Source organism: Sphingopyxis sp., assembly GCF_965279725.1.
Taxonomy (GTDB): domain Bacteria; phylum Pseudomonadota; class Alphaproteobacteria; order Sphingomonadales; family Sphingomonadaceae; genus Sphingopyxis.
Map to the genome: position 1 here is coordinate 1,252,022 of NZ_CBDIIL010000003.1, position 111,026 is coordinate 1,363,047.

The window sequence follows — 111,026 nt, forward strand, 5'->3', positions numbered from 1 at the left end:
TGTTATCTCACCAATAGAGCGAGCTGATCGATGTCGCATTTCCTCATGGCGTTTCTTCTTCTGGGTTCTGGTACCGAGGCAGTGCCGCCGTCGTCACCACCTGCCGAGCCGATGATCTGCAAGAGATTCGACGAAACGGGATCGCTGGCCCGCAAGCGCAAGGTTTGCAAAACCAAGGCGGATTGGGCCAAGTCGACGGCCGAGCTGCAGGACTCGATGAACCGGTTCGTCGAGGAACGTCGCGGTAAGCCGCCCATCAGCCGGTGATGCCGCGGCACGGCCGACTATAAGACACGCGTTCCTCCTCGATCTGACAGCCTCGGTCGTCAGCATGCGAAGGGGCGGTGGCTACGCGGGCTTTAGCGCGAGCGCCCCGTCGCCCTCATCGACCTTGATCGTCGATCCATCCTTCACTTCGCCTTTCAGGATCAGGTCGGCGAGCGGGTCCTGCAGATATTTTTGCACCGCGCGCTTGAGCGGACGGGCCCCGTACACCGGATCATAACCGACCCGGCCGAGCCACGCGCGCGCGGCGTCAGTCAGGTCTAGCGTGACCTTGCGGTCGGCGAGCAGCTTTTGGACCCGCGCGACCTGGATATCGACGATGCCGCCCATATGCTGCTGCGCGAGCCGGTTGAACAAGATGATCTCGTCAAGCCGGTTGAGGAACTCGGGCCGAAAATGCGCGCGCACAACCTCCATCACCGCGGGTTCGGCTTGTTCGACCGGCGCGTCGTCGGGCAGCGCGGCAATCGCCTGGCTTCCCAGGTTCGAGGTCAGGATGATCAGCGTGTTGGTAAAGTCCACCGTGCGCCCCTGCCCGTCGGTTAAGCGCCCGTCGTCGAGCACCTGCAGCAGGATATTGAAGACGTCAGGGTGCGCCTTTTCGACCTCGTCGAACAGCACGACCTGATAGGGACGGCGGCGCACCGCTTCGGTGAGCGTGCCGCCCTCTTCATAACCGACATAGCCCGGGGGCGCCCCGACGAGCCGAGCGACGCTGTGCTTTTCCATGAATTCGGACATGTCGATTCGGACCATCGCATTGTCGTCGTCGAACAGGAATCGCGCGAGCGCTTTCGTCAGCTCGGTCTTCCCGACCCCGGTGGGGCCGAGGAAGAGGAAGCTGCCGAGCGGGCGGTTGGGGTCTTGCAGCCCGGCGCGCGACCGGCGCACCGCGGTCGAGACGGCATGGACGGCATGGTCTTGCCCGATCACCCGCCTGGCGATCGTGCCTTCCATCGCGAGCAGTTTTTCGCGCTCGCCCGCCAGCATCCGGTCGACAGGGATACCGGTCCATTTGCTGACCACCGCGGCGATATCGTCGGCGGTGACTTCCTCACGCAGCATCGCGTTGCCAGCCGCGGCTTCGGCGTCGGCGAGCTGCTTTTCCAGGCCGGGGATCGTGCCGTAAGATAGCTCCCCCGCTTTCGCGAGGTCGCCGGCGCGCTGGGCCTGGTCGAGTTCGGAGCGCGCGGCGTCGAGCGCTTCCTTGATCTTCGCCTCGGCGTGGATCTTGTCTTTCTCGGCCTTCCATTTCTGGGTAATCTCGGCAGACTGCTGTTCGAGATTGGCGAGGTCGGCTTGCAAGGTCTTCAGCCGGTCTTTCGACGCCGCGTCGGTCTCCTTCGACAGCGCCGATTCCTCGATCTTCATCTGGATGATGCGGCGGTCGAGCGTCTCGATCTCCTCGGGCTTCGATTCGACCTCCATGCGGATGCGGCTCGCGGCCTCGTCCATCAGGTCGATTGCCTTGTCGGGCAGAAAGCGGTCGGAAATATAGCGGTTCGATAGCGTCGCCGCGGCGACGATCGCGGCGTCGGTGATCCGGACGCCGTGATGCAGCTCGTATTTTTCCTTCAGCCCGCGCAGGATGGAGATCGAATCCTCGACCGTCGGTTCGCCGACGAATACTGGCTGGAAGCGCCGCTGCAGCGCCGGGTCTTTTTCGACATGCTTGCGATATTCGTCGAGCGTCGTCGCGCCGATGCAATGGAGTTCGCCGCGCGCGAGCGCGGGCTTGAGCAGGTTCGACGCGTCCATGGCGCCCTCACCCTTGCCCGCGCCGACGAGTGTATGCATCTCGTCGATGAACAGGATGATCTCGCCCTCGGCCGCCTTCACATCGTCAAGGACGCCTTTCAGCCGCTCTTCGAACTCGCCCCGATATTTGGCGCCCGCGATCAGCGATCCCATGTCGAGCGACAGCAGGCGGCGATCCTTCAAACTGTCGGGAACGTCGCCGTTGACGATGCGCAGCGCCAGCCCTTCGGCGATCGCGGTCTTGCCGACGCCGGGTTCGCCGATCAGCACCGGGTTGTTCTTGGTGCGGCGCGCGAGAATCTGGATCGTGCGGCGGATTTCCTCGTCGCGGCCGATGACCGGATCGAGCTTGCCCGCCCGCGCGACGTCGGTGAGGTCGCGCGCGAATTTTTTGAGCGCGTCATAGCGGTCTTCGCTGCTGGCGGTGTCGGCGGCGCGGCCGCCGCGCAGGTCGTTGATCGCGCTGTTGAGCGCATCGGCTGTTACGCCCCCATCAGCGAAGGCTTTGCCGACTGGCGTCGTGGCCGAAAGCACCATCGCCAGCAACAGCCGCTCGACGGTGACATAACCATCGCCTGCCTTGGTCGCGACCTGTTCGGCCTGATCGAGCAGGCGCACCGCGTCATTGTCGAGCCCCGGCGTTTGCTGTGCCCCCGATCCTGACACGGCAGGAACCTTGGCGAGCAGCGCATCGATACCAGCTACCGCGCGCGGCGCGTCGCCGCCGCTCTTCGCGATCAAACCCGCCGCCATGCCTTCGCTGTCTTCGAGCAGCGCCTTGGCGATATGTTCGGGCGCAATCCGCTGATGGTTCATGCGGATCGCGATCGTCTGCGCGGCCTGCAAAAAGCCCTTGGCGCGGTCGGTAAATTTCTCGAGGTTCATCTAGGAAAGCCCCTTTCTTGTCCGGCAAGATAGTGTTGCCATTTGGCAACACAAGGGGTGTCTGCCCCGTTGCCGTTCGCATCGAGCGAAGTCGAGATGCCCGTCGGCCGCACGCGCCTTCAGGGTGTCTCGACTTCGACCAAAGGTCGAAGTTTATCCTGAGCGCCTGCCAAGGCAGTCGAAGGGCTCGACACGAACCGAAAACAGAGCGACTACTCCCCGCTGCGTGCCAGCTGATCGAGCAGCCGCACGCCAAAACCCGTCATCCCCTTCGGAACCAGCGACGACGCCTTGTCGGCCTGGTTCACCCCGGCGATGTCGAGATGCGCCCAGGGTGTCGCTTCGTCGACGAAATAGCCGATGACATGCGCGCCGATGCTGGCGCCGGGACCCTGGCTCGGCGCGATGTTGCGGATGTCGGCGATGTCCGACTTGATCTTTTCGGCGTAATTTTTGTGCAGCGGCATCCGCCACAATTCCTCGCCGCTGGTAGTGCCGGCGGCGAGCAGCGCGGCGGCAAGCTTTTCGTCGCGCGCGAACAGCCCGGCATATTGATTGTCGAGCGCGCCGACAATCGCGCCGGTCAGCGTGGCGATGTTGACGATCGCGCGCGGCTTGTACGCCTGCGCCACATATTCATTGGCGTCGGCGAGCACGAGGCGGCCTTCGGCGTCGCTGTTGAGCATCTCGATCGTCTTGCCCGACATGGTGCGGGTGACGTCGCCGGGGCGCTGGGCGTTGCCGTCGGGCATATTTTCGGCGAGCGCGGCGACCGCGACGATATGCACCGGCGCACGCGATTTGGCGAGCGACAGCGCAGCGCCCATGGCCGACGCGGCGCCCGACATATCGCCCTTCATGTCCCACATGCCTGCACCGGGTTTCAGCGAAATGCCGCCCGAATCGAAGGTGATGCCCTTACCCACAAACGCCATCGGCGCGGCGGGCGCGTTCGCGCCGCGATAGCGCACGAGCATCAACCGCGACCCGCGCGGGCTGCCCTGGCCGACACCGACGAGCGTCCCCATGCCCAGCTTGCGCATTGCGGCTTCGTCGAGCACCTCGATGCTGACCCCAGATGTTCCTGCGAAGGCCTCGCGTACCCGGGCGACAAAGCTTTCGGGATAGATGACGTTCGCAGGCTCGTTGGCGAGGTCGCGCGATAGGCGGACACCATCGGCGAGCGGTTTCCAGCGTGAGGTGTAGGCGGCCTGAGCGCTAGCCGGATTGGCGCCGACAACGGTCACCGCGCGCGTCGGTGGTGCCTTTTTATCGACGGTCTTGTACCGGTCGAAACGATATTGGCCGAGCGCGAAGCCATAAGCGACGTCGGCCGCCGCCGCGTCGCCGAACGCCCCGGCGATGGTCACCGGCTGTGCTTCGCTCTTCAGCTCTTGCGCCGCCTTTCCGCCCGCTTCGGCGAGGGCAAGAGACGTAGGCGTGGTGCCGGTGCCGACGAGCAGGATGCGCGCATGCGCGCCGATACCGCGTAGCGACAGCGTCGATCCCGCCTTGCCTTCGAAGTCCGCCGCCGCGATCGCGGCGGTGACGGCCTGACGTTCGCTAGCGTTCAATGCGATGCCGTCGAGCGGCGGGAGCGTCGCATCGGTCATCAACACGACAAGCGCGGCCCCGGCGGGCGCGCTGGCGGCAAAACCGATCGTCCGCTCCGCGCTGTTGGTCGCCGTTGCGGGAACCACCCCCGACCCCGACACGGTTTGCGCGGATGTGGATGGCGAAAGCGTGAACGACAGGCAGGCGGCGAGAAGCAAGCTTTTGGTACGCATGTGAATATTCCCCGATGGCAAATCTGTTACCCTGCATAACCGGGCGGCAGCGTATCGCAAATTCGGCTCGACGAACGACAGGTGCTTGCCATCGGACGACATGGCCGCCACACACGGTCGCGCGGGGGCAGGGACGTAAAAAGGACCAGAGATGCTGCGACGGATTTTGCTGGGGTTTCTGCTGTTGCTGGTTGTCACCGCGGTCTCGCTGGCATTCTGGGAGCCACTCACCGCTGAGGCGCCCGCTGCACCCGCTTTCAAACCCGTCGACGTGCGAATCGCGCGCGACAAGTTCGGGGTGCCGCACATCTTTGGCAAGACCGACGCCGACGTCGCTTATGGCGTGGCTTATGCCCATGCCGAGGATGATTTTTCGACGCTGCAGGAAGTCGTCGCGATGACGCGCGGCCGCGCCGGGGCGATGCTGGGCGAAGATGGCGCCAAGATCGACTATGCCGAGGCATTGCTCGATGTGCGCGCGACGACGGCGCGCGACTGGCCGCGGTTGCCCGCTGATGTGAAGGCGCTGTTCACTGCTTATGCCGCCGGGCTCAACCATTATGCCGACAAGCATCCCGATGAGGTGCGCCTGTCGGGGCTGTTTCCGGTGACTGGTGAAGATGTCGTCGCGGGTTTCATCCTGCGCTCGCCCTTTTTCTTCGGGCTCGATTCGGTGCTGGGCAAGCTGGTCGAGGGCAAGGAACAATATCGCGAAGGCGGCCCGGCGCTCGACGCGACGGGCAAGATCATTCCGCGCGCCGATACCCCGCTCGGCAGCGATCCGGCGTCGAACGGGTCGAACGGCATGGCGGTGGCGCCTTCGCGGTCGACCGATGGCGCGACGCGGCTCGTGTCCAACTCGCACCAGCCGTGGACCGGCGGCGTCGCCTGGTACGAACTGGTCGTCCATTCGCAAGAGGGCTGGGATTTTGCGGGGGCGAACTTTCCCGGATCACCCTATCCCTTCCTCGGGCATAATAAATATCTGGGCTGGACCAACACCGTCAACCGGCCCGACCTGATCGACGTGTACAAGCTGACGCTCGACGACACCGGCGAGAAATATCGCTTCGACGGCGAGTGGCGCCCGCTTGAGGAAAAGCGCGTGTGGCTGAAGGTCAAGTTCGGTCCGTTCGTGCTGCCGATACCGCGCACCATCTATCGGTCGGTCCATGGCCCGGTGGTGAAGAACGATAAGGGCGCGTTCGCGATCCGCTACGCCGGGATCGACCAGGCGAATATGGTCACCCAATATTATCGGTTGAACAAGGCGAAGAGCTTCGCCGAATGGCGCGGCGCGATGGCGGGACAGGGCGTGCCCGCGACCAATTTCATCTATGCCGATGCCAAGGGCAATATCGGGATGTTCTATAACGCGATGTTCCCCGACCGTCAGCCGGGGTTCAACTGGCGCGGGGTGCTGCCCGGCGACACCTCGGCCGATCTGTGGACGAAGACGCTGCCGTTCGACCGGGTGCCCGCGCTGGTCAATCCGCGATCGGGCTATCTGATGAACGCCAACAACACGCCGTGGGTCGCGGCGGGACCGGGCGACGAGCTCGACGCCGCCGCCTTCTCGCCATTGCTCGGGGTCGAAGACGACATCACCAACCGCTCGACACGGCTGATCGAATTGTTCGAGGCGTCGGGGCAGATCGACGAGGCGCGGCTGAAGGCGATCAAATATGACACCAGCTATGCAAAATCGGGTTATGCAAAAGTCTGGATGGACCGGCTGCTCGCGCTCGACGTCAAGGACGATCCGGCGCTGGTCCAGGCGCAGAACCTGCTGCGCCGCTGGGACTGGAACCTCGACGGCAAAGGGAAGGGCGATGCGCTGGCACTGATGGTGCTTCGCCCCGCGAACGGCAGCCATTATCAGCGCCGCGCCGACCCCGACCCGCGCACGGTGCTGAAAGAAACGGTGACCCATCTGCAAAAGCACTTCGGTGGCCTCGATCCCAAGCTCGGCACGGTGCTGCGGCTGCGTCACGGCGAAGGTGCCTATCGGATCGATCTGCCGCTCGACGGCGGCAACGATACGGTGCGCGCCTCGACGCTGTGGGATGCCGAACCCGACGGCCGGTTGAAGGTGCGCCACGGCGACAGCTTCGTCATGTTCGTGACGTGGGACAAGCAGGGTCAGGTCCGGTCGGAATCGATCCAGCCATTCGGTTCGGCGACGACACGGCCCGCAAGCCCGCACTATAATGATCAGGCGCCTTTATTCGTGCGTCACCAGCTCAAACCGGTGCTGTTCGATCCGGCGGCACTGAAAGCCAGCGGGGCGCGCTTCTATCGGCCTTGAAAGCCGAAGATTGCCGTCCTAAACCGTTGACACAGTGCCGTCCGGCACGCGGTCGCGCGCAGGTGCACCACGCCTGCGTCCGTAATCCAAGAGGATGTCCATGCCCCGTTTCCATCGTTTCGCCCTTGCTTTGGCGGTTACCACTTCGCTTGTTGCTGCCGGTCCCGTGCTGGCGAAGACCAAGCAAGCCGCCCCGGCGCCCATCGCCGATCTGGTGAAGGCGGTCGATATTCCTTACGAAGCCTTCACGCTCGACAACGGCCTGCGCGTGATCGTGCATGAGGATCGCAAAGCTCCCGTCGTAGCGGTGTCGGTGTGGTACCGCGTCGGGTCGAAGCATGAGCCCAAGGGCAAAACCGGTTTTGCCCATCTGTTCGAACATCTGATGTTCAACGGGTCGGAAAATTCCCCCGGCGACTTTTTCGAGCCGCTGCAACAAGTCGGCGCGACCGACAGCAACGGGACGACCAACGTCGACCGCACCAATTATTTCGAGACCGTGCCGACCGGTGCGCTGGACCGCGCACTGTTCCTCGAAAGCGACCGCATGGGGCATCTGCTCGGCGCGGTGACGCAGGAAAAGCTCGATAACCAGCGCGGCGTCGTCCAGAATGAAAAGCGCCAGGGCGACAACAATCCCTATGGTCTGCTGCGCTACGAGATTTTCGAGAATCTCTTCCCGACCGGCCACCCCTATCATCACAGCACGATCGGTTCGATGGGCGACCTCAATACGGCGAGCCTGGACGATGTGAAGAAGTGGTTCAGCGACAATTACGGTCCGAACAATGCGGTGTTGGTGCTCGCGGGCGATGTCGATGTCGCGACCGCGAAGACGAAGGTACAGCAATGGTTTGGTGACATCCCGCGGGGTCCCGCGATCACCGCACCCAAGGTGTCGGTGCCGACGCTGCCCGCGCCGCTGGCGAAAGAGGTCAAGGACCTCGTGCCGACAACCCGCATCTATCGCATGTGGTCAATCCCCGGCTTGAACGACGCCGACGCGGTGCCGTTGCAGATGGCGATGGCGGTGCTCGGCGGCCTGTCGTCGTCGCGGCTCGACAATGCGTTGGTCCGCAAGGATCCGGTCGCGGTCAGCGTCGCCGCTTTTGCGCAGTCGTTCGAAGACGCCGGCATCCTGCTGATCCAGGCCGACGTCAAGGACGGGGTCGACCCAGCGCTGGTCGGCAAGCGGCTCGATGAAGAGATCGCCGCTTTCGTGGCGAGCGGCCCCACCGCCGACGAACTGCAACGATCAGCTGCCAGCTATCTGGCGGGTGCGATTTCGGGTCTCGAATCGGTCGGCGGCTTTGGGGGCAAGGCGGTCGCACTGGCCGAGGGCGCGCTCTATTCGAACGATCCCGGCTATTACAAGGTCGAGCTCGACCGGATGGCCAAGGCCACCCCCGAACAGGTCAAGGCGGTCGCCAATAAATGGCTGTCGCGGCCCGCCTTTTCGCTAACCTACACCCCGGGCGAACGCACCGAGGGTGGCGAAAATCGCGGCGGCGCGGTGACCGCCGGCAAGATGACCGAAGCGGTGGCGCCCGACCGCTACTGGAACCCGGCGCTCGGCGATATCGGCCCCGATACCGGAATCGGCGCCGCCGCGTCGATCGCTGACCGGTCGCAATTGCCCGCGGTCGCCGACCTAACCGCGCTCGATTTCCCCGCGATTGAGCGTACCAAGCTGAAAAACGGGATCGAGGTCATTTTCGCGCGCCGTACAACGGTGCCGACGGTCAATGTCGCGGTCAGCTTCGACGCGGGCTATGCCGCCGATCCGCACAGCGCGCTCGGTACGCAGTCGCTGATGCTCAGCCTGATGGATGAAGGCACCACCAGCCTCGATTCGATTGCCTTTGCCGAGGCGAAGGAACGGCTGGGCGCGCAGATCGATGGATCCGCGAACGCCGACGAGACGGTGTTCAGCCTGTTTGCGCTGAAACCCAATCTCAGCGCCTCGCTGGGTTTGCTTGCCGACTATATCCGCAATCCTGCCTTCGATGCCAAGGAACTGGAGCGCGTCCGCGCGCAGCAGCTCAATCGGCTGAAGGCCGAACTCAACAACCCGAACGCGATCGCCTCGCGCCTGATGACCCCCGTGCTGTACGGCGCCGACCATCCCTATGGCATCCCGCCGTCGGGTCTGGGCAATGCGGCGTCGGTGACGGCGGCGACGCAGGGTCAGCTCGCCGCGTTTCATTCGGCGTGGATACGTCCCGATAACGCCAGCATTTTTGTCGTCGGCGACACCACGCTGGCCGAGGTGAAGAAGCAGCTCGACGCGACGCTGGGTCAGTGGAAAGCGCCGAAGACGGCGAAACCGGTCAAGAATTTCGACATCGCGATCCCGGCTCCGAAGCCCCGCATCCTGCTGTTCGACCGGCCCAAATCGCCGCAGTCGGTGATCATGGCGGGCAAGGTGATCGACGCCAAGGGCGGTGACGAGCTGGAGGTGCTGCGCTCGGCCAATGATATTTTCGGGGGCAATTTCCTGTCGCGCTTCAACACCAATTTGCGCGAGACCAAGGGCTGGTCCTATGGTGTGCGCAGCCGTATTTCGGGCGACAAGGACCGGCTGAACTGGGTCGCGGTGGCGCCGGTGCAGGCCGACCGCACGGGCGATTCGATCAAGGAATTGCAAATCGATCTGAAAAGTTTCCTTGGCGACAAGGGGGTGACGAAGGACGAGCTGGAGCGGACGATCAACGGCAGCGTTCGCGAACTGCCGGGCAGCTTTGAAACGTCGGGCGACGTGCTCGGCGGGCTCCGGCAGATCGTCAAGTTCGGCCGCCCCGACAATTATTACGAGACGCTGCCCGCGACCTATGAAGCGATGACGGCCGCCGAAATTGACGCTGCGGCGCGTAAAGTGCTCAGCACCGACGATCTTGTCTATGTCATCGTCGGGGATGCCGCGGTCGTAAAACCGCAGCTTGACGGATTGGGTTTGCCGGTGGAAACGGTGACCCTCAATAACTAACACAAGTTTCAGTAAGGAGAGCTTCGATGTCTGTAGATGGCAGCTATGATTGCATTACCAAATCGCCGATGGGCGACCAGAAGTCGGTGTTCACCGTGACCAGCGATGGCGGCAGCTTCAGCGGCCAGAACGCCGGTGCCATGGGATCGCTCGACGTCGAGAACGGCAAGGTCGATGGTAACAAACTGACCTGGACGATGAACATGAAGGTGCCGATGCCAATGGCGCTCGAATGCGAAGCGACGATCGACGGCGACGCACTGACCGGCACGATCAAGGCCGGTGCATTCGGTTCGATGGCGATGACCGGTACCCGCCAGGGCTGAGTCGCCACGATCGTCATAGCGAAGGGCCGCCTCCTCCCGCTTCTCGGGCGGGGGCGGCCCTTTTGCTTTGCATAGCAATGCTCTTTGCCTTGGGGGCTGTTCAAAGCAGTGGCTTGGGGGCATAGGCTGCTGCAATGCACAAACCGGCCCAGTCCCCCCAGCGGAGCCTGCCGGGCGACCGCGAAATGGTGTTCATGATGGCGATGGTCATGGCGCTCAATGCGCTCGCTATCGACGCGATGTTGCCCGCGCTACCCGCCATCGGCGATGCGCTGGGCGTGCACGTGGCGAACAACCGGCAATATGTCATTTCGACCTATCTACTCGGCACCGCGCTTGGTTCCCTCGTCTATGGACCGCTCGCCGATCGTTTCGGACGCAAGGGCGTGCTCGTCCCGGCTCTGGTCGCTTATACTGTCTTTTCCATCGGTTGCGGGCTGGCGACAAGTTTTCCGATGCTGCTCGCGCTGCGTTTCGGCCATGGCATGGTCAGCGCGGCGCTCGGTGTCATCGTGGTGGCGGTGATCCGTGACCTGTTTTCCGGCGACGCGATGGCGAAGCGGCTGTCGCTGATCTTCCTGGTATTCATGATCGTTCCTATCATAGCGCCGACGATTGGCGCGGGGGTCGCGGCTATCGCCGGCTGGCGCTGGATATTCCTCGTGCTCGCGGTGATGGGGGTCGTGATGATCCTGTGGCTGCGCCGCCTGCCCGAAACGCTTGATCCCGCCGATGTCCGACCGCTGGACTGGCGGACGATGGTGGGCGGCTGGGCGACGGTGACGCGACATCGACGCGCCGCGGGCTATATGATCGCGTCGGGCATGATGCAGGGTGCCCTGTTCGGCTATCTCAACAGCAGCGAGCAGATCATCGCCGAGGTGTTCGGCGCGCAGACGCTGTTCCCGCTGATTTTCGCCTGTGTGGCGATCGGGATCGCGATCGCCAATTTCTCCAACGCGGCGATCGTCGAACGCTTCGGCGCGCGGCGCGTGTCGCAGGCGGCGGTCTTCGCTTTCATGGCGACCTCGATCCTGCAGATCGTCGCGGCGCTGAGCGGCGTCGAGACGCTGTGGATGTTTACCGCGTTGATGATGGTCAACGTTGGCTTGGTTGGCTTCATCGGCAGCAACTTCGGCTCGATCGCGATGGAGGATTTCGGTCATATGGCCGGGGTCGCCTCGTCGTACCAAAGCTTTGCCAAAACCTTGCTCGCGGCGACCGTAGGCGCGACGATCGGTCAGCAATATGACGGATCGACGCTGCCGCTGGCCTACGCCTTCCTGATCAGCGCCGTCGTGGGGCTGGCGCTGGTCTTTTGGGCCGAGCGCGGCAAGCTGTTCACCCGGCCGGGAACCGCGCCGAAAAGTCCGTTCTGACGGCTGTGTCGGTTTGCGGCTGCCGAACGGCGGCTAACAGCCCGTTAAACTTCGTCATGCTGAACTTGTTTCAGCATCCACGGCCCAAGCTCTGATCAAACGCTGCGTCGAAGGAAGCGGCAGACCATGGACCCTGACAAGTTCAGGGTGACGAGGATTGAGATGCCCACGTCCGGTCGGTTTTGAATGTTCCTCTTCTAGGGTGGGGTGTCCGCAAATCGGTCGAAATCCGCCGCACTCTCCGGCCGCGACTTGCCAAAAGAAAGGGGGCCGAAGCCCCCTTTCCCTTTGATCGTTCGAACCGTCAGTTGAACGACGGTGCCGGCGGGACCGGCGGCGGCGGGGCATCGGCATCGTCTTCATGCACTTCGATATGCCCTTGGCCCACATGGCTGCGCGAGCGGCTGTAGGCGAAGTAGACAACCAGGCCGATGGCGGCCCAGATCAGGAAGAGATTGATGCTCTTCTGGTCGAGGTTGTAGAAAAGATAGGCGCAACCGAGGATCGCGATCGGCGCCGTAATATTGACCAGTGGGGTCCGGAACGGGCGATGGCGGGTCGGGTCGGTCTTGCGAATGACCATCACCGCGATCGACACGGCGGCAAAGGCGAACAATGTTCCCGAGTTCGAGATGTTCGCCAGCTGCCCGACAGGGAAGAAGGCGGCGAACAGCGCGACCGCGATGCCGGTGATGATCGTGATCACGTGCGGCGTGTTGAACTTCGGGTGGATCTTCGAGAAGGCTTTCGGCAGCAGGCCGTCGCGGCTCATGACGAAGAAGATGCGGGTCTGGCCGAACATCATCATCAGGATGACCGACGGCAGCGCGAGACCGGCGGCGAGGCCGATCAGATTGCCGACCTGCGGCCAACCGATTTCACGCATCGTCCAGGCGAGGGCTTCCTTCGAGCAGACCACGGCCTGATCGCCAATCGCGCTACAGGCGGCGGCGAGTTCGCGGCTGCCGGGTTCGAGCGCATGTTTGGCGGCGGCATCGATACCAACCGGCTGCGCGCCGACCGAGCCGATGACGCCAGCGGCGACGAGCAGGTAGAAGATGGTGCAGATGGCAAGGCTGCCGATCAGGCCGATCGGCATGTTACGCTGCGGATTTTTGGTTTCCTCGGCCGCGGTCGAAACCGCGTCAAAACCGACATAGGCGAAGAAGATCGATGCGGCAGCCGCGCCGATACCGGCAAAGCCGAGCGGTGCGAACGGCTCGAAATTCTCCATGTTCATCACCGGAACGGCGAGGACGATGAAGAGCGTCAACGCGGCGACCTTGATGACGACGAGAAACGCGTTGATCGTTGCGGATTCGCGTGTGCCGATGACGAGGAGCATGGTGACCAGCCCGGCGATGAACATCGCCGGCAAGTTGATCAAGCCGCCGTCGAACGGCCCGAGCACGAATTTCGCCGGTATATCTATGCCGAAACTATGCTCGATCAAACCCACGACATAGCCCGACCAGCCGACCGAAACGGCGCCCGCGGCGACGGCATATTCGAGGATCAGCGCCCAGCCGACCATCCACGCGATCAGTTCGCCCATAACGGCATAGCTATAGGTGTAAGCCGAACCCGACACGGGGACCATCGAGGCCATTTCGGCGTAGCAGAGCGCGGCAAAGGCGCAGACGAAACCGGCGATGATGAAGCTGACCATCATGCCGGGGCCTGCTTTTTGCGCGGCTTCGGCGGTCAGCACGAAAATTCCGGTCCCGATCACGGCGCCGATACCCAGCATTGTCAGCTGGAAAGCCCCGAGCGTGCGCGTAAGCGACTTTTTTTCCGCTGTCGCCAAAATGGCATCCAACGACTTTACGCGGTCAAATAGCATAATCTTCCCCTTGGCAGCGGCTGAACTGCCGCCCGTCTCATGGCGGGGCAGACTAGCCGCTCCGCGCGTCAGCGCAACTTAATTTCAGGGGGGCGACCCGCATTTGATAGGGATTAATGCGGCTTACCGTACGGTAAAGCGCACCCGGTCGATCATCCGCCCGCCCGGATCGACGAGCGCCAGCATATGGCTGCCCGGCCGCGGCAAGATCTGTTGCCCCGCGTCGGCGTCGCCGAGCGGTTTCTTGTCGAGGATCAAGCGATAGCCGGCGACCGAACCGCTGACGGTCACCGCCAGCCGCTGGCGGTCGATCGGGATGTCGGGGTCGAGCGCATAGACGCTGCCGCTGATCGGGCTGGTTATGCGCGGGCGGCGCGCGGCTTGGGGCGCTGCCGCCATTTCGGTCTGCGCCGTGCCGCGGAGGAAATATTCGCGGCGCGGCGGTTCGCGGGTGCCGGGGAGGGCGATCTGCCGCGCTTCGACGCCGTCGGGCATCGTCGGCGGCTTGCCGGGGTTGCCCGCGTGGAGCGCGAGCATGACGTCGCGCCACACGGGTGCGGCGCCCGAGGTGCCCGAGACGGCGCGCATCGAATCGCCCTCGAGATTGCCGACCCACACCGCGACGGTGAAGCGATCGGACCAGCCGATGCACCAATTGTCGCGCATGCCTTTCGACGTGCCGGTCTTGGCGGCGGCCCAGAAGGGGAGGCGGAGCGCGCTGTCGGCGCCGAAGGCGTCGGTGCGGGCGGAGGCATCGGCGAGGATGTCGCCGACGATGAAGGCGGCGGCGGGGTTGACGATGGTACGCGGCGGATGTTGGCGAAGGTGCCGCGTAGCGATGTAGGTGACAGGTGACCAATTCCCCATATTTGCCAATGTTCTGAAGGCGTTAGCTTGTTCGACGAGCGAAACTTCGGCGGAGCCAAGGGCAAGGCTGAAGCCGTAATATTCGCCGTCCTCGACAAGGCCGTGATAGCCGAGCGCCCAGAGGCGGTCGCGGAATTGCTGGACATCGTCGATAAGGAGGGTGCGGACGGCGGGAACGTTGAGCGAGGAGGCGAGCGCATGGCGGACGCTGACCGGCCCTTTGAAGCTGTGGTCGTAGTTTTTGGGGACATAGAGGCCCGAGGCGGTGTCGAGCTGGACCGGGCTGTCGTCGAGGATCGAGGCGGCGGTGAGCCAGCCATGCTCGATCACCTGCGCATAAAGATGCGGCTTGAGCGTCGATCCGGCCTGCCGCCGCGCATTGGCGCCGTCGACCGACGCGGCGGTCGATTTGAGGCCGACGCCGCCGACATAGGCGAGCACCTCGCCGGTGGCATTGTCGAGCACGACGACCGCGCCGTCGCGGACGCGATCGGAGCCGAGTCCGGCGAGCTGGCGGCGTAGCGCGACGATCGCCGCGGTCTGGATGCGGCGGTCGATGGTGGTGGTGACGCGCTTGCCGGGTTTGTCGAGCAGGCGGACCGCGAGGTGCGGCGCGAGCGCGGGGTCGAGCTGTGCGGTGCGGTCGCCCGAGACGAGCGTTGCGGCGGCGGCGCGGATCGCGGTGCAGTCTTTGGCTTGCGCTACCCGGCAGGCACGGCGGCCGAGCGCTTCGGCGCCCGCGGCGGGGTTGGGGAGCAGCCCGGCGAACAGCGCGGCGTCGCTGCGGGTCATGTCGGCGGGTCGTTTGCCGAAGAGCGCGCGCGACCCGGCGCCGATTCCCTGTGCTTCGCCGCGCAATGGCACGAGGTTGAAATAGGCCTCGAGCATTTCGTTATGCGACCAGTTTGCTGCGAGGGCTTGTCCGGCGCGCATCTGGCGCAGCTTGGTTCGCCAGTCGCGCTTGCCGGGCTGCGCGAGGCTGGGGTCGAGAAAAGCGGCGAGTTGCATCGCGAGCGTCGAAGCGCCGCGCGAGCGGTCGCCGGTCCCCCCCATTATCGGCAGGCGCGCGCGGGCCGCGCTGGCGACCGCGAGCCAGTCGACACCCCCGTGCGACCAGAAGCGGCGATCCTCGCTTTGCACGACGGCGGTGCGGACGGCGGGGCTGATGTCCTTCAGCGGCACCCAGGCGAGGCGGCGGCGTTCGAAATTGACGCGCTCGCTGTCGAGCAACTGGCCGTCGCGGTCGTAGAGCCAGGCTTCGCTGGGCTGCCAGTCGGCGCGGACGGCGGCGAAGGCGGGCATGGGAGGCGGGCGGGTGAGGAGATGCGCGGCAGTGGTGAGGATGAGCAGGGCGAGGGCGAGCCACGCGAGGGCGTCGCGCCAGCGGCGTTTGCGGGCGATTGCAATCCTTTTGTCGAGCGTCGGATTGATGTTGGCTACTCACATAAGCCCCTCCCCTTCAGGGGAGGGGTTGGGGTGGGGGCTATCGGCGTGGTGCAAGGCCGATGGCCCCCACCCCGCTCAACTAAAGGCCCGGCTGCGCCGGACCAAGTCTCACTGCCCCTCCCCTGAAAGAGAGGGGCTTAGCGGCGCTTCACTGCCCCACGCTCGCGACCGTCAGCGGGGCGTTGGGCCATTGGCCGCGGATCGCGGGCGAATACATCGCCTCGACCCGCGTTTGCGGCATGTTGAATTTGCCCGAGCCGTTGAGCCGCACGACATATTCCACCGCATGGGTGCCCGCGGGCATCCAGCCGAAATAGCCGCGCCAGCTGTCCTTGCCGCGTTCGACATAGCTCGGCTGTGCGCCCGATCCGCTGGCCTGATCGGCGAGCATTTCGGACTGGCCGCCAAGGTTGCCGACGATCGTTGCGCCGGGCGCGATGGGGTCGTTGATCACAACCCACGTCCGGCCTGCGGCCGCAACGACCTCGATCCGCACCTTGATCACGTCGCCGCGCGTCAGCCGGTCCTTGTTCGCCGCCTTGACGATGCTGACCGAACGCTTGATCCGGTAACCTGCGTTGAGCGGCTCCTTGAGCGGGACGGCGGCCTTGACGCTGACCGTGGCCCATGGCGTGCCGGTGCCTTCGTGGCTCAGGCTCATCGTCGCCGCGGCGAGCGCGACGCGAAGCGGTGAGACCGGCTCGGCCGGCAGCGGCCAGCTTTGCGAGGCAGTCCCACCGGCAAGGCCGATATTGGTGACGCCGGTGATCGCATTCGCCGGATAGAGCTCGGCAAAGCGGCGGACGGTGACCGCGCCCCACGCATTGGCGGGGGTGGTGTCCCAATGGCCTTTGCGTTGACGCTGCGCGACGCCGACCATCAGCTTGCCTGCGTCATCCTCCCAGCCCTTGCGGCCGAGTACAGCTTCGAGCGCTTTGATCGCCATTTCGTCACCGCTGGTCATCATCCACCAGGGTGCTTTCGCATCGTCGACGAGGTCGAGGCGGGTGCCTTCGTAAACGAGGCGTTTGCGCAGTTCGGCCTCGGCCGCGTTGCGCAGCGCCGGAGCGTTGCGCACGCTCGGCGTACGTTCGATCGCGACGAGCCAGTCGGCGAGGGTGCCGGTGGCCATGTCGATCGGCGCGACGTCGATCGCTGCCACGAGCTGCGGACTCGACGCATTGTTGCGCGCAAGCGCCGCAAGGGCGGCGATGCGGACGGGGCGGATGTCCCAGGGGCCGTAACCCTTGCGGGTGAGGCGCCCCTCGACGACCGCTTGCAGCGCCTTGACCATTTTGGCCTTCGACGCCTCGGGGATCGCGAAGCCGTTCGCGGCGGTCACGCTCAGCACATAGGCGGTGAGCTCGATCGACCCTTCCATCCGCTCATTGGGCCAGTAGCGCAGCAGGCCGTCGTTATCGAGATAGGTCGGCATCGCGCCGGCGAGTGCCTGCCAGCGCCCGAGATCGCCGAGCGCGATCGCGCGGGAGGTCGACTGTTCGAAGCAGTTGTACGGATAGGCGCCCATATAGTCGCGCACCCCCGACAAGGGCGGTGCGAGCGTGCCTGCGAGCGCGACATCGACATAGCCGCCGGGCAGTGCGCCCGCCGGGATGGCGATCGGCAGCGTCGTGTTCGGGCCGACGCGGAACAGGCTGGCGGCCCAAGTTTCCACCGGCACCGCCGGTTCGACGGTCTGCGCAAAGACCAGCCGGTCGCGCTGCTTGCCGCCCTTGGCGACCGCCTCGACCGTCCATTCGATCGGGCCGGTCGCCTCGGGCGCGGTCATCGACCAGCTGATCGGCACGGCACCGCCCGCCGGGATGGTGACGGTCAGCGGCGGCGCGGTCGCGACGGCGGGTGACAGCGTCGGGGTCGCGGTGACCTCCATCGGCTGATCGGTGCCGTTGCGCAGCGTGAAGCGCGCATCATAGGTGTCGCCGGTGCGCACCAGTTCGGGCATGCCGGCAAAGATGCCGAGATCCTGTACGGTGCGAATGCTGGTCTCGCCGGTGCCGAAATATTGCGACCCGTCGGTCGCGATGGCGACGAGGCGGAAGCCCGACAGATTGTCGGACAGTGGCACGTCGACCGTCGCGCGGCCCTTGCTGTCGAGCGGCACATTGCCTTTCCACAGCAGCACAGGGCGGAAATCCTCGCGGGTCAGCCCCGACAGATCGCCGCCGCCGCCGCCGCCGGGTTCGAGCGCCTTGCGGCCGTAATGCCTTTTACCAACGACCTGCATCTGGGCGGTCGAGGTGAGCACGTCGAGCGTACGCTGGCCCATCATCGCATCGATCAAGGCCCAGCTTTCGTTGGGAGAAAGCTGGAGCAGCGCCTCGTCGACCGCGACAAAGGTCACGTCGGCGTTGGCGGGCGCCTTGCCGTTCGGGGTCTTGACTTCGATGCTGGCCTTGGCGGTTTCGCGGACCGAATATTTCTCCTTGTCGGCCTTGACCTTGACGGCGAGCTGATGGCCTTCCCAGCCGACCTTGATGCGCGCGATGCCCATGCGGTAGCTGGGCTTGGCGAGATCGACCAAAGCCGTTGGCGGCGCGCCTTCGCTATTCTCGATCTTGAAGCCGACCGCGCGTTTCATCTTGCGGAACCAGCTTTCATCGCCCGTCACGCGGCCGCGCACCGCCATGACCGAGACATAGACGTCGGGGGCGTAGGTCGCGGGCAGCTTGACCTTCACGACGGGGTTGGTGCCTTTCAAAGGCACGACGAAGCTGGACAGGACGCCTTCGCGTTCGACGGTGACGAGCGCGGTTGCTTCGCGGAACGGCATGCGGACCTGGAAGCTGGCGGTGTCGCCGGCGGCATAGCGCGGCTTTTCGGCGATGACGTCCATGCGGTCGCCATTGTCGCCGCCAAACCACCATTCGTCATCGCCCGCGAGCCAGACCGACCGGACGGCGCGCGCTTCGTTGCCATCGGCATCTTGCGCGGTCGCGACCACGGTGACCTCGCCCGACACACCAGGCGCCATCGCGCAGCTGGCGCGGCCGAGCTTGTCGGTCGTCGCCGTGCAGTTTGCGGGCAGTTTCGTCGTCCGCATCTGATTGTCATAGGCATAGAAGCCGCCGATCAGGCGGCGCCGCGCGGTAATGATCTCGCGGTTGTAGAGCGCGACTTGAACACGCTTGCCGCTGATCGGCTTGCCGTCGAGGTCGAGCGCGATGAAATTGAGCTTGAGGTCGTTGTCGCGCATCAGCCAGCCGTCGGTCTTGAGCCCGAGGCGAACGGCGGAGGGATAGAGCGTGATGCGGCGGCTCGACGTCAGCGTTTCGCCGTTGGCATCCTCATAATCCATTTCGACCGCCATCAGCGTCGGTTCGGTGATCGGCTGGTCGACCGCGACGCTGGTCGTGGCAGCGCCATTGGCGTCGAGTTTGAGCGGCACCGAGCGCGCGAGCGGTAGGTCGGCGGCGGGTTCGTCGCCGCTGTCGTCGAGCTGGACGACGCCTTCCTTGACCGGCTGGCCGTCGAAATCCCAGTCGCGATAATCCTCGGGCGGCGACCAGCTGGAGCGGAAATTGGTGCGAATTTCGACCGGCAGATTCGGCGCGGGACCGCCCGAGAGATAGCCGACGAAGAAGGATAGCGGCACCGCCGTCGGGCGCACCGGCGATGTCTTGGGCCCGGAGACCGTCGCCTTCATCGTCGGCAGGCGATATTCATCGACCTTGATCGACTGGCCGGACCAGATCGTCTTGTCCTCGCCATCCTTGTCCTTGGTGACGAACACCAGTTCATAATCGCCCATCGGCGCCGAGGCGGGGACATTCCATACCGTTTCGCCGCTACCGGTCGTCGAAATCGCGAACGGCATTTCGAATTCGGTGTCCGACCCGCGGTGGACGAGGCGCAGCTTGCCCGCCAGCGGTTCGGGGGTCTTGAACCCGGTGCCGACCGGGCGGCGCAGGATATGCTTCATATGGACCGCCTCACCCGCCTTGACGAGCGAACGGTCGAACACGGTGTGGAGAATATCTTCGCGTTCCGACCAGCCATAGGGGAGGTCGAAATCATAGGGACGGATGCCGCTGCCCCAGTCGGTCAGGGTGAAGCTGAAATCGTCACCCGACCGCGCCGAGACCATCAGCGCATGGCCTTCGCTTTTGGTCGGGTCGGGGGTTTCTTCGCAGCTTGAATAGGTTTCGGGCTGGGGCAGGCCGCTTTGGAACGACAGGCGGCCGGCCTTGTCGGCGGTGCCGCGCGCGAGCAGGCGCCCGGTGCAGCTGTCCGACACGCGGATTTCGGCGCCCGCGACGGGCAGGCCGGTGTCGAGCGACGTCACCCAGGCCAGCGAGGCCTCGCGGCCCCATTTGAAATGCACTGCCATGTTGGTGACGAGCGCGGCGGTCGCGACATAGCGCGTCGTCTTGCGGCCGAGCAGCGCGGCGCCCAGTTCGGGACTGGCGATCTCGACGACATGGAAACCCTTTTCGGTCAGCGGGATGCCGACGACCTCGAATTCCTTGCCGCCCGCGGGCGGAGCGATCTGCAGGTCGCGGCGTTCGCCGCCTGACGGCGCATCGGCGAACACAGATTTGGTGCCAGTGTAATTGACCGTGACCTCTTTGCCGGTGCGGTCCTTTTCCTCACGATAGTCGGTGTCGTCGGCGTCATCGACGCGTTTCAGCCAGCGCGCGATCGCCACGTCGTCATCGCCGACCTTGAGCGCGGTCGCGGGCATCTTGAGGTTTGCCTGGACCAGCGAGCTTTCGACCCCGCGCACGGTGACGGGCAGGACGCCGCCCTCGCCGGCTTCGAGGATGCCGAATTCTGCGGCGAATTTGACCAAAGGCGGGGCGCGATCGAGGTGGAATTTCAGCGGGAAGTTCGACTGGTTCTGCAGCTTGCGGCCGCTCTGGTCGGTGACATCGGCGGGCAGGACGAGCGTCGCGTCGACATTCTGCGGCAGCGGGCCGGTGAAGCGGACGGTCGTCAGCCAGCTGTCATTCTTGTCGTCGTCGTCGATCTTCGGGGTCAGCTTCTTGCCGTCGGCGGTGTTGAGCGTCGCGGCGAGGATCGTTTCGCGCGACACCGGCGAAGCGAAGCTGAGCGTCACATCCTTGATCGGGTTGCAGCCCGCCTGCGGGTTGATGCGGCTGCACGACATTTTGGCGGTGAAGGCGGGGCGGACGTCGTGGTCGAAGCGCTGGTCGCGGCCGGCGGTGCGGCCGGGGACGCCGGCTTGCGCAATACGCGCATCCCAGACCAGGGCCATCTCGCGGCCGGGCGGCAGCGGGCGGCGGCATTTGACGGGGACGATGCGGTCGAGCGCGGCCTCGCGGTCGGCACCCGCGGCGGGGAAGCGCTGGGGCAGGCCCGCGTCGGCGGTGAAGGACTGGCGCGACCAATTATTCTCGCCGAGCCCGGTCAGGATTTCGGTCGCGGTCTCCCGCGGCAGGACGTCGAGCGGGATTTTCTCGCCGATACCATCGACGGCGCAATAGCCAAAGCGGCCGACCGAGGCGCGGTCGGCGGCGACGTTGGTGGCGACGAGGAAAATCTGGTTCTCCTCGATCCCGTCATAGATGCCGCCCGCCAGCACGGCGCGCGCCGACGGGCCGCCGGTGTCGAGCGCAAAGCGGTCGTTGCCGACGACGGTCACACCGCGCGCGGTTTTCAGCCCTTCGCGCAGCTCGACATGGCAGGCGAGCCCGCCGGGCAGCGCTTTGTCGAATTCAAGCACCCAGGTGCGGGTGTCGACCCAGCGGCCGGTTGCGGGGAGCTTGCAGTCGTTCGTCGCGGGGGCCGGGGCGCGGGGATCGCCGAGCGGGACCATGTCTTCGGAAAAGCGCAGGGTGAAGCGGGTGATCGTGCCGTCGCCGGTGCCTGAGCTGCCGGGGGTCGCGAGCGTCACCTGTGGCACGGTGTCGGCGGCGGTCGCCGCCATCGCGAGGCCGAGCGGGATGATCAGCGCCAATTTCGCCTTGCTGGTCAGCCATGTAGCCAGCTCGCGCCATCCCGTTTTCATTAGGTCTTCTCCCCGTTCTGGCCCGAACATCTATCCTGCTGGAAACAGGGGCAAGAGTCCACCCGTCGCCGCGCATAGCACACGGTTAGTCGCGGTTCGGGAAAATGCTGTGATCGTCGTCATAGACGGATGGAAAAATCTCTCCGCGTGATGAGGGAGGCCGCCGATGCTATCAGGGCCGGAAGCCGGGAAGTGCGACGAACGAGGGTGATCATGAAAATCCGAATGAGGGCGATGGCGGCGATCCTGCTGGGATTTGCGCAGATGGGAAGCCTCGCGGCGCGGGCCGGGGAGCCGGAGCAGCCACAGGCCGACTGGGCCGCGTTTCGTCCGCTGATCGGGCATACGCTGGTTTACGCCAAGCCCGATCGGCCCGGTGAAGAGAAGGGTGTTTTCCTTCGCCTGGATGGCACGGGAAAAGCCGCCACGCGTGGGCCGGATGGCGCGGGCGAACCGCGGCCGATCCGGTGGATGACGACTTCGAGCGGGCAATTCTGCGTGACCGATGTCGGGACGAAGCTTTGGGATGGCGATTGCGGCTGGCTGTCGATCGATGGCTTGACGGCGACGCTGACACCGGCCAGCGGGCCGGTGTGGCCGGGCCGGGTTCTGGAAGGCGATGCCTGGAACCTCGACCCGTCGGCGCGGTCCGGGGATCGGCTTGCCGGGCGCGCCGCGATCGAGGCACTGGTCGGCAATACGATTCTGGCCATCGGTTATGGCAGCGCCGACGCGCATCGAGCTCATTATCTGATGGCCGATGGCAAGGCCCGTAGGGCGCACAATGACCAGCCCTATTTCAACAATTGGGCGCTTCTGCCCGACGAAAAATGGTCGATCCGGGGACCGGCGGACCAGCTATGCTTCAGCGGCGGCGGGTGGAAGGAGGTTTCCTGTTCCACGGTTTCCATCGCCGGCGATTTAATCACCATGCATTATGAAAAATACGGACCCGTGCACGCGCTGCTTGTGAAGGGCGATGCCCGAAACCTGTCGCCCGCAGCCGAGATCGCGAGCAGGAAGAAGGCCGACGCGCTGGTCGGTCATAGCATCTTGCTAAAGGCAGCCGACCGGGGAGCGAAGACCGACAGCACTCTCTACTTTATGCGCAAGGGTTCTGGTCTCGCGAAACGAGGTGACGGGGCGCCGGTGCCGATCAAATGGATGGTCCAGCTCGACGGCAAGCTGTGCGTTGTCGAACAACCGCGCGATTTTCGCGACGAGCGCTGCACGACGCTGGCGATCGACGGCGATGCGGTGACTTTGTCGGCGCCCGACCGCGCGCCGATCGCGGGCCGTCTCCTGAAAGGCAATGCGCTGAAAAAATGAGCGGTGCGGGCGTCGTTTACCGCGCCAGCATCGGCCCGAGCTTTAGCCCCGCAAAGATATGGACGTGGAGGTGGGGAACCTCCTGATGCCCGTCATGCCCGACGTTGGCGAGCAGGCGATAGCCGGGGGCGACGAGGCCGGCGTCGCGTGCGACTTGGCCCACCGCACGGACAAAGCCCGCGATTTCGGCGTCGCTGCCGCGTTCGGAAAAATCGTCCCAGCTGACATAGGAGCCTTTGGGGATCACGAGGATGTGGAGCGGCGCCTGCGGGTTGATGTCGTGAAACGCGAGCGCATGTTCGTCCTCATAGACCGTCTTCGACGGCAGTTCGCCGCGCAGAATGCGCGCGAAGATGTTGCTGTCGTCATAGGGGAGGGTCGCGTCGATCGGCATGGTGGCTCCTATTGCGGTCGTGCGGCTTTTTCGGTGTGGCCCGAGATGCCGTGGCGGCGATCCAGTTCGGCGGCGATCATGTCCCACGTCAGGCCACGGTCGGCGAGCAGGATCGAGAGGTGGAAGACAAGGTCGCTCGCCTCGCCAATCAGCGCCGGATCGTCCTCGCTGACCGCAGCGATCACCGCCTCGACGGCTTCTTCGCCGAGCTTTTGCGCGATCTTGCCGCGGCCCTTGGCCGCGAGGCTTGCAACGTAAGACGCCTCGGCCTCTCCCGCGGCGAGGCGGTCGTGGATGATCGCTTCCAATCGCCCCAGCGTTTCGCCCATTGCCTTGCTCATCCGCGCGATCCTTTCGCCCGCTGCCTAGCGGCGCGCGGCGGGCGCGACAAGCGGTTGGCGCATGTGTTGCCGGAACGACACGGTGTGCCGATTTTTATCCGCCGGTAACCATATCGAAACGCGCGGGACGGTATTTTTTCCGGGCCGGGGGGCGAGTTCAACTTTGTAAATCGGAAAAAGACCATGACATCGAACACCGGCCCCCGGGTGTTTCTGACCGCCACTGCCTCGCTGATCGCGCTCGTCGCATCGCCGGTGGCCGCGCAGGCAGAAGACGACGACATCGTCGTCACCGGATCGCGCATCGCAAAAAGCGAATTCACCAGCCCCGATCCCATCGATGTTATCGACCCCGACAGCGGGAAGCTCCAGGGACAGACGCAGCTGGCCGACCTGCTGCGGTCGACTCCCGCGGCGCAGGGATCGATCCAGGTCACCTCGGCGATTTCGAACCGCTTCGTCGCCAATGGCGGCAATGATGTGCAGTCGGTGTCGCTGCGCGGCCTCGGCGCCGAGCGGACGCTGGTGCTGATCAATGGCCGCCGGGCGGGGCCAGCGGGGATTCGCGGGTCGGTCGCGCCCTTCGACCTCAATGTCCTGCCGCTGTCGGTCGTCCGCCGCGTCGAGGTTCTCAAGACCGGCGCCTCGTCGATCTACGGCTCCGATGCGGTTGCGGGCGTGGTCAACATCCTGACCCGCGACGACCTTGACGGGTTCGAAGCGGGTGGCTCTTCGTCGGTCCCGACGCATAGCGGCGGCGAGAGTTATGGCGCCGATTTGAGCTTTGGCAAACGCTTTGGCCGCGGTCATTTTTTCGCGACGGTCGACTATTTCCGCCAGCAGAACCTGACGCGCCGCGACCGCGGCTTCCTGTTCTGTTCGGAAGAATATTTGAAGCGTGAAGCCGACGGCAGCCGTGCGGACATCGTCGATTTCCGCACCGGGCGCCCGGCCTGTAGCAGTACGCTGGGCAATGCCATCGTGTTCAGCGATTTTTCGGGGGTCGACGAAAACGGCTTTCCGACCTTTGGCCCCGGGCTGATCGCGCCGAACGGCCAGGCGATTTTCGCCGGCCAATATGGCGCCGAGTTTGCAGGCGTTGGCATATCGATCAACGCCTATAATCCGATCGGGGTGTTCGGCCCCGACAATTTCTTCGGGGTGAATTTCGATGGTCCGTCGACCGGCGCGCTCAACCAGTTCGAACCGGTCGAGCAGGCAACCGATGTGTTTTCGGGAGTGAGCCGGATCAGCGCCTTCGCCGACGCCGCTTATGACCTCACCGACAGCGTCACCATCTATAGCGAGGCGCTGTTCAGCAACCGCAAGTCGCGCAACAACGGTGTTCAGTTGCTGACGCTTGAACAGTTTACCGGCGCGTCTTTCCTGCCCCTTTTTCTCTGCAACCCCGCGGCCAGCAATTGCGATCCGAATGACCTGGGCGATCCGTTCAACGCCGAGTTCGGCGGCAACATCATCCTGCGCCCGCGTGTGCTGGTGAAGTCGGAAAGCCGCGCCGATGTCGATTATTATCGCGGCGTACTCGGGCTTCGCGGCGAATTGGACGGCGGGTGGAAATGGGACGTCCATGGCCAGCACAGCCGTTCGGACGCCAGCTATACGCAGCACGTCCTCTATCAGGATGCGCTGGCTTCGCAGACTTTGCGCACCCGCTCGTGCGTCGGGACGGCGACCGCGGTGCGCGGTGTGCCGTGCATCGACATCGACTTCACCGATCCGCGCGTGTTGCGCGGCGACTTCACGCCCGCGGAACGCGCCTTCCTGGTCGGGCGCGAGACCGGGCGGACTCTGTTCACGCAGACATCGGCCGAAGCGCTGCTGACGGGCAAGCTGTTCGATTTACCGGCCGGGCCGGTCGGGACGGCCTTTGGCGTCAACATTCGCCGCGATAGGATCAACGACACGCCAGGCGCGGCGACGCTCGCAGGCAATGTCGCGAATTTCACGACCTCGGGGATCACCGCAGGACGCGCGGTGTCGAAGGAAATCTTTGGCGAGATCGAAGTGCCGCTGCTGGAAGGTGTGCCAATGATCGAGCGGCTGACGTTATCGGGCGCGGCGCGTTATACCCATGTCGAGGCCACGCGCCGCGACGGGGCGGACGACCGTTTCAGCGATACGACATGGAAGGTCGGCGCCGACTGGGCGGTGACCGGCTGGCTGCGCCTCCGCGGCACCTGGGGCACCTCGTTCCGCGCGCCCGCGCTGTTCGAACTGTTCCTGGAAAACCAGACGGGGTTCCTGGGCCAGCAGGACATCGATCCATGCATCCAGACTGCAGCGCGGCTCGCCGCGGGGGCGATCAGCCAGCGCGTGGTCGACACTTGCGCCGCCGACGGCATCGGCCCGAATTTCGCCGGCGGGATTGGCCCCGCGACGATCGTGTCGGGCGGCGGCATCGGTCAGCTCAAACCCGAAACCTCGACCGCGAAGACGGTAAGCGTCATTCTGACCCCCGACCTTTCGGGCGTGCTGTGGGGCGGCCTGCGCACCAGCCTGGCGGTCGATTATTTTGACATCAACGTGAAGGACGAAATCACGCTGCTCGGCGCGGGCAATATCCTGCGCGGCTGTTATGATTCAGACGTCGCGAACGAACCGCTGTGCGGCCTGTTCACGCGGACCGCGGCGGGCCCCGACGCGCAGAGCGTCGCGAGCGTGACCGACCGTTATGTCAATATCAGTCGCCAGCGGAACCGCGGCGTCGATATGTCGGTGGCGATTGATCAGGATCTGGGCAGGTTCGGCGCACTGGCTTTCCGTGCGCAGATTACGTGGCAGGTCGAGGACAAGGTCGCATTGTTCCCCGGCACCGAGATCGACGACAATGGCAAGATCGGCAATCCGAAGTGGGTGGGCGATTTCAACCTTGGCTGGATGAAGGGCGGCTGGACGCTGTTCTACGGGCTCGACGTCACCGGCGCGGCGTCGAACAGGGCCGATCTTCTGCGTGCGCAGGGCGGCGACGCGTGCCGCACGTCGAGCTTCCGTCCGGGCGGGCGGTTCTGCCCCGACGTCAGCTTACCCGCGACCTTTTATCACTCGCTGTCGCTGAGCCGCGATGTTGCCGAGCGGTTCCAGATCACTTTGGGCGTCGCGAACCTGTTCGACACCCCGCCGCCGCGCGTGTCGACTGTGGTGGCTGCGACCCCGCCGGTGATCGGACAGGCGCCGGCGTTCGGGACGCAATATGATTATCTGGGGCGGCGGGTGTTTTTGAGCGTGCGGGGGAAGATTTAGTGGCGGGGCTGGCGGCTTTTGACCCGGGACCCGCCTTTTTTCAAGGCAGGCAGGCCCCGGGTCAAGCCCGGGGTGACGATAGGGGATGTCCGCACCGGTCGAAAGCCGACACCTGTCATCCCGGACTTGATCCGGGACCCGCCTACTTTCTTCCCAACGGCAACGCTTCAAAGCCGAAATCCTCGGCGAGATCGCGCCACGTCGGATTCATTGCGTTGATCAGGTTATATTTCCACGGTCGCAGCCATCGCTTGATGCGCTTTTCGCGCAGGATTGCCGAGTCCATCGTGTCGTGGCGCTCAAACCAGACGAGGCGCTTGATTTCATAATCTTTCGTATATCCCTCGAACGTCCCTTCGCGATGCTGATGGACGCGTTGGACAAGGTTCGACGTAACCCCGGTATAAAGCGTACCGTGAGACGAACGCGCGAGAATATAGACGCAGGGGTGGCGTTCCATCGTCGCAAGGAAAGACAAGGCAGGCCCCGGGTCAAGCCCGGGGTGACGGTAGTGTGTCCGAAACCGAGCAGATATCGGGTAGCTGAGCCCTAGCTTCTGCGCCGGGGCTTCGCGCTGCTTTCGGCTGGGGCTGGACAAGCCGACGCTCCTCTGGTGAAGCGCGCGGATGGCCGAGGTCAAACTGCATCCCGACTGGCTCGCACGCGTCGGCGGCGAGTTCGAGCAGCCCTATATGGCGGCGCTCAAGACATTCCTCGCGAACGAGCGCGACAAGGGCAAGGTCATCTATCCGCGGCCGCGCGAATGGTTCGCGGCGCTTGACGCGACCCCGCCGCAGGAGGTGCGCGTCGTCATTCTCGGGCAGGACCCCTATCATGGGCCGGGGCAGGCGCATGGACTGTGCTTTTCGGTCCAGCCAGGGGTGCGTACCCCGCCGAGCCTGGTCAACATCTACAAGGAAATGTCGAGCGATCTGGGCATCGCGCGCGGTGCGCACGGCAATCTGCAGCATTGGGCGGAGCAGGGCGTACTGCTGCTCAACAATTGCCTGACGGTCGAGGCTGGGCAGGCGGCGTCGCATCAGGGCAAGGGGTGGGAAAAGTTCACCGACGCCGTTGTCGCGGCGGTCGCCGCCGATCCGGCGCCCAAGGTGTTCATCCTGTGGGGCAGCCATGCGCAGAAGAAGGCGGCACATGTCGTGGGGCTGGGCGCTGGCAGTCCGCACCTGATCCTGCGCGCGCCGCACCCCTCGCCCTTGTCGGCGCATAATGGCTTTTTTGGCTCGCGGCCGTTCAGCCAAGCCAATGATTTTCTGGCGGCGCATGGCCGGGGGGCGATCGACTGGCGGTTGCCTGATGTGCCGGAACCGGCTGCCGAATGAGCCTGCTGTCCGATCCGTTCACGCTGCTCGTGGTTGCGATCGCGGTGGTGCTGCTCGGGCTCGCCAAGGGCGGCCTGTCGGGGGTCGGCGCGCTGGCAACGCCGCTCGTCGCGCTGGTGTTGCCGCCGACGATTGCCGCGGCGCTGCTGCTGCCGATCCTGATCGTGCAGGACGTCGTCAGCGTCTGGTCGTTCCGCAAGACGTGGGACGGATGGATCATCGGCTGGATGTTGCCCGGCGCCGCGGTCGGCATCGCCGCCGGCTATTTTTACGCCGAGCGCGTCGACGAGGCGAAGCTGATGGCGGCATTGGGCGCCATCACGCTGGCGTTCGGGGTTTACCGGCTGTGGGTCGAGCGCGGCGGGCGGGTTGTTGCGGCGTCGACATCGCCGGGCTGGGTCGGCAGTCTGTTTGGTGTCGCGACCGGTTTCACCAGCCAGATCGCGCATGCGGGCGGGCCGCCGTTCCAGATGTGGGTGACGCCGCGCCGACTGCCGCACCTGGTGTTCGTCGGCACCAGTTCGATCCTGTTCGCCGCGATCAACTGGATGAAGGTGCCTGCCTATATCGCGCTGGGCGCTTTTCCGCATGAGGTACTGGTGGCGGCCGGATTGCTGATGCCATTGGCGATCGTTTCGACTTTGCTGACCGTGCGCTGGCTGAAACGGATCGACGGGGCGCGTTTCTATGTCCTGATCTATCTGCTGATGGTCCTGCTTGGCGCCAAGCTCTTGTGGGACGGGCTGGCGGGATAACAGGCGACGCGAGCCCGCAAAGCGCCTAAGCCATAAGGCGACGGGCACAGGCGCCCGCCGCCTTGCAAAGGTATGATCATGGCGAAGAGCCAGAAGAAATCGAGCCGCGAAGTCCGCAAGCCCAAGGCTGAAAAGCCCGCGAAGCAGAATGCGAGCAATCCATCGACCAAGGTCGGGGTGGTCGCGGGGCTCGAGAATATGAAGAAATAACCGCGCCGAGCGCGCGCGAGGCAGGAGGCGATCATGGTTCAGGCAATATGGAACGGCGCGGCCATCGCCGACAGCGACGCGACGGTCGTCGTCGAGGGCAATCATTATTTCCCGCGCGGCGCGGTCGATGCCGCCGTGCTGTCCGACAGCGCGACGACGAGCTTTTGCCCGTGGAAGGGCACTGCGCGCTACCATCATGTCACCGTCGACGGCCGGGTGAACGAAGACGCCGCCTGGTATTATCCCGATCCCAAGGATGCCGCGGCCGAGATCAAGGACCGCATCGCCTTTTGGAAGGGCGTCGAGGTCGGCTGACCATTATCCCCATGTCCGATGTGATACAGATCCTCGTCGATGCCGATGCCTGTCCGGTGAAGGACGAAATTTATCGCGTCGCGTGGCGGCACGAGGTGCCGGTGAAGGTGGTGAGCAACAGCCGGCTGCGCGTCCCCGATCATGCGCTGATCGAACGGATCGTCGTGTCGGACGGTTTCGACGCCGCCGACGACTGGATCGCCGAGGCGGCCAATGCGCACAGCGTGGTGATCACCGCCGACATCCTGCTCGCCGACCGCGCGCTGAAAGCGGGGGCGACGGTGCTGGCGAACACGGGCAAGCCGTTTACCATGGCGTCAATCGGCCCGGCGATCGCGACGCGGGCGATCATGGCCGATTTGCGCGCCGGGGGCGACCAGATCGGCGGGCCTGCGCCCTTTTCAAAAGCCGATCGGTCGCAATTTTTGCAGGCGCTCGACAGCGCGCTGGTCCGGCTCAAGCGCGGGTAGCGGCGGGCTTTGGCGCCGCCGGCTTGACCCTCTGGCGAAACCGCCGCATCCTCCCGCCATGCCCCGGCTCTATACGACCTTCGCCGAATTCTGGCCTTTTTACCTGCGCGAGCACAGCAAGGCGTCAACGCGGGCGCTCCATTATGTCGGGACCAGCCTGGTCTTGCTGATCGCGATCGCGGCGTTGGTGAGCGGGCGCTGGGCGTGGCTGATCGCGCTGCCGCTGGCAGGCTATTTTTTCGCTTGGGCGGCGCATTTCGGGGTCGAGAAGAACCGGCCAGCAACCTTCACCTATCCGCTGTGGAGCCTCGCCGCCGATTTCAAAATGTGGGGGCTGTGGCTGACCGGGCGATTGGGCGGCGAGCTCGACAAGGCCGGAGTGCCGCGCTGACGTCTTTTCGTCATTCGCGCGGCGCATGCTAGGCTGACCGCCCCGAGTCCCAATCCGTCCGCTTTCCCAAGGAGACACCCATGACCGTCAATCGCGCATCCGCCCGTTACGAAGGCTTTGGCAAGGAAGGCAAAGGGTCGATCACGACCAAGTCGGGGGTGCTCGACAAGCAGGCCTATGGGTTCGGGACGCGGTTCGAAGGTTTGCCGGGGACCAATCCCGAGGAGCTGATCGCGGCAGCGCACGCGGCTTGCTTCACCATGGCGCTGTCATTCGGGCTCGCGCGCGCCGGCTATTCGGGCGACACGCTCGAAACCAGCGCGGAGGTGACGCTCGATGCGATCGAGGGCGGTTTCGAAATCAGCAAGTCGGCGCTGACGCTGACCGGCAAGGTGCCGGGGATCGGCGCCGAAGAATTCGCAAAAATCGCCAAGGAAGCCGAAATGAACTGCCCGGTGTCGAAGCTGCTCGATTGCGAAATCACCCTCGATCACAAACTCGAGGCTTAAGCGGCGCAGCGCAGAGGTGACGGTAGCGCGTCGTCCATGAAGTCGAAAGCGGCCTGTGCCGGTGCAAGCAAGGGCCAGCGCTGAAGGACACGGTGCCGACCGTGACCGACATGGCTTTCGATCAGGACGAGTTCGCGCGGAATCCAGTTCCACGCGACCGGCACCGGGTCGAACGGGTGCTTGCCATAGCCGAGCGTGATATGCGGCCGAAGGCCCGACCGGCGGTACCACGGGGCGATCTCATACGGTGCGAGGTGCGCAACGAGCGCCTCGTAGAACAGGCGAATGTTCGCAACACTGCCGACCGTGACGAGTTCGGCGCCTGCATCCTTGCTGACGATGCGGCCAAAGGGAATGCAACTTGCGGCGGGCAGTCCCGCCTCGAAAGCGCTCGCGACACGCTGTCGCAGGAAAGGGTGCGGCACTTGCGTCTCGTCGATCGTGCAGAGCGTCAGATGATAGAGCTGTGGTTTCAGCCCGGCGAACAGATCGCCCGACACCGACGGCAACTGCCGCGCCAGCCAGCCGGCGCGGTCGGTGGGAACCTGAAAGCCCAGGAAATATCGAAACATCGGTGACACCATCCTTCCTCCGAATCGGATAATGTTCCCATTATGTTCTCATTGACCGCGAGAGTCGAATCACGTTCTTCGCTTGGCGTCAGCTTTGCAGTGCGGCGGCGAAGAACATCAGATAGACGAGCCGGCCGTCGGCGGGAGTGGTGCCGAAACCCGCCGCGCTGTTGTGGAACATCCAGGGGCTGAACAGGATCAGCCGGTTGCAACGCATCGGCGCGGTAAAGCTTTTCTCCCAACGCGCCGGGGTGGCGGTATCGCGGTTCACGACGTCGCCGACCAGCTGGTTGATGTCATCATATCCGGCAGCGACGATGCCGTCGCGGGTCGCCGGCACGCGGTCGAGTCCGGTGCGGCGGTGGCGGTAGAAATCGGTGCCGCCGCGGCAATGTTCGGGCAGGCTGAGGTAGAGGATGCCCGAATAGAAAGCGGGGTCGATATGGACGCCGCTGCGCCCGCGATCACCCTTCAGCGTCAGGCGGCAATGGCCGTGGAGGGTACCCGGGGCGCCGACGACCGCGGTGCCGACGATGCGCGAGACATAGTCGTCGAGCCCTTTGATCGGCAGCGCGCGCGCCGACACGACCCCGGGATAATTGGCCTGACCGTCCTTTTCGTCATAGCCGAGCGCCAGCGCCTGGCGCCGCAGTTCGTGCGGGTCGGCGGCGAAATCATCGATCATGACGAAGGCGGGGGTCATGGGTGGATCCTCAGGTGCCGACGAGCAGGTCCCATTCCTCGGACGGGGTGTACGGACTGTCGCCAACATCGGGCAGCTTGCTGCGGTTTTCCTGCCACTCTTGATGGTGGTTGCGCAGGATATAGATGACGAATTTCGACGACGCCTCGTCGCGCGCGACGGGCGGGATCGCTGCATCATCGGCGGCGAGCGTTTCGAGCGCTGCGAGTCGCTCGCGCGGGCAGCGCAGCACCAGACTGGTCCACAGCCCATCCGCGTCATGGCTGCCCTCGAACGCCGATTTGACGCCGACATCGAACAGGCGTTGGCGTAGGGCGCGTATTTCGGGATCATTATCTAGCGCGGTGACGCGGGCAACGGTGCTCGCACTCCACGCCTCTGCGTCGGGACCTGCCGCATCGGCGTGCGCGACGCGGTCGCTCACCGCGATGCGATCTTCGGCATTGCCCGGGAATTGCAGCGCGCAGCTGGTCAGAGCGACCAGCGCGATGCGCGGTCGTAACGCCAGTGCCAGCCGCTTCTTCGCGGCGTCGATATCCAAAGCTTCACCCGCTGCCATATGCTCTCATAATCTCTTTGCCCATCATCAGGAGCCGACGGGGCGCGGCGCCGTGCCGCCATCGCCGCTTTCCAGTTCCTGTTCCATCGCGCGGCCGATTTCGGAGCGCTGCGACGGGGCGTAGAGGTTGTTGGGGCTGGAATAAAGCCCCTTGAGAAAGCCAAAATCCCATTGGGTCAAGGTAATCGGTACCTCGCTGTCGGCAGCGGCGTCGAGCACGCGCAGGATCGTTGCGGGCCCCGACGCATCGATCCGCGCTGGATCGATGCGAGCAAAGGCGCGCATGGCGGCATAGTCGGCCAACTGCGTGGTCGACAATCCCTCGAGGGCGCCGCTTTCGATGACGACGACCGCCGCCATGAAGGCCGGCCGGGCCGCGGCGGTGATGCGCGACGGGCTGCGCGTCGAACGGTTGATCGGCGTATCGCCCTCGTTGGAGATCGGTCGGCCATCGCCGTTCACCGTCGTCTGAATCTGCCACGCTGTTGCAGGTCCGGGTTCGGCGATGATTTTGCGCACCTGCGTCGGTGTCCGGTCCCCGAACATATAATAGTGCTTCTTGCCCAACGCCTTGAGGAATGCGGGCTTGTCGGCGGCGACCACGACAACCAGATTGGGTTTGCAATCGGGTGCGGCAACATCGAGCCCGATCCCTTTGGCAACCGCACGAATGCGGTCGCGAACGGCGGCGCGCTGTGCGTCGGCCATGCCAAAGGCACCGGGGCAGACGGCCGTTTCAAAGCGCGCGATTTGCCCGCGCGGCGACGCCGGGGTCAGCGCACCGACGAAGGACTCGATCTGTTGTTCGACATCCCGCTGGCCGATGACGACGATCGGGGCGTCGTCCTGCGCGGCGGCGGGCGAGGTGATCAGGGCGATAGCGAACAGGGCGAAACGCATGACAAGCTCCCGAAGAACTGGGGATGATCAGGGCGTCGAAGCCCAGCGGCGGGACGGGCCGCTGCCGAAACTTCGACTGCACCGACAATGGCTTGGTCAGACGCGCCGGTCGCGGTGCCTTCGACAAGGCGCTGATGCGCACCGACCAGCGGGCAGGCGGCAACGATGCGATCACAAGGCTTGATCTCAACCGGGGTTGAGCTTTCATAAGCGTCCGCAGCTGGTTCAGCGTCCGCAGCTGGTTCGCGAATGGAGTCTTTGCCGATGTTACACGATCCCGCTTCCCATATGCCAAACGCCGACGATGACACTGCGGCGCCCTCGGAAGCGGCGCCTTTGCTGCCCCGCTATCTGGCGCGGGGGGCTATGGTGGTCCGGTCGCGCCAACGCTCGATGTGCTCGCCGCGCTCCAGGCGGCCCATATCGATGCCATCACGTTCGAGGCGATCGACGCACTGACGGGCGTAGGGATCGATATCGGCGCCGCCGCGGTGGACGCCAAGCTGATCGGTCGGCGCCGCGGTGGTTATTGTTTCGAACAAAATGATCTGTTCCTGCCGGTGCTCAACGCGATCGGCTTCGATGCCGAAGGGCTGTTGGGCCGGGTGCGCCGGATGTTGCCCGACGATGCGCCGCCCAGCCCGCGCACGCATAGGGTGGTGCGGGTGAAAATAGACGGGCAGCCGTGGTTGGCCGATGTCGGGTTCGCGCGGCGGTACAGCGCAGCTGGCGCGCCGCGATCGAACGCGCCGCGACCGCCGAGATCGGCGCCTAGCCGCGCTGACTAGCGGCAGCGCACGTCGTTGTTATTGCCGCTGCGCTCGATCGCCCGGCCCGCAACCGCGCCGCCGATCGCGCCGAGCACGGTGCCCAGCGTCTCCGACCCGCCCGGCGCGATGACGTTGCCCGCGACGCCGCCGGCAATGCCGCCGACGATCAGCCCGGTCGAACCGTCATTGCGGCGGCAGTAATATTTATTGTCGCGGCCGCGATAGACGCGGTCGTTGCTCGACAGACGGCGTTCCTTGTAGCGGCGGTCGCTGCGGTAATAATTGTCCGCATAATAGCCGCCGTGGCGCGGGTCGGGGCGGTCATAGTCGTAATTGCCATATTGGGTGTAGGTATCGCGGTCGTAATAGCCATAGCCGCCATCGTCATAGCGCCCGGCCCCGGCGCCAACACCGCCATAAAGGCCGTTCGAGGCGCAGCCCGCGACCAGCACGGTCGCCGCGGCGAGGGGGATCATCATCATCTTTTTCATCAAGGTCTCTCCAATGGGGCTCTGTGCAAGACATGTGGGGTGGCTTGCTTACCCCTCTGGTTGATAGACCCGCGGTGGCGAGCATAGTTCCGCGCCGCTGCCCGTGCGGTTAGTCGATGATCGTCGCGCCGTCAGCCTTCAGCCGGGCGACATTGGCCTTCATCGCCTGCAACACTTCGGGTGGGTGCGGGGTCCAGCTTTCGACCTCGCCGACAATGCGCAGCGGCGACCGGCTGCGATAGCTGCGGGTCGGGTTGCCGGGGAATTTCTGGTCGGTTAGGTTAGGGTCGTCGAACCAGTCGCCTGTGGGCTCGACGATATAGATGCGTTCACGCCCGTCACCCGCCGCGAGTTCGCAACCCCAGATCGCCGATTCGAGCGCGGCCGAGAAATAGATCCACGACAGCGGCGCTGCCTGAAAATTGCTGCCCCAGCCGACCGCGAGCAGGTCGCCGACGGCCAGGTCGGCGCGGGTGCCGTGGTAGAACGTCGCGTCGGCGTCGGGGCCGGTCGGAACAAGCGGCGGGGTGGTCATCGGATCACGGCTCCTTCGTCCTTTTTCGGACGCGCGTTGAAGCATGGCGCGGCGCCGGGGAAAAGGGTTCAATGCCCCGCGAGCGTCGCCCAGACCTTGGTGAAATCGCGCCGAGCCAGATCGTCGGGGGCAATCCAGAAGGTCGCGTTGCCGACGTCGCCGAACATCCAGCCGAGCGCATCCTCGCTCGCGAAATTAAGCAGGCACACGGTGGGATCGTCCAGCGCGAGCGGTTCCTGCGCCGAGGGGGCATGCCCCAGCATCTGCGAAAACTTCGTCCCCAGCGAGGTGAAGCCGCTGAAATAAAAGCGCATTGCGGCATAGCTATGGTCCGACAGATGCGCGGCGCGACCGCGGTCGCCGGCGTAGGTGCGGATTGTGGCGACCAGCGAGGCGAATATGACGCGTTCGGTGCCCATGCTCAGCGGGCCGTCGATGGCGGGATCGCGCACACCCTCCAGCCAAGCGCGAAATTCGGCGCGATCGCTTTCGGGAACGGGGGCATCCATCCCCGCGGCGTTCGACCGCTTCAGCCAGGCATCGGCGCGGGTGAACAGCTGGGCCTGTAGCGCGGGGTCGGACCCCAGCAGGATCGTCGGGCGGTGTAGGATGGCGCGCGCCGCATAATGGACCGCGATCCAGCGCTGCGGATACGCCTGCGGCCCCGTCTCCGCGTGGAAGAAGATCGCGCTCGCGGCCTTTCCTTTCAGCTTGTAGCTCGGCTCGCCTTCGTAAATTTGCCCGGTCGCCCGCGCGAAGGTTTCGGTGCGTAACGCCTCCAGCTCGGCGCCGTAATCGCGCAGCTGGATCTCGCGGTCCTGCCAGGTCTTTTCGGGGGCGGGCCGCAGATAGCCGATCAGTTTTGCGCGCCAATCGCCGGCCGCCTCCGCAAGTGAGTTGGGGTCGGCGTCGGGCCAGCTGTCGATCGGCACCGGATCGATCGGCCATTCGACATGGACATTGGGGCCAGGTTCGCCGTTGCGCAGATAATCGCTCCACGCAGTGTAGGGCTGATGGCCGCCGCCGATCGGTGGCAAGTCTGCCGGGGCGGGCCGCGGCGGCGTCGCGGCAAAGGCGTCGAGGACATAAAGGACGCGGCAATCGTCGCTGGCGGACCCTTCGTAATTCCAGATCTGTTCCTCATCGTCGCGGCCGAAAAAGAACAGCATCCCGCGATCGGGCAGCGGGGTCGCAAAGCCGATGTCGGCGCAATCGATCTGGGCCAGGAAATGCAGCGGCACCCCCTTTGACGTGACCGGCCAGGGGTGATGCGCGGGCAGGTTGGGCAGCCCGCCGAACTTGCTGTGCGTCACCCGCCCGCGGTGCGGCGGATAGGGGCGGCGCAGCAGCACGGCGTCGCGGCGATAGCGGCGGAAATGCGCCGCGGTGCGCGGATCGGAAACGGCGTCGGTCATCAGGCGGCTCGCAAGCAATGGGCGCGGGCAGGAAAGGCAATTCGGCAACGCTTGTCAAACCGTGCGATGTCCCGGTGGCATTACGGGCTTGGCGGGTCGGCGGCGGCGATGAGGACGGGTGAGGCGATCAGGTGGAGCGAGGGCTGGTGGGGGATCGCGAACAGGCCCGACCACAGCGCCGCGGCGTCGGTCGGGGTGGGATAGTGCGGGGTCAGCCTGACCGGCTCGGCGGGCAGCGGAGTGACCCGGCCCGGCGCCGCGAGCTCGGGATAGCCGCCGTCGGCCGCGCAGACCGCCGCCAGCATTGCGCGGGTCAGCAACGCATGATCGGCAAACGCCGCGGCGAGCGCGCCGAGCAGCCGCATACTCGCCAGTCGCTCCCCGCCGGGATCGCGCGCGGGCTGGTCGGTATTCCGCCACGCCGCATTGGCGGCGAGGTGATAGAGGGTGAGCGTGACCGCGGGGTCGCTGGCAGCCCCCGCACCGGCCGCGCGCGGCGGGCCGATCTGCACCGCGGTGCCGGGGAGGATCGCCGCGACCGCGGCCTCGGTCAGCGCATGGAGCGCGGCGGTGACGATGGCAAAGCCCTGATGATCGGCCATATCTGTCTCCTTCGCGCACCGCTATGCGCGGCGTCGCGGCGGATGCAGCCTAGGCGGCGGCGGGCGATGTGCAAGCGCGGCGCATCATTCCACATCGTCGGAGGGATCGAGCCGCACCGTCCACATCGGCTGGCCGTCGGGCGACAGCGCGATGTCGTGGCTGGGGACCATGTCGGCCCCGGTCTCGATCCACCCGCGCCCGTCGCACTTGGGGCAGGGGACGCGGATCGAGCGGTGGCTGATCAGGTCGATCTGGCTGTTCCACTGGCCATGCCCGGCGCAGACCGGGCAGCGGACGTCGAGATCGCCGCTCCTGTGGCGCACCGAAATGCCGTCGAGCGCGTGCGGATCGTGCGGGCCGGTGCAATGGACGATGTTCGAGGCGTGGGACATGATTGGCCTTCCTGCGCTGTCCGGCGAGGATAAGCGCCGGTGCCGATGTCGGCAAGCGAGCGGAACGCAACCTTTAAAGCCTCGTCACCCCGGGCTTGACCCGGGGCCCGCCTCGTCTTTGATCCGGCCGCGAAAGAACGAAGGCGGGTCCCGGGTCAAGCCCGGGGTGACGGTGGTGTAAGTGGCCACGTCCGCTTCTCACGCCAAAGCCGTCGCGTCGTCAGCCCGCACCCCCGCGAAGCGGCCAGCGGCCATGTTCAACATGGGTGATCTTGCCGACGATGCTTTCCACAAGCAAGATCTCGTCGACCGTCCAGCCGATCGGCGGCCTTGTCTTGCCCGAGGTCTGAGTGCCTAGCCGGTTGCCGCGATAGTTGGCGCCTGACGTATTTCGGGGATGTGCGGTTCGGGCGTGGTGCCGTCCATGATCGGCGCCTTCTCGTGGCAAGCAGATGGCTGACCAGCGCCTTCTGGAACGCCCGCGCTCCGGCCAGCGGATCGCGCGTGCGCAGCGTCACCGCCTTGCGGTTCTCGATCCGGTCGAAGCGGAGCAGGAAGGGCGGCGCGACGAAGCCGTCCAGCGCGGCGCCAAGAGTCGTTGGGGGTCGCGGGCAGCCACTCGGACGGCGCAGTGTGCAGGTCGTAGAGCGAGATCAAAGTAACATGGAGGAGGTGGGGGCCGCGCGAAGGATCGTTGCGGGGCATCGCGGCGATCTGCGCCTGCACTTCCGGAGGCGGCTTGGCCATGACGTAGAGGGGATTTCGGGCGCGCATGGCTGGGGATGTAGCATGATGTGGCCGCTGGGCTGACTGCCGGTTGCCCGATTCGGGCCGCGAAATAAGACGTACAGAGCAGGTCGAAGGTAAAATTGAGTCTTTTGAGTCACTTATAAAAAGTTGACTAACTCCATGATTATGCTAATATTTTTATATGGATGCGACATATAATTTGAATGGTGGGTTTAAGCCCACTGCCAAGCGCTTTGCTGATTTGGATGGGCCGGATTTCTTTCCCACGCCGGCGTGGGCGACCGAAGCTCTCATCGACAATGAGCGTTTTGACGGTGACCTCTGGGAGTGCGCTTGCGGAAACGGCGCAATGTCCGAAGTGCTCGAAAGCGCATCATCCAATGTCTATAGTAGCGACCTATTCGATCGCGGATATGGCGATGCGGGCGTCGATTTTCTCGAAGCAGAAAAGCGGTTCGACAACATTGTGACGAACCCGCCTTACAACGCCGCCGAGGGCTTCGTTCAAAATGGTTTGAAATTGGCCAACAGGAAATTTGCCCTGCTTTTGCGACTGGCTTTTCTCGAAGGTTCCAATCGCCAACGAACGATTTTCAGCGAAACACCACCTGCGCGAGTTTGGGTGTTCAGCGAACGGATCACCTTCTACCCAGCGGGTGCTGAAATAAAGGGTTCCGGAACCACTGCATATGCGTGGTTTGTTTGGGACAAGGATGCTCCAAGTGTGACGGAACTGAAATGGTTCGAGCCCGGCTATAAAAGCAAAGGCCATAGCCGAAATTCTCAGATACTACAGCCCGAGCTTTTTTAGATGGGCTTGTCCGACGGGCGTGACTGCATAGCCACGCCGGGGTACGTGTTGGAGATAACCTGAGTTTATATAGTTTCCATCAGCTCCATGATGGGACTGTATATTGCGGATGATTTGATGCCACATCGGCTCACCATTGCGAGTCGAGGATGGTGCTAAGTCATCCGTGCTAAGTTTTAGATAATTTGGAGCTTCAGAGCGTGCGCGATAAAACGTGCAGATCCCTTTGGGCTGCTTTGCGGCTATCTGTAATACAGCGAAAGCTACATCGTCTTCCGTGACCCTAGGCATATCGGTCTCCCTATTTATATGGTTTGGACGGCCCCTAGAACATTTCAAGTATCGGATTGTGCCAAATTGGACGCTTCGAAGGGGGTGCGAGAATGCCCGCACCCCACTTCATTTCAATCGAGCATTTGAGGGAGGCGATTGCGCAGTTTTGCGATGAGAACTCGCCTGCCAGAGCTGCTGCTATATTGCCCTGCAGCGCCGTCAGCGCCTGCGGCCCAAAACTCCACGCCCTCAACTATGTTGCCTGCAGCTGTTTCTCCGGTCGTGCTGGTCAGGGTCTCTTCAAGTAGCGCTTCGAATGCATCGGGATCGGTCGTCGATAATCCTCGATCTCGCACCAATTCTAATACTTCAGGCATCAACGTGTGCATCACTATCACGCCGACGCCTTTTTGGATTGAATAGTCGGTGGGGTGATCAAATGCATCGCGCAACGCGTTGCGAATTCCTTCCCAGAAGGCTTCTAACACTCTTAGTTGCTGGTCAGATTTCAGGCGGCTGAAATACGGTGATCCGAGAACCGGTTTAAGAGAAGCGACCATAGACGCGGACGTGATAACTGTTTCACCTTTGTCCATGCCCGGCAGGCGAATGCGGTTTTTCCAGACCGACGATTCGACCGCTAGTCGTTCAACAATTCCCTGCCCGCTTACTTGCCACGCCCTTCCGCGTTCTTCCAATGCCTCTATCAGGCCATCTTCGGTTTCCGCGCGCTTTTTCAACAGTGCATAAGCTAGGTCAGTTCTAACGGCCTTGGCATTCGAATTCACCTGATAGAACTGCTCCATTTCCTCGTCTTCGTCCGCGCCAACCATACAAGTGAACGGTATTTCATGGTTGAGAAGATTACGATGACCATCATCAACTGCCTTACCAAGCGCGAGGAGGCGATGTTGTCCATCAACAACATGAAAGGCATTTGCTCCCTCCCCAATTTCCGAAAGGCTCAATAGGCCGTTCCTTATTGCGGAAATTGCACTCTTTGATCGAATATTGAGGAGGATCGCAGTCGGAAAATCGACCCGGCCCTTTTTGATCTCTGTCGCAAAAGAACTTACTCGGGACATTGCCGGCTGCCGCTGGTAGCCGCGCTTCGTCGTATAGTTATAATAGGGAATTTCATATCGTCCCAGTAGCGAACCAAACGGGATCATTCCCACTATGAGGGGAGTCCCTGAACGCAACGTGGGGCCGACAACGACACCGATTTCGCTAGGGCCTTCGTAAGGCTCGAACTCGTCTTCCAGCATGACATCCACCTCAATCTCTGCTAAATCTTCCATTACTTCGATCCTTCCATGGTTTTGAAGTCGGGGCCCCGCCAGATCCAACCTGGCGGGGCCTTTTTGCGTGGCGGAACTGCCACGCCGACCGCTATGAAAAAAAAGGATCTTCGCGTCAAGATCTTTTTTATAGGATCCTAATATTCAGATCCTTTTCTGAGGATCTTCCATATTGTTCAATGACGTGTTACTGCTTCGCATCAATCGCGCTCGCGCCCGCCCGCACCCATATATAGCTCGCTCCCCGTCTCCTTAAACAGCTCGCTCATCTCCGCCATGCCTGCCTCGACTTCGCTCGGCACAAGCTTTTCGGCTTCCTCGGCGGCGAGGAAGTTTTCGGCGGGCTGGTTCTGCTTGGCCGCAAATTCGCGCACTTCCTGGCTGATCTTCATCGAACAGAATTTCGGGCCGCACATGCTGCAGAAATGCGCGGTCTTGGCGCCTTCTGCCGGCAAGGTCTGGTCGTGATATTGCTCCGCCGTATCGGGATCGAGCGACAGGTTGAACTGGTCGCGCCAGCGGAATTCGAAGCGCGCTTTCGATCGTGCGTCGTCGCGGACCTGTGCGGCATGGCAACGACACTATCGCACCCCTGCCCGCCTCCGCCGCCGCGCGCGCAGCTGGAGCAGGAACGCGGCGAGGCGGGCGGTGAGCGCGAGGGCGATGCCGAGGATGATCACCGCGAACAGCCGCTGTTCGGTGCGGTGCATCGCGTCGACGCGGGTTTCGAGGAGGGCGCTTTCGGTGGCGCGCATGGCGGCGATGACGGTGCGGAAGCTGTCCATCGTCTGTTTGCCCTCGTCGCTCGCGACCAATGTTCGCGCGGCGGCGAAGCCCTGGGTGCGCATCGCGGCGATGGTGGCGTCGACTTCCGCCAGTTTTTGCTGGCTGAGGGTGCGGGCGCGGGCGATGCGCGCGCCCTGGCCCGGATTGTCGCGCACCAGCCGTTCGAGCCGCGCGGTGCCGGGTTCGATCGCGGTCCGCGCGGTGCGATAGGGGGCGAGATAGGCTTCGTTCCCGGTGATCAGGTAACCGCGCTGGCCGGTCTCGATATCCTGCATCGTCGACAGCACATCGTTGATCGCGGTGTTGACGCGCAGCGAATGGGTGACGAGCGCGCGGGTGGTGGCGAGCGAGCGGGTGTAGCTGATGTTCAGCGCCGCGCTGCCGGCCAGCGCGACGATGACCGGCAGCAGGCCGATCAGGCTGGCTTTGCCGAACAGGTGCCGCCGCAGCCTTTGCCAGCGGGTGGCGAGCGTCATGCGGCGGGCGGGTGCGGCGCGCGGGGCGGCCGCCGCCGCCCGTCAGTCATGCTCGCGGTCGCCCTGACCCAGATAGAGTTCGCGGCCCGATTCTTCATAGACCTCGCTCATTTGCGCCATGCCTTTTTCCGCTTCCTCGACGGCGATGAAGCCTTCGGTGTCCTGATTTTGCAAGCGGGCAAATTCCCGCACTTCCTGGCTGATCTTCATCGAACAGAATTTCGGCCCGCACATGCTGCAGAAATGGGCGGTCTTGGCGCCTTCGGCGGGGAGCGTCTGGTCGTGATATTGCTCCGCCGTGTCGGGGTCGAGCGACAGGTTGAACTGGTCGCGCCAGCGGAATTCGAAGCGGGCTTTCGATAGCGCATCGTCGCGGACCTGCGCGGCGGGGTGGCCCTTGGCAAGGTCGGCGGCGTGGGCGGCGAGCTTGTAGGTGACGACGCCGACCTTCACATCGTCGCGGTCGGGCAGGCCGAGATGCTCCTTGGGCGTGACGTAGCAAAGCATCGCGGTGCCGTACCAGCCGATCTGCGCGGCGCCGATGCCGCTGGTGATATGGTCGTAACCCGGCGCGATGTCGGTGGTGAGCGGCCCGAGCGTGTAGAAGGGCGCTTCGCCGCACGCTTCGAGCTGCTTTTCCATATTCTCCTTGATCTTGTGCATCGGGACGTGGCCCGGCCCCTCGATCATCACCTGGACATCCTGCGCCCAGGCGCGCTTGGTGAGTTCGCCCAGCGTGTAGAGCTCGGCGAACTGCGCCTCGTCGTTCGCGTCATAGATGCTGCCGGGGCGGAGGCCATCGCCGAGGCTGTAGGCGACGTCATAGGCCTTCATGATCTCGGTAATCTCGTCGAAGCGTTCGTAGAGGAAGCTCTCCTTGTGATGCGCGAGGCACCATTTCGCCATGATGCTGCCGCCGCGCGACACGATGCCGGTCATGCGCTTGGCCGCGAGGGGGACGTAGGGCAGGCGGACCCCGGCGTGGATGGTGAAATAGTCGACGCCCTGTTCGGCCTGTTCGATCAGCGTGTCGGCGAAGATGTCCCAGGTCAGATCCTCGGCGACGCCGCCGACCTTCTCGAGCGCCTGATAGATGGGGACGGTGCCGATCGGGACGGGCGAATTGCGGATGATCCATTCGCGCGTGTCGTGGATGTTGCGCCCGGTCGACAGGTCCATGACGGTGTCGGCGCCCCAGCGGATCGACCAGACCATCTTGTCGACTTCGGCCGCGACGTCGGATGCGACCGCGCTGTTGCCGATATTGGCGTTGATCTTGACGAGGAAGTTGCGGCCGATCGCCATCGGCTCACTTTCGGGGTGGTTGATGTTGCTGGGGATGATCGCGCGGCCCCTTGCCACCTCATCACGAACAAATTCGGGGGTGACATAATCGGGGATACTGGCGCCGAAGCTTTCGCCGTCGCGCTTATATTCGGCGAGGCGGGCGCGGCCGAGATTTTCGCGCTCGGCGACATATTCCATCTCGGGCGTGATGATGCCGCGGCGGGCGTAGTGCATCTGGCTGAGGTTCTGGCCGGGCTTGGCGCGCAGCGGACGGCGCAGTGCGGCGGGAAAGGGGGGCACGCCGCCCGAACGATCGGGGCCAAGCTGGCCATTATCCTCGGGCCGAACCGCGCGCGGGGCATATTCCTCGGCGTCGCCGCGCGCGAGCTGCCAGTCGCGGCGGATCATCGGGAGGCCGGCGTTGATGTCGATCGTCGCATTGACGTCGGTGTAGGGACCGCTGGTGTCATAGACCCGCACCGGCGCTTCGCCCGAATGCGGGTCGAGGTCGATCTCGCGCATCGCGACGCGGATGCCGCTGCCGGTCTGCGTCGCGACGTGGATCTTGCGGCTGCCGCGGATCGGGCCGGTGGTGACGCCGATCGGCTGGGCTTGCGCTTTGTCGAGGCGGGAATCGATGTCGGCCATGTGCAGTCGCTCCGTTGGTTATCGGAGCGAGAATGGGGATTCCGGCTTAGGAACGCCAACCCTCCCTCCGCCGGTATTATCCGGATCAGGTTCAACGGGTCGCGGTCTATTCCGCTCTCAACCGGCGATCACGCGCGCGGCTCCCCGGGGATGGGCGGACTATAAGCGGCGGCGCGCGCGCTGTCCATCGGCGCGCGCGCCGTCGATCAAGTGGTCGTCAGGCATGATCCAGCGCATCGACGCCATTCTCGGCCAACCGCGTGCGCTTGTCATAATCGCCGAGCACTGCCTTGGTCAGTCCGAAGTCGGTAATCGCCAGAATCACCAGCTCGTCGGTCGGCGACAGGTTCCGCGACTGATGAAAAACCCAGCGCGGGACGAAGGCGAGACCGCCGGGGTTCAGCGTCAGTTTTGCTTCACCGATGCGGACCTCGGCATTGCCGCTGATGACATAAAAGAGCGACTCATGCGCATGCTTGTGCAGCTCGTTGTTGCGGCCCGCGGCGATCCGCACCACCCGCGCATCGAACGCCTGGGTACCCGGAAAATCGAGGACGTCGACCGCAAAATCGATGCCCAGCTTGTCGTTGCGGTTGCGATAGATCTCGCGGTGATTGGTCCCCGGGTCGGCATGAAACGCCCCGACCGGCGCGTCCGCCGCAAGCGGCTGGCGCGCTTCGATATGGGTGATGAGGGTCAGCAGGTCGGCGTTCATTCGGCGGCCTCCCTAGGCCATCGCCATGGCAGGCCGCTCGGCGCGGGCGAGCGCGCGCTCGTAAAGCCAGTCCCAGAAGGACGAGCGCAGCGACAGCGCCTTGATCATCCCGCGGCGCAGATCGCCCTTGCCCGCCGGGGTCGCGGCAAAGGACAGCGAGATTTTTTCCAGCGCTTCCTGATGATGATCGTCGACCGCGGTGTGCAGCGGAAAGAAGACCGTGTCGCGCGGGCGGAGGTCGGTGCGCGCGAGCGCGGCCACGAAGGGGAGGTAGATGGTGCTGACGATATTTTCGGTGCCAAGGCCGAGCGCGCCCAAAGCTTCGGCGGCCGAGCCATGGGTCAGCGTGGTCAGAAAGGATTCGCGCCAGCACACGAGTTCGATCGCGTCATCCTCTGGCACATAGGGGGCGATGATGCCGGTGGCTTCGCGAAAGCGGCGGAACAATTGCGGATGCGGAATGCCTTCGATCCATTCGCGCTCGACGCCGACGGCGGCCAGTTCGGCATATTCCTCGTCGTCGTAGATGCCCGATTCCTCTGTCAGATTCTGAAGCAGGCTGTGGCGATGCGCGGGGGTTTCCAGTTTGGAAATCACGGTGGTCAGGTAGCGCGGGAAATGTAGCGAATAGCCGTAATAATGATCGGCAAAATCGCGCAACGCCCATTCCGTATCGGGCAGGTCATCGGCGCCAAGGGCCGCAAGATAGGGATGATGTACGGCGCGATGATTGAGAGATTCCTCAATCAAATCCTTTATTGAAACAGTCACACAGCCTCCTGAGTGTTTATTGGGGGGATTTTTTGGTTGTTGATTTGTTATTTTATGACCCGGAGACGTTTTTGATATATCGGGTCGCTGGCCGATGAAAACCGATATCATAGACCCGGGTCATTTTATCGATCTCGGCGTTGCTGTTGCCGTCCCGCGCGCAATCAACCGGTCTTCCCGCGACGTACCGGTGTGATCGCGGCCACTTTGCAATCGCGACGGAGCGCTTATGGTCCATCTTATCAGCATGATATGAGGGTCATTACGATGCGTTTTCTATATTTGCGCCGAGTTGGGCCGTTGGTCGTAATCGCGCTCGCCTGGTGCCTGTGGCCGACCGCGGCGTCGGCGCAGGCCTATGCCTGTCCCGGCCCCGGGCCTGGCGAGCGGATGGTCGGAATGACGCAGGGCGGAAACGGCGTCGCCCCGGTGCCGCTGTGCGTGCGCGACGACAGCGGCGGCTCCCCGCCGCCACCCGCCCCGCCGGCCGAGGCGCATGCGGCGCTTGTCTGGCATCCCGACGCCGCCGATGTGTGGGTCGATGGCAATTACACCGGCGCGAACAATCCCGGCGAGGCCAATGCGCTGGCGGCATGTACCAAAGTGATGGGCGCCGGCTGTTCGCCGGCCGGCACTTGGTGGAATTCGTCGATGACGATCATCCGCGACAAGGCGGGCTATTTCTACAAGGGCTGGGCGGGCGAAGACGGTCTCGAGCGCAAGCAGGCGATCGCCGACTGTTCGGCCAAACAGCTGTTGCCATGTGAGATTTTCAAGACGATCGGGTCCGGCACCAATCGGCGCTTTCCCGGCGCCGACGTGCGCAAATCCTATGCCGCATCGGCGTGGGTCATCGGCACCGTCGACGAGGGATACGACCACAAGCTCTATGTCGCGAGCGGCTACCGCAGTTCCGATGAGGCCACCACCGCCGCGGTGAAGGCGTGCGGCGACGCGACGGGGCGGAAATGTGAAGCCAATGCGCTGACCGGCAACGGCTTTATCCAGGCATATCGTCTCGGCGGTACCGACGACAGTGCGACGGTCGAAACCAGCGCGAAGCGCGCGAAGGAGGCGGCGAAGGCGAACTGCCAGAAGCTGAAAGCCACGTCGTGCGCGTTGCAGGCGCAATTCGACAGCCGCAAATCGGGGCTGTTTGTCCATGATTTCGCCAAAGCCAAGGCGCCTTAGGGGCTCTGGTCGAGAAACGGCCCGCGCGCTCGGCGGCGCGCGGTCGTGGCGGGGACGCCCGCGAGGCTGCGGAACTCGCGCGCCATATGCGCCTGGTCGGCAAAGCCCTGCGTCGCGGCGTGGCCGGCAAGGCTGTCTTCGCCAGCCAGCGTCTCGAACGTCTTCTGAAAGCGCAGCAGGCGAAGAAAGACGCGCGGCGGCACGCCGACGTGGCGAGCGAACCAGCGTTGCAGCGCGCGCGGGTTCATGCCTGTCGCGGCGCCCATCGCGGCGACCGACGGCGCGGCGATGATCGCGCGGCCGATCGCGCCAAGGTCGGTCGCGGCCGACAGGCGCGCCTCGATCGCGGCGAAATCGGGGGCGGGGATTTCCCGCCAGCGCCCGTGGAGCGCTGCGGGCGCGATGTCGCCGATGATGCCCCACGCCCAAGGCCACAGCCGCAGCGCCTCGAACGCCGCATCGCCGCTGATTTCGAAGGGTTGCGGCCGATCGACGAGCCCGACGACGAAACTGGCGGACTGTTCGCCGTTCCAGCGCGAGCGCCCGCGCGCCCGGCGGATGATTTCGATACAGCCGTCGGGGGTCGCCTGTTGCTCGATCCACGCGTCCGCCGTGCCGTGGCCGATCAGCGTCCAGCGGGCCTTGACCAGCCCGGCGAGGTGCGGCGGCGGCGATGTCTCGCGATAGTCCATCGCACGGCTTAGACGATGATTGTCGCGTTGGTTCAAGACGGCCGATGCGGTTGGCGCCAGGATGGGGCAAGAGGAGGCGGATATGACTTCATTTTTTGCAGCGGGGCTGGGGCTTTTGCTGATCGCCGCGAGCCCGGCGGCTGGTCCGGCGGCGCGTTCGCCAGCCACGGTCGACGATCTGGCGTGGATAGCCGGCGATTGGAGCCGCGAGGAGGGCGAGCGCTGGACCGAGGAACGCTGGACCGCCCCGCGCGGCGGCGTGATGCTGGGCCACAGCCGGTCGGGGCGCGGCACGGCGATGCGCGAGTTCGAATTTCTGCGGATGCAGGCGGACGCGGACGGGGTGCCCGTCTATCTGGCGCAGCCGGGCGGACGGGCGCCGGTGGCGTTTCGACTGACGCAGCACGATGCGACCAGCGCGACGTTCGACAACCCTGCGCATGATTATCCGCAGCGTATAGTCTATGCCCGCGAGGGTCAGCGGCTGACCGCGACAATTTCGATGATCGACGGATCGCAGGCGATGACTTGGACCTTTGTGGGCCGCTAGCCCGTCCGGCGCGCGAGCCAGACCCCCGCAACCATCAGCGCGATCCCGGCGAGGCGTTTGGCATCGACCGGAAAGCGCAGCGACCCGAACAGGCCGAAATGGTCGATGACGGCGGCGCTGATCAGCTGACCGACGAGCACGAAAAAGATCGCGTTGCCGACGCCGAAGCGTGGCGCGATGAAGGTCACCGCGATGACATAAAAGGCCACGAACAGCCCGCCGAAGTAAAAGTGGACGGGGATGGCGGATGAAAAGCGAATCTGGCCGACCGATCCGGTGACCAGCGCGCCGCCAGTGGCGATGAGGAAGGCGAGCCCGAACAGGATCATCGACGCCGCCATCGGGCTGCCGAGCCGTCCGCCGAGCCCGCCGTTGAGTGCGGCGAGGATCGGGATGCCGATCCCGGTCAGCAGCATGATGATCGCGAAGGTCGGGGCGTTGTTGGCGGTCATGGCTGGGTCTCCGTTGTCGATCGTCAGGATGGCTCGATGGTCAGCGCGATCACACCCGCCGCGATGAAGAGCAGGCCCATCGCGAGGAAGATGGTGTAGAACAGGCCGAGGCGTTGCGGCGCCCAGCGCATGATCTGGCGGTGATCGTCGGGATTGTAGCGCAGGCGGACCCTCTCGCCGACCTCGGGCAGCGCGCCCGTCGCGACTTCGTCGATCATCTGCGCGGCGGGCATGCCGGGCAGCTTATATTCGATCTCGGCGCTGTGGAGTGTGCTCACCATGCCTTCGTAATTTCGGCTGCTATGGGTGTGGTATCCGGTGATCCGGCCCTCGACCTCGCGCCAGCGCCGACCGCGCGTCTCGCTCCGAATCACCCACAGCGACCCGCCCGCAAGCACCACGCCGAAGCCCACGAACATCCACGGTATGAACCGGACAAACCCGTCTTCCATCGCACCCCCCCGCATGGAATTTGATCGCGGTCAGAACTGGTAGGCGAGGCCTCCGCCGAAGAGCCACTGATCCTTGCTGCCCGCGTCCTTGACGATCGGCGAATCGGCGTAGCGGTCGCCGATCCGGCCATATTGCGTGCCGCCGATCAAGACGAATCCCTTGCGAAGGTCGCCCGACAAGGCATAGGCGCCCGCGATTCCGAGCGTATATTTGCCGATCGTCGTCTTCCGCCCGGCACCGCTATAGACGGGCAAGCCGCTCGCGGCGCTGCCGAGCGGATCGACGTCGAAATAATAGCGGCCAAAGCCTTTGCCATAGATGTTCATCGACGCCGACACGCCGATGAAGGCGCGTTTCGACAACGGGGTGCCGTAGTCGATCGTCGGCGATGCGGTCCAGCTGCCGTGGACACCCGAAATATCCTTGAGCGCGACGAGACGGAAACCGAGTTGGTCGTAATCGCTGGTGATGACGCCGGTTTTGGTGACCCCGGTGAAGACCCCCATTTCGACCGCCAGCTTGCGGTCGGGCAGCAAGTCGACGCGCGGATCCTTGACGCTGCCGGTGCGGTCGGCGCGCAGGCTGACGATCGGGCCGAACTTCCAGTCGGTTTTCTGGCCGCGGCGATGGCGGATCAGGTCGACCTGGAAATTGGTGCCGCGGGTCGAAAAGGAATAGCCGCTGACCCGGCCGCGCACGTAGAAGGCGGGCAGGATGCGGCGATCGTCCGAGCCGTTGTAATCGGGCGAGCTGAGTACCCCGCCGGCGATCGCGATATAGTCGCGCGACCATTTGCGTTCTTCATTATCGTCGTCGTCGGTCCGCGCGCCGGGAAGCAGGATGTTCTCGTCGATATCGCCGCTCTGGAGAAAGCGGACGGGCGGTGCCTCGCCGGCGGCGCCGAGCCGGTCAGGGTCGATTCCCGCGTCGTCGGCGGCGACCAGCTCGTAGGGCAGGGGTGCGTTTTCGGCCGCGGCCGGCGCGGCAAGGCCGGCGAGGGCGAACGCGGCAAAAACGCAAATCGAACGCATCGGAGGGGCCATTTGGAAGAGCGGCGTCAAATCGGGCATAAGCATCCTATGTTCTTGCCCCTCTTGCCGGGGTTGATAAGTGATCGCCCCGGCATTGCAAAGGCTTCGTCTTGCCGAAGGATGCTTTTGTCTGCATCGTGCCTTTTATGCATCAACCCGCGTTAGCCGCTTTTCTATCTCACCGAACCTCGCACGAGCCGGACCTGCGGTCATCCATCGCAGCATGAGCCGCGCCCCGCGTCTGATCGGTTATGCGATGATGGTCGCCTCCGCGCTGCTCGCGCTGGCCATGCGGCGCGGGGCGATCGACAGCATCGGGCCGGTCCCGGTGATGGTGGCCGCGCTGCTGGTGGGAATGATCGGGGCTATGATCGTGTTCACAGACCTGATGGTGCGCGGGCTTTATGCGCAGATCGGCGCGGCGAAACACGCGGCGCCGGACGAGCTGTCCAATAGGGAGACGATGGACGATGACGAAAATTGACGCGCGGATCGGCGGGATGGTCGCTGCGGCGCTGTGCCTTATCGCGCCGCTGACGGCTTCGGCCGATGAGGCGGTGAGCGAGAGCGACCGCTTTTTCCTGGACGAAGCCGCGAGTGCGTGCCGCAGCGGTGACTTCCCGGCCTTTCTGTGGCCCTTTGCGAACAGCAAGATGGTGCGCGAACGTTATGGCGCGCCTGCCGCCAGCGATTTTCCGATCGTGATGATCGATTACAGCTATGTCACAAGCGCGTCGGAAAAGCTGTTCGAGGCGAAGGGCGACCCGCGTCAGCTGGTTACTGTCCAAATCGATTTCAGCACGCCCTCTGTCGGGGCCGAGCGCGTCGACTGGGTGCCGGGGCGTTTCGAGCCGGGCGAAGGCGATGGGCCGGGGACGCTGATCGAAAAGATCGGGCCGGGCGGGTCGCTGCATTTCACGAAAACCGCCGATTGCTGGCAATTGACCAAGGATATCCGGAATCTGCCGAGCGCGCGCTGACCGCCCGCGCCGCCTTTTCGTTCGACAGCTTCGGCGCTTAGCTTTATGACGGCGGGATGACCGATCGTCCGTCAACGCCGCTGCTCGACACGGTGGATGTCCCCGCCGACCTCCGCAAGCTGAAGCCCGAAGACCTCCGCCAGTTCGCCGACGAACTGCGCGCCGAGATGATTTCGGCGGTCGGCACGACCGGCGGGCATCTGGGGTCGGGGCTGGGGGTCGTCGAACTGACCACCGCGCTGCATTATGTGTTCGACACCCCGCGCGACAAGATCGTGTGGGACGTCGGCCACCAATGCTATCCGCACAAGATCATCACCGGGCGCCGCGACCGCATCCGCACCCTGCGCACCGGCGGCGGATTGTCGGGATTCACCAAGCGCAGCGAAAGCGAATATGATCCGTTCGGCGCGGCGCATAGCTCGACGTCGATCAGCGCCGCACTGGGCTTTGCGATCGCCAACAAGATCAAGGATCAGCCCGGCCGCGCGATCGCGGTGATCGGCGACGGGTCGATGTCGGCGGGCATGGCCTATGAGGCGATGAACAATGCCGCCGCGGCGGGCAACCGGTTGATCGTCATCCTCAACGACAATGACATGTCGATCGCTCCCCCCGTGGGAGGACTGTCGGCCTATCTCGCCAAGCTGGTGTCGTCGCGGCCGTTTATCGAATTGCGCGAGATTGCGCGGCGCTTTGCGCGCAAATTGCCCGAACCACTGCACAAGGCAGCGAAAAAGACCGACGAGTTCGCGCGCGGCATGGCGATGGGCGGGACGCTGTTCGAGGAACTCGGCTTTTATTATGTCGGGCCGATCGACGGGCATAATCTGGAGCATCTGATCCCGGTGCTGGAGAATGTCCGCGACAGCGACCATGGCCCGGTCCTGATCCATGCGGTGACGATGAAGGGCAAGGGCTATGGCCCCGCCGAGGCCGCCGCCGACAAATATCATGGCGTGCAGAAATTCGACGTGATCACCGGCGAGCAGGCGAAAGCCCCGCCCGGACCGCCGCAATATCAGAATGTGTTCGGCGAGACGCTGGCCAAGCTGGCCGACACCGACCCGCGCATCGTCGCGATCACCGCGGCGATGCCGTCGGGGACCGGGGTCGACAAATTCGCAAAGGCGCATCCGACGCGCAGCTTCGACGTCGGGATTGCCGAACAGCATGCGGTGACGTTCGCGGCGGGACTGGCGGCGCAGGGGATGCGGCCATTCTGCGCGATCTATTCGACCTTCCTCCAGCGCGCTTACGATCAGGTCGTGCATGATGTGGCGATCCAGAATCTGCCGGTGCGCTTTGCGATCGATCGCGCCGGGCTGGTCGGCGCGGACGGATCGACCCATGCCGGGTCGTTCGACGTCACCTATCTGGCGACGCTGCCCAATTTCGTCGTGATGGCGGCGGCCGACGAGGCCGAGCTGGTCCATATGACCTATACCGCCGCCGAATATGACGCGGGGCCGATCGCCTTCCGTTATCCGCGCGGCAACGGCACCGGGGTGGCGCTGCCCGAGGTGCCGGTGAAGCTGGAGATCGGCAAGGGGCGGGTGGTGCGCAGCGGCAAGACCGTGGCGATCTTCTCGCTCGGCACAAGGCTCGCCGAAGCGCTGAAAGCCGCCGACACGCTGGAGGCGCGCGGGCTGTCGACGAGCGTCATCGATCTGCGTTTCGCCAAGCCGCTCGACGAGGAACTGATCCGCAAGACGCTGGCGAGCCACGAAGTGTGCGTGACCGTCGAGGAAGGCAGCGTCGGCGGGCTCGGCGCGCATGTGCTGACGTTGGCAAGCGACGAGGGGCTGATCGATGCGGGGCTGAAGCTGCGCACGCTGCGCCTGCCCGATGCGTTCCAGGATCAGGACAAGCCCGAATTGCAATATGACGCCGCGGGGCTGAACGCGCCGCAGATCGTCGATTGCGTGCTGAAAGCGCTGCGCCACAACAGCGCGGGGGTCGAGGAAGCAGGCGCGCGGGCTTAGTCTGGATCGCTGGCAGCGGGGGGCGGGCCAATGGATTTCCTGAAACTCATCCGGTCGCTCGACGAGCTGCTTTACGAGATCATGTCGTGGCTGATTTTTTATCCGCTGACATTATGGCGGACGCTGGTTCATCCGCTGAAGATGATGGACTATTCGGACGCCGAGCTCGGCGATCCGGCGGAGCGGCAATATACCGATACGCTGTCGCCGCCTTTGTTCCTGTTGCTGACGCTGGCGATCGGCCATGCGATCGAGCTGTCGCTGGTAGGACAGAATGCGCTGGTCGAAGGCAAGGTCGGGCTGTCGGCGCTGATCAGCGACGACAGCAGCCTGATCATGCTGCGCACCGTCACGTTCAGCCTGTTTCCGCTGATCCTCGCGGCGCGCCTGCTACGCGCCAAGGCGCGCAAGCTCGACCGCGAACCGCTGCGCGCGCCCTTTTACAGTCAATGCTATCTCGCCGCGCCGCTGGCGATGCTGTCAGGATTGTCGGAAAATCTGATCCGTTACAATCAGGTCTGGTCGATGATCACCGGCTTGCTGCTCTATATTTTCGCGTTGATCTGGTTCGGGACGTTGCAGGTGCTGTGGTTTCGCCAGCATCTCCATTGCGGATTCTGGCGCGCCTTCGGCAATGCTTCGCGCGCGATGGTCGAATGTCTGCTGATCGTCGGTCTGCTCGGCCTGCTTTTCGCCTGAGCGCGGCGCGGCGGGTATCGGAACAGGAAAAGGGCGACCCGAAAGCCGCCCCGATCCAGTTTCTGCGTTCGCGGAGTCTGCGCGCGAACAATGTCGTAACGGCTTACGCCCCCGGAATCGCCGCCTGCGCGTCGCGGCCGTCGCCTTCGGGGGCGGCGAGGATGTCGCGGGTGACCAGGCCCTTGTCGACGACCTGGGTGTCGGGGCTACCGACCTGGCTGCGGATGCCGGGATCGGCGCGGGCGCCGTCGGCGCTGCCGATGATCGCGGTTTCACTGGAGCTGCGCGTAGCGGGGCCGCCGAACAGCGCGCGCAGCGTTTGCTCTGCGGTGGTTTCGCCGCCGGGGCGCGCGGTGCCGGGGGCGGGCGGGGCCAGCGAGAAATCGGGCGGCACGACGAGCGGCGCCTGACGCGATACCGCGAATTCATCGGGGCGGTCGCGGTTGAACAGATTGTTCGACCCGCAGGCCGACAGGGTGGTGGCCAGAATCGAGGCGGCCAGGATGGCGGTGGTCCGGTTCACTGTAAAAACTCCTATGCGCCCCGTTAATCGGTGGACGGCGACCCGTCCGTGCTGGCCGCCTTTTCGCCTAAGAGCAGCGCGCGCGCAACCAGCAAAAGCACGCCGATGGTGATGCAGGCATCGGCGACGTTAAAGATCATGAAGGGACGAAACGCGCCGAAATGCAGGTCTGCGAAATCGACGACATAGCCATAGCGCACCCGATCGACGATATTGCCGAGCGCGCCGCCGAGGATCAACGCGAGCGCGATGACGTCGCCCTTCGCCTGTTCGCGTGTCATCCAGATCGCCACCGCAGCGGCGACGATCCCGGTCACCGCCACCAGCGTCCAGCGCGTCGTGTCGGTGCAGCTGGCGAACATCGACAGCGAAATGCCGCAATTTTCGGCCCAGGTCAGGTTGAAGAAACGCGTGAGCTCGATCATCCCCTTGGGCTCCAGCGACAAGGGGACAGTCACGACCCATTTGGTAATCTGGTCGAGGATGAAGGCGAGGGCCGCAAAGATCAGGCCGAAGCGCAGGTGCGGCGAACGTGTGCTGCTCATGCTGCGTCCAATACCGTGTCGCAGCGATTGCACAAGCTGCCGTCGGTGGCGATCTCGGGCAGGTGGCGCCAGCAGCGGCCGCATTTGTGGTTTTCGGTCACGTGCGGAACGATTGAAGTGGGAAGCCCATCTTGATCAACCAACGGATCGACATCGATATTCAAATTGGCGCAGATAAATATTTCTGCCAGCACATCTTTGAACGGCTCGACTAGCGAAAACTGCTTCTCGCCGATCATCATCGCGACATTCGCTGCCAAACTTGAGCCGATCTCTTTGCTTCGACGAAGCGGTTCGATCGCTTCCGTTACGTTCCGACGCAACGATCGCACTTCGGCCCAGCGTGTCATAAACTCGTCATTCCCGCGAACGCGGGAACCCAGGGTGGGGTCAGCCGACGCGGGCTCTGGGTCCCCGCTTTCGCGGGGATGACGAAGGTTGGGGAGGTCGGGAAGGGTGGGCCATTCGAGGAGGTGGACCGAACCCGCATCGGGATAGCGCGTGCCCCACACCTCTTCGCTGGTGAACACCAGCACCGGCGCGGCGTAGCGCACCAGGGCGTGGAACAAGGTGTCGAGGACGGTGCGATAAGCGGCGCGTTCGGGGGTCTGTTTCCCGGTCGCGAGGTTGATATCGCAGTACAGCCGGTCCTTGCGGATGTCGAAATAGAACGCCGACAGGTCTTCGTTGCAGAAATCGGCGAGCAGGCGGGTGTAGCTGTTGAAGTCGAAATCCTCGACCGCCTGCGCCATCTTGGCGTCGAGGTCGGCGAGCAGCGACAGCATATAACGCTCAAGTTCGGGCATCGCGGCGACGTCCGCAACGCGTTCCTCTTCGCTAAATCCTTCGAGCGCGCCGAGCAGGTAACGGAACGTATTGCGCAGCTTGCGATACTGGTCGGCGACGCCTTTCAGGATTTCGTCGCCGATGCGGTGATCTTCGGTGAAGTCGACGCTCAGCGCCCACAGGCGGATGATGTCGGCGCCGTTGGTTTGCATCACCTTGACCGGATCGGTGGTGTTGCCGACCGACTTCGACTGTTTGAGGCCCTTGCTGTCCATCGTGAAGCCGTGGGTCAGCACCGCCTTGTACGGCGCCTGTCCGCGCGTGCCGCAGCTTTCGAGCAACGACGACTGGAACCAGCCGCGATGCTGGTCGCTGCCTTCGAGATAGAGGTCGGCGCTGTGGGTGCCGCCGTCGTGGCGGACGAGCGCGGGCCAACGGCCGCTTTCGAGCACAAAGGCGTGGGTGCAGCCCGAATCGAACCACACGTCGAGGATGTCGACGATGCGTTCGTAATCGGCGGCGTCATAGGCATCACCGAGATATTCCTGCGCGCGCGCGTCGCTCCACGCATCGACGCCGCCCGCCTTCACCGCCGCGACGATGCGGTCGTTGACGGCGGGATCGTTGAGATAGACGCCGGTCTTGCGGTCGACGAAGAGCGTGATTGGCACGCCCCACGCGCGCTGGCGGCTGAGCACCCAGTCGGGGCGGTCTTTGACCATCGATCCGATGCGGTTGCGGCCCTTTTCGGGGACGAAGCGGGTGCGGTCGATCGCGTGCATCGCGGCCTGCCGCAGCGTCGGCGCGGCGCAGAGAGACTCCTCGGCGGGATTGATCGCGCCGCCTTCGGACTCCCAGCGCTGCTCGCGCGGCGCCTTGGGCTCGATATGCGTCATCACCCGGTCCATCGGCACGAACCATTGCGGGGTGCAGCGATAGATGACCTTGGCCTTGGAGCGCCAGCTGTGCGGGTAGCTGTGCTTGTAATCGGCGCTGGCGGCGAGCAGCCCGCCGGCGTCGAGGAGGTCGGTGCAGATCGGGCCGTCGGGGGCGTTGAATTTCGGGTTGATGACGCTTCCCTGACCGCCGAGCCAGCCCCAGTCTTCGCGATATTTGCCGTCGCCCTCGACCGCGAACACGGGGTCGATGCCGTTCGCCTTGCACAGGTCGAAATCATCCTCGCCATGGTCGGGCGACATATGGACGAGCCCGGTGCCGCTGTCGGTGGTGACGAAATCGCCGGGCAGGAAGGGGCGTGGGCGTGCGAAGAAACCGCCGAGATGGTGCATCGGGTGGCGAGCGACAGCGTCTTTAAGCGCCCAACCGCCCTTGAAATAGGTATCAACCGCGTCGCTGTTATCCCACTCCGAACCGATGCGCTGCAGGAAGGTCGGAACAAGCGCGGTGGCCACCAAAAAGCGTTTGCCGGCGAGGCCAGCCAAGGCTGGCTCTTCGAGTGCGCCGGCCTTCAATTCAAATAGCGAGTAATCAACCTCCGGCCCGTAGGCCAAGGCTTGGTTGACCGGGATCGTCCACGGCGTCGTTGTCCAGATCACCGCAAAGGCGCCAACCAACTCGGGAGCGTTTGGTGCCTCGATGATCTCGAACGCGACATCGATCTGGGTCGAGACGATATCCTCATATTCGATCTCGGCCTCGGCGAGCGCGGTCTTTTCGACCGGCGACCACATCACCGGCTTGGCGCCGCGATAGAGCATGTCGTTCGCGGCGAATTTGAGCAGTTCGCGGACGATGGTGGCCTCGGCCTCATAATCCATCGTCAGATACGGATGGTCCCAGTCGCCGCCGATGCCGAGGCGCTTCAGCTGCTCGCGCTGGGTATCGACCCAGTTTTGCGCATAGTCGCGGCACTCGGCGCGGAATTCCTCGACCGGCACCTCGTCCTTGTTGAGCTTTTTCTTGCGATATTGCTCCTCGACCTTCCACTCGATCGGCAGGCCGTGGCAGTCCCAGCCGGGGACGTAAGGCGCGTCCTTACCCTTCAGCGTCTGGGTGCGGACGACCATGTCCTTCAGGATATGGTTGAGCGCATGGCCGATGTGCATGTCGCCATTGGCGTAGGGCGGGCCGTCGTGAAGGATGAACTGGTCGCGGCCGGCGCGCGCGGCGCGAATCTGGCCTTCGAGATTGCCCTCGAGCCATTTGGCCAGAATCAGCGGTTCCTTCTGCGGCAGGCCGGCCTTCATCGGGAAGTCGGTCTTGGGCAGGAAGACGGTGTCGCGATAGTCGCGCTGTTCGGTGCCGGTTTCGGGGGCAGAGGGCGTGTCGGTCATGGTCGCGGCGCTTAGCGCAGATTCGGGCAGGAGCAAAGGGAATGGGGGCTGGACTTTACCCATTCGTCCCCCCGGACTTGATCCGGGGTCCATTCCTGCCGTGCCGCATAGACCCCGGATCAAGTCCGGGGTGACGATGGTTTAAAGCGCCGCCAGCAGCACTTTCGCCGCATCGCAATCCGCCGCTATTTGCGTCATCAGCGCGTCCATGCTGTCATATTTCGCCTCGGGCCGGAGGAAGGCGTGGAAGGCGACGTCGATTTCCTGCCCGTACAGATCCTCGGCGAAATCGAAGAAATGCGGTTCGAGCAATTCCTTTGGCGGGTCGAAGCTGGGGCGGATGCCGAGGTTTGCGGCGCCTTTCAGCACGCGCCCATCGGGCAGGCGACCGGTGACGGCATAGATGCCGTAACGCGGGCGGAGGTAATTGCTCATGTCGATGTTCGCAGTCGGAAAGCCAAGCAGACGGCCGTTCTTGTCGCCATGTTCGACCCGCCCGCGCACCGTGAAGGGGCGGGTCAGCAGGCGCGCGGCGGTGGCGCAATCGCCCGCTTGCAGCGCCTCGCGAATGCGGCTCGACGAAACGACTTCGTCGCTATCATCGACCGGCGAGACTATTTCGGTGAAAAAGCCATGCGTGCGGGCGTGCTCGGCCAAGGTGACCACATCGCCGCCGCGGCCTTTGCCGAACACAAAGTCGCTGCCTGTGACGATTCCCGCCGCGCCATAGCGTTCGAGCAGCAGGCCGGTGATGAAGTCCGGCGCCGTCGTCCCCGCGAGGGTGGCGTCGAACGGCAGGACGAGCATCGCGTCGGCGCCCGCGGCGGCGAACAATTCCTGCCGCTGGTCGAGCGTGGTCAGGCGAAAGGGCGCGACGTCGGGTTTGAAGAAGCGCACCGGATGCGGGTCGAAGGTCGCAACGATCGCCGGGCGGCCCTCGTCCTGCGCATGGCGGACGGCGCGGCCGACGACCGCCTGATGGCCGGCGTGAAAGCCATCGAAATTGCCGAGCGCGATCACCCCGCTGCGCAAGGGATCGGGAATGCGGGCGTGGCCGTCGAGGCGGATCATGGGACCTCTGTGCGTGGGAGCGGTGCCGTTGGCAGCGGCACGATCCCCGCGCGCAGCACCCGGACCGCATTGCCGCCCATCGCGGCGCGAATCTCGTCGTCGCTGAAGCCCGCGTCGATCAGCGCCTGGGTCACCTGCACCAGCTGCGAGGTGTCGAAGCGGACGGTGGTGGCGCCGTCGTAATCGCTGCCGAGCGCGACGTGCTGGATGCCGACAAGATCGCGGACATGCTTCATCGCTTTGGCGATGCTGGCGGGCGCGGTGTCGCAGATCGCGGCGTCCCAATAGCCGATGCCGACAAGGCCGCCGGTCGCCGCGACGCCGCGAATTTGCTCGTCGCTGAGGTTGCGGTTGACCTTGCACGTCGCCTGCACCCCGCCGTGGCTGGAGACGACGGGACGGCGCGCCATTTTCAGGATGTCGGCGACGCAGGCGTTCGAGCAATGCGCGATGTCGACGACCATGCCCTTCGCTTCCATCGCGGTCACAACCTGCCGCCCGAACGGGGTCAGCCCGCCTTTTTTCAGGCCGTGCATCGATCCGGCGAGGTCGTTGTCGAAGAAATGGGTGAGCCCCGCCATGCGGAAGCCCGCGGCGTAGAGCTTGTCGAGGTTCGCTGGCTTGCCTTCGAGGACGTGCAGCCCCTCGACGCTGAGCATTGCGCCGGTGGTCAGCGGCTTGCCCTTGCGCGCCGCAAGCAGCGCGTCGAGACCGGCGGGGGTGGCGACCGCGCGCAACTTGCCGCCTGATCCCGCGACTGCGCGGTGTAGCTTTTCGGCGTGCCACAGCGAGCGTTCGAGGAGCGAGTTCCACGTCCGCACCGGCTGCAACTGCGCGATCACCAAGCTGGTGATATTGTCGGTGTCGGCGCTGTTGGCGTCGTAATTCTGGCCCTTGGGCGATTTGGTCGTGCTGGCGAGGATTTGCAGCGCGACATTGCCGTCCTCGAGCCGCGGCAAATCCATATGGCCGCGGTCGGCGCGGTCGAGGATATTGCGTTTCCAGAGCAAGGTGTCGCTGTGCAGGTCGACGATCGTCAACGTCCGGTGCAGCGCCTTGGCGCGCTCGCTGACCGCGGCGAGCGGTTTGCCGTCGATCTGGTTGGTCCCGCGCTCGATGATCCCGGGGGCAAGCGCGAAGAAGGCGAGCGCGGCAACCGCGACGACGAGCAGGATGCCGATCAGCCAGCGCCGCATCAGGGCTTGTCCCGCACCAAGGTGACAAAGCTGTACGCCGGGCGACCCGCTTCGTCGGCGGGGTGGTCGTCGCGCGCGATTTCGCGCCACGCGGCGTCGGGATAGGGAATCACCGCGTCGCCCTTTGGCTCGAGCGCGACTTCGGTCAGCTCGATGCGGTCGGCAAGCGGCAGGAACAGGCGATAGATTTCGGCGCCGCCGATCACCATCACATGCGGGGCGTTGGCGAGGCGAAGCGCGGCTTCGACCGACGGTGCGGGCTCGGCGCCGTCCTCCTGCCAGTCGGGGTCGCGGGTGAGCACGATGTGGCGGCGGCCTTCCAGCACCGCGGGCAGGCTGTCGAACGTCTTGCGCCCCATGATCATCGGGCGGCCCATCGTGATCTGCTTGAAACGGCGGAGGTCAGCCGGCAGGTGCCATGGCATCCTGCCGTCGGCGCCGATAACGCCGTTGGCGGCGCGCGCGAGAATGAGGGTGATTTCGGGGTGGTTCATGCGGGGTCGGTTCCCACCCAGGTGGCGTGACCCAGCTTGCGGCCGGGGCGGACCTCGGTCTTGCTGTAATGATGGACGTGGCAATTTTCGTCGGCGAGCAGAGCCGGGATTTGCGCGATGTCGGCGCCGATCAGATTTTGCATGACGACGGGCAGTGCGCGAGTCGCGGTGCTGCCGAGCGGCAGGCCGGCGATGGCGCGGATGTGGTTTTCGAACTGGCTCGTCTCGGCGCCTTCGATCGTCCAATGGCCGCTGTTGTGGACGCGCGGTGCCATCTCGTTGAAGACCGGGCCATCGTCGGTGGCGAAAAATTCGCCGGTGAGGACGCCGACATAGTCGAGCTCGGCAGCGATATTCGCCATCATCGCGCGCGCTTGGTCCTGCTGGTCGCGGACGATTTGCGGCGGTGGCAGGCTGGCGGTGCTGAGAATGCCGTCGATATGAACGTTGACCGACGAATCCCAGAAGCGCGTTTCGCCGTCGATGCCGCGCACCATGATCACCGAAAATTCGTGATCGAAACCGACGAAGCCTTCGAGGATTGCCGCGTGGCGGCCGATCGTTTCCCATGCGGTGTCGGCGTCCGCGGGGGCCGCGAGGCGCGCCTGGCCCTTGCCGTCATAGCCCATGCGCACGGTCTTAAGGATCGCGGGCGTGCCGATGTCGGCCAGCGCAACGTCGAGCGCGGCGCGGTCGGGGACCGAAGCGAAGGGCGCGGGGCGGCCGCCGATACTGGCGACGAAATGTTTTTCGGCCAGCCGGTCCTGCGCGATTTCGAGGCCCCGGGCGCCGGGACGGATCGCGACATGGCCCGAGAGGAAGCGCACGGTGTCGACCGGGACATTTTCGAATTCGAAGGTGGCGGCGTCGCAAGCGGCGGCGAAGGCGGCAAGGCGCGGTTCGTCGTCCCACGCCGCCTGGCTGTGGTGCGCGGTGACCTCGGCCGCGACGCTTTCGGCGTCGGGGGCGTAGATATGGACCTTGAAGCCGAGCTGCGCTGCGGCGACCGCGAGCATGCGGCCAAGCTGGCCGCCGCCCAGGATACCGATCGTCGAACCCGGTGCCAGCAAGCGATCAGCCCTCGCGAACCGGGATCGGCGCGACGCTGCTCGTCTGTGCGTCGCGCCAAGCGTCGAGTTTTTGTGCCAGGGCGGCGTCATTGTTTGCGAGCAGTGCGACGGCGAACAGACCCGCATTGGTCGCCCCCGCCTTGCCGATCGCAAAGGTCGCCACCGGAATGCCGCCCGGCATCTGGACGATCGAATAAAGGCTGTCGATGCCGCTCAATGCGGCCGACTGGACGGGGACGCCGAGCACCGGCACCCGCGTCATCGACGCGACCATACCGGGCAGGTGCGCGGCGCCGCCGGCTCCCGCAATTATCGCTTGAAGGCCGCGCTCCGCCGCGCCTTTGGCATAAGTCACGAGGCGGTCGGGGGTGCGGTGGGCGGACACGATCTGCACCTCGTGCGCGATGCCGAATTGTTCCAGGATCTGGACCGCATGCGCCATCGTTGGCCAGTCCGACTGGCTGCCCATGATAACACCGATTTGCGGCCTATCGTCGCCCATCACCCATCCCTCCACACCGCGGCAGCACTTCACGGATGAATCGCCGCCGCACCTCCCCTAGCGACTGCACCGCGCGCGGGCAACGGCACCGAACATGCGATACTGACTCGGGCGTTTACCGATTGGTATCAAGTCGCCGCTAGGGTCGCGGTTCAATATTCGTCGGCATCGGGCCGATGTATAAGGGTTCGCTTTCGGGGGCGTTGAATGGACAGCGTAGGGGGGGCACGGATCGCGGTCGACCAGTTCGGCACCGTCGCCGTTGACTCCATCGAAGACCAGCTGCGGGATGTCCGCCGGGAACGCGACGCTTTGCGCCGCGAGAACCGCGTATTGAAAATCGCCGTCGCCGAACTGGAACGGGTGTCCGAACGCGACACGCTGACCCCGTTGTTCAACCGCCGCTATTTCCTGACCGCGATCCACCACCGGATGGCGCGGTTCGAACGTCATGCCGAACGCGCCGCGGTCGTGTTCGTCGACGTCAACCAGCTGAAATTGATCAACGACAGCTTTGGCCATGCCGCCGGCGACTTTGCGCTGATGGAAATCGCCAAGCGGCTCGCCGAATCGATCCGCGCGACCGACGTCGCGGCGCGCATCGGCGGCGACGAGTTCGGGCTGATTCTGGATCAGTCGAGCGTGGAGGGCGCGCGCGCCCAGATCGAACGGCTTGGCGATGTGCTGACCGCGGCGCCGGCGGAATATGACGGGCACCAGATCGCGCTGTCGGCGTGCTTCGGGATTGCGATGTTGCAGTCGGGGATGACCGAATCGGACATATTGGCCGCCGCCGACCGCGATATGTACCGCAACAAGCAAGGACAGGGTTCGGCCCCCGGCCACCGCTGACATTGGCGCTAACCGCCCGTTAACCATAAGGGCGCATCGTCCGGTTAGGACAGGGGGTGAATATGCGTACCCAAGCCGACCCATATCATGACATTCAAAGCCGGATCACCGGCCAGATCGGCGCGCTGGCCGAAGCATTGCCGCATTGCGCGTTGGCGCAGATCGTTCAGGGGATCGACGACATCCGCTGTTTGGCGCGCGACAACGGCTTTGCCGCGGTCGAAACGTTGGCGAGCCGGCTCGAATCGGCGGTTGCGGGGGGTGGTTATCGCGCCGCGATCCTGACCTATCTCGACGCCATGAGCGACGCCGCCTGCGTGCCGCGCGGGCCGCTGCCCGCCGCTGCGCAGGAAGCATGGCTGGCGTCGGTCGCCATGCGGCTGGGGCATTGACCGCCTTCGCCTGACGATCCAGACGGGTTTCCATGGATGCAATCATGCTTGCGCTGGTGGCGGTGCTACTGGCCAATGCCGACGGGCGCAGCGGGATATTCCTGTCGCGGCTGCTGAGCGCGCGCGCCGATCGGCATGTTGTCGTCGCCATCGCCTTCGGCGTCTTTGTCCTGAATGCCATCGTCGGTGCCACGGCGGGAGCGATCGCAAACCGCATGATCGGGCAGGGCGTGGCGGCGCTGCTCGTCGCCTTTGCGCTGATATTCGCGGCGATCGCGGTCGGGTGGCGATCTCGACCGGCGCTGTTCGACGCGAGCGCGTCTGAAGTGCCGCCGACAAAGCTGGCCGGCCGGATGCTGGTGGCCCAGTTCGGTGACCGCAGCCATTTCCTGATCGGCGCACTGGCCGCGACCAGCGGCGCCGGGCAGTGGGCCGCAGCAGGCGGGCTGGTCGGCTGGACGATCGCGATGCTGCCATTTCTCGCTTTCGGCGCCGACCTTGCCGAACGGCGCGGTGCCCACGTCATCCGCTGGATGAGCGCCGCCATTCTGACGATATGGGCGATGCGCACCGCGATGGCCGCGTTCGGACTAATCGGCTGACACGTTTCGCTTGAGGTCATTCATCGCTTTTGTCGATGACAGCAACCGACAGCTTTCATGGGACAATGCCGCCGCGATCCCCATATCGGGTTGGCATAAGAAAGGGTGTTTCCAATGTCCCAGAACAATCAGCCCGCCGTGGCCGACGCGCTCAACGCGCTGCTCGCCGACAGTTTCGCGCTGTATCTCAAGACCAAAAACTACCACTGGCACGTCCAGGGACCGCGCTTTCGCGAACTCCATCTGTTGTTCGACGAACAGGCGGCGCAGATTTTCGCGACCACCGACCTGATCGCCGAGCGGGTGCGCAAGAATGGCGCGCGGACGCTGCAATCGATCGGCGACATCGGCCGACGCCAGTCGATCCGCGACGATGATGCGGCGGGGCAAGACGCCGAGGCGATGATCCGGACGCTGGCCGACGACAACAAGACTTTGCTCGCGCAGCTGAAAGAGGTGAAGGCTGCCGCCGAAGCCGATGGCGATATCGCAACCAGCGGACTGGTCGATAGCTGGGCCGACGAGACACAGCAGCGGATCTGGTTCCTGGAAGCGACGCTGGGGTATTAGGGCGGCCGAAATCGCTCCCGGTGTGAGCACGAGATAGCGTGACGCGTATATACACGTCGCCCCACGAAGGCGGGGGCCGCGAGCAGCCTTATTCGTTTTCCGGTTATGCCGCCTGATCAGCGTTGCTTCTTCGCCGTCGTCGCAGTGAAATCGGGGTCCTTTTTTGCCACCCAATCGACAAATTTGCGCACATTGGGGTTGGCCAGCAGGCCGTCCACATCCATCCCGTGGCGCTGCAGTTCCGAATTGGTGAAATTGGCGATCAAAGTTTGCTGGCAAATCGGGTGCATCGGCACGACGTCGCGCCCGCCCCGGCTCTTGGGCACGGGATGATGCCAGACAATTGTCTTGCCCGTGGGCCGGGCGCAGAGCCAGCACGGCGGGACAGCGATCGCCGGAGCCTCGTCGTTGCGATGCAGGTCGGCATAAGGATCATGCTTTGAATGTTTGCGGGCCATGCTTCTGCCTGAAATACCTAAGATTTGGCGCGTTGCCGTCAGCTTTGGCCGCCGCGCGACATAATCGCGCGCCGATCACCAAATAAAAAGGGCGGCCCGCGAGCCGCCCTTTTCGTGTTTCCGGTTGTCTGGCCGATCAGTCCTGATGCGGCTGGATATTCACCGCCGCGAACTTGCCGCGATCGTCGACTTCGATGTCGAAAGCGACGCGGTCGCCTTCTTCCAGGCCCGTCATGCCGGCACGCTGCACCGCGCTGATATGGACAAAGGCGTCGGCCTGTCCGTCATCGCGGGCAATAAAGCCAAAGCCCTTGGTCGTGTTGAAGAATTTGACGGTGCCCGACGTGCGTTCGCCGGTCAGTTGACGACGGCCGCGCGCGCCGCCAGGTGCGCCACCGGGCGCCCCGCCGGGTGCGCCGCGATCGTCACGGCGCGGAGCGCTGTCCTCGATCGGCATCGGTTCGCCTTCGATCTTGATGTCGATCGCCGACACCTTGCCGTTGCGTTCGACGAGGGTGAAGCCCAGCGGCTGGCCCGAAGCGAGACCCTGAAGCCCTGCCTGTTCGACCGCGCTGATGTGAACGAACACGTCTTCGCCGCCATCGTCGCGCGCGACAAAGCCAAAGCCTTTTGCCGCGTTGAAGAATTTGACCGTGCCATTGCCTTCGCCGACGACCTGCGCCGGCATGCCGCCGCCACGTCCGCCGCCGAAGCCGCCACCGCCACCCCGATCGCCGCCGCCGAAGCCGCCGCCACCGGGACGGTCGCCGCCGCCGAAGCCGCCGCCACCCGGACGATCACCGCCGCCAAAGCCGCCGCGGTCTCCGAAACCGCCACCGCGGTTACCGCCGCCATAGCTGTCGCCGCCATAAGGTGCAGGTTCGAAGCTGTCGAAATTGCCGAAATCATCGCGCTTGCCGCGCCCCCGCTGGCCGCGGCGATCCTTGTTGAAACTCATTGTCTAATAGTCGCTTTCGGTTCGTCCATACCCCATTCGATCGGCGCCTTGCGTCGGACGGGGACGCACTTCACCACGGGCACAGACTCGCCCTATGCCGCTAACGACGTAATATATAGCTTAAACCGCTGATATCTGCGAACGGAAAATTCAAAATCGCGATGCAGACTGTCGCAGACTTTTCTTCAGGCGTGCCGGACGCAGGGCGTGGTGATGAAAACCAGTCATTGAGCGCCACCGCCGCTTCGCCTAAGGCGGGCGGATGAGCGTATATTTCCACGAAGAAGATTTGCCCGCGGGCGCCCTGGGTCCGGGCGCGGTCGCGATCGATACCGAGACGATGGGCTTGAACCCGCTGCGCGACCGATTGTGCCTGGTCCAGATCAGCGACGGATCGGGCGACGAACATCTCGTCCGCTTCGGCCCCGGCAGCGCTTATGATGCACCGGTACTGAAGGCCATATTGACCGATCCTAATCGATTGAAATTGTTCCATTTTGCACGATTCGATATCGCGGCGCTGCAACAGGCGCTCGGCGTTGTGACCGCGCCCGTCTATTGCACCAAGATCGCCTCGAAGCTGATCCGGACCTACACCGACCGCCACGGGTTGAAGGAACTGGTGCGCGAACTGCTGGGCCAGGACGTGTCGAAACAGCAACAGTCGAGCGATTGGGGCGCCGCCGAACTCAGCGACGCGCAGCGCGACTATGCCGCGAGCGACGTCCGCTTTCTGCACGCGATGAAGGATATTCTCGACATGCGGCTGGCGCGCGAGGGTCGCACCGAATTGGCGCAGGCCTGTTTCGATTTTCTGCCGACACGTGCTGCGCTCGACTTGGCCGGTTGGCCCGAAACCGACATTTTCGCACACAGCTGATAGGGTCGATTCGCATGTCCGAACGCGCCGATCTTGATCGCACGATGCGCCGTATGTGGGCGGCCAGCGGGTCGAACCACGACCGGGTCGTGCGTATCCTGCGTTACGGGCTGCCGCTGGTGATCGGCGTCGTCGCGGCGGTGCTCGTCTTCTCGCCTTTTACCCAGCGCTCCGAAATCAGCTTCCTGCTCGCCAAGGACAAGGTCGAGATGGCGCAGGAGCGGATGAAGGTGACGCGCGCCGAATATCGCGGTCAGGACGCCAAGGGCCAGCCCTTTGCCCTGCTCGCGGGCAGCGCGGTGCAGAAAAGCTCGGCTGAACCGATTGTGCGGATGACCGACCTGTCGGGGGCGATCCGGCTTGCCGACGGCCCGGCGACGATCGTTGCGCGCGACAGCGCCTATAATATGGACACCGAAAAGGTGGCGGTACCGGGACTGGTCCAGGTCAAGGGCGCCAACGGCTATCGCATCGACGCCAGTAACGTGTCGATCGATCTCAAGAGCCGCAGCCTGGCCGGGAGCGGCGGTGTCAACGGGACGTTGAACATCGGCAATTTTTCGGCCAATCAGCTGACCGCCGACCTCGACAAGCGGATCGTGCGGCTGCAGGGCAATGCCCGGTTGCGGATCAATCAGGGAGTGCTCAAATGAACCGCCTTTTGCCCTTGAAGAGCGTGATGCTTGCGGGCGCGGGTTTTGCGCTGACCAGTCTGGCGATCCTGTCGGCGGGCGCCGGCGGCGATGCCGCGCAGGCGCAGGCACTCGCCAACCACAACAGCAACGCGCCGGTCGATTTCGCCGCGAACAGCATTGAAGTGCAGGACCGCGCCGACCGCGTCGTCATTTCGGGCAATGTCCGCGTGACGCAGGCGGGGATGACGCTGACCGCGGCGCGGATGACCGTCGCCTATAGCCGCCAGGGCGGCACCGACGTCAACCGGCTCGACGCGACCGGCGGGGTCGTCGTGACCAAGGGCGACGAACGCGCATCGGGCAATGTCGCCATCTATGACCTCGACCGGCGGCTGATCACGATGGTCGGCAATGTCGAGCTGCGCCAGCGCGGAAATAATCTGCGCGGCGGGCGCATGGTGATCGATCTCAACAGCGGGCGCGCGACGGTCGATGGCCGCGGCGCGGCGCGCGGTCCGGATGGCAACCCGATCCAGGGCGGTACCGGCGGACGCGTGACGGGCACCTTCACGGTACCGGAAAGAAAGCAGTAACCACAGGCTTTTACCGAACCGATACCATGGGCCGCGATGCTGGGCGTAGGGACCAGATCATCTGCGGCGCCGGGGGGCCACCGCGCAAACAAGGTATGCCCCCATGCGCTTCTCTCCGCTTGTCCCGCCCCGGCGCCCGCTGTTTGGTCGCCGTGTCGCCCCCGCTGAACAGCCGGTGCTCTCCGGCCCGACCAGCGAAGAGCGCCGGTTGATCGACCGCCTGCTCCACCGCGCCGGGTATCGCGATTCGCGCTAGTCTCTTTCTGCGGCTTTCGCCGGGTTAAGACTAACCCCTGCTTGGCGTCGGGACTCTGCGGCCCTACATGGGGCGTCGATGCCGCCCGACACCACCACCTCCGCCGAAGCCAGCCGCGAACCGCCCGTCCTTGCGACGCTGAAGCGGTTCCTGCCCTATTTGTGGCCGGTGGGGCAGACCGAGCACAAGGTCCGCATTGTGATCGCGGGGCTGATCGTGCTCGCGTCGAAGGGCGTCCAGCTGTCGATGGGCTTCCTTTATGGCGCTGCGATCGACAAGATGGCGCCGGGGATGGAGCAGGGCGTCGCGCTCGCGATCGGGCTGGTGCTCGCTTATGCGGGCGCGCGTTTCGCCGGGGTGCTGTTCGACAATTTGCGCAACGTGGTGTTCGAACGTGTCGGACAGGACGCGACGCGCGAACTGGCGATTACGACCTTCAGCCATCTCCACGCGCTGAGCCTGCGCTTTCACCTCGCGCGGCGCACCGGCGAGGTCACCAAGGTGATCGAGCGCGGGACCAAGAGCATCGACACGATGCTGTATTTCCTCCTGTTCAACATCGCGCCGACGATCATCGAATTGCTCGCGGTGCTCATCATCTTCTGGACCAAGTTCAGCTTTGGCCTCGCCAGTGCGACGGCGCTGATGGTTGTCGTCTATATCATCTTCACCCGCAAGGTGACCGACTGGCGCAACGCGCTGCGCACCCAGATGAACGATCTCGACACGCTGACCATCGGGCGCAGCGTCGACAGCCTGCTCAATTACGAAACCGTCAAATATTTCGGTGCCGAAACCCGCGAGGAAGCGCGCTATCGCGACGTCGCCGATCGCTACGCCAAGGCCGCGGTGAAGAGCGAAAACAGCTTGGCATGGCTGAACATTGGGCAAAGTCTGGTCACCAACGCGGCGCTGGCGGGGGCGATGGCGTACACCGTATGGGGCTGGTCGACGGGCGAATATAAGGTCGGTGACGTCGTGCTGGTGAACACGCTGCTCGCGCAGCTGTTCCGCCCACTCGACATGCTCGGCATGGTTTACCGGGTGATCCGTCAGGGGCTGATCGACATGGAGGCGATGTTCCGCCTGATCGACACCCCGCCCGAGATCAGCGACGCGCCGGACGCTTGGCCGCTGGTGGTGAACGGCGGCGCGGTGGCGTTCGACAATGTCGTGTTTGGTTACGAGCCCGACCGGACGATTCTGAACGGGGTCAGCTTTGCGGTCGGCGCGGGCGAGACGCTGGCGATCGTCGGGCCGTCGGGGGCGGGCAAGTCGACGATCGCGCGGCTGCTGTTCCGCTTCTATGATCCGCAGGCCGGACGGATCACGATCGACGATCAGGATATCGCCAAGGTCACGCAAAAAAGCCTGCGCGCCGAGATCGGCATCGTGCCGCAGGACACGGTGCTGTTCAACGACAGCATCGGCTATAATATCGCCTATGGTCGCGAAGGCGCGGGCGCCGAAGAGATCGCGGCAGCCGCCGAAGGCGCGGCGATCGACGCTTTCATCGCCATCCTGCCGCAGGGCTATGACACCGAGGTCGGCGAGCGCGGGCTGAAGCTGTCGGGCGGCGAGAAACAGCGCGTCGCGATCGCGCGCACCCTGCTCAAAAACCCGCCAGTGCTGATCTTGGACGAAGCGACTAGCGCGCTCGACAGCCGCACCGAGGCGGCGATCCAGGACACCCTCGACCGGATTGCGCAGCGCCGCACGACGCTGGTCATCGCGCACCGCCTGTCGACAGTGACCGGCGCCGACCGCATCATCGTGCTCGACAAGGGCCGCGTGGCGGAAACCGGGACGCACGACCAGCTGCTGCGGATGCGCGGCCTGTACGCCGACATGTGGGCGCGGCAGCAGGCGGAGGTGGAGGAGGGGACGGTTTGAATCGTGTTGGCGGTGATCAATCGTAACTAAATCGGTTGTGTTGGGTTGACCCCCGAGTGCACCGACCCCTAGGCATAATTCATGCCGCACGACACCTCCCTGATCGGCACCATCGTTGCCGGGCTCGGCGTTGCGTTCCTTATGGGGGCGCTGGCGCATCGGCTGCGGATTTCGCCGATTGCGGGGTATCTACTTGCCGGCGTGCTGGTCGGGCCGTTTACGCCGGGGTTCGTCGCCGATACCGGGCTGGCGCTCCAGCTCGCCGAGATTGGCGTCATCCTGCTGATGTTCGGGGTGGGCCTTCATTTTTCGCTGAAGGACCTGCTGTCGGTGCGCAAGATCGCGGTGCCGGGGGCGATCCTGCAGATCGCCGTCGCGACCGCGCTCGGCATGATGCTCGGGCTGTGGCTTGGCTGGTCGATCGAAGGGAGCGCGGTGTTCGGTCTCGCGCTGTCGGTCGCGAGCACGGTCGTGCTGCTGCGCGCGTTGCAGGCGCGCGATATGGTCGAGACCGAAAAGGGACGGATCGCGGTCGGCTGGCTGATCGTCGAGGATCTGGTGATGGTGCTTGCGCTGGTGCTGCTTCCCGCGATGTTCGGCGGTCGCGGCGATGAGGCGAATGGCGCCGGACTGTTGCAGTCGGCGGCGATCGTGCTGCTCAAGGTCATTGGTTTCGGCGCCTTCATGTTCGTGGTCGCGCGGCGCATCCTGCCGTGGGTGTTGCACTGGGTCGCGCACACCGGATCGCGCGAGCTGTTCCGGCTGGCGGTGCTCGCCATCGCGCTGGGGGTGGCGTTCGGCGCTGCGGTGATTTTCGACGTGTCGTTCGCGCTCGGCGCCTTTTTCGCGGGGATGATCCTGGGCGAAACGCCGCTCAGCCGCCGCGCCGCCGAAGAGACGCTGCCGCTGCGCGATGCGTTTGCGGTGCTGTTTTTCGTGTCGGTCGGCATGTTGTTCGATCCCAAGGTGCTGGTCGAACAACCGGGCCCGGTGCTGGCGACGGTCGCGATCATCGTGGTCGGCAAATCGGTGGCCGCCTTTGCGCTCGTCCGTGCCTTTGGCCACACGTCGCAGACCGCGTTGACGGTGTCGGCCAGCCTGGCGCAGATCGGCGAATTCTCGTTCATCCTCGCCGGGCTGGGGGTGGGGCTGAAGGTGCTGCCCGAGACCGGGCGCGACCTGATCCTGGCGGGGGCGCTGCTGTCGATCCTGTTCAACCCGATCCTTTTCACCCTGGCGGTGCGGCGCATCCGGGCCGACAGCGACCCCGAGACCGACGGCGATGCCGCGGTGATGGCGGCGCCCGCCGCGCCGACAGTGCGCACCGTGCTGATCGGGTTCGGCCGCGTCGGCAGTCATATCGGCGGGCTGGTGTGCGGCCGCGGCGAGCAGCTGACTGTAATCGAGGATCAAAAGGATATGGCGGCGGCGGCGCGCGCGGCGGGGGCGACGGTGATCGTCGGCGACGCGACCAAGGAAAGCGTGCTGCGTCAGGCCGGACTCGACATCGCATCGACGCTGCTGATCGCGATTCCCGAAGGGGTCGAGGCGGGGGCGATCGTGCGGCGGGCGCGGGCGATCAACCCCAAGCTGCTGATCGTCGCGCGCGCCCATTCGGACGAAGAGGTGAATGATCTGGTGCGGCGCGGTGCCGACCATGTCGTGATGGCCGAACGCGAAACCGCTGCGCGGATGGCCGAACGGGCGTTGATGATGCGGGGTTAGGCGACAAAGAAACCCGTTCGTGTCGAGCGAAGTCGAGACATCCATCGTGAGAAGGCCTGACCCTGAGGGGCATCTCGACTTCGCTCGATGCGAACGGGAAAATAGAAACTGAATTGGGGCAGCTGGGGCTTCCCCCGCTCCCGCAACTTCCCTATCGCCCTCGCACAATGTCCGCCGACGCGCTCCTCCCCCTCCTCAAATCGACCTTCGGCTTCGACCATTTCCGTGGTCGCCAGGCCGACGTCGTCGACCGGGTGATGGCGGGAGAGCGGACGCTGGCGGTGATGCCGACCGGCGCGGGCAAGTCGCTGACCTATCAACTTCCTGCGGTCGCGCTGAATGGCTGCGTCGTCGTCGTGTCGCCGCTGATCGCGCTGATGCACGACCAACTGCGCGGCGCACGCGCGGCGGGGATTCGCGCCGCCAGCCTGACCAGCGTCGACGCCGATGGCGCCGAGGTGCGGCAGCGCTATCGCGACGGCGATCTCGACCTGCTGTATGTCGCCCCCGAACGCGCGACGGGGGAGGGGTTCCGCGCCCTGCTCGCGGCGCGGACGCCGGCGTTGTTCGCGATCGACGAAGCGCATTGCGTGTCCGAATGGGGGCATGATTTTCGCCCCGATTACCGCTTGCTGCGTCCGCTGCTCGATGGCTTTGCCGAGGTGCCGAGGCTGGCGCTGACCGCGACCGCCGACAAGCACACGCGCGAGGACATTCTGCTCCAGCTGGGCATCCCCGACGACGGGTTGATCCTGGCGGGGTTCGACCGCCCGAACATCCGTTATGCGATCCGCCCGCGCGTCACCCCGGCGCGCCAGCTGATCGAGTTCATTGCCGCCAATCCGGGGCCGGGCATCGTCTATTGCCCGACGCGCAGCGGCACCGAACGGCTGGCGGCGCAGCTTGCGGCGGCGACGGGGCGGCCGGTCGCCGCCTATCACGCCGGGCTCGACGCCGAGGTGCGGTCGCGCGTCCAGCATGATTTCGTCGCGTCGGAGGACGGCATCGTCACCGCGACGGTCGCCTTCGGGATGGGGATCGACAAACCCGACGTGCGTTTCGTCGCGCATGCCGCGCTGCCGAAATCGATCGAAAGCTATTATCAGGAAACCGGGCGCGCGGGGCGCGACGGCGACCCGGCCGAAGCGATGATGCTGTGGGGCGCCGACGATTTTGCCAAGGCGCGGATGCGGTTGTCGGAATTGCCCGAGGCGCGCGTCGCGGGCGAACGGGTGCGGCTGAACGCGCTGGGGGCGCTGGTCGAGACGGTCGAGTGCCGCCGCGCGCAGCTGCTCCGCCATTTCGGCGAAAGCCCGCCGGACCGCTGTGGCAATTGCGACAATTGCCTCGACCCCGCGGCGCAGGTCGACGCGACGATACTGGCGCAAAAATTGCTCTCCGCAGTGTATCGCACCGGGCAAAGCTATGGCGCGGGGCATATCGAGGCGGTGCTGACCGGGCGCAGCGACGAGCGCATCGCCCAGCGCGGCCATGACAAATTGTCGGTGTTCGGGATTGTAACCGGCGACGAAGCACGGCTGATCAAGCCGCTGGTGCGCACGCTGGTGGCGCGCGAGGCGCTCGAGACGACCGAGCATGGCGGGCTGATGCTGGGCAGCGCGGCGCGCGCGATGATGAAGGGCGAGGCGTCAGTGCTGATCGCCGAACCGCCGGTGAAACGCACCAAACGTGATACTCGGGGCGGCGCGGGTGCGGGGGTCGCCAACCCGATCGGCGATCCGCTGTTCGACGCGCTGCGCGCCACGCGGCGCGAACTGGCGGCCGAAGCGGGGGTGCCGCCCTACGTCGTGTTCCACGACGCGGTGCTGCGCGCGATGGCGACCGAAAAGCCGGACAGCTTGCACGCGATGGGTTCGATCCCCGGGGTCGGCGCGAAAAAGCTGGAGGCGTGGGGCGATGCGTTTCTGGCGGTGATCCGGCAGTTTTGAAACGGTTGCGGCGCGTACGGCTGGCCGATTTCGTAAACGGCTAGCCAGGTTCGGAACGCGGCGCGACCGGCAGGGCGGTCGCCGCCATCCTCCCTTCATCGATGCGGTTTCGCCGGTGCGGGACCGGTCGACGACAGGAGATCGACCATGAAAAAGCCGCTGACCCAATCACTCACCCTGGCCCTGGTGGCGGTCTGTCTGGCGGTGTTGCCGACCACTACACAGGCGACCGACACCGCGACCGCGACCGTTCGTATCGACGTCAGCGCGCTCGACCTTGATTCGCCCGACGGGATGAAGGCGGCGCAACGCCGCATCGACCGCGCGGTGCATCGCTCGTGCCGCAACGACGTCGAACATCTGACGGTCGAGGCCCGCCGCGCCGCGCGTCAGTGCCGCGACACGTTGCGCAGTCTGGCCGAGCAAAAGCTACGCGCGCAGGACCGCCAGAAACTGGCGGCGCAATGACCATGCGGCAGCGGCGCGGGGCTTTGCCCGCGATGGTGGCGCCCTGTGGTCGCTTGCAGTAGCACCGGGCGATGACGGCGCTCGACACCCTCGATCCGATGATTCGTGGCGGCAGTATCGCGCTGTTCGCGCTGTGGATCGCGATCCTGTGGCGCGACTATCGATCGATCGTTTCGGCGCGGGTGGCGATGGCGATGAATTTGGCGATCATCGCCTATCTGGTGGCGCGGGTGTTGAGCCCTGACGGGCCGGCGCGCCTGCCCTTTGTGCTGTGCGATGCGCTGTCGGTGATGGTCCCCGCGCTGTTCTGGCTGTTCGCACGGCTATGGTTCGACGACCAGCAGCGTATCGGCTGGCGCAGCTGGCTGCTGCTCGCCGCCTTCGGGGTGCTGCCGCTGGCGCAGATGGTGATGATCGCCGCGACCGGGACATTTTTCTGGCCGATCTGGGTGCTGGTGCGGATCGGCATGTTCGCCTTTGCGGTGGCGGGGATGTGGATCGCATGGCGCGGGCGCGCGAATGATTTGATCGAGGCGCGGCGCGGTTTCCGGTTGGGGGTGGTCGGCGCGATCGGCGGCTTCATCCTGCTCGTGACCTTTATCGAGATGTTCCACAATCGCGACATGAGCCATGATTTGGGGCGCGCGCTGACGCTGGTCGCGATCCTGATCGCCACCTTCATCGTGTCGGTCGGTCTCTATCGGTTCCAGTCCGCCGAACTGTTCGCCGCGGCGGGGGTGACGCCGAAACGGGACGAGCCGACCGCGGCCCCTTCGTCCCTCGCGCAGCGATTGCACGCGGTGATGGCGGAGGAACGCGCCTATCGCGCCGAGGGGTTTTCGATATCGGCGCTCGCGGCGCGGCTGGGCGAGCCCGAATATCGCGTTCGCCGCGCGATCAATGGCGAGATGGGGTTTCGCAACTTCACCGCCTTTCTGAACGGCTTCCGCCTCGACGAAATCCGCGCGGCGCTCGCCGACCCGGCGCAGCGTGAGGTACCGATCCTGACCATCGCGATCGACGCGGGGTTCGGCTCGCTTGGTCCTTTCAATCGCGCTTTTCGCGATGCCGAGGGCATGACGCCAAGCGCGTATCGCGCCCGCGCGCTGAAGCTGGCGATTGGCTGATTTCAGAATCGGCTAGCCGGATTTTAACATCGGAGAGCGAAAAGCTGTTTACTGTGCTCGAACGGGGCATTCATTATCGACAGGATTTCCCGATGTTCGATGCCTTTCCACCGCTTCACATTCTGCTGACCAAGGGTCCGTTCGTTTTCGCCTTCGACTTCGGCCGTTATCTCGTCGCGGCGGCGGTGGTCGCGGCGATCGTTTGGGGGCTGCGCCGGACAACGCTGCGGACCCGAAAAATCCAGGCGCGCGAGGCGACGATGGCCGACAAAAGGCGCGAGTTCGCACAGTCGATCCAGACCGTCTGCGTCTATACGTTGGTGTCGGCGTTTATCATCTGGGGCGTCGATGCCGGGGTGCTGCAACGGTTTCAGGGCAGCTATGGCTGGGCGGGCGATCTGGCCCTACTCGCCGCGCTGATCGTCGCGCACGACACCTATTTCTATTGGGTCCACCGCGCGATGCACCATCCGCGGCTGTTCAAGACCTTCCACCGTGCGCATCATCGGTCGATCACTCCGACGCCGTGGGCGGCCTATAGTTTCGCGATTCCCGAAGCGTTTGTGATGATCGCCTTTGTCCCGATCTGGCTAGTTTTCGTCGCGACGCCGGGGTGGGTGATGCTGAGCTGGATCCTGTTCCAGATCGTCCGCAACGCGATGGGGCATGCCGGGTTCGAGCTGCACCCGCGCTGGTGGTTGTCGACGCCCGTCACGCGCTGGATCAACACCACGACGCACCACGACCTGCATCACAATGGCGGCTTCAACAAGAATTACGGCCTCTATTTCACCTGGTGGGACAAGATAATGGGGACCGAGCATCCGCGCTATGCAGCGCGTTTTGCCGAAGTCGTGGCAGGCGACCGCAAGCTGGCCGCGCGCCCGGCGCGGACCGTGACGGCATAGGTTTCACGCTTGTCAGCAAAAGCGGCTGGCCTATACATCGCCGCCATGAGCGATTTTCGTACCCTGTCCGCCGACTATAGCGTCGCCCCGCAAATCAGCATCGAGGATGTGCAGGAGGCAAAGGCCGCGGGCTTTGCGATGATCGTCAACAACCGTCCCGACGGTGAGGAGCCCGAAGCGCCGCAGAGCCATGATATCGCCGCCGCCGCCGCCGCCGAGGGATTGGCCTATGCGGCGATTCCCGTCGGCCATGCTGGTTTCAGCCATCCGCAGCTCGACGCGCTCGACGCGGTGCTCGGCGGCGCGACCGGTCCGGTGCTCGCCTATTGCCGGTCGGGTACCCGATCGACGCATCTGTGGGCTTTGACCCGTGCGCGGGTGGGCGAAGATGTCGAGGCGATCTGCGAGGCGGCGGCGAATGCGGGCTATGATCTGTCGGGGCTGCGTCCGATGCTCGATGCGCTGGCGGGCGAGCGGTGACCTTCGCCGCATTGATTCAGCTGGGCGCGTCGGTGGCCGCGGTGCTGTTCGTCGTGTGGCTGGTCAGGAAGATGGGGCTGGGCGTTGACCCGCGGATCGAGGACGAAGCGCATGCGATCCGGCTCGCCGAAGAAGCCGAGGCGGGCTTTCGCGGGATCGACGTCGCGCGTGACCGCGCAGGTTTTTCAGCTTTGGTGCGCAATGCCGAGGGGCGGATGATGATCGTGCGCGCGCACGGCAATCATTTCGCAGCGCGGCCGGTCGATGCCAGCGTCGAAGGGCGGCTCGACAAGGATTTCCTGACGTTGACACCGCCGGAGAAGACTTTTGGCGCGGTGACGCTGCATCTGGGCAAGGATGCCGGAATGTGGGCGAGCCGGATGCGGGATCTGAACATTGGATAAGCTACCCGATCCGGTGACCTACGCCGTCCCCGCCTTCATCCTGCTCCTGATCGCCGAGATGGTGATTTCGCTGCGCAAGGACAAAAGCCGGTACGAGGCGCGCGATACGCTGACCTCGCTGATGCTCGGAACATTCAGCCAGGTCGCGGGGGCGCTGGTCGGCGCGGCGGTGATCGCGGCGTCGGTGTGGGTGTATCAGTTTCGCCTGTTCGACATCGGGATCGAATGGAGCCGTTGGTGGTGGGCGTGGATTCTCTGCTTCTTCGCTGACGATCTGGCCTATTATGCCTTCCACCGCAGCGCCCATCGGGTGCGCTGGTTCTGGGCGAGCCATGTCATCCACCATTCGAGCCAGCATTATAATCTTTCGACCGCGCTGCGGCAGACCTGGACGGGCTTTTTCAGCCTGACCTTCCTGTTCCGGCTGCCGCTGTTTCTGATCGGCTTTCCGCCCGCGATGGTGTTCTTCTGCGCCGGGCTCAACCTGATCTACCAGTTCTGGATCCACACCGAGGCGATCAAGCGGCTGCCTAAATGGTTCGAGGCGGTGATGAACACCCCGTCGCACCACCGCGTCCATCACGGCGTCAACCCACGCTATCTCGATGCCAATTATGCGGGCGTGTTCATCATCTGGGACAAGATGTTCGGTAGCTTCGTTGCCGAACGCGATGACGAGCCGGTGCGCTATGGCATCGTCAAGCAGCTTGGCAGCTTCAACATTTTGTGGGCGGCGGTGCATGAATGGGTCGGGATCGCGAAGGATATGTGGAGCGCCCCGTGGCGGCACAAGCTGAACTATCTGATCCGCGAACCCGGTTGGAGCCACGACGGGAGTCGCCAGACGAGCGCGATGATCAAGGACCGCTGGGCGGCGGGGCGGCCAAGCGAAGAGCCGGTGGAATAGGCCGCCTTTCATCCCGTTCGTGTCGAGCGAAGTCGAGACACCGTGAAGGCGCGTGCCAACGATAGGTGTCTCGACTTCGCTCGACACGAACGGCAAAGGGTGGTGGCTTTGCCGCTTGCCACGCTCGCTAATGACATTCATGTAAGTCCCGATTGACCACCGAACCGGTGGCGAGGGGAGCGGCGCGCATGAATTCTGGAGACCAATTCGACATCATCGTCATCGGCGGCGGCAGCGCGGGGAGCGCGGCGGCGGGTCGGCTGGCCGAGGATGGCAAGCGCACGGTGTGCCTGATCGAGGCCGGCGGGACCAACGACAATGCGCGGGTCAAGACCCCGGGCTTCATGCCCTTCATCCCCGAGGCTTCGAACTATCGGTATGAAACATTGCCGCAGAGGGGGCTGAACGGCCGCACCGGATATCAGCCGCGCGGGCGCGGGCTGGGCGGGTCGAGCGCGATCAACGCGATGGTGTATATTCGCGGCCACCAGTTCGATTATGACCAGTGGGCGGCACTCGGTGCGACCGGGTGGAGCTATGCCGACGTGCTGCCCTATTTCAAGCGTAGCGAGGGCAATGAGCGCGGCGGCGACGAATTTCATGGCGCCAATGGCCCGCTGAATGTCATGGACCAGCGCTGGCCTAATGTGACGAGCCGCCGCTTCATCGAAAGTGCGGCGTCGCTGCAACTGCCGCGCACCGGCGATTTTAATCTGCCGAACAACGAAGGTTTCGGCCTGTATCAGGTGACGCAGAAAGATGGCGAACGCTGGTCGGCGGCGCGGGCCTATGTCGAGCCGTTGCGCGGCCGCGCCAATCTGGACATCCGCACCGATGCTTTGGTCGAGAAAATCATGGTCGAGGAAGGCCGCGCCACCGGGGTCGTTATCCGCCAAGGAGCGAAGCGTGAAACGCTACGCGCGCGGGGCGGGGTGATCCTGTCCGCCGGGGCGTTCGGTAGCCCGCAAATCCTGCAGCTATCGGGTATCGGTCCCGCCGCGCATCTGAAAGCCATGGGTCTGGACGTCACCCTCGACCGCGGCGGGGTCGGTGACAATCTGCAGGATCATATCGATTATGTGTCGAGTTGGGAAACCCGCTCGACCGATCCGCTCGGCAACAGTCTGGGCGGCACCTGGCGGATGGTGAAGGCGATTTTCGAACATCGCACCCGGCGCACCGGCATCATGACCACCTGTTTTGCCGAGGCGGGCGGCTTCTGGAAATCGCATCCCGATTTGGCCGCGCCCGACATTCAATATCATTTCGTTCCTGCGATGCTCGAGGATCATGGGCGGACAAAGGTAAAGGGGCATGGCTTTTCATGCCACGCCTGTGTGCTTCGCCCCGAAAGCCGCGGGACGGTGCGACTGGCTTCGCCGGACGCCGCCGCGGCGCCGGCGATCGATCCGGGTTTCCTGACCGACGATCGCGACTTAGCGACCTTGAGGGCAGGCGTGCGGATGATGCACCGCATCGTCGCGGCGCCGCCTCTCAGCGGGTATGCGGGAGTTGACCGGCATCTGGTGAACCTCGACGATGATGCCGCGCTCGACGCGCTGATCCGCAGCCGCGCCGACACCGTCTATCACCCTGTCGGCACCTGCCGGATGGGCGGCGATGTCGATGCGGTGGTCGATCCGACGCTGAAGCTGAACGGCCTCGACGGGTTATGGGTCGCCGACGCGAGCATCATGCCGCGGCTGGTGTCGGGCAATACCAACGCGCCGAGCATCATGATCGGCGAGCGCGCAGCGGAATTTGTGAAGGCGGCTTTGGGCTGATTTGATGTCGTCATCCGGTGCGTCAGGAAGCAGGCGCGGAAACGCCACACCGGTTGGTAAACAGCGATTCGGTACGGCAGGATGATGGCAGCGGGCGGAACTTGGTGACGCCGCGGCACCAGATAAAGCCTTGAAATCCCGCGATTTCTTGAAAGGAACATCGCGCGCAAAAAAAAGAGGGCCGGGACTTGCGTCCCGGCCCAGCCTTTCAGGCTCTCCCCTCCTGAAACTGTTGACGCAATGAATGCCATATTAATGTCATGTTGGGAAGGCCTAAATGTGCGGCAGCGCTGCCTAATTGTTGTGCAGTGCAGCGTGCAGCAAAAAAGGGCCGGTTCGGTGCGGAACCGGCCCTGTTGTTCACCTTAGAACGTCTTGCGCGCGGTGATGCCAAAGGTGCGTGGCTGACCAACCGTATAGCCAAGCCGCGCCCGCCCGCCGCGTTCGCGATCAAACGACAGCAGCGCGTTTTCGTCGAACAGATTGTTGACATAGGCGATCAGCGACAGGCCGTTGTCGAAGTCGACCCCGGCGCTGAGGTTAACCAGCTGGTAATCGGGCAACTGCAGATCGACCGTCGTCGCCGCCCCCGCCGGGGCGCCGCCGAACGGCAAGCCATGGACAAAGGTTCGCGGGTTGTTTTCCTGATCGGCGGGCTGGGTAAAGCGGGTGCCGACATGCTGCACCGATGCCGCGACATACATGTTCGCGGTGTCTCCGATCGGCCATTCATAGCTGCCCGACGCGGTCAGCTGGAACTTCGGCACCGACGGCAGGCGATTGCCGTTGCGGATCCCCGTTGCGGTGGTGAGCGCGCCGGGGAGCGTGGTGTCAAATTCGGCCTCGATGATGCTTCCCGACAGGTTGAAGTCGAGTCCGTCGGTCGGGTTCAGCCCCAGCTCGAACTCCACACCCATCGAATGCGCGTCGGGGACGTTGAAGACGATGCGCGACGAACAGCTGCCGGCGTCGAGCGTCACCTGCAGGTTGCTGATGTCGTTATAGAAGCCCGCGGCGTTGAAGGTGAAGCCGCGACCCTGCGACTTTACCCCTAACTCGTAGTTCCATAGCGTTTCGTCGTCATAATCCTGAAAGCCACCGAACAGCGCCGCGTCGGCAGGCGAACACAGCGGCAGGTTGAGCGGATCGTTGACCCCGCCGAGGCGGAAGCCTTTCGACGCCTGGGCGTTGACCGTCACCGCGTCGCTGACGTCGTAGGACAGCAGAAAGCGCGGGGTGAAGCCACTCGACTTGGTGCTGTCGGTGCGGTTGTCGCCATTGGCGAACAGGCCGCCCGATTTGAAGCTGCGCGTTTCCTTGAAGTCGTAATAGCGCCCGCCCGCTGTCGCGGTGAAGGCGTCGCTGAAATCGTAGCTGACCTCGCCGAACAGCGCGAACTGCTTGATGTCATAGGGCAGGAAGGCGTTGTACGGCGAATCGGGGGAAAAGCCGTTGCGGACGCTGGCGGAGGTTCCCGCGCCCAGCGTCGCGTCGGTCACCGCGTCATAACCCGGCGTCGGCAGCGTCTGGGTATAGACGCGGTCGACCTTGGAATAAAAGGCGCCGACGACCCACTGGAACGCGCTGTCATTGTCCGACGCCAGCCGCAATTCCTGCGACCAGGTTTCGAGATCGGTGGTATCGACCAAGTTCGACGGCAGCAGGACCCCGGCATCGGGGAAACCGAGATCGACCGACACCGATCCGGACAGTGCGCTGGCATCGCGGCTGACCAGGATGTCGCGGTTGATATAGCTGGTCACCGACGTCAGCTTGGCGCCGCCAAGCCCGACGTTGAGGTTGAGGTCGGCGATCAGCGTTTCGTCCTCGAACCCTTCGCGCAGCAGCAGATATTGCTCGCGCTCGTCATAGGTGACCTGCGGCCGCGTGGTCGTGAACTGGTTGCCGTACAGATTGTAGATGTCCTGACGATTGAACCCGTCGGCGGTCACCTTTTGATAGACGATCCGCGGGGTGATCGACAGATTTTCGCTGGGTTCAAAGGTCAGCGCGATGCGGCCGCCATAGCGTTCGCCGCTGTTGACATCGTCGCCGCCGGCCGGACCGACCGCGTTGATGAAACCGCCGTAGCGAGTGTAATAGCCGACCGCGCGCACCGCTGCCGTATCGCCAAGCGGCAGGTTGATCGCACCCTTCAGATGGCCGCCGATATCGTCGCCGTCCACAAGGTTGACGTTCGCTTCGACGCTGCCCTCGGTCGTGCCGAGCTTCGGCTGATTGGTGATGTAGCGGATCGTACCGCCAACCGAACCCGAACCGAACAGCGTGCCCTGCGGCCCGCGCAGCGTTTCGACGCGGTTGAGATCGTACAGATCGATGTCGGGGGTGAAGAGCGAGAGCGAGATGACGCTTTCGTCGAGATAGACGCCGACCTGTTCCTTGACCCCCGGCTGGTCGCGCACGACCTGGCCGGCGGAAACGCCGCGGACCGACACCTGGCTTTGCCCCGGCCCGAGGTTTTGCACCGACAGCCCGGCGACGTTGCGCGACAGATCTTCCAGCGTCACGGCGCCCGATTTCTGGATGTCGGCCGCCGTCTGGGCGTTTATCGAGAAGGGGATGTCCTGAAGATTGGCGTCGCGCTTGGTCGCGGTGACGATGATGATATTGCTGTCGTTTTCGGCGCCGTCGGCATCCTGGGCGGCGGCGGGGCTGCTGACGGCGATCGCGAATAGCGACAGACCGGCCAGCATCGTGGAACGTTCGAGCATAATTTCCTCCCTGTGATGCGCGGGACCATGCTGTTCCGTCGCGCCGAGAGGAGTGCGCCTTTTAGCGTGGTCACGCAATGATGGTTACAATGGAAACCAAATTTACCCGCGACATGTTGCACCCGGGCCACAGTATCGATGTCTGCAAAAAAATGGCCGGGGCAAAGGCCCCGGCCAGTGGTTCGCAGGAGGAACCTGGGTAGGATCCCGCCGCCGCCGCTTGAAAGGAGAGAGACGTGCGGCGACGGGTATCCTGTCTCGTTGATCAGTAGTTGTAGGCGCGCTCCCCATGTTCGCTGAGGTCGAGCCCTTGCTGCTCGACGTCCGCCGAAGGGCGCAGGCCGATGGTGTATTTGAGTGCGAGAAACAGCACCGCGCTGACCACACCAGTCCACAGGACGGTGGTGCCGACGGCCCAGATCTGCGTCATCACCTGGCCGGTCAGGTCGAACTCGCCGACCTTGGCGACGGGCGCGGTGTAATCGATCCACCCCTGACCGCCCCAGGCCGGATTGGCGACGAAGCCCGTACCGATCGCGCCGATGATGCCGCCGACCGCGTGAATGCCGAATACGTCGAGCGAGTCATCATATTTGAGTTTCTTCTTCACCGTGGTGACGAAGAAGAAGCAGCCGAGCGAGGCGACGGCGCCGAGGATGATCGCGGTGCCGGGATGGGCGAAGCCCGCCGCCGGAGTGATCGCGACCAGACCGGCGACAACGCCGGAAACACCACCCAGCAACGACGGTTTCTTGTGCACGATCTGCTCGATGACCGCCCATGTCACGCCTGCTGCTGCCGTAGCGACGAGCGTGTTGATGAAGGCAAGCGCGCCGAAGGCGTTGGCTTCAAGGCCCGAACCGGCGTTGAAACCGAACCAGCCGATCCACAGCAGGGACGCGCCGATCATCGTCATGACCAGGTTGTGCGGGGGCATCGGTTCCGAGCTATATCCAAGGCGCGGGCCGATCACGAGGCAGCCGACCAGACCGGCGATACCTGCGTTGATATGGACAACGGTGCCGCCGGCAAAGTCGAGCGCACCCCAGCCCCACAGCAAGCCCATGTCAGTTGGCGCGGCGTGGAGAAAGTCCGGACCGGCCCAGTACCACACCATATGTGCGATCGGGAAATAGGCCAGTGTTAGCCACAGCACTGTGAAGATGATCAGCGGCGTGAACTTCACGCGCTCCGCAAAAGCCCCGACGATCAGCGCCGGCGTGATGCAGGCAAAGGTCATCTGGAAGATCACGAAGACATATTCGGGCAAATAGACCCCGTTCGAGAAGGTGGCAGCGAAGGTGTTGACATCGACGCCGGACAGGAACGCCTTATCGAGGCCGCCGAACAGCGAGGGGAATGGCGTACCGGTGGAGGTGAAGGCCATCGAATAGCCCCAGCTGAACCAGACCAGCGCGGCGACGCAGACGATCGTCAGCACCTGCATCAGCACCGAAAGCATATTCTTGGTGCGGACAAGGCCGCCATAGAAAAGCGCCAGCGCAGGCACTGACATCATCAGGACCAAAGCCGAGGCGACGAGCATCCAGGCCACGTCGCCTTTGTTGACCATGTCGGCGGTTGGCGTGAAAGCGGCGGGAGCCGCCGCGTCGGCAACCGGCGCCGCCGCTTCCTGCGCCCATGCGGGCAGCGCAGCGAACAGCGAGAGGCCGATGGCCCCGGCGCCCGCCGCAAATTTGTTTGCGAACGTCATAATTTCCCCCTTCGTCATTACAGTGCCGCCTCGCCGGTTTCGCCGGTGCGGATGCGCACGGCCTGACCGACGTCGAGGACGAAAATCTTGCCGTCGCCGATCGACCCGGTGCCAGCGCTTTGCTGCAGCGTTTCGACCACCCGCGGCGCGAGCGCGTCGTCGCAGACGAGCTCGATCTTCACCTTCGGCACCATGTTGGTGGCGTATTCGGCGCCGCGGTAGATTTCGGTCTGCCCCTTTTGCCGGCCGAACCCCTTGACCTCGGTCACGGTCATGCCAGCGATACCCAAGCCGGTCAGCGCTTCGCGCACCTCGTCGAGCTTGAATGGCTTAATAATTGCCAGGATCAATTTCATGATGCCCCCTTTTGCTAATCGCACCATGTTGCACTGCAACATCCGTGCCAGATTGCGCGGATGCTGAAAAAGTTAACATTTTGTGACGGTGAGCGCAGGCCCAAACGAATAATCGTTCGTTTGACGGGCAGTGGAGGCACGTCATTGCCTAAATTTTGGGCAGAAAATTCCCCGACCGCTTGCGGGAGGGGATTGCCGACCTATTCAATCAGCCTTTGGTAAATCGTGCCCAGATCGGCAGATGATCCGACGCGCGCGCCGCGAGCGCGCTCTGATGCACCCCCGCGTCGACGGGCTGCAGATCGGGCGTGGCAAAGATGCGGTCGAGCTTCGCAACCGGACGGCGGCTGTGAAAGCTGTGGCCGGTATCCACCATGTGATGGCGCTCGCCGAAATCGGTCAGGCAGCCGCCGCGATTGCGCCATTCGTTGCAGTCGCCCATCAGGATCGTCGGCAAGTCCTCGCCGCCCGCGATGTGGTTCAGGATCGCGCGCGCCTGCTGACGGCGACGCAGGCCGGAGATGTCGAGGTGCATGCCGACGACGCGCAGCCGGATGTCGCCGATGCGGATTGTCGCCGCCACCGCGCCGCGCGGTTCGAGCGTCGGCAGATGGAGCGCATGGCTTTCCTCGATCTCGGCGCCCTTGCGGACCAGCAGGGCGTTGCCGTGCCAGCCGATGCTGTGCGGGCGATTGTCGAGCGTGACCGGGATATAGTCGCTATGCTCTGCGAACATCTGCGGCGGAATGGCGCTGGCGCGGTTGCCGAAGCGCCGGTCGGCCTCCTGCAGCGCGACGATGTCGGCGTCGAGTTCGCCGAGCACCGCGAGCACCCGACCGGGGTCGCGGCGCCGGTCGAGCCCGATGCCCTTGCGCATATTGTAACTGGCGACTTTGATCATGGTCTCAGCGGTCTAGCGCTCCAGCCGCCAAGCCGTTCCCTGGATCGTCAAATTCCGCCAGCAGCGCCCGCGCTTCCTCCAGATCCTCGTCCAGCACCATGATCCGCACCGGGATCATCAGCCCGACGCTTTCCGCGATATTCATGCCAGCGTCGAAGCAGACCGCATGCACCCCGGCGCTTTCGATTCGCCCGCGCAGCAGCTCGGCCTGGGCGCCATTGGGCATGCGGACGAGTTCGACGAGCGGCATCAGCCGGTCTCGCCCGCGATGAAGCGGTCGGTCGCGCGCGTCGGCAGGCCGTCGATGCTTTGGGTCCGGCCCAGTGTTTTTTCGACCCACAGCGCGGGGTCCGATTGGCGGTGATATTTTTGCAGCGTGTCGCGCTCATGCTGCAATTCCATCATCGGAACGCCCCAGCCGCAGCTTGTCTGCACGCTGTCGATGTCGATGACGAAAATCTGACGCGTACCGGGCAGCAGGGTGAAATGCGCCGCGAGCGCGTCCCATTCGGCGTCTTGCGGCAGCACCGGGCGGCCGCGGCCATAGATTCGCAGGATCAGCGCGCTGCGATCGAAGGCACAGAACATGATGGTGATGCGGCCGTCGGCAGCAAGGTGCGCGTGGGTTTCGTTGCCCGACCCGGCGAGGTCGAGATAGGCGACCTGGGTATCAGACAGGATTCGGAAACTGTCGGCATAACCCTTGGGTGACAGATTGATCCGCGCATCGGCGGCGGCGGTCGCGGTGAAATAGACCGGCTGTTTCTCGATGAAAGCGACATGTTTATCGGTCAGCGTGTCGGTAAAGTCGGCCATGGCTGCGCTCCGCGGATGGAATGCGCCCGCCCTATCACCAATTCTTGCCTTCCTCCACCGCCTCCTCCTCTTCGGGTCGCGTCGCGCGACCAAGTGCGGCGTTGCGGTGGGGGAAGCGGCCAAAGCGGTCGATGACGTCGAAATGCTTTTTGGCATAATCGGCGAAAACGGGGTCGCCGAGCTGGCCCATCAGGCGCAGCGATTCGCGCTGGTCGGCGATATCTTCGCTATGTTCAAAGGGCAGATAGCCGAACTGGCGGCGATCGTCGGACCAGCCTTGGTCCCATCCCTTGGCGACGATACCGCGTGCGATCGCGCGGGCCAGATCGTCGGTAGCAAAGGCGTCGGCGTGGCCGCGAAACAGGTTGCGCGGCACCTGATCGAACAGGATCGCTGCCGCAAGCGCGGTGTCGGGGTCCGTCAGGAAGCTTGCCGCAGGCTGCGACCGCAACGCTTCGTGCCAGCCCTCGGCAAGGCCGCGAACCTCCGCATCGAAAGCGGGGCCGCCGCCGTACCATTCGTTCATGCCATGCCCGTCGAACCAGAAAGTCAGCAGTTGCTGCGCCCAGTCGGCGGGGGGCGGGGGCAGGGTGATGGTGTCCGGGTCTTCAGTCATGAAGCAACCATAGTCGATCGTCATCCCGGCGAAAGCCGGGATCTGACCATCGCGTTTTTAAGCATCGGCGAGATCCCGGCCTTCGCCGGGATGACGGACTTACTGGTGGCTCCGCTCACTCAGCCTTGGCGCGCCGATAAGGAACGAATTTGCCGAGCGACACGAAGCCGCTGTACATATGGCTCGATCGGTCGTGCAGTTCGAGGGTGTCGATGCTGCACAGCTGGCTGCCCGACGTTTTCAGCACCAGGATGTCGTCATCGTCGAGCGAAGACGCGCCGCCATCGGGACGGTTGACCCACATGGTGCCGCCGACGCGATAGACGATCGCGGTCTTGTCGATGATCTGCGAGCTGCCGAGGCTGGTCAGCGGCAGGCAGTCCTGCGGCTCGCCAGCAACCCGGCCGTCGAGCAATTTGGCGAGCTGGTCTTCGGGCGCAAGCTTTTCACGCGCCGATGCGGCGGGCGATGCCGCCAGCGCGGCAGCGGCAAATAGTGCCGGAAAAAGGTGACGCATGGTTCGACTCCTGTCTTCATCATACCCTACCCACCGCTGCTTTGGACCAAAAGGTGTGAACAGGGGCTGACCGGATCTGGCACCGGTTCAGCACGCCCCGTCGGGCAACGGGATGCCGAGCGGGCCTTTGCATTTCTTCTTTTTCGCGGGTTCGGCCGGCGTGCTCGCGCCACTGCCCATGCCGCCCAGATCGGCGCCGATCAGCAGGCTGGTGTGCGACCGGAAACGAACCTTTGCGGTCCAGTCGATATTCCACGCCGCCTTACCCGCGGGTTTGGGCGGATAGGAGAAATTGGCTTCGGGTCCAAAGGCGTTGAGGTTGCCGAACATCATCTCGCCCGACGCTTTCTTGACCTCCGCCGGGATCGCGCAGCTCGTCTGCGCCGGCGGCATCACGACCTTTTTAGTCACCAGGCCAGCGACGGTCGATGGCGGCAGCCAGTCCCACAGTCCACCGCCGAATTCGCGCGCATTGCTGCTCGTCCACCACACGATGTCGCCGCCCGAACTGCCGCGATCCATGCCGCCGAAAGCCCAAGCGACATAGCCTGTCGCCGGAACGAGCTGGTTCCAGCGGATCATCACTGACCCGTCACCCTGCATCGTCGTCGATGCGTTGAGGGGAGCCATATAGTCCTGCGCGAGGGTGAAGTTGATCTCCGGCCCGACATTGCCCGCGATCCGGTGCGCGCCGATCAGCGAACTGTCCTTCGGCGGCTGCTTCGACGATTTTGTGTTCGGCCACCCAGCATAGGATTTGCTGTTCGTCGTCATCACTTCGCGGATGCGCGGCACGGTGGTGGTGTACAGGTTCGGCGGCATCTGCCCTGCCGCCAGTTTCGCGAAATCGATGATCACCGGCTGGCCGGGCCCGGCCTTGGCGCCGCAGCCCCAGAACAGCAGCAGACGGCCCTTGGGGCGCTCGAAATCCTTGGGCATTTCGGACGTACCGGTCTCGTCGCGCTTGCCGGGTTCCGGACCCCAAAGCGGCACCGACTTGCCGAGCTTGGCCTGGGGCAGGAAGAAATGATCGGCCTTGACCGGCGGCGCGCTCGGCCCCTGGTTCGAGCCGAGACGGAGGTCGAGCGTATGCGCGACCTTGCCGTCGGGCCCGCCGCCGAACATCATGCCCATGACGCTGCCGACCCCGGGTTTGCCGCCCGCCGCCAGCGCGGCAAAGCCCGACGCGGTCGCGACGTCCATTTCATAGCGTTCGGTGGGACCGGTGGTTTTCTGGGCGGATCCGGGAACGGTGACCAGCATCGCGGTGATGACAGTGATGGAGACGAAACGCAGACTCGAACGCATAAATACCCCCCTGTTGCCGGGGACGAGACCCGGCGGATGATGCGACCCGATTCTTATTATGTTTGTGCAGCTATATGCGCGCGATGGGCGAACGCCAAGTGAGGCGCGTCACAGCTTTTACATCATTGCGAGCGAAGCGAAGCAATCTTCAGCTATCGGCATCAGCTAAGCCCGATAGCTGAAGATTGCTTCGTCACTTCGTTCCTCGCAATGACGCGTGTATTAAGCCGTGCCGCCCACTGTCAGCCCGCTGACCAGCAGGGTCGGCTGGCCGACCCCCGCGGGGACGCTCTGGCCACCCTTGCCGCAGATGCCGATACCTTCGTCGATTGCCATGTCGTTGCCGATACCCATGACCTTGGTCAGCACGCTCGGCCCGTCGCCGATCAGCGTCGCGCCCTTGATCGAATCGCCCAGCTTGCCATTCTCGATCTTATACGCCTCGGTGCAGCTGAAGACGAACTTACCCGACACGATATCGACCTGGCCGCCGCCAAAGCTTTTGGCGAAAATGCCGTTCTTGACGCGGCTCAGCAGCTCGGCGGGATCGTCGTTGCCGCCCTTCATAAAGGTGTTGGTCATCCGCGGCATCGGGGCGTGGGCGAAACTCTCACGCCGTCCGTTGCCGGTCGGTTCGACCCCCATCAGGCGCGCGTTGAGGCGATCCTGCATATAGCCTTTCAATATGCCGTCCTCGATCAGCACGGTCTCGCCGGTCGGGGTGCCTTCGTCGTCGATGCTGAGCGAACCGCGGCGGCCGCCGCCGATGGGGCTCTCCATCGCGCCGTCATCGACGACAGTGACGCCGGAGGCGGCAACGCGCTGACCGATGCGGCCCGAAAAGGCGCTGGTGCCCTTTCGATTGAAATCGCCCTCGAGCCCGTGTCCGACGGCTTCATGCAGCAGCACCCCGGGCCAGCCGGGGCCAAGCAGCACGGTGAATTCGCCCGCGGGGGCATCAACCGCGCGCAGGTTGACCAGCGCCTGCGCCAGTGCCTCGTCGATCGCGCGGTTCCACTGATCGGGTTCGAACAGATGGTCGTACATATACCGGCCGCCAAGGCCAAAACTGCCGGTTTCGCGGCGACCATTTTCTTCGACGACGATGCTGACGTTGAGGCGGACAAGCGGGCGAATGTCGGTTGCGAGGAAGCCGTCGGCGCGGACGATCTCGACCACCGACCAGCTGCCCGCGAGGCCCACCGACACCTGCGCAATGCGCGGGTCGCGTTCGCGCGCCGCGGCGTCGATTTCCTGACACAGTGCGACCTTTTTGGCGAAGGGGATCAGGTCGAGCGGATTCGCTTCGTCATACAAGTGACGGTTGGTGCGCGGCGGCGGCGCGGCGTGCGGCTGGCTGGCGGGGTCGAGCAAGGCGAGCGTCTCGGCGGCGCGGCGGATCGCGCCGGCGCTGATATCGCTGGCGTGGGCAAAACCCGTCATCTCGCCCGACACGGCGCGCAGGCCAAAACCGGCGTCGGTCGAATAATCGGCGGTCTTCAGGCGACCGTCGTCGAAGCCGAAGCTCTCGGTCGCGCGATATTGCAGGTATAGCTCGCCGTCGTCGGCCTGGGCGAGCGCCTCGCGCGCGAGCGTCTGCGCCAGATCGGGGTCGAGCGCGTCGGCGCGATAGAGGAAGCGGCGGGGATCGGTGGGGCTTGTCATCGTGCTGATATAGGCACGCGGGTGCGCGTGCGCAAACCACCTTCGTCATTGCGACCCCGGCGAAGGCCGGGGGAAGTAATTTCCAGCCATCGTCCTCGCACAAGGCTGATGGCTGGAGATTGCTTCGTCGCTATGCCCCCCGCAATGACGAGGCGCTAAAGATAATTGACGGTCAACGTGAAGGTGCCGCTGTAATCGCCCGCGAGCTGGTTCGCGGGGACGGTCAGGGTGCCGCCGATATAGTAGGTCTGAACGCCGCTGGGCAGCAACGTCGAGCCCAGCAAGGCGACACCGCCGCCGCTCGTGCTCGCGGCGCGCACCAGGGTCGCGGTCATGTTGGGCGCGCCGCCGCCGGCGCGGACCAACGTTACCGAGGTATCACCCGACACGGTGATCAGCAGGATGCCGCCCGTGCCCTGAAACACCGCGCGCTGCGTTCCGGCGCCGACCGGCGTGACGCCCCCGGTTGTCGTGCGCGCCCCGGTGACGGCATTGATTGACACCGTGCCGCCGGTCGTCCCGCTCACCATCGTGCCGAAATCGAGATCGTCGGTCTTGATCAGCGAATTGGGGCGAACGATCGCCGCGTTGACGGTGACGTTGGTGTCGGCGGCATAGGCCGGCGCGCACAGCATCGCGCCCGTCGCCGCAGCAACGATGGTCAGGGCGCGAACAGCGCTCCGACAAGTCTTGGTCCCTTGAATCCCCACAGATTCTGCTCCTGTCTGGCACAGATATGCCAGATGGACATGAGCGGATGATGGATAGGGGTGGTAAAAAACGCGTTTACCTTTGGATCGCCCCCGGTCGGTGAGGCGTGGATCGGCGATCCCGCCTCCGCTCAACTTTTGTCGGCGATCCCGCCGATCAGCACAAAGCGCCGGTCGCAATAGCCGCAATCGGCGAACCCGTCGTCGGTGTCGATTTCGAGCCACACGCGCGGGTGACCGAGCGCGGCGTCGGCGAGGCCGTCACCGGTGCCGTCGCAGGCGATGCGGGTCTTGGGCGTGCGAATGGTCTCGGGTGCAGGCTGGGTCATCGATCGCGCCCATAGCAAGCGACAGGGGCGCCCGCAATCGGGTCTGCGCAATCGGGGTAGAGCATTGACGGCACCGGCGAGCGTGCGCCCGAATGATCGGGCGGATGCAAGTGGTCCCCGGTGCCGTCCTCTTCCCCCACAGAAGGTCTAGAGATGGTTGCCTAAAGGTAGTTAAGCGTGATCGTGAAGGTACCCGTGTAATCGCCCGGCGTCTGGTTGGCGCCGACGTCGAGCGTCGCGCCGACCGGGAAGTTATAATTTCCGATCGCGGTTGCGATGTTGAAGCGCAGCGGCGTCGTCGACAGAATGGCGGTTGGGGTGCTGCCGATTTCGAAATTGCGCACGCGCATCGGCGCGCCGGGGCCGGTGATGAAAATCTGGTTGGCGCCCAGCGAAATATTGACCTGGCGGTTTGGGGTGCCGAGTCCCGCAAAGCGCGCGGGCTCGCCGCCATTGCCGACCGGTGTGGCGCCTCCGGTACTGGTGCGCGTGCCGTCGGGGTTCAGGCGAACGGTTCCTGCGGTTCCCGACGCGATGATGCTGCCGAATTCAAGGTCATTGACCTTGAAGAAGGAGAGCGGGCGCAGCACGATGGCTTCGGCGGCGCCCTGCGCCGTCTGTTGTGCATGGGCCGGCGCCGCGATGGCCGGGGCCATCATCAGCGCGCAGGCGGCTAGGCCGCGCAGCGCGGGCTGCGGGTTTTGGGTGTGTCTGGTCCTCACAGCGCCGGTCCTAGCGGCGAGTTTCCAATTTAGCGTTAACGCCGCGCTGATGAAAAATTAGCGGGCTTTCACAGGCGTCGGCGCGCGGCTATGGCTCGTGCCATGACCGAAGCCGCCATCCGCATCGACGCCGTCTCTAAAACTTACGCGGGGGGCAAGCAGGCGCTCGACAATGTCAGCTTCGACGTGCCGCGCGGCCAGATATTCGGGCTGCTCGGGCCAAACGGCGCGGGGAAGTCGACGCTGATCAACATCCTTGCGGGGCTGGTCAACAAGACTGCCGGGTCGGCGAGCATCTGGGGCTTCGACATCGACGCCGATCCGCGCAATGCAAAATATTCGATCGGCATCGTGCCGCAGGAAATCGTCTTCGACCCGTTTTTCACGCCCTATGAGACGCTCGAGAATCAGGCGGGGCTATATGGCGTCCCCAAAGCTCGGCGCATTTCCGACGACCTGCTCGCCGCGGTCCACCTGTCGGACAAGCGCGACGCCTATGCGCGCACCTTGTCGGGGGGCATGAAGCGCCGTCTGCTCGTCGCCAAGGCGATGGTGCATTCGCCGCCGATCATCGTCCTCGACGAGCCGACCGCTGGGGTCGATATCGAACTTCGGCAGCAGCTCTGGTCCTATGTGCAGTCGCTCAACGATCGCGGCGTCACCGTGGTGTTGACGACGCATTATCTGGAAGAGGCCGAGGAGCTGTGTGATCGCATCGCGATCATCAACCACGGCAAGCTCATCGCCAACAAGCCGACGCGCGAGCTGCTCGACATGGCGCGCGAAAAGATTGTTGTCGTGACGCTGGACGAAGACATCACCGACCTGCCCACTCATCCGGCGTTTGACAAGATCGAGCGGGAGGGAGCACGCGGTCTCGCGATCAGTTATAACAAGGATCGGATGAACGCGGGCGAAGTGCTCGCCGCGGTGAATGCGATGGGCCACGGCATCGTCGATGTGTCGACCCGCGAGGCCGATCTGGAAGATGTGTTCCTGAATTTGACGCGCGCGGCGAATGGGTGAGGCGGGCGCGCCGTTGGCGGGCATGACGCTCAACGAGCGGCTATTCGCTCGCGGTATTTTAGATCGCTTCGACAAGGTGCGAGCCGCGGGCGACCGCGAAGCACTGCGGGCCATATTAATCGAGGTCGAAGTATCGGATGTCGAGTGGACGATCGATCAACTGCTCGATTCTGACCGGAGATAGATTCTTGACCGTCACCACCCCCCACGACGTCATCATCATCGGCTCGGGCGCCGCCGGTCTTACCGCCGCCATCGCGCTCGCCGATCATTGCAAGGTGCTGGTGCTGGCGAAGGGCGACCTCACCGGCGGATCGACCGCCTGGGCGCAGGGCGGCATCGCGGCGGTGCTCGACGCCGGGGACACGTTCGAGAACCATATCGAGGACACGATGGTCGCGGGCGGCGGGCTGAACCGGCGCGAGACGGTCGAGTTCGTCGTCGAAAATGCCCCCGCGTCGATCGAGCGCCTCGTCGAGATGGGCGTCCCGTTCAACAAGGATGCCGAGGCGCTGCACCTGACGCGCGAGGGCGGCCATTCGCACCGCCGCATCGTCCATGTCGACGACGCGACCGGCTGGGCGGTGCAGGCGGCGCTGCTCAAAACCGCCGAGGCGCATCCGAACATCACCCTGCTGCCAGGGCAGGCGTGCGTCGACCTGATCACCGGGCGGCATGAGGAACGCTATTCGGGCTCGGGCCGCGTGTGGGGCGTTTATGCCCTCGACGAGGCGAGCGGCAAGGTTCACGCGCATGTCGGCCGTGCGACGATATTGGCGAGCGGCGGCGCGGGACGCGTGTACCAATTCTCCACCGCGCCCAGAGGCGCGACCGGCGACGGCATTGCGATGGCGTGGCGCGCGGGAGCGCGTGTCTCGAACATGGAAATGATGCAGTTCCACCCGACCTGCCTTTATAATCTGGAGGTCAAGAATTTCCTGATCACCGAGGCGGTGCGCGGCGAGGGCGGGATATTGAAGCACCCGGTTACCGGCCACCGCTACATGCCCGATTATGACGCGCGCGCCGAACTCGCACCGCGCGATGTGGTGGCGCGCGCCAACGACGATCAGATCAAGCGGTCAGGGCTCGATTACGTCCACCTCGACATCAGCCACCTCGACCCCGATTTCGTCGCCGGGCATTTCCCGAACATCTATGAAAAGCTGCTGACGCTCGGCATCGACATGACCAAGCAGCCGATCCCGGTGGTCCCCGCGCAGCATTACACCTGCGGCGGCATATTGATCGACCTCGCCGGGCGCACCGACCTGCCGGGGCTGTATGCCGCGGGCGAATGCACCGAAAGCGGGCTGCACGGCGCCAACCGCCTCGCGTCGAACAGCCTGCTCGAATGTTTCGTGTTCGGCGAAGCGGCGGCAAAGGACATCATCGCGCGCTGGGACCAACTCGAGCCGCCCCCCGCGATCCGGCCATGGGACGAAAGCCGCGTCACCGACTCCGACGAAGAGGTGATCATCAAGCAGAACTGGACCGAAATCCGCCGCTTTATGTGGAACTATGTCGGTATCGTGCGGACGACCAAAAGGCTGGAGCGCGCGCAGCACCGGATCAACATGATGACGGGCGAGGTCGAGGATTATTACGGCCACTTCCGCGTGACGACCGACTTGATCGAGCTGCGCAACCTGCTGCAATGCGCCGAGCTGATCGTCCGCAGCGCGCTCCACCGCAAGGAAAGCCGCGGGCTGCATTACACGCTCGATTATCCCGACCTGTTGCCGCAGGCGGTCGATACGGTGCTGGTTCCCTGAGCCGGTGGCGCGCAAGGCGCACCAGACTACGCTGCCGCCGCCTTTTTTGAAGCGCGCCTGGCTGCCCGAACTTCGTGACGATCAGCAATGGCCTGAGTGGGTCGACTGGGATGCCTATCCCTTCACGCTCCCGCTGATCAAATCGAGCGGCCTTGATATCCGGTTCGAGCGGCCGGTCACGATCATCGTCGGCGAAAACGGGTCGGGAAAATCGACTTTGCTGGAGGCGATTGCGAAGCTGTCGGGGTTCAACGACAGCGGCGGTGCGGTCGGGATGGCGGCGGTCGCCGCGTTGCAATATTCGGGGCAGGACGGCGGCGGCCTCGGAGCGATCATGCGCGCCGCCTGGCTGCCGCAGGTGAAACGCGGCTGGTTTTTCCGCGCCGAAACCTTCTTTTCGGTCGCGCGCTATCTCGACGATGCTGGTTCGCCGATGGCCGACTATCTGTCGGCGTCGCATGGCGAGGGCTTTCTGCAATTTTTCGAAGAACGCTTCGATCGGCAAGGCGTGTTCATTCTCGACGAGCCCGAATCGGCGCTGTCGCCGTCACGCCAGTTCGAATTTCTGAAGCAATTGCGCGCGATGCAACGCGCGAACAATTGCCAGGTGATCATGGCAACCCATTCGCCGATCCTGATGGCATTGCCCGACGCCGATCTGTGGCAGATCGGTCCCTTCGGCATCGAACCGACGCGGCTCGAAGACACCGCACATTACCAGATCTATCGCGAATTCATCCTCTACCCGCACGAGATGGTCGAGGCGATGATCGAATAGACGTCAGCCGCCGACGCCGAGCAAACGGCCGGCAAGGATCAGCACAATCGCGCCGATTACCGACGCCAGGCAACCCGCGCGGTGGAATTCGCCGCGGACGCCGCGGGTTGTGACCAGCCCGGCGAGCAGCGAGCCGCCGATGCCGAGCAGGATCGTCGCGATCCAGCTCATTTGGACCGCCCCGGGATAAAAGAACCGCGCCAGTGCGCCGATGATCAGGCCCGAAATGATCGCGCCGATGATGTTGATCATGCTGTAAATCCTTCTTCCAGAAACCGTTCCGCCAGCGCCGCGTGCAGCGCCGCGCCGCGCGCCATGACCTTTTCGTCGAGGATCATATGGTTCGAATGCAGCCCGCAGCACGCGCGCCAGTCGCTGCCTTCGTGGCTCGCGCCGAGCCAGAACATCGCGCCGGGCACCTTTTCCAGCACATAGGCGAAATCCTCGGCGCCCATCACCGGATTGTCCATCGTCAGCCAGCCGTCTTCGCCGAACACATCCTCGACGACGCCCTTGCCGAACGCGACCGCGCGGCTGTCGCAGACGGTGACCGGAAAGCCTTCGGTGATCACCACGTCGGCGGTGCAGCCGTGCGCCTCGGCGATGGCTGGGATCAGGCGTTTGAGTTCGCGTGCGACATGGGCGCGCTGGTTGGCGCTGAGGGTGCGGATCGTCCCTTCCATCACCGCGGTTTCGGGGATGATGTTGTTCGTCGTTCCCGCCGCGATCCGGGCAATCGTCACCACTGCGGGGTCGAACACCGAAATCTTGCGCGTCACCATCGTCTGGATCGCGCCGACGATTTCGCAGGCGACGGGGATCGGGTCGATCGTATCGTGCGGCATCGACGCATGGCCGCCGGCGCCCTTGATGGTCACGCCCAGCAAGTCGGACGAGGCGAGCAGCGCCCCGGCACGGCCCGCAAAAATCCCGTGCGGCGCATTGGGCATGATGTGGAGCGCAAAGGCCGCATCGGGCAACGGATCAATGATCCCGTCATCGAGCATGAAGCGCGCGCCATGATGCCCCTCCTCGCCCGGCTGGAACATGAACATCACGGTGCCGGGCAGGCGGTCGCGCGCCGCACAGAGCAGCTTTGCCGCGCCGACGAGCATCGCGACATGCGTGTCATGCCCGCACGCATGCATCGCGCCGGTGGTTTCGGAGGTGAAGTCGAGCCCGGTATCCTCGACCAGCGGCAACGCATCCATGTCGCCGCGCAGCAGCACGGTGCGGCCATTCGCCGGTCCGCGCAGGATCGCGACCAGCCCGGTGGTCGACGGCCCTTCGCGAAATTCGAGCGGCAGCCCGGCGAGCGCATCCTTGATCTTGGCAAGCGTCTTCGGGTTCTGCAGCCCTAACTCAGGCTCGCGGTGAATCGCGCGGCGCAGGTCGACGAGGTCATCGAGCAGCGTTTCGGCCTCGGCGGGCCAGCTATGAAGTGTGTCCATATGCCGAGTGTGCCGCCAAGCCTGCCTCGTGTCGAGCGACCTCTGACAGGCCAGCGCGCTGGCCCAGGCGCTCGGGAGTTTGCACGTCCCACATCAGCCCCAATCGCTCGCAGAGGCGGATGACGACATATCCCCAGTCGCTTTGGCCCGGATGCAGCCCGATGCGCGCCGAGCCGGGGTAGGCGTGGTGATTGTTGTGCCATGCCTCGCCCATCGTCGGGATCGCGGCCCACGGCACGTCGAAGGCCTGCACGCCGTGCGCATCGACGGTCCAGCGCTGCGGGCCGCGATTATGCGCGAGATGGCCGACCAGCCAGTGACCGTGGTTGGCGACCGCGACGCGCGCCGCCACCCCCCAAACGACCCAGCCCCAGCCGCCGATCGCGAAAAAGGCCAGCGCGACGGGTAGCTGCTGCCAGCGCCACGTCGCCTCGAGCCAGCGATAGAAAGGGTCGCGGTCGAGTTCGGAGAAATCGAAGCGTGGCGCCCGATCGAGGTCGAGGCGGCAATAGATCTGCCACCAGGCGTCACGGACGATATGCGTCCGGTGGGCGAGGAACGGGTGGCAGTCGGCCTGGCGCTGCGCCCAGTCGCGGGTGTCGTGGGCGCGGATGATGCCCAGCGGGCCGGCCATGCCGACAAAGGCGCCGAACCAGACCAGCGTGCGGGTCAGCCAGCGCGGTGCGGCAAAGCTGCCGTGGATCATCATGCGGTGATAACCGACGCTGTGCCCCAGCAGCAGCGCCGTGCCGGTGGTCAGGAAAAACAGGATAATGGCCGATGGCGTGATGAAAAACGGACCGGCAGCCAGTGCGAAGACAGCCATCCCGCCATTCCAGACGATGCTGGGGGCGTCGGCGCGGACGCGGCCGAAACGGGGATCGGGGCCGGGCTCGTCGATCAGGAAATTGACGGAATGGGGATCGTGATCGTTGCGCATTGCTCGACTCCTGACAGTAGATAAGTAATTACTTAAATATCTAATCTCTTGTCAAGAGCACTGTCGGTCGCCATCTGGGTCGATATGGAACGGGTTTTTCAGGCACTGGCTTCGACGCCGCGGCGCAAGATTCTGGCCTATCTGGCCCATGCCGAACTGAGCGCGGGCGACATCGCCGCGCGCTTCGACATGAGCAAGCCGGCGGTGTCGCAGCATCTGTCGGTGCTGGAAAATGCCGGACTGATCACCAGCGAAAAGCGTGGCCAGTTCGTCTTTTACCGTTTGCTGCCCGACGCGCTGACCAATGTGCTCAACGGCTACGTGCAGGAGGTTTGCCCGGTGTCGCGGCCGCTCAAGGCCGAGTCGCGCGCGCTGGCGGACAAGCGCGAAGGGCAGTAGTCCCGCCGCGTGCTAAGCCAGCGCCGCCGCCTGCCGCCGTTTCCGCCCCGCTACCACGCGCAGCACGATCACCGCGACGACCAGCGCGACCGGCAGCGCGTACCAGCCGCTCACCGGGATGCGTTTGCCGTTGGTGAAGATGAAGCTGAGCGCGACGATCCACACGCCCCACCAGTGCAGCCGGGCCCACGCCTTCGGCCCCATCGCCTTGACCATGCGGTCGAACGAGGTCGCGGCGAGCAGCGCGATGAAGACATAGGCGGTGCCGCCGGTGACGATCGATTTGGGGTTGGTCAGCACCCAGAAGACGCCGGGGTCGGTTTTCCACAGCGCGATGATCACCAGCGCGTGGATGAAGTGCGACATCGCAAAGCCGAGGCCGAGCTGGCGCCGGTTGCGGCGCAGCCAGTGGGTGACGGGGCCGGGCCACAGCTTGAACGCGGCGGACGCGGCAAAGGCGGCGAGGAACAGGACGAGCGAGGTGCGCGCGGTGGCGCGGATGACCATGCGATAACCGTCGGTGCCCCAGCCAAGGACGAAGAGGAAGCTGAGCGCCATCGCCGCCATCGCCACGGTCAGCGTCCAGAACAGCCCCCAGCCTTCGGCCCAGCCCTTTGTTGCCGGCGTCCCGGTTGTCGTTGCCATCATCACATCCTCCGTTTTAAGCCTAGTGTTGCTAGGTATAGCTTGCATACCTAGCGTTGCAAAGCTAAATCGGTCGGCATGTCTGCGGAAATGCTCAAGGGCCATCTCGACGCCGTGCTGCTCGCCACCATCGGTGACGAGGCGTTGCACGGCTATGCGATCATCGAGGCGATCCGGGCGCGCAGCGGCGGCCATTTCGACCTGCCCGAAGGAACAATCTATCCGGCCCTGCACCGGCTCGAACTTGCGGGGTTGCTGTCGAGTCGCTGGGTCCAGCCCGACGGCGGCCGCAAACGCCGTGTCTATGCGCTGACCGAGGACGGTCGGCATTCGCTGGTCGAGCGGCGCGCGGGCTGGCAAAGCTTTGCCAGCGGCATCGATCTGGTGCTCGGCGCGCGCGCATGAGCGGACCGATCGCCAACTATCTCGACGAGATCGACGATGTGCTGGCGTTCGATCCCCGCCTGTCGCGGCGGGTGCGCGACGAAATCGAATCGCATTTGTTCGATACCGCCGAACAGGTCGGCGAGGCCGATGCGGTGCGCCGGTTCGGACGGCCGAGTGACATTGCGCGCGCTTATGCCGAGGCGGCCTTGCCCGACCGGTTGCGGCGCTCGTGCGCCGCCGCCGGGCTGCTTGGCGGCGCGACGCTGTTATTGATGCAGTTGCGAACCGCCATTCTCGACATTCCGGGCGGCACCGACCCGCTGACGTGGTTCGATCGCGTCGGACTTCTTGCGGCGCTGGCGTGCATCGGCGCGGCGTGGTGGATAGCATCGCGCGGCCGGATCGCAACCGTGCGCCGCTGGCTGCATTTTGCCGCCGGCAGTCTGGCGCTGTCGGTCGGGGCCAGTCTGCTGCGCGCTTACGCCGCCAGCGGCGATGCGGCCTTCACCCTGATCGCCGGCAGTGCATTGATCGAACTATTGCTGCTCGCCGGGTTGATGGCCCAGCTCGCGCGGCTCGATCGCTATGCGCGGCGTCTCGCGGTCTAACGCTTGCCGCCGAACAATTGCCGTCCCGCGAGGTCGAGCATGATTTCCTCACTCCCCCCGCCGATCGCATTGACGCGCACCTCGCGGTAGATGCGCTCGACCTTGCTGCCGGTGATGTAGGACGCGCCGCCCAGCACCTGCGCCGCCTCGCGCGCAACGGCCTCCAGCATCCGCGTTGCCTGTACCTTCAGCATCGCGAAGTCGGCGGGCCGGGTCTTGTCGTGCTTGACCTGCCACGCGGCGAGGTCGACCCACGCCTGCGTCGCTTCGATCTGGCGTTCCATGTCGGCCAGTTTGATCCGGATCGACTGGTGGCCGACGAGCGGCTTGCCGAACGTCTCGCGGTTCTGCGCCCATTCGGCGGCCTCGGCCATCGCGACGCGCGCATAGGCGCAGCAGCCCATCGCAATGCCCAGCCGCTCGCTGTTGAAATTGCGCATGATGCCGATGAAGCCGCCGTTTTCGGGGCCGATCAGGTTGGCCGCGGGGACGCGGACGTCGCTGAAATGGATCGCGGCGGTATCGCTGCACCGCCAGCCCATCTTGTCGAGCCTTGTGCGCTCGACCCCCGGCGCATCCATGTCGATCAGCAGCAGCGAAATGCCCGCCGCGCCCGGCCCGCCGGTCCGCACTGCGCAGGTCAGCCAGTCGGCGCGGATGCCGCTGGTGATGAACATCTTGCCGCCGTTGACGATATAGTCGGCGCCATCGCGGACTGCCGTGGTCTTGAGGTTCGCAACGTCGCTGCCGCCGCCCGCTTCGGTGATGCCGAGCGCGATGATCTTGTCGCCGCTCAGCACCGGCGGCGCGACGCGCTGTTTCAGTTCCTCGGACCCCAGCGCAAGGATCGGGGGCAGGCCGATGCCGTGCGTCATCAGCGACGCCCCGAGTCCGCCGGCGCCGACCGCCGCAAGTTCCTCGGTCAGCACCAGGCTGTGGAAATTGTCGAAGCCTTCGCTGTGTCCGCCATATTCTTCGGGATAGCGCAGCCCGAGGATCCCCGCCTCCGCCGCTTTCTTGTGCAGATCGCGCGGCAGTTCGCCCTCAGCCTCCCAGCGGTCGATATGCGGCGCGATCTCGCGCGCCACGAACCGGCGCACGCTTTGCGCCAGCGCTTCATGGGTTTCGTCATAATAAGGCGATTTTGCGCGCCAGTCGTCAAAAGCTGTCATCGCGCGATGCTGCGCGTGGCTTACGTAAACGTCAAGCAAGAGCGTCAAGCGAGGCTTGCGTCACGGCGTCAACGACTTAAGGTCGCGCCCTATGAACAAGCCCATCCTGCTCGCCGGCCTTGCCGCATTCGCCCTTGTTGCCACCCCCGCCGCCGCGCAGAAATCGCCTGAGGCGGTCGCCGAGGCCGCGCTCAAAAAGGCGCCGGTGTTCGACGGGCATAACGACGTGCCGTGGGAACTGCGCGGGCAAGTCGGCAATGTCATCAACGATTTCAACTTTCGCGACACCACCAAGCCCAAGCCCGACGGTAGCGTGATGCACACCGACATCCAGCGACTGCGCAAGGGCCGTGTCGGGGCGCAATTCTGGTCGGTCTATGTGCCGTCGAACAGCAACGAGCAGCAGGCGGTGCAGCAGACGATCGAACAGATCGACGTCGCGAAGCGGCTGATCGCGCGCTATCCCAATGACCTGTCTTTCGCCGCGAACAGCAGCGAGCTGCAGAGCCAGATGAAGGCGGGCAAGATCGCCGGCATGCTGGGGATGGAGGGCGGCCAGTCGATCGGGTCGAGCCTTGCCGTGCTGCGCGAGATGTATGGCATGGGCGTGCGCTACATGACGCTGACCCACAGCAAGACGACGCCGTGGGCCGACAGCGCGACCGACGCGCCGCAGCATGACGGGCTCACCGATTTCGGGCGCCAGGTGGTGCAGGAAATGAACCGCATCGGGATGATCGTTGACCTCAGCCACGTCAGCGAGGCGACGATGAAGGACGCGCTCGAAACATCGAGGGCGCCGGTGATGTTCAGCCATTCGGGGGTGCGCGCGGTCAACGATCATCCGCGCAACGTCCCCGACAGCGTGCTGCCCGCGGTTAAGGCAAACGGCGGCGTGATCATGGCGGTGTTCTATGCCGCGTTCGTCGACCCGGCGCTGCGCGAATATGGCCTGGCGCGAACGGCGCAAAAGGCACGGATCGATGCGGAATATATCGGCAATCCGGCGGGCGGCGAGGCGGCGCTCAAGGCGTGGGAGGCAGCCAATGTCGCGCCGAAAACGCCGATCGCCAAGCTGGCCGACCATATCGATCATATCAAACAGACGATCGGGGTCGATTACATCGGGCTTGGCGGCGACTATGACGGGATGGATGCGACCCCCGTCGGGATGGAGGATGTGTCGGGATATCCCGCGCTGTTCGTCGAACTGGCGAAGCGCGGCTATAGTCAGGCCGATCTGGAGAAGATCGCCAGCGGCAACATGATAAGGGTGCTGAAAGCGGTCGAAGCCTATGCGGCGAGCCAGAAGGGGCAGCCGCCGGTGGAAACACCGGTCGCGAAATAGCACAATGTCATTGCGAGCGAAGCGAAGCAATCGCCAGCTAACGGCTTGGGATGACGATAGCTGGAGATTGCTTCGTCGCCTTAGGCTCCTCGCAATGACGGATCAGGGTTTCCGGACCCCGAACGGCCACTCCACCGCCCCGCTCGCCCATAACGCCCACCAGATGATGACCGGTTGGAACGCGAGGCGCGGCCCGTGATACCACCAGCTCAGGGTCTCGCCGCCGATCGCAATATTGGCAAAGGCATGGTGGGCGTTCGCCGGCCAGACGCATAGCGCATAGAGCGCGAGCCCCCAGCCCGCCGCCTTGCGCGTCTGCGGGATCATCAGGCCGATCGCGCCCAGCAATTCGGCCAGCCCGGTTGCCGTAACGACCAGGTCGGGGCGCGGCACCCACGGCGGGGTGATCGCCAGGAAAGGGGCAGGCCGGACGACGTGCAAATATCCCGCATAGCCATAAGCCAGCGCAAGCAGCCAGCGAAGCGCCGTGCGGAATTTGTCTGTCAACGGCCGATCGCGGCGAGCATCGCCTCGACGCTGGTAAACTTCTCGCGCGGGTTGCCGTCGAGCGCCGCCTTGACTTCGGCCTCCTCGATCTTGCGCCAGTCGCGGAAGGTGACCGGGGTGACGCCGCGGTCCGCGAGCAGCGCGTCGAGCCCGGGCCGCCCCGCCTTGCCCGCGCCGCGCCCGATATCCTCGATCACCATTTCGGCGACGCGGATACCATCGGGCTTGTTGGTGCCGATCGTCCCCGACGGCCCGCGCCGCGCCCAGCCGACGCAATAAAGTCCGGGCAGGATCCGCCCCTCGTCATTGGCAAAGCGGCCGCGGCCATGTTCGTATGGCACCCCGGGGATGGGCGGGGTCTGATACCCGATGCAGCTGATCACCAGCCCGGCGTCGATCGCATAGGTTTCGCCGGTGCCATGGCTGCGCAGCTCGGCATCGAGCATCGTGCGTTCGACGATGATGCGCTGGACGCGATCGTCCCCCTCGATTGCGACCGGCATCGCAAAGAAATCGAAATCGATCGTCACCGGTTTGGCGACGGGATTCGCAGCAAAGCTGCGCAAATGCGTGACCGATTTGCGCATCCCGGGTTCGAGCAGCGCGTCGTCGCCCTCGGGAGGCAGGTCGGCGGGGTCGACGCGCGGACTGGCCCGCTCGAGATGGCCTAGCTCGCCAAGCTCTTTCGGCGTCATCGCGATCTGGTGCGGACCGCGGCGGCCCAGGATGTGGATATGACGCACCGCGCTTTCTGCCAGCTGTTCGCGCGCGTGCGACACGATGTCGCTGCCCGCGAACTCACCCGGCGTCTTGGCCAGGATGCGCGCCACGTCCAACGCGACATTGCCGTTGCCGATCACCGCGACCCCGGCGGCGCCCAGCGGCGGATTGAGGTCCGCAAAATCGGGATGACCGTTGTACCAGCCGACAAAGGCCGCGCTGCCGATCACCCCGGGCAGGTCGGCGCCGGGGATGTCGAGCGGCCGGTCGTTCGGCGCCCCGGTGGCGAGGATGACGGCGTCGTACAGTTCGACTAGCTCATCGATCGTGACATCGGTGCCGATCGACACATGGCCGACGAAGCGGACATTGTCGGTCAGCGCGGTACCTTCGTAGCGCCGCGACACCGCCTTGATCGACTGGTGATCGGGGGCAACTCCGGTGCGGATCAGGCCATAGGGGACGGGCAGGCGGTCGATGACATCGACCGCAATATCCTCGGCTTTCTGAAGAGTTTCCGCGGTGTAATAGCCCGCGGGACCCGACCCGACGATCGCGACATGACGCATCAGTCCACTCCTTCGGGTGTCCGCGCGCCCGCGCGGCCCCTCATCTTGTTATGGCACGATGCTAGCGGCGAAATGCGACAGGGCAAGCGGACTTGTTCAGGTCGGCCCAGCAACCTTGACAGCGCGCCCGCGCAATCTTATTGGCCCCCGCTCCTGCCCTGTCGTCTAATGGTAAGACTGCGGTTTCTGATACCGCCTATCGAGGTTCGAATCCTCGCGGGGCATCCAAATCTTTCACAACCCATTGAAATGCTGGGAGAATTGTCCTTATACGGGCGTGTCTTCCCTCATTTTCTCCCACGTCTGCAATACACGCGCCAAAAAATTTACCGCAAAACCGACTTCGACCGTCGCGTCGGCTGCAAAATGATTCGTGCGCCCCCTTGTACCGGAAGGTCTGCTTCGTGCCTCTTATCAGGCGTAGAGAAGGGACCGAGCGGTTGCCCAAAAGCAGCCATTATCGACAAGGGATGGGGAAGATCACGTTTCCGACAGTTCGCCAGGAATTCTATTCCCCTACTCCTGTTCGAACCGCCCGTGGAGGCGCACGCAGCACGCTGCAAAACTACGCCAGTGTTGGCTGAGAGTTGATCCCTCAGCCAACCCGGACGAAGGCTTAAACCGTCGCTGCTTCAGGCAGCTTGATGCGCGGTGCGACTTCCTTGGCGATCAATTCCAGCGAGTGGAACCAGGGTGAGGGGTCGTCGTAATAATCGTGCGATTCGACTTGTAGCGTACCCCAACCGCCGCACGCGTCGAACAAGGTGCTGATCTTTTCGACCACGGTGTCGGGCGACCCGACGACGAACACATGATCGACCAGGAATTCGAGATCGGCCTTCAACGGATCGATGCCTGCATCCTTGGCAAAGCCGTCCATCATGCCGAAGCGGCGCCAGATCGGGATCAGATAGCGGTTAAAGCAATAGCCGATCGGGCCTTCCATCACGAGGCGCTTTGCCTCGGCATCGGTGTCGGCGACGAACACTGTTTGCGACACGGCGTGGCGCTGGCGGTGCGGGGTGAAACCGGCCTTGATATTCGCCTCGGAGTAAATCTCCCAGTGGCGCTTCAGGGCGTCGATGCCCGAGAAGATCGAGACTGGCTTGAAATTGCGTTCGCCGGCCAGCCGCATCGACGGCGAGTTGGCGCTGAAGCCGGTCACCGCGAATTCGGGGAAGCCGCCGCCGTAGGGCGAGTAGTTGGCGAGCTTGTGCTGCTCGTCCTCCTCGGTCACCGCAGGCTCTTCCTCGGGGAAGCCCGCGTCCCAATATTTGCCCTCGAAGAAGAAGGGTTCGCGCGCCCAGATCTTCTCCATGATGAACAGCGATTCGCGCACCATGTCGTTGAGATGTTCGGTGTTCTGATCTTCTTCCTTGATGCCGTGCATATAGGAAGCGAGCGGATAGGCGCCGGCGCCGATCCCCATGAAATAGCGGCCCTCGAGAATCTGAGACAGCCAGCCGACGGTCATCGCCAATTTGGTTGGATTATGGTGCGGCAGGATATGCGCCATCGGGGCGAAGGCGATCGTCTTGGTCTGCAATGCCGCGGCCGCGATGATGAGTTCGGGATTGGGGATATTCTCCCACACCTGAGAGGCATGCTCGGAAATCATCATCGTCGAAAAGCCCGCCTTGTCGGCGGCGATAGAGCTTTGCACCCCCCATTCGAACGTCTGCCGCGCGGTGCGCTCCGGCCGCATATAGGGGTGAAAAATTAGACCTGTGTCCATCGCCATGACATATCTCCCATTGTTATTTTAAGCCATGTGGCTTAAATCTCATATCGCGGGTTCGGTCAAGAGAATTCCGTAGGGTCAACGCCATTTATGCTGCAGGGAGCCGGTGCAGCATTGTTGATCGCGGGGGTTGCCTACGGCCGCGGGGGTTGCCTACGGCAAAGTCATCAGCCAGCGCGAATTCAGGGGGAGACGCCGTGACATCCATGCCCACAAGAAAGCGCCCGGTGCGCAGCGATGACGCCAAAACGCGGTTGATTCTAGCGGCCGAAATCCTGTTCGCAAAGGGCGGGATCGAAGGCGTGTCGCTGCGCGAGATCGCGGCAGCGGCGGGGCAGCGCAACCATCATGCCGTCCAGTATCATTTTGGTATCCGCGATACGCTGGTGCAGGCCGTCTTCGATTATCGCATGGACCAGATGGAGGCGAAGCGCGGCGAGATGTTGCGGGCGGCGCGCGAGGCGGACCGGCTGGGCGATGCGCGTACGATCATCGACATCATCTTCCTTCCGCAGCTCGAACTGATCGATGCACATGGCGACCACAGCTATGCCAATTTCCTTTGCCAATATCTGCTGCGTAACAGCGATACCGAATTCGGCCGCTTCGGCGGGCATCTGCCGCCCCACATCGGTGAAGCGCTGGCGCTGTTGCGCGCGCGGATTCATTTTCTTCCCGACGAGGTGGCACAGCGGCGGCTGATAACCGCCTGTTTCATGTTCCTGAACATTTTGGCGGCGCACACTCGGGACGCGGAAGGCCAGCGGATCGACCGGAAGTTTTCGGCGGCGCTCGACGATACGCTGAACCAGATCGTTGCCGCGACATGTATGCCGCTGGCGGCTGCGCATATCGGTCAGGAGCCGAAAAACGTCTCGCGTGCGTGAATCGTGTCCATATATTCGCGCACCGTCGCGACCTTGCCGTCGCGGATCGTCACCAGGAAATGATAGCTGTTCGCATAGACGCGGCCGTCTTCCATCGTCGCAAAGGACGTAGCTTCGACCGCGACCCGGTCGTCCTCGGCGGTCATCGACGTTGGCGTGATGCGGAGCGCTCCTTCGCGATAAAGCGCCCGCGCGCCATCGAGCAGTCCGGCGAGCGTGGCCTTGGGATAGGTACCCGACATGCCTTCGATCGCGCCCGAAACCCACCAGCTGCCGTCGTCGTGCATGCGATCGATCACCCCCGGCACGTTCCCCTTGGAGAAGGTCTCGAAGAAGTCGCCGACGATAGCCTTGTTGTCCGCGGTGGATGTCATCGTCGTTGCTCCCGGATTCATGTTTCGATCGGCTGGCGACCGACGATCTCGAGGCCGAAGCCTTCGAGCGCTGCCATCTTGCGGTTGCTTGATGTGAGCAATGTCATGCGGCGGACGCCGACGTCGCGTAATATCTGAGCCCCGAAACCATAGTCGCGATCGCTCGCGCGCTCGGCATATTCACGGCGCCCACCGCCGACCCTGCGCGAGATCGACTGCGGATCGGCATCTTGAATGAACACTGCGACTGCCGGGCCTTCATGCGCCGCCAGCTGCTTCAGCGCGGCCGGTACATAATCGGGATGCGCGTTGCGGTACCCCAAAAGGTCGGCGGTCAGGTCAAACTGGTGCACACGGACCAACGTGTTGGAATCGGGTCCAATCGCCCCGCGCGTCAGCGCGACATGTTCTCCGCCATCAACCTTGTCGCGGTAAACATGGATGGTGAAGTCGTCGCCGTAATGGCTGACGAACGGCCCCGATGCGACGCGTTCGACCAGCATTTCGGATTTGCGCCGGAAGGCGATCAGGTCGGCGATCGTGCCGATCTTCATGTCATGCTTTTCGGCGAATGGGATGAGATCTTCTAGCCGCGCCATTGATCCGTCGTCGTTCATCACCTCGCAAATAACCGCGGCCGGGATCAGCCCCGCGAGGTTGGAAATATCAACCGCCGCTTCCGTGTGCCCGGCGCGCACAAGAACCCCGCCGTCGCGCGCCACCAGTGGAAAGACATGCCCAGGAGTCACGATATCGTTCCGCGGATCGCGCGAGTTGATCGCGACCGAAATAGTATGGGCGCGGTCATAAGCCGAGATGCCGGTGGTAACGCCTTCGCGCGCCTCGATTGACACGGTAAAGGCGGTGCCATGACCCGAGCGGTTGTTCTGCGACATCTGCTCGAGCTGAAGGAACCGGGCACGTTCGGCGGTGATGGTAAGGCAGATCAGACCGCGAGCGTGGGTCGCCATCTGGTTGATGCGGTCGGGCGTCGCAAACTGCGCCGGAATGATGATGTCGCCTTCGTTCTCGCGGTCGTCGGCATCGACGAGAATGAACGGCCTGCCATTGCGGGCTTCGGCAATAATGTCTGCGATGGGCGAGATCGCCGTCACTGAATCATGCCTGGGTTTCGATGCAGTCGGCAAGGTCATGATAGCCTCCGCGAAAAAAAAGTAAGGGGGTGCCGCTGTCGCGCATTTCGAGCGCCTGGACCGCGCCGACGACAAGCAGATGGTCGCCGATCTCGGTCACCGACGCAATCGAACATTCGATCCACGCCAGCACATCGTGGAGCAGCGGCAATCCGGCCGGGCTGGTTGCATATTCGAGCCCCTCGAACTTGTCGGCCGCTTTGGCGGCGAAGCGGCTCGAATGATGCTTCTGGTCGGCGGCAAGAATGTTGGCGCAGAAATGCCCGGTCGCCGCGATCTGCGGCCAGCTCGACGACTTCTTGTCGGGGAAAAAGCCGACCAGTGGCGGATCGAGCGAAATCGAGGTGAAGCTGCCCACAACCATCGCGTGCCGGGCACCGTCGTGCGAGGCGGTGACGACGCATACTCCCGTGGGATAACAACCAAGGACATTGCGGAAATGACGCGGATCGATCGTGCTCATTGTTTGGCCTTAGCGCCCGGTCCACTGGGGCCTGCGCCCCTCGGCGCGCGCGGCATCGCCCTCGCGCTGGTCGGCGCTGCCCGCATATTGCTCAATCTCTTCAAACTTGGTCATCAGCGCGACGTCGAGCGGATAGCCCAGCCGACCGTTCGCCGATGCCTTGGCAGCCTGATTGGCGAGCGGCGCTGCCTTGTTGATCTTTTCTGCCCATGACTGTGCGGTCGCCGCCAGTTCGGCATAGGGCACTACCTGGTTGACGAGGCCGAAGCGCTCGGCCGTTTCGCTGTTAATGCGTTCGCCGGTGAGGATCATCGCCATGGCAATATGATAAGGCAGCTGGCGCACGGCGCGATGAACCACGCCGCACTCGCCGATGATGCCGACCTTGGTTTCGGGGAGGCCGAACTGAGCCGTGTCTGCCGCGACAATGATGTCGGCGCACATCGCAAGTTCGAATCCGCCGCCGACGCAGAAACCTTGGACGGCAGCGATCAGCGGTTTTTTCAGCGTTACCAGCGGTCCGCCGATGCCGGTCAGCCCGCCAGCGAGCGCCATGCGCGACTTGCGCTCGGCCCCGTCGGCCACATCGCCTCCGATGCAAAAGCCTTTCTCACCCTCGGCCGAGAGGATCGCACACCAGATCTCGGGATCGTCATTGATCGTCTTCCACGCATTGAACAGCAGATCGTCCATAGCGGGCGTTATGGCATTAAGGCCTTCGGGCCGGTTGAGCCGGACGTGCGCGATATGACCGGAAACGGAAAATTCGATGTCAGCCATCGGCTGGATCCCCTTTGAAACGTCGGAATATTTCGGTTGAACTTTCGCCGCGGAAGCGCGCGAGGGTTTCGCGCAAGCCATCCCTGGCGAGCGCTTCGCGCAGCTCCAGGACCGCCGGCTCGAAGTGCAGGATGGCGTCGCTTTCGGCGACGGAATTGACGGCGGCCAGAAAACCACCCGCCTCCATCGCGCGGTTGATCGACATTTTTTTCATCGCCAGCACCGGGGGCGGAATCTTCGCCATCCGCGCCGCCAGCGCCTCAACGCAAGCGATCAATTGATCGGCGGGCACCGCGGCATTGGCCCAGCCCCACGCTTCGGCCGTGCGGCCATCGACATGATTGCCGGGCAGGAACGCCAGCTCCTTGGCGCGCTTTGCCCCGACCTGCGACACCCAGGCGGGAGCAATATAGCCGCCGCCGATCGGGAGGCCAGGCTCCCCGATCCGCGCGTCGTCGGCGACAATCACCATATCCGCGAAGCAGGGTAGCTGCGCGGCGATGCCGAGGCAAAAGCCGTGAATGGCGACGATGACCGGCTTGGGATGCCGCCACATTGCCTGCCAGCGATCGAGATTGCGGCGTAGCCTTGCGACATCTTCTGAGGGACTGTCGGCGCCGCCATATTCG

111 protein-coding genes, 1 tRNA gene, 1 pseudogene and 1 riboswitch (1 of these 114 cut by a window edge) are annotated in these 111,026 nt (G+C 64.4%); of the genes and pseudogenes, 50 read left to right on the forward strand and 63 right to left on the reverse strand.

Features of this window, described 5'->3' with window-relative positions; genetic code table 11:
- The first annotated feature begins 30 nt into the window (after positions 1-30).
- Positions 31-267: a hypothetical protein gene (locus ACQY6T_RS14985; RefSeq protein WP_428632009.1), complete on the forward strand. Its 237-nt coding sequence runs from the start codon at positions 31-33 to the stop codon at positions 265-267.
- Between the two features lie 81 nt (positions 268-348).
- Here the strand turns inward: ACQY6T_RS14985 and clpB are convergent, their stop codons facing one another.
- Together clpB and ACQY6T_RS14995 are read right to left on the reverse strand one after the other, a co-directional pair.
- A complete protein-coding gene (gene clpB / locus ACQY6T_RS14990) occupies positions 349-2,928 on the reverse strand; it encodes an ATP-dependent chaperone ClpB (RefSeq protein WP_428632011.1) in 2,580 nt (859 codons plus the stop codon).
- 212 nt (positions 2,929-3,140) lie between these two features.
- A complete protein-coding gene (locus ACQY6T_RS14995) occupies positions 3,141-4,715 on the reverse strand; it encodes a leucyl aminopeptidase (protein ID WP_428632013.1) in 1,575 nt (524 codons plus the stop codon).
- A gap of 151 nt (positions 4,716-4,866) precedes the next feature.
- Here ACQY6T_RS14995 and ACQY6T_RS15000 point away from each other — a divergent pair, with 151 nt between their 5' ends.
- The 4 genes from ACQY6T_RS15000 (at position 4,867) to ACQY6T_RS15015 (ending at position 11,714) form a co-directional block, all read left to right on the forward strand.
- Positions 4,867-7,023, forward strand: a complete 2,157-nt coding sequence (locus tag ACQY6T_RS15000; protein ID WP_428632015.1) for an acylase — start codon at positions 4,867-4,869, stop codon at positions 7,021-7,023.
- Between the two features lie 100 nt (positions 7,024-7,123).
- Positions 7,124-10,009 (forward strand): M16 family metallopeptidase, encoded by a 2,886-nt coding sequence (locus ACQY6T_RS15005; RefSeq protein WP_428632017.1) that lies wholly within the window; start codon positions 7,124-7,126, stop codon positions 10,007-10,009.
- A gap of 26 nt (positions 10,010-10,035) precedes the next feature.
- Positions 10,036-10,335 carry a hypothetical protein gene (locus ACQY6T_RS15010; RefSeq protein ID WP_428632019.1) on the forward strand — a complete coding sequence of 100 codons (300 nt, stop codon included), beginning with the start codon at positions 10,036-10,038 and terminating at the stop codon, positions 10,333-10,335.
- 134 nt (positions 10,336-10,469) lie between these two features.
- Positions 10,470-11,714, forward strand: a complete 1,245-nt coding sequence (locus ACQY6T_RS15015) for a multidrug effflux MFS transporter (RefSeq protein WP_428632021.1) — start codon at positions 10,470-10,472, stop codon at positions 11,712-11,714.
- A gap of 304 nt (positions 11,715-12,018) precedes the next feature.
- Here ACQY6T_RS15015 and ACQY6T_RS15020 read toward each other — a convergent pair whose 3' ends face one another.
- From ACQY6T_RS15020 to ACQY6T_RS15030, 3 genes are all read right to left on the reverse strand, one after another.
- Complete coding sequence (locus ACQY6T_RS15020) at positions 12,019-13,557, reverse strand: amino acid permease (protein ID WP_428632023.1); 1,539 nt, start codon at positions 13,555-13,557, stop codon at positions 12,019-12,021.
- Between the two features lie 123 nt (positions 13,558-13,680).
- On the reverse strand, positions 13,681-15,726 hold the full coding sequence (gene pbpC, locus ACQY6T_RS15025) for a penicillin-binding protein 1C (RefSeq protein ID WP_428632025.1): 2,046 nt from the start codon (positions 15,724-15,726) through the stop codon (positions 13,681-13,683).
- 292 nt (positions 15,727-16,018) lie between these two features.
- The gene (locus ACQY6T_RS15030) at positions 16,019-21,859 is read right to left on the reverse strand and encodes an alpha-2-macroglobulin family protein (RefSeq protein WP_428632027.1); all 5,841 of its coding nucleotides are present in this window, start codon (positions 21,857-21,859) and stop codon (positions 16,019-16,021) included.
- A gap of 129 nt (positions 21,860-21,988) precedes the next feature.
- Between ACQY6T_RS15030 and ACQY6T_RS15035 the strand changes: the two genes are divergently transcribed.
- Positions 21,989-23,188: a hypothetical protein gene (locus ACQY6T_RS15035; protein WP_428632028.1), complete on the forward strand. Its 1,200-nt coding sequence runs from the start codon at positions 21,989-21,991 to the stop codon at positions 23,186-23,188.
- Positions 23,189-23,204: 16 nt separating this feature from the next.
- Here ACQY6T_RS15035 and ACQY6T_RS15040 read toward each other — a convergent pair whose 3' ends face one another.
- Both ACQY6T_RS15040 and ACQY6T_RS15045 read right to left on the reverse strand, forming a co-directional pair.
- Entirely contained in the window at positions 23,205-23,582 is a 378-nt protein-coding gene (locus ACQY6T_RS15040) for a histidine triad nucleotide-binding protein (protein ID WP_428632031.1), read from the reverse strand.
- Between the two features lie 8 nt (positions 23,583-23,590).
- A complete protein-coding gene (locus ACQY6T_RS15045) occupies positions 23,591-23,923 on the reverse strand; it encodes a phosphoribosyl-ATP diphosphatase (RefSeq protein WP_428632033.1) in 333 nt (110 codons plus the stop codon).
- A gap of 183 nt (positions 23,924-24,106) precedes the next feature.
- Here ACQY6T_RS15045 and ACQY6T_RS15050 point away from each other — a divergent pair, with 183 nt between their 5' ends.
- Positions 24,107-27,184, forward strand: coding sequence for a TonB-dependent receptor plug domain-containing protein (locus ACQY6T_RS15050; RefSeq protein ID WP_428632036.1), 3,078 nt, complete (start codon positions 24,107-24,109; stop codon positions 27,182-27,184).
- Between the two features lie 142 nt (positions 27,185-27,326).
- On the opposite strand, the gene ACQY6T_RS15055 is transcribed toward ACQY6T_RS15050, so the two are convergent.
- Positions 27,327-27,644, reverse strand: a complete 318-nt coding sequence (locus tag ACQY6T_RS15055; protein ID WP_428632037.1) for a GIY-YIG nuclease family protein — start codon at positions 27,642-27,644, stop codon at positions 27,327-27,329.
- Positions 27,645-27,810: 166 nt separating this feature from the next.
- On the opposite strand from ACQY6T_RS15055, the gene ung reads away from it, so the two are divergent.
- From ung to ACQY6T_RS15090, 7 genes are all read left to right on the forward strand, one after another.
- A complete protein-coding gene (gene ung / locus ACQY6T_RS15060) occupies positions 27,811-28,524 on the forward strand; it encodes a uracil-DNA glycosylase (RefSeq protein ID WP_428632039.1) in 714 nt (237 codons plus the stop codon).
- The gene (locus tag ACQY6T_RS15065; protein ID WP_428632041.1) at positions 28,521-29,279 is read left to right on the forward strand and encodes a sulfite exporter TauE/SafE family protein; all 759 of its coding nucleotides are present in this window, start codon (positions 28,521-28,523) and stop codon (positions 29,277-29,279) included. Before ung ends, ACQY6T_RS15065 begins: the two co-directional genes overlap by 4 nt.
- Positions 29,280-29,357: 78 nt before the next feature.
- On the forward strand, positions 29,358-29,489 hold the full coding sequence (locus ACQY6T_RS15070) for a hypothetical protein (RefSeq protein WP_428632043.1): 132 nt from the start codon (positions 29,358-29,360) through the stop codon (positions 29,487-29,489).
- A 33-nt stretch (positions 29,490-29,522) separates the two neighbouring features.
- Complete coding sequence (locus ACQY6T_RS15075; protein ID WP_428632045.1) at positions 29,523-29,804, forward strand: DUF427 domain-containing protein; 282 nt, start codon at positions 29,523-29,525, stop codon at positions 29,802-29,804.
- Positions 29,805-29,815: 11 nt separating this feature from the next.
- Entirely contained in the window at positions 29,816-30,274 is a 459-nt protein-coding gene (locus tag ACQY6T_RS15080; RefSeq protein WP_428632048.1) for a YaiI/YqxD family protein, read from the forward strand.
- Positions 30,275-30,332: 58 nt separating this feature from the next.
- Entirely contained in the window at positions 30,333-30,665 is a 333-nt protein-coding gene (locus tag ACQY6T_RS15085) for an Mpo1-like protein (protein ID WP_428632049.1), read from the forward strand.
- Positions 30,666-30,745: 80 nt separating this feature from the next.
- Positions 30,746-31,174: an OsmC family protein gene (locus tag ACQY6T_RS15090; RefSeq protein WP_428632051.1), complete on the forward strand. Its 429-nt coding sequence runs from the start codon at positions 30,746-30,748 to the stop codon at positions 31,172-31,174.
- On the opposite strand, the gene ACQY6T_RS15095 is transcribed toward ACQY6T_RS15090, so the two are convergent.
- The 4 genes from ACQY6T_RS15095 to ACQY6T_RS15110 form a co-directional block, all read right to left on the reverse strand.
- Positions 31,171-31,746, reverse strand: coding sequence for a 2'-5' RNA ligase family protein (locus ACQY6T_RS15095; protein WP_428632052.1), 576 nt, complete (start codon positions 31,744-31,746; stop codon positions 31,171-31,173). The two genes, ACQY6T_RS15090 and ACQY6T_RS15095, sit on opposite strands and share 4 nt — an antisense overlap.
- 88 nt (positions 31,747-31,834) lie before the next feature.
- Complete coding sequence (locus tag ACQY6T_RS15100) at positions 31,835-32,449, reverse strand: DUF6445 family protein (RefSeq protein ID WP_428632054.1); 615 nt, start codon at positions 32,447-32,449, stop codon at positions 31,835-31,837.
- A 10-nt stretch (positions 32,450-32,459) separates the two neighbouring features.
- The gene (locus tag ACQY6T_RS15105) at positions 32,460-33,008 is read right to left on the reverse strand and encodes a hypothetical protein (RefSeq protein WP_428632055.1); all 549 of its coding nucleotides are present in this window, start codon (positions 33,006-33,008) and stop codon (positions 32,460-32,462) included.
- A gap of 27 nt (positions 33,009-33,035) precedes the next feature.
- Entirely contained in the window at positions 33,036-33,908 is an 873-nt protein-coding gene (locus ACQY6T_RS15110; protein ID WP_428632056.1) for a hypothetical protein, read from the reverse strand.
- A gap of 395 nt (positions 33,909-34,303) precedes the next feature.
- On the opposite strand from ACQY6T_RS15110, the gene ACQY6T_RS15115 reads away from it, so the two are divergent.
- Positions 34,304-34,696, forward strand: a complete 393-nt coding sequence (locus tag ACQY6T_RS15115; RefSeq protein ID WP_428632058.1) for an arylamine N-acetyltransferase family protein — start codon at positions 34,304-34,306, stop codon at positions 34,694-34,696.
- Here ACQY6T_RS15115 and ACQY6T_RS15120 read toward each other — a convergent pair.
- From ACQY6T_RS15120 to ACQY6T_RS15140, 5 genes are all read right to left on the reverse strand, one after another.
- Positions 34,693-35,169: a glycine zipper 2TM domain-containing protein gene (locus ACQY6T_RS15120; RefSeq protein ID WP_428632060.1), complete on the reverse strand. Its 477-nt coding sequence runs from the start codon at positions 35,167-35,169 to the stop codon at positions 34,693-34,695. The genes ACQY6T_RS15115 and ACQY6T_RS15120 overlap by 4 nt on opposite strands.
- Positions 35,170-35,278: 109 nt before the next feature.
- The gene (gene arr / locus ACQY6T_RS15125; RefSeq protein WP_428632061.1) at positions 35,279-35,704 is read right to left on the reverse strand and encodes an NAD(+)--rifampin ADP-ribosyltransferase; all 426 of its coding nucleotides are present in this window, start codon (positions 35,702-35,704) and stop codon (positions 35,279-35,281) included.
- A gap of 68 nt (positions 35,705-35,772) precedes the next feature.
- Complete coding sequence (locus ACQY6T_RS15130; RefSeq protein ID WP_428632063.1) at positions 35,773-37,119, reverse strand: DUF1963 domain-containing protein; 1,347 nt, start codon at positions 37,117-37,119, stop codon at positions 35,773-35,775.
- A gap of 80 nt (positions 37,120-37,199) precedes the next feature.
- Positions 37,200-37,721 carry a Pvc16 family protein gene (locus ACQY6T_RS15135; protein WP_428632065.1) on the reverse strand — a complete coding sequence of 174 codons (522 nt, stop codon included), beginning with the start codon at positions 37,719-37,721 and terminating at the stop codon, positions 37,200-37,202.
- Between the two features lie 84 nt (positions 37,722-37,805).
- Entirely contained in the window at positions 37,806-38,114 is a 309-nt protein-coding gene (locus ACQY6T_RS15140) for a hypothetical protein (RefSeq protein ID WP_428632067.1), read from the reverse strand.
- Between the two features lie 931 nt (positions 38,115-39,045).
- On the opposite strand from ACQY6T_RS15140, the gene ACQY6T_RS15145 reads away from it, so the two are divergent.
- Positions 39,046-39,675, forward strand: a complete 630-nt coding sequence (locus tag ACQY6T_RS15145; protein ID WP_428632070.1) for a hypothetical protein — start codon at positions 39,046-39,048, stop codon at positions 39,673-39,675.
- Between the two features lie 404 nt (positions 39,676-40,079).
- Here the strand turns inward: ACQY6T_RS15145 and ACQY6T_RS15150 are convergent, their stop codons facing one another.
- The 6 genes and pseudogenes from ACQY6T_RS15150 to ACQY6T_RS15175 all read right to left on the reverse strand — a co-directional run bounded on the left by ACQY6T_RS15150 (position 40,080) and on the right by ACQY6T_RS15175 (position 45,932).
- Positions 40,080-41,249 carry a DGQHR domain-containing protein gene (locus ACQY6T_RS15150; RefSeq protein ID WP_428632071.1) on the reverse strand — a complete coding sequence of 390 codons (1,170 nt, stop codon included), beginning with the start codon at positions 41,247-41,249 and terminating at the stop codon, positions 40,080-40,082.
- Between the two features lie 200 nt (positions 41,250-41,449).
- Positions 41,450-41,818: pseudogene (locus ACQY6T_RS15155) on the reverse strand (phosphomethylpyrimidine synthase ThiC); the annotation flags it as partial.
- A gap of 12 nt (positions 41,819-41,830) precedes the next feature.
- Positions 41,831-42,511, reverse strand: a complete 681-nt coding sequence (locus ACQY6T_RS15160) for a CHASE3 domain-containing protein (RefSeq protein WP_428632073.1) — start codon at positions 42,509-42,511, stop codon at positions 41,831-41,833.
- A 42-nt stretch (positions 42,512-42,553) separates the two neighbouring features.
- The gene (gene thiC, locus ACQY6T_RS15165) at positions 42,554-44,446 is read right to left on the reverse strand and encodes a phosphomethylpyrimidine synthase ThiC (RefSeq protein ID WP_428632075.1); all 1,893 of its coding nucleotides are present in this window, start codon (positions 44,444-44,446) and stop codon (positions 42,554-42,556) included.
- 45 nt (positions 44,447-44,491) lie between these two features.
- Positions 44,492-44,603, reverse strand: a riboswitch (TPP riboswitch).
- A gap of 60 nt (positions 44,604-44,663) precedes the next feature.
- Positions 44,664-45,161: a cupin domain-containing protein gene (locus ACQY6T_RS15170; RefSeq protein WP_428632078.1), complete on the reverse strand. Its 498-nt coding sequence runs from the start codon at positions 45,159-45,161 to the stop codon at positions 44,664-44,666.
- A gap of 12 nt (positions 45,162-45,173) precedes the next feature.
- Positions 45,174-45,932, reverse strand: coding sequence for an iron-containing redox enzyme family protein (locus ACQY6T_RS15175; RefSeq protein ID WP_428632080.1), 759 nt, complete (start codon positions 45,930-45,932; stop codon positions 45,174-45,176).
- Positions 45,933-46,199: 267 nt separating this feature from the next.
- Between ACQY6T_RS15175 and ACQY6T_RS15180 the strand changes: the two genes are divergently transcribed.
- Positions 46,200-47,123, forward strand: coding sequence for a hypothetical protein (locus ACQY6T_RS15180; protein ID WP_428632082.1), 924 nt, complete (start codon positions 46,200-46,202; stop codon positions 47,121-47,123).
- Here ACQY6T_RS15180 and ACQY6T_RS15185 read toward each other — a convergent pair.
- On the reverse strand, positions 47,120-47,851 hold the full coding sequence (locus ACQY6T_RS15185; protein WP_428632084.1) for a helix-turn-helix domain-containing protein: 732 nt from the start codon (positions 47,849-47,851) through the stop codon (positions 47,120-47,122). The two genes, ACQY6T_RS15180 and ACQY6T_RS15185, sit on opposite strands and share 4 nt — an antisense overlap.
- Before the next feature lie 46 nt (positions 47,852-47,897).
- Between ACQY6T_RS15185 and ACQY6T_RS15190 the strand changes: the two genes are divergently transcribed.
- Positions 47,898-48,365, forward strand: a complete 468-nt coding sequence (locus tag ACQY6T_RS15190; RefSeq protein WP_428632087.1) for a DUF6265 family protein — start codon at positions 47,898-47,900, stop codon at positions 48,363-48,365.
- On the opposite strand, the gene ACQY6T_RS15195 is transcribed toward ACQY6T_RS15190, so the two are convergent.
- Genes ACQY6T_RS15195 through ACQY6T_RS15205 form a run of 3 tightly spaced genes read right to left on the reverse strand, consistent with a single transcriptional unit; the run spans position 48,362 to position 50,301 of the window.
- The gene (locus tag ACQY6T_RS15195) at positions 48,362-48,817 is read right to left on the reverse strand and encodes a DMT family transporter (RefSeq protein WP_428632088.1); all 456 of its coding nucleotides are present in this window, start codon (positions 48,815-48,817) and stop codon (positions 48,362-48,364) included. The genes ACQY6T_RS15190 and ACQY6T_RS15195 overlap by 4 nt on opposite strands.
- Positions 48,818-48,840: 23 nt before the next feature.
- Entirely contained in the window at positions 48,841-49,269 is a 429-nt protein-coding gene (locus ACQY6T_RS15200; RefSeq protein WP_428632089.1) for a DUF3592 domain-containing protein, read from the reverse strand.
- A 30-nt stretch (positions 49,270-49,299) separates the two neighbouring features.
- Positions 49,300-50,301 carry a MipA/OmpV family protein gene (locus ACQY6T_RS15205; RefSeq protein ID WP_428632091.1) on the reverse strand — a complete coding sequence of 334 codons (1,002 nt, stop codon included), beginning with the start codon at positions 50,299-50,301 and terminating at the stop codon, positions 49,300-49,302.
- Positions 50,302-50,380: 79 nt separating this feature from the next.
- Between ACQY6T_RS15205 and ACQY6T_RS15210 the strand changes: the two genes are divergently transcribed.
- From ACQY6T_RS15210 to ACQY6T_RS15225, 4 genes are read left to right on the forward strand one after another with little or no spacing between them, the layout of a single operon-like run.
- Positions 50,381-50,785 (forward strand): hypothetical protein, encoded by a 405-nt coding sequence (locus ACQY6T_RS15210; protein ID WP_428632092.1) that lies wholly within the window; start codon positions 50,381-50,383, stop codon positions 50,783-50,785.
- Complete coding sequence (locus ACQY6T_RS15215; RefSeq protein ID WP_428632093.1) at positions 50,772-51,281, forward strand: hypothetical protein; 510 nt, start codon at positions 50,772-50,774, stop codon at positions 51,279-51,281. The genes ACQY6T_RS15210 and ACQY6T_RS15215 overlap by 14 nt, the downstream gene beginning before the upstream one ends.
- Before the next feature lie 56 nt (positions 51,282-51,337).
- Entirely contained in the window at positions 51,338-53,266 is a 1,929-nt protein-coding gene (gene dxs, locus ACQY6T_RS15220; RefSeq protein WP_428632095.1) for a 1-deoxy-D-xylulose-5-phosphate synthase, read from the forward strand.
- Between the two features lie 30 nt (positions 53,267-53,296).
- Positions 53,297-53,965 (forward strand): hypothetical protein, encoded by a 669-nt coding sequence (locus ACQY6T_RS15225; RefSeq protein ID WP_428632096.1) that lies wholly within the window; start codon positions 53,297-53,299, stop codon positions 53,963-53,965.
- Between the two features lie 103 nt (positions 53,966-54,068).
- On the opposite strand, the gene ACQY6T_RS15230 is transcribed toward ACQY6T_RS15225, so the two are convergent.
- The 8 genes from ACQY6T_RS15230 to purE form a co-directional block, all read right to left on the reverse strand.
- Positions 54,069-54,488, reverse strand: a complete 420-nt coding sequence (locus ACQY6T_RS15230) for a DUF3035 domain-containing protein (protein ID WP_428632097.1) — start codon at positions 54,486-54,488, stop codon at positions 54,069-54,071.
- 23 nt (positions 54,489-54,511) lie between these two features.
- Positions 54,512-55,033: a signal peptidase II gene (lspA, locus tag ACQY6T_RS15235; protein WP_428632098.1), complete on the reverse strand. Its 522-nt coding sequence runs from the start codon at positions 55,031-55,033 to the stop codon at positions 54,512-54,514.
- Complete coding sequence (ileS, locus tag ACQY6T_RS15240; RefSeq protein ID WP_428632100.1) at positions 55,030-58,113, reverse strand: isoleucine--tRNA ligase; 3,084 nt, start codon at positions 58,111-58,113, stop codon at positions 55,030-55,032. Before ileS ends, lspA begins: the two co-directional genes overlap by 4 nt.
- Before the next feature lie 141 nt (positions 58,114-58,254).
- Complete coding sequence (locus tag ACQY6T_RS15245; RefSeq protein ID WP_428632102.1) at positions 58,255-59,184, reverse strand: bifunctional riboflavin kinase/FAD synthetase; 930 nt, start codon at positions 59,182-59,184, stop codon at positions 58,255-58,257.
- On the reverse strand, positions 59,181-60,380 hold the full coding sequence (locus ACQY6T_RS15250) for a dipeptidase (protein WP_428632104.1): 1,200 nt from the start codon (positions 60,378-60,380) through the stop codon (positions 59,181-59,183). The genes ACQY6T_RS15245 and ACQY6T_RS15250 overlap by 4 nt, the downstream gene beginning before the upstream one ends.
- Positions 60,380-60,874: a dihydrofolate reductase gene (locus ACQY6T_RS15255; RefSeq protein ID WP_428632106.1), complete on the reverse strand. Its 495-nt coding sequence runs from the start codon at positions 60,872-60,874 to the stop codon at positions 60,380-60,382. The genes ACQY6T_RS15250 and ACQY6T_RS15255 overlap by 1 nt, the downstream gene beginning before the upstream one ends.
- Positions 60,871-61,944 carry a 5-(carboxyamino)imidazole ribonucleotide synthase gene (locus ACQY6T_RS15260; protein ID WP_428632109.1) on the reverse strand — a complete coding sequence of 358 codons (1,074 nt, stop codon included), beginning with the start codon at positions 61,942-61,944 and terminating at the stop codon, positions 60,871-60,873. The genes ACQY6T_RS15255 and ACQY6T_RS15260 overlap by 4 nt, the downstream gene beginning before the upstream one ends.
- A gap of 4 nt (positions 61,945-61,948) precedes the next feature.
- Positions 61,949-62,446, reverse strand: coding sequence for a 5-(carboxyamino)imidazole ribonucleotide mutase (gene purE / locus ACQY6T_RS15265; protein WP_428632111.1), 498 nt, complete (start codon positions 62,444-62,446; stop codon positions 61,949-61,951).
- Between the two features lie 207 nt (positions 62,447-62,653).
- On the opposite strand from purE, the gene ACQY6T_RS15270 reads away from it, so the two are divergent.
- The 4 genes from ACQY6T_RS15270 (at position 62,654) to ACQY6T_RS15285 (ending at position 64,862) form a co-directional block, all read left to right on the forward strand.
- The gene (locus ACQY6T_RS15270; RefSeq protein WP_428632113.1) at positions 62,654-63,298 is read left to right on the forward strand and encodes a GGDEF domain-containing protein; all 645 of its coding nucleotides are present in this window, start codon (positions 62,654-62,656) and stop codon (positions 63,296-63,298) included.
- 62 nt (positions 63,299-63,360) lie between these two features.
- Positions 63,361-63,690, forward strand: coding sequence for a hypothetical protein (locus ACQY6T_RS15275; RefSeq protein WP_428632116.1), 330 nt, complete (start codon positions 63,361-63,363; stop codon positions 63,688-63,690).
- A gap of 32 nt (positions 63,691-63,722) precedes the next feature.
- Complete coding sequence (locus ACQY6T_RS15280) at positions 63,723-64,292, forward strand: hypothetical protein (protein WP_428632118.1); 570 nt, start codon at positions 63,723-63,725, stop codon at positions 64,290-64,292.
- A 114-nt stretch (positions 64,293-64,406) separates the two neighbouring features.
- On the forward strand, positions 64,407-64,862 hold the full coding sequence (locus ACQY6T_RS15285) for a Dps family protein (RefSeq protein WP_428632120.1): 456 nt from the start codon (positions 64,407-64,409) through the stop codon (positions 64,860-64,862).
- A 116-nt stretch (positions 64,863-64,978) separates the two neighbouring features.
- On the opposite strand, the gene ACQY6T_RS15290 is transcribed toward ACQY6T_RS15285, so the two are convergent.
- Both ACQY6T_RS15290 and ACQY6T_RS15295 read right to left on the reverse strand, forming a co-directional pair.
- Positions 64,979-65,320, reverse strand: coding sequence for a hypothetical protein (locus ACQY6T_RS15290; protein ID WP_428632122.1), 342 nt, complete (start codon positions 65,318-65,320; stop codon positions 64,979-64,981).
- Positions 65,321-65,456: 136 nt separating this feature from the next.
- A complete protein-coding gene (locus ACQY6T_RS15295; RefSeq protein WP_428632125.1) occupies positions 65,457-66,278 on the reverse strand; it encodes a cold-shock protein in 822 nt (273 codons plus the stop codon).
- Between the two features lie 262 nt (positions 66,279-66,540).
- Between ACQY6T_RS15295 and ACQY6T_RS15300 the strand changes: the two genes are divergently transcribed.
- From ACQY6T_RS15300 to ACQY6T_RS15365, 14 genes are all read left to right on the forward strand, one after another.
- Positions 66,541-67,158: a ribonuclease D gene (locus tag ACQY6T_RS15300; RefSeq protein WP_428632126.1), complete on the forward strand. Its 618-nt coding sequence runs from the start codon at positions 66,541-66,543 to the stop codon at positions 67,156-67,158.
- 14 nt (positions 67,159-67,172) lie between these two features.
- Positions 67,173-67,811, forward strand: a complete 639-nt coding sequence (gene lptC, locus ACQY6T_RS15305; protein WP_428632129.1) for an LPS export ABC transporter periplasmic protein LptC — start codon at positions 67,173-67,175, stop codon at positions 67,809-67,811.
- Positions 67,808-68,386 carry an LptA/OstA family protein gene (locus ACQY6T_RS15310; RefSeq protein WP_428632131.1) on the forward strand — a complete coding sequence of 193 codons (579 nt, stop codon included), beginning with the start codon at positions 67,808-67,810 and terminating at the stop codon, positions 68,384-68,386. Before lptC ends, ACQY6T_RS15310 begins: the two co-directional genes overlap by 4 nt.
- A 103-nt stretch (positions 68,387-68,489) precedes the next feature.
- Positions 68,490-68,642 (forward strand): hypothetical protein, encoded by a 153-nt coding sequence (locus tag ACQY6T_RS15315; RefSeq protein WP_428632134.1) that lies wholly within the window; start codon positions 68,490-68,492, stop codon positions 68,640-68,642.
- Positions 68,643-68,720: 78 nt separating this feature from the next.
- Complete coding sequence (locus tag ACQY6T_RS15320; protein ID WP_428632135.1) at positions 68,721-70,535, forward strand: ABCB family ABC transporter ATP-binding protein/permease; 1,815 nt, start codon at positions 68,721-68,723, stop codon at positions 70,533-70,535.
- Positions 70,536-70,616: 81 nt separating this feature from the next.
- Positions 70,617-72,260, forward strand: coding sequence for a YbaL family putative K(+) efflux transporter (gene ybaL, locus ACQY6T_RS15325; RefSeq protein ID WP_428632137.1), 1,644 nt, complete (start codon positions 70,617-70,619; stop codon positions 72,258-72,260).
- Positions 72,261-72,427: 167 nt separating this feature from the next.
- Positions 72,428-74,209 (forward strand): DNA helicase RecQ, encoded by a 1,782-nt coding sequence (gene recQ, locus ACQY6T_RS15330; RefSeq protein ID WP_428632140.1) that lies wholly within the window; start codon positions 72,428-72,430, stop codon positions 74,207-74,209.
- Between the two features lie 147 nt (positions 74,210-74,356).
- Positions 74,357-74,677, forward strand: a complete 321-nt coding sequence (locus tag ACQY6T_RS15335) for a UrcA family protein (RefSeq protein ID WP_428632141.1) — start codon at positions 74,357-74,359, stop codon at positions 74,675-74,677.
- A gap of 71 nt (positions 74,678-74,748) precedes the next feature.
- Positions 74,749-75,804, forward strand: a complete 1,056-nt coding sequence (locus ACQY6T_RS15340; protein WP_428632144.1) for a helix-turn-helix domain-containing protein — start codon at positions 74,749-74,751, stop codon at positions 75,802-75,804.
- A 92-nt stretch (positions 75,805-75,896) separates the two neighbouring features.
- A complete protein-coding gene (locus ACQY6T_RS15345) occupies positions 75,897-76,712 on the forward strand; it encodes a sterol desaturase family protein (RefSeq protein ID WP_428632146.1) in 816 nt (271 codons plus the stop codon).
- Between the two features lie 45 nt (positions 76,713-76,757).
- On the forward strand, positions 76,758-77,192 hold the full coding sequence (locus ACQY6T_RS15350; protein ID WP_428632147.1) for a TIGR01244 family sulfur transferase: 435 nt from the start codon (positions 76,758-76,760) through the stop codon (positions 77,190-77,192).
- A complete protein-coding gene (locus tag ACQY6T_RS15355; RefSeq protein ID WP_428632149.1) occupies positions 77,189-77,596 on the forward strand; it encodes a hypothetical protein in 408 nt (135 codons plus the stop codon). The genes ACQY6T_RS15350 and ACQY6T_RS15355 overlap by 4 nt, the downstream gene beginning before the upstream one ends.
- Positions 77,589-78,503 (forward strand): sterol desaturase family protein, encoded by a 915-nt coding sequence (locus tag ACQY6T_RS15360; protein ID WP_428632152.1) that lies wholly within the window; start codon positions 77,589-77,591, stop codon positions 78,501-78,503. Before ACQY6T_RS15355 ends, ACQY6T_RS15360 begins: the two co-directional genes overlap by 8 nt.
- A gap of 188 nt (positions 78,504-78,691) precedes the next feature.
- Complete coding sequence (locus ACQY6T_RS15365; protein ID WP_428632153.1) at positions 78,692-80,287, forward strand: GMC family oxidoreductase; 1,596 nt, start codon at positions 78,692-78,694, stop codon at positions 80,285-80,287.
- Positions 80,288-80,652: 365 nt separating this feature from the next.
- Here ACQY6T_RS15365 and ACQY6T_RS15370 read toward each other — a convergent pair whose 3' ends face one another.
- From ACQY6T_RS15370 to ACQY6T_RS15430, 13 genes are all read right to left on the reverse strand, one after another.
- Positions 80,653-83,019: a TonB-dependent receptor gene (locus ACQY6T_RS15370; protein ID WP_428632155.1), complete on the reverse strand. Its 2,367-nt coding sequence runs from the start codon at positions 83,017-83,019 to the stop codon at positions 80,653-80,655.
- Positions 83,020-83,284: 265 nt separating this feature from the next.
- Positions 83,285-84,733, reverse strand: coding sequence for an ammonium transporter (locus ACQY6T_RS15375; RefSeq protein ID WP_428632157.1), 1,449 nt, complete (start codon positions 84,731-84,733; stop codon positions 83,285-83,287).
- Between the two features lie 17 nt (positions 84,734-84,750).
- A complete protein-coding gene (locus ACQY6T_RS15380; RefSeq protein WP_003043080.1) occupies positions 84,751-85,089 on the reverse strand; it encodes a P-II family nitrogen regulator in 339 nt (112 codons plus the stop codon).
- Between the two features lie 208 nt (positions 85,090-85,297).
- Positions 85,298-85,990, reverse strand: coding sequence for an endonuclease/exonuclease/phosphatase family protein (locus tag ACQY6T_RS15385; RefSeq protein WP_428632160.1), 693 nt, complete (start codon positions 85,988-85,990; stop codon positions 85,298-85,300).
- A 4-nt stretch (positions 85,991-85,994) separates the two neighbouring features.
- Positions 85,995-86,240: a DUF2007 domain-containing protein gene (locus ACQY6T_RS15390; RefSeq protein WP_428632162.1), complete on the reverse strand. Its 246-nt coding sequence runs from the start codon at positions 86,238-86,240 to the stop codon at positions 85,995-85,997.
- Positions 86,240-86,806 (reverse strand): pyridoxamine 5'-phosphate oxidase family protein, encoded by a 567-nt coding sequence (locus tag ACQY6T_RS15395; RefSeq protein WP_428632164.1) that lies wholly within the window; start codon positions 86,804-86,806, stop codon positions 86,240-86,242. The genes ACQY6T_RS15390 and ACQY6T_RS15395 overlap by 1 nt, the downstream gene beginning before the upstream one ends.
- Before the next feature lie 34 nt (positions 86,807-86,840).
- Positions 86,841-87,422, reverse strand: coding sequence for a DUF924 family protein (locus tag ACQY6T_RS15400; protein ID WP_428632167.1), 582 nt, complete (start codon positions 87,420-87,422; stop codon positions 86,841-86,843).
- Positions 87,423-87,537: 115 nt separating this feature from the next.
- Positions 87,538-87,939, reverse strand: a complete 402-nt coding sequence (locus ACQY6T_RS15405) for a hypothetical protein (RefSeq protein WP_428632169.1) — start codon at positions 87,937-87,939, stop codon at positions 87,538-87,540.
- An 87-nt stretch (positions 87,940-88,026) separates the two neighbouring features.
- On the reverse strand, positions 88,027-89,247 hold the full coding sequence (locus tag ACQY6T_RS15410; protein WP_428632171.1) for a hypothetical protein: 1,221 nt from the start codon (positions 89,245-89,247) through the stop codon (positions 88,027-88,029).
- 222 nt (positions 89,248-89,469) lie between these two features.
- Positions 89,470-90,912, reverse strand: coding sequence for a metalloprotease TldD (gene tldD, locus ACQY6T_RS15415; RefSeq protein WP_428632172.1), 1,443 nt, complete (start codon positions 90,910-90,912; stop codon positions 89,470-89,472).
- A gap of 155 nt (positions 90,913-91,067) precedes the next feature.
- Entirely contained in the window at positions 91,068-91,547 is a 480-nt protein-coding gene (locus ACQY6T_RS15420; protein WP_428632174.1) for a DUF4402 domain-containing protein, read from the reverse strand.
- Positions 91,548-91,753: 206 nt separating this feature from the next.
- Entirely contained in the window at positions 91,754-91,951 is a 198-nt protein-coding gene (locus ACQY6T_RS15425; protein ID WP_428632176.1) for a zinc-finger domain-containing protein, read from the reverse strand.
- 161 nt (positions 91,952-92,112) lie between these two features.
- A complete protein-coding gene (locus ACQY6T_RS15430) occupies positions 92,113-92,673 on the reverse strand; it encodes a DUF4402 domain-containing protein (RefSeq protein ID WP_428632178.1) in 561 nt (186 codons plus the stop codon).
- 102 nt (positions 92,674-92,775) lie between these two features.
- Here ACQY6T_RS15430 and ACQY6T_RS15435 point away from each other — a divergent pair, with 102 nt between their 5' ends.
- Genes ACQY6T_RS15435 through ACQY6T_RS15450 form a run of 4 tightly spaced genes read left to right on the forward strand, consistent with a single transcriptional unit; the run spans position 92,776 to position 96,252 of the window.
- Positions 92,776-93,699, forward strand: a complete 924-nt coding sequence (locus tag ACQY6T_RS15435) for an ABC transporter ATP-binding protein (RefSeq protein WP_428632179.1) — start codon at positions 92,776-92,778, stop codon at positions 93,697-93,699.
- Positions 93,692-93,883 (forward strand): hypothetical protein, encoded by a 192-nt coding sequence (locus tag ACQY6T_RS15440; protein WP_428632181.1) that lies wholly within the window; start codon positions 93,692-93,694, stop codon positions 93,881-93,883. The genes ACQY6T_RS15435 and ACQY6T_RS15440 overlap by 8 nt, the downstream gene beginning before the upstream one ends.
- Positions 93,884-93,887: 4 nt before the next feature.
- The gene (nadB, locus tag ACQY6T_RS15445) at positions 93,888-95,474 is read left to right on the forward strand and encodes an L-aspartate oxidase (protein ID WP_428632182.1); all 1,587 of its coding nucleotides are present in this window, start codon (positions 93,888-93,890) and stop codon (positions 95,472-95,474) included.
- Between the two features lie 4 nt (positions 95,475-95,478).
- The gene (locus ACQY6T_RS15450) at positions 95,479-96,252 is read left to right on the forward strand and encodes an AAA family ATPase (protein WP_428632184.1); all 774 of its coding nucleotides are present in this window, start codon (positions 95,479-95,481) and stop codon (positions 96,250-96,252) included.
- Positions 96,253-96,255: 3 nt separating this feature from the next.
- On the opposite strand, the gene ACQY6T_RS15455 is transcribed toward ACQY6T_RS15450, so the two are convergent.
- The 3 genes from ACQY6T_RS15455 to ACQY6T_RS15465 are packed head-to-tail and all read right to left on the reverse strand — an operon-like array spanning position 96,256 to position 98,643.
- The gene (locus tag ACQY6T_RS15455) at positions 96,256-96,504 is read right to left on the reverse strand and encodes a GlsB/YeaQ/YmgE family stress response membrane protein (protein ID WP_428632186.1); all 249 of its coding nucleotides are present in this window, start codon (positions 96,502-96,504) and stop codon (positions 96,256-96,258) included.
- On the reverse strand, positions 96,501-97,703 hold the full coding sequence (locus ACQY6T_RS15460; protein WP_428632189.1) for a M20 metallopeptidase family protein: 1,203 nt from the start codon (positions 97,701-97,703) through the stop codon (positions 96,501-96,503). The genes ACQY6T_RS15455 and ACQY6T_RS15460 overlap by 4 nt, the downstream gene beginning before the upstream one ends.
- Positions 97,687-98,643 (reverse strand): acyl-CoA desaturase, encoded by a 957-nt coding sequence (locus ACQY6T_RS15465; protein WP_428632190.1) that lies wholly within the window; start codon positions 98,641-98,643, stop codon positions 97,687-97,689. The genes ACQY6T_RS15460 and ACQY6T_RS15465 overlap by 17 nt, the downstream gene beginning before the upstream one ends.
- Before the next feature lie 84 nt (positions 98,644-98,727).
- Between ACQY6T_RS15465 and ACQY6T_RS15470 the strand changes: the two genes are divergently transcribed.
- Positions 98,728-99,042, forward strand: coding sequence for a metalloregulator ArsR/SmtB family transcription factor (locus ACQY6T_RS15470; protein WP_428632192.1), 315 nt, complete (start codon positions 98,728-98,730; stop codon positions 99,040-99,042).
- A 12-nt stretch (positions 99,043-99,054) separates the two neighbouring features.
- On the opposite strand, the gene ACQY6T_RS15475 is transcribed toward ACQY6T_RS15470, so the two are convergent.
- Complete coding sequence (locus ACQY6T_RS15475; RefSeq protein WP_428632194.1) at positions 99,055-99,690, reverse strand: hypothetical protein; 636 nt, start codon at positions 99,688-99,690, stop codon at positions 99,055-99,057.
- Positions 99,691-99,765: 75 nt separating this feature from the next.
- Here ACQY6T_RS15475 and ACQY6T_RS15480 point away from each other — a divergent pair, with 75 nt between their 5' ends.
- Both ACQY6T_RS15480 and ACQY6T_RS15485 read left to right on the forward strand, forming a co-directional pair.
- Complete coding sequence (locus tag ACQY6T_RS15480) at positions 99,766-100,092, forward strand: PadR family transcriptional regulator (protein ID WP_428632197.1); 327 nt, start codon at positions 99,766-99,768, stop codon at positions 100,090-100,092.
- Positions 100,089-100,682, forward strand: a complete 594-nt coding sequence (locus ACQY6T_RS15485; RefSeq protein ID WP_428632200.1) for an HAAS signaling domain-containing protein — start codon at positions 100,089-100,091, stop codon at positions 100,680-100,682. The genes ACQY6T_RS15480 and ACQY6T_RS15485 overlap by 4 nt, the downstream gene beginning before the upstream one ends.
- Here the strand turns inward: ACQY6T_RS15485 and ACQY6T_RS15490 are convergent.
- Complete coding sequence (locus tag ACQY6T_RS15490) at positions 100,679-101,854, reverse strand: acyl-CoA dehydrogenase family protein (protein WP_428632202.1); 1,176 nt, start codon at positions 101,852-101,854, stop codon at positions 100,679-100,681. The two genes, ACQY6T_RS15485 and ACQY6T_RS15490, sit on opposite strands and share 4 nt — an antisense overlap.
- A gap of 91 nt (positions 101,855-101,945) precedes the next feature.
- On the opposite strand from ACQY6T_RS15490, the gene ACQY6T_RS15495 reads away from it, so the two are divergent.
- Positions 101,946-103,202 carry a dipeptidase gene (locus ACQY6T_RS15495; RefSeq protein WP_428632204.1) on the forward strand — a complete coding sequence of 419 codons (1,257 nt, stop codon included), beginning with the start codon at positions 101,946-101,948 and terminating at the stop codon, positions 103,200-103,202.
- A 102-nt stretch (positions 103,203-103,304) separates the two neighbouring features.
- On the opposite strand, the gene ACQY6T_RS15500 is transcribed toward ACQY6T_RS15495, so the two are convergent.
- Both ACQY6T_RS15500 and ACQY6T_RS15505 read right to left on the reverse strand, forming a co-directional pair.
- Positions 103,305-103,709 (reverse strand): DoxX family protein, encoded by a 405-nt coding sequence (locus ACQY6T_RS15500; RefSeq protein ID WP_428632206.1) that lies wholly within the window; start codon positions 103,707-103,709, stop codon positions 103,305-103,307.
- The gene (locus tag ACQY6T_RS15505; protein ID WP_428632208.1) at positions 103,706-104,998 is read right to left on the reverse strand and encodes an FAD-dependent oxidoreductase; all 1,293 of its coding nucleotides are present in this window, start codon (positions 104,996-104,998) and stop codon (positions 103,706-103,708) included. Before ACQY6T_RS15505 ends, ACQY6T_RS15500 begins: the two co-directional genes overlap by 4 nt.
- Before the next feature lie 154 nt (positions 104,999-105,152).
- Here ACQY6T_RS15505 and ACQY6T_RS15510 point away from each other — a divergent pair.
- Positions 105,153-105,226, forward strand: a tRNA-Gln gene (locus ACQY6T_RS15510).
- Between the two features lie 388 nt (positions 105,227-105,614).
- On the opposite strand, the gene ACQY6T_RS15515 is transcribed toward ACQY6T_RS15510, so the two are convergent.
- On the reverse strand, positions 105,615-106,739 hold the full coding sequence (locus tag ACQY6T_RS15515) for an LLM class flavin-dependent oxidoreductase (protein WP_428632210.1): 1,125 nt from the start codon (positions 106,737-106,739) through the stop codon (positions 105,615-105,617).
- A gap of 206 nt (positions 106,740-106,945) precedes the next feature.
- Between ACQY6T_RS15515 and ACQY6T_RS15520 the strand changes: the two genes are divergently transcribed.
- Positions 106,946-107,626, forward strand: a complete 681-nt coding sequence (locus ACQY6T_RS15520) for a TetR/AcrR family transcriptional regulator (RefSeq protein ID WP_428632211.1) — start codon at positions 106,946-106,948, stop codon at positions 107,624-107,626.
- Here the strand turns inward: ACQY6T_RS15520 and ACQY6T_RS15525 are convergent.
- The 5 genes in view from ACQY6T_RS15525 to ACQY6T_RS15545 are tightly spaced (at most 17 nt apart) and all read right to left on the reverse strand, a layout consistent with a single transcriptional unit that may run on beyond the window.
- Positions 107,596-108,000: a nuclear transport factor 2 family protein gene (locus ACQY6T_RS15525; RefSeq protein ID WP_428632212.1), complete on the reverse strand. Its 405-nt coding sequence runs from the start codon at positions 107,998-108,000 to the stop codon at positions 107,596-107,598. The genes ACQY6T_RS15520 and ACQY6T_RS15525 overlap by 31 nt on opposite strands.
- Before the next feature lie 17 nt (positions 108,001-108,017).
- Positions 108,018-109,115 (reverse strand): 3,4-dihydroxy-2-butanone-4-phosphate synthase, encoded by a 1,098-nt coding sequence (gene ribB / locus ACQY6T_RS15530; protein WP_428632215.1) that lies wholly within the window; start codon positions 109,113-109,115, stop codon positions 108,018-108,020.
- Between the two features lie 4 nt (positions 109,116-109,119).
- The gene (locus ACQY6T_RS15535) at positions 109,120-109,617 is read right to left on the reverse strand and encodes a flavin reductase family protein (RefSeq protein WP_428632216.1); all 498 of its coding nucleotides are present in this window, start codon (positions 109,615-109,617) and stop codon (positions 109,120-109,122) included.
- A gap of 9 nt (positions 109,618-109,626) precedes the next feature.
- Entirely contained in the window at positions 109,627-110,397 is a 771-nt protein-coding gene (locus ACQY6T_RS15540; protein ID WP_428632218.1) for an enoyl-CoA hydratase/isomerase family protein, read from the reverse strand.
- On the reverse strand, positions 110,390-111,026 hold the 3' portion of the coding sequence (locus tag ACQY6T_RS15545; protein WP_428632219.1) for an enoyl-CoA hydratase/isomerase family protein. 203 nt of this gene lie beyond the right edge of the window; the window shows 637 of its 840 coding nt (coding positions 204-840); its start codon lies off the right edge, out of view; it ends in the stop codon at positions 110,390-110,392. The genes ACQY6T_RS15540 and ACQY6T_RS15545 overlap by 8 nt, the downstream gene beginning before the upstream one ends.

Bases quoted from the DNA above. Each gene is read 5' to 3' on its own strand.
- ACQY6T_RS14985 (WP_428632009.1), top strand. From the start codon at position 31: ATGTCGCATTTCCTCATGGCGTTTCTTCTTCTGGGTTCTGGTACCGAG.
- clpB (WP_428632011.1), bottom strand. From the start codon at position 2,928: ATGAACCTCGAGAAATTTACCGACCGCGCCAAGGGCTTTTTGCAGGCC.
- ACQY6T_RS14995 (WP_428632013.1), bottom strand. From the start codon at position 4,715: ATGCGTACCAAAAGCTTGCTTCTCGCCGCCTGCCTGTCGTTCACGCTT.
- ACQY6T_RS15000 (WP_428632015.1), top strand. From the start codon at position 4,867: ATGCTGCGACGGATTTTGCTGGGGTTTCTGCTGTTGCTGGTTGTCACC.
- ACQY6T_RS15005 (WP_428632017.1), top strand. From the start codon at position 7,124: ATGCCCCGTTTCCATCGTTTCGCCCTTGCTTTGGCGGTTACCACTTCG.
- ACQY6T_RS15010 (WP_428632019.1), top strand. From the start codon at position 10,036: ATGTCTGTAGATGGCAGCTATGATTGCATTACCAAATCGCCGATGGGC.
- ACQY6T_RS15015 (WP_428632021.1), top strand. From the start codon at position 10,470: ATGCACAAACCGGCCCAGTCCCCCCAGCGGAGCCTGCCGGGCGACCGC.
- ACQY6T_RS15020 (WP_428632023.1), bottom strand. From the start codon at position 13,557: ATGCTATTTGACCGCGTAAAGTCGTTGGATGCCATTTTGGCGACAGCG.
- pbpC (WP_428632025.1), bottom strand. From the start codon at position 15,726: ATGCCCGCCTTCGCCGCCGTCCGCGCCGACTGGCAGCCCAGCGAAGCC.
- ACQY6T_RS15030 (WP_428632027.1), bottom strand. From the start codon at position 21,859: ATGAAAACGGGATGGCGCGAGCTGGCTACATGGCTGACCAGCAAGGCG.
- ACQY6T_RS15035 (WP_428632028.1), top strand. From the start codon at position 21,989: ATGGAAAAATCTCTCCGCGTGATGAGGGAGGCCGCCGATGCTATCAGG.
- ACQY6T_RS15040 (WP_428632031.1), bottom strand. From the start codon at position 23,582: ATGCCGATCGACGCGACCCTCCCCTATGACGACAGCAACATCTTCGCG.
- ACQY6T_RS15045 (WP_428632033.1), bottom strand. From the start codon at position 23,923: ATGAGCAAGGCAATGGGCGAAACGCTGGGGCGATTGGAAGCGATCATC.
- ACQY6T_RS15050 (WP_428632036.1), top strand. From the start codon at position 24,107: ATGACATCGAACACCGGCCCCCGGGTGTTTCTGACCGCCACTGCCTCG.
- ACQY6T_RS15055 (WP_428632037.1), bottom strand. From the start codon at position 27,644: ATGGAACGCCACCCCTGCGTCTATATTCTCGCGCGTTCGTCTCACGGT.
- ung (WP_428632039.1), top strand. From the start codon at position 27,811: ATGGCCGAGGTCAAACTGCATCCCGACTGGCTCGCACGCGTCGGCGGC.
- ACQY6T_RS15065 (WP_428632041.1), top strand. From the start codon at position 28,521: ATGAGCCTGCTGTCCGATCCGTTCACGCTGCTCGTGGTTGCGATCGCG.
- ACQY6T_RS15070 (WP_428632043.1), top strand. From the start codon at position 29,358: ATGGCGAAGAGCCAGAAGAAATCGAGCCGCGAAGTCCGCAAGCCCAAG.
- ACQY6T_RS15075 (WP_428632045.1), top strand. From the start codon at position 29,523: ATGGTTCAGGCAATATGGAACGGCGCGGCCATCGCCGACAGCGACGCG.
- ACQY6T_RS15080 (WP_428632048.1), top strand. From the start codon at position 29,816: ATGTCCGATGTGATACAGATCCTCGTCGATGCCGATGCCTGTCCGGTG.
- ACQY6T_RS15085 (WP_428632049.1), top strand. From the start codon at position 30,333: ATGCCCCGGCTCTATACGACCTTCGCCGAATTCTGGCCTTTTTACCTG.
- ACQY6T_RS15090 (WP_428632051.1), top strand. From the start codon at position 30,746: ATGACCGTCAATCGCGCATCCGCCCGTTACGAAGGCTTTGGCAAGGAA.
- ACQY6T_RS15095 (WP_428632052.1), bottom strand. From the start codon at position 31,746: ATGTTTCGATATTTCCTGGGCTTTCAGGTTCCCACCGACCGCGCCGGC.
- ACQY6T_RS15100 (WP_428632054.1), bottom strand. From the start codon at position 32,449: ATGACCCCCGCCTTCGTCATGATCGATGATTTCGCCGCCGACCCGCAC.
- ACQY6T_RS15105 (WP_428632055.1), bottom strand. From the start codon at position 33,008: ATGGCAGCGGGTGAAGCTTTGGATATCGACGCCGCGAAGAAGCGGCTG.
- ACQY6T_RS15110 (WP_428632056.1), bottom strand. From the start codon at position 33,908: ATGCGTTTCGCCCTGTTCGCTATCGCCCTGATCACCTCGCCCGCCGCC.
- ACQY6T_RS15120 (WP_428632060.1), bottom strand. From the start codon at position 35,169: ATGAAAAAGATGATGATGATCCCCCTCGCCGCGGCGACCGTGCTGGTC.
- arr (WP_428632061.1), bottom strand. From the start codon at position 35,704: ATGACCACCCCGCCGCTTGTTCCGACCGGCCCCGACGCCGACGCGACG.
- ACQY6T_RS15130 (WP_428632063.1), bottom strand. From the start codon at position 37,119: ATGACCGACGCCGTTTCCGATCCGCGCACCGCGGCGCATTTCCGCCGC.
- ACQY6T_RS15135 (WP_428632065.1), bottom strand. From the start codon at position 37,721: ATGGCCGATCATCAGGGCTTTGCCATCGTCACCGCCGCGCTCCATGCG.
- ACQY6T_RS15140 (WP_428632067.1), bottom strand. From the start codon at position 38,114: ATGTCCCACGCCTCGAACATCGTCCATTGCACCGGCCCGCACGATCCG.
- ACQY6T_RS15145 (WP_428632070.1), top strand. From the start codon at position 39,046: ATGGATGCGACATATAATTTGAATGGTGGGTTTAAGCCCACTGCCAAG.
- ACQY6T_RS15150 (WP_428632071.1), bottom strand. From the start codon at position 41,249: ATGGAAGATTTAGCAGAGATTGAGGTGGATGTCATGCTGGAAGACGAG.
- ACQY6T_RS15160 (WP_428632073.1), bottom strand. From the start codon at position 42,511: ATGACGCTCGCCACCCGCTGGCAAAGGCTGCGGCGGCACCTGTTCGGC.
- thiC (WP_428632075.1), bottom strand. From the start codon at position 44,446: ATGGCCGACATCGATTCCCGCCTCGACAAAGCGCAAGCCCAGCCGATC.
- ACQY6T_RS15170 (WP_428632078.1), bottom strand. From the start codon at position 45,161: ATGAACGCCGACCTGCTGACCCTCATCACCCATATCGAAGCGCGCCAG.
- ACQY6T_RS15180 (WP_428632082.1), top strand. From the start codon at position 46,200: ATGCGTTTTCTATATTTGCGCCGAGTTGGGCCGTTGGTCGTAATCGCG.
- ACQY6T_RS15190 (WP_428632087.1), top strand. From the start codon at position 47,898: ATGACTTCATTTTTTGCAGCGGGGCTGGGGCTTTTGCTGATCGCCGCG.
- ACQY6T_RS15195 (WP_428632088.1), bottom strand. From the start codon at position 48,817: ATGACCGCCAACAACGCCCCGACCTTCGCGATCATCATGCTGCTGACC.
- ACQY6T_RS15200 (WP_428632089.1), bottom strand. From the start codon at position 49,269: ATGGAAGACGGGTTTGTCCGGTTCATACCGTGGATGTTCGTGGGCTTC.
- ACQY6T_RS15205 (WP_428632091.1), bottom strand. From the start codon at position 50,301: ATGCGTTCGATTTGCGTTTTTGCCGCGTTCGCCCTCGCCGGCCTTGCC.
- ACQY6T_RS15215 (WP_428632093.1), top strand. From the start codon at position 50,772: ATGACGAAAATTGACGCGCGGATCGGCGGGATGGTCGCTGCGGCGCTG.
- dxs (WP_428632095.1), top strand. From the start codon at position 51,338: ATGACCGATCGTCCGTCAACGCCGCTGCTCGACACGGTGGATGTCCCC.
- ACQY6T_RS15225 (WP_428632096.1), top strand. From the start codon at position 53,297: ATGGATTTCCTGAAACTCATCCGGTCGCTCGACGAGCTGCTTTACGAG.
- lspA (WP_428632098.1), bottom strand. From the start codon at position 55,033: ATGAGCAGCACACGTTCGCCGCACCTGCGCTTCGGCCTGATCTTTGCG.
- ileS (WP_428632100.1), bottom strand. From the start codon at position 58,113: ATGACCGACACGCCCTCTGCCCCCGAAACCGGCACCGAACAGCGCGAC.
- ACQY6T_RS15245 (WP_428632102.1), bottom strand. From the start codon at position 59,184: ATGATCCGCCTCGACGGCCACGCCCGCATTCCCGATCCCTTGCGCAGC.
- ACQY6T_RS15250 (WP_428632104.1), bottom strand. From the start codon at position 60,380: ATGCGGCGCTGGCTGATCGGCATCCTGCTCGTCGTCGCGGTTGCCGCG.
- ACQY6T_RS15255 (WP_428632106.1), bottom strand. From the start codon at position 60,874: ATGAACCACCCCGAAATCACCCTCATTCTCGCGCGCGCCGCCAACGGC.
- purE (WP_428632111.1), bottom strand. From the start codon at position 62,446: ATGGGCGACGATAGGCCGCAAATCGGTGTTATCATGGGCAGCCAGTCG.
- ACQY6T_RS15270 (WP_428632113.1), top strand. From the start codon at position 62,654: ATGGACAGCGTAGGGGGGGCACGGATCGCGGTCGACCAGTTCGGCACC.
- ACQY6T_RS15275 (WP_428632116.1), top strand. From the start codon at position 63,361: ATGCGTACCCAAGCCGACCCATATCATGACATTCAAAGCCGGATCACC.
- ACQY6T_RS15280 (WP_428632118.1), top strand. From the start codon at position 63,723: ATGGATGCAATCATGCTTGCGCTGGTGGCGGTGCTACTGGCCAATGCC.
- ACQY6T_RS15285 (WP_428632120.1), top strand. From the start codon at position 64,407: ATGTCCCAGAACAATCAGCCCGCCGTGGCCGACGCGCTCAACGCGCTG.
- ACQY6T_RS15290 (WP_428632122.1), bottom strand. From the start codon at position 65,320: ATGGCCCGCAAACATTCAAAGCATGATCCTTATGCCGACCTGCATCGC.
- ACQY6T_RS15295 (WP_428632125.1), bottom strand. From the start codon at position 66,278: ATGAGTTTCAACAAGGATCGCCGCGGCCAGCGGGGGCGCGGCAAGCGC.
- ACQY6T_RS15300 (WP_428632126.1), top strand. From the start codon at position 66,541: ATGAGCGTATATTTCCACGAAGAAGATTTGCCCGCGGGCGCCCTGGGT.
- lptC (WP_428632129.1), top strand. From the start codon at position 67,173: ATGTCCGAACGCGCCGATCTTGATCGCACGATGCGCCGTATGTGGGCG.
- ACQY6T_RS15310 (WP_428632131.1), top strand. From the start codon at position 67,808: ATGAACCGCCTTTTGCCCTTGAAGAGCGTGATGCTTGCGGGCGCGGGT.
- ACQY6T_RS15315 (WP_428632134.1), top strand. From the start codon at position 68,490: ATGCGCTTCTCTCCGCTTGTCCCGCCCCGGCGCCCGCTGTTTGGTCGC.
- ACQY6T_RS15320 (WP_428632135.1), top strand. From the start codon at position 68,721: ATGCCGCCCGACACCACCACCTCCGCCGAAGCCAGCCGCGAACCGCCC.
- ybaL (WP_428632137.1), top strand. From the start codon at position 70,617: ATGCCGCACGACACCTCCCTGATCGGCACCATCGTTGCCGGGCTCGGC.
- recQ (WP_428632140.1), top strand. From the start codon at position 72,428: ATGTCCGCCGACGCGCTCCTCCCCCTCCTCAAATCGACCTTCGGCTTC.
- ACQY6T_RS15335 (WP_428632141.1), top strand. From the start codon at position 74,357: ATGAAAAAGCCGCTGACCCAATCACTCACCCTGGCCCTGGTGGCGGTC.
- ACQY6T_RS15340 (WP_428632144.1), top strand. From the start codon at position 74,749: ATGACGGCGCTCGACACCCTCGATCCGATGATTCGTGGCGGCAGTATC.
- ACQY6T_RS15345 (WP_428632146.1), top strand. From the start codon at position 75,897: ATGTTCGATGCCTTTCCACCGCTTCACATTCTGCTGACCAAGGGTCCG.
- ACQY6T_RS15350 (WP_428632147.1), top strand. From the start codon at position 76,758: ATGAGCGATTTTCGTACCCTGTCCGCCGACTATAGCGTCGCCCCGCAA.
- ACQY6T_RS15365 (WP_428632153.1), top strand. From the start codon at position 78,692: ATGAATTCTGGAGACCAATTCGACATCATCGTCATCGGCGGCGGCAGC.
- ACQY6T_RS15370 (WP_428632155.1), bottom strand. From the start codon at position 83,019: ATGCTCGAACGTTCCACGATGCTGGCCGGTCTGTCGCTATTCGCGATC.
- ACQY6T_RS15375 (WP_428632157.1), bottom strand. From the start codon at position 84,733: ATGACGTTCGCAAACAAATTTGCGGCGGGCGCCGGGGCCATCGGCCTC.
- ACQY6T_RS15380 (WP_003043080.1), bottom strand. From the start codon at position 85,089: ATGAAATTGATCCTGGCAATTATTAAGCCATTCAAGCTCGACGAGGTG.
- ACQY6T_RS15385 (WP_428632160.1), bottom strand. From the start codon at position 85,990: ATGATCAAAGTCGCCAGTTACAATATGCGCAAGGGCATCGGGCTCGAC.
- ACQY6T_RS15390 (WP_428632162.1), bottom strand. From the start codon at position 86,240: ATGCCGCTCGTCGAACTCGTCCGCATGCCCAATGGCGCCCAGGCCGAG.
- ACQY6T_RS15395 (WP_428632164.1), bottom strand. From the start codon at position 86,806: ATGGCCGACTTTACCGACACGCTGACCGATAAACATGTCGCTTTCATC.
- ACQY6T_RS15400 (WP_428632167.1), bottom strand. From the start codon at position 87,422: ATGACTGAAGACCCGGACACCATCACCCTGCCCCCGCCCCCCGCCGAC.
- ACQY6T_RS15405 (WP_428632169.1), bottom strand. From the start codon at position 87,939: ATGCGTCACCTTTTTCCGGCACTATTTGCCGCTGCCGCGCTGGCGGCA.
- ACQY6T_RS15410 (WP_428632171.1), bottom strand. From the start codon at position 89,247: ATGCGTTCGAGTCTGCGTTTCGTCTCCATCACTGTCATCACCGCGATG.
- tldD (WP_428632172.1), bottom strand. From the start codon at position 90,912: ATGACAAGCCCCACCGATCCCCGCCGCTTCCTCTATCGCGCCGACGCG.
- ACQY6T_RS15420 (WP_428632174.1), bottom strand. From the start codon at position 91,547: ATGCTGTGCGCGCCGGCCTATGCCGCCGACACCAACGTCACCGTCAAC.
- ACQY6T_RS15425 (WP_428632176.1), bottom strand. From the start codon at position 91,951: ATGACCCAGCCTGCACCCGAGACCATTCGCACGCCCAAGACCCGCATC.
- ACQY6T_RS15435 (WP_428632179.1), top strand. From the start codon at position 92,776: ATGACCGAAGCCGCCATCCGCATCGACGCCGTCTCTAAAACTTACGCG.
- ACQY6T_RS15440 (WP_428632181.1), top strand. From the start codon at position 93,692: ATGGGTGAGGCGGGCGCGCCGTTGGCGGGCATGACGCTCAACGAGCGG.
- ACQY6T_RS15455 (WP_428632186.1), bottom strand. From the start codon at position 96,504: ATGATCAACATCATCGGCGCGATCATTTCGGGCCTGATCATCGGCGCA.
- ACQY6T_RS15460 (WP_428632189.1), bottom strand. From the start codon at position 97,703: ATGGACACACTTCATAGCTGGCCCGCCGAGGCCGAAACGCTGCTCGAT.
- ACQY6T_RS15465 (WP_428632190.1), bottom strand. From the start codon at position 98,643: ATGCGCAACGATCACGATCCCCATTCCGTCAATTTCCTGATCGACGAG.
- ACQY6T_RS15470 (WP_428632192.1), top strand. From the start codon at position 98,728: ATGGAACGGGTTTTTCAGGCACTGGCTTCGACGCCGCGGCGCAAGATT.
- ACQY6T_RS15475 (WP_428632194.1), bottom strand. From the start codon at position 99,690: ATGATGGCAACGACAACCGGGACGCCGGCAACAAAGGGCTGGGCCGAA.
- ACQY6T_RS15480 (WP_428632197.1), top strand. From the start codon at position 99,766: ATGTCTGCGGAAATGCTCAAGGGCCATCTCGACGCCGTGCTGCTCGCC.
- ACQY6T_RS15485 (WP_428632200.1), top strand. From the start codon at position 100,089: ATGAGCGGACCGATCGCCAACTATCTCGACGAGATCGACGATGTGCTG.
- ACQY6T_RS15490 (WP_428632202.1), bottom strand. From the start codon at position 101,854: ATGACAGCTTTTGACGACTGGCGCGCAAAATCGCCTTATTATGACGAA.
- ACQY6T_RS15495 (WP_428632204.1), top strand. From the start codon at position 101,946: ATGAACAAGCCCATCCTGCTCGCCGGCCTTGCCGCATTCGCCCTTGTT.
- ACQY6T_RS15505 (WP_428632208.1), bottom strand. From the start codon at position 104,998: ATGCGTCATGTCGCGATCGTCGGGTCGGGTCCCGCGGGCTATTACACC.
- ACQY6T_RS15515 (WP_428632210.1), bottom strand. From the start codon at position 106,739: ATGGCGATGGACACAGGTCTAATTTTTCACCCCTATATGCGGCCGGAG.
- ACQY6T_RS15520 (WP_428632211.1), top strand. From the start codon at position 106,946: ATGCCCACAAGAAAGCGCCCGGTGCGCAGCGATGACGCCAAAACGCGG.
- ACQY6T_RS15525 (WP_428632212.1), bottom strand. From the start codon at position 108,000: ATGACATCCACCGCGGACAACAAGGCTATCGTCGGCGACTTCTTCGAG.
- ACQY6T_RS15535 (WP_428632216.1), bottom strand. From the start codon at position 109,617: ATGAGCACGATCGATCCGCGTCATTTCCGCAATGTCCTTGGTTGTTAT.
- ACQY6T_RS15540 (WP_428632218.1), bottom strand. From the start codon at position 110,397: ATGGCTGACATCGAATTTTCCGTTTCCGGTCATATCGCGCACGTCCGG.